Origin of the sequence: Chitinophaga niastensis, assembly GCF_003014755.1 — a bacterium.
GTDB classification, from domain to species: domain Bacteria; phylum Bacteroidota; class Bacteroidia; order Chitinophagales; family Chitinophagaceae; genus Chitinophaga; species Chitinophaga niastensis.
The window spans coordinates 1,325,973-1,441,315 of the sequence record NZ_PYAW01000002.1; the positions used below are offsets into that span (position 1 = coordinate 1,325,973).

Annotated in this window: 88 protein-coding genes and 2 tRNA genes (2 of these 90 cut by a window edge); 58 read left to right on the top strand and 32 right to left on the bottom strand. The window is 42.9% G+C overall.

What is annotated here, in order from left to right; genetic code table 11:
* From CLV51_RS13725 to CLV51_RS13775, 11 genes are all read left to right on the top strand, one after another.
* Positions 1-7,495, top strand: the 3' portion of a protein-coding gene (locus CLV51_RS13725; protein ID WP_106528589.1) for an SDR family NAD(P)-dependent oxidoreductase. It extends 3,347 nt beyond the left edge of the window; 7,495 of the gene's 10,842 nt are visible here — the last part of the coding sequence; its start codon lies off the left edge, out of view; the stop codon is at positions 7,493-7,495.
* A 20-nt stretch (positions 7,496-7,515) separates the two neighbouring features.
* Positions 7,516-11,793, top strand: coding sequence for a beta-ketoacyl synthase N-terminal-like domain-containing protein (locus CLV51_RS13730; protein ID WP_158267014.1), 4,278 nt, complete (start codon positions 7,516-7,518; stop codon positions 11,791-11,793).
* A gap of 527 nt (positions 11,794-12,320) precedes the next feature.
* Positions 12,321-12,848: a UpxY family transcription antiterminator gene (locus tag CLV51_RS13735; protein WP_245898719.1), complete on the top strand. Its 528-nt coding sequence runs from the start codon at positions 12,321-12,323 to the stop codon at positions 12,846-12,848.
* A gap of 42 nt (positions 12,849-12,890) precedes the next feature.
* Complete coding sequence (gene fabD / locus CLV51_RS13740; protein ID WP_211301989.1) at positions 12,891-15,284, top strand: ACP S-malonyltransferase; 2,394 nt, start codon at positions 12,891-12,893, stop codon at positions 15,282-15,284.
* A 45-nt stretch (positions 15,285-15,329) separates the two neighbouring features.
* Entirely contained in the window at positions 15,330-16,295 is a 966-nt protein-coding gene (locus CLV51_RS13745; protein WP_106528591.1) for an acyltransferase domain-containing protein, read from the top strand.
* A gap of 11 nt (positions 16,296-16,306) precedes the next feature.
* Positions 16,307-16,597 (top strand): DUF5952 family protein, encoded by a 291-nt coding sequence (locus tag CLV51_RS13750; protein ID WP_106528592.1) that lies wholly within the window; start codon positions 16,307-16,309, stop codon positions 16,595-16,597.
* A gap of 17 nt (positions 16,598-16,614) precedes the next feature.
* Positions 16,615-16,854: an acyl carrier protein gene (locus CLV51_RS13755; protein ID WP_106528593.1), complete on the top strand. Its 240-nt coding sequence runs from the start codon at positions 16,615-16,617 to the stop codon at positions 16,852-16,854.
* Positions 16,841-18,067, top strand: coding sequence for a beta-ketoacyl synthase N-terminal-like domain-containing protein (locus CLV51_RS13760; RefSeq protein ID WP_106528594.1), 1,227 nt, complete (start codon positions 16,841-16,843; stop codon positions 18,065-18,067). The genes CLV51_RS13755 and CLV51_RS13760 overlap by 14 nt, the downstream gene beginning before the upstream one ends.
* Positions 18,068-18,110: 43 nt before the next feature.
* Positions 18,111-19,376 (top strand): hydroxymethylglutaryl-CoA synthase family protein, encoded by a 1,266-nt coding sequence (locus tag CLV51_RS13765; protein WP_106528595.1) that lies wholly within the window; start codon positions 18,111-18,113, stop codon positions 19,374-19,376.
* The gene (locus tag CLV51_RS13770; RefSeq protein ID WP_106528596.1) at positions 19,373-20,122 is read left to right on the top strand and encodes an enoyl-CoA hydratase/isomerase; all 750 of its coding nucleotides are present in this window, start codon (positions 19,373-19,375) and stop codon (positions 20,120-20,122) included. Before CLV51_RS13765 ends, CLV51_RS13770 begins: the two co-directional genes overlap by 4 nt.
* Before the next feature lie 30 nt (positions 20,123-20,152).
* Positions 20,153-20,902 (top strand): polyketide synthase, encoded by a 750-nt coding sequence (locus tag CLV51_RS13775; protein WP_106528597.1) that lies wholly within the window; start codon positions 20,153-20,155, stop codon positions 20,900-20,902.
* Between the two features lie 145 nt (positions 20,903-21,047).
* Here CLV51_RS13775 and CLV51_RS13780 read toward each other — a convergent pair whose 3' ends face one another.
* Together CLV51_RS13780 and CLV51_RS13785 are read right to left on the bottom strand one after the other, a co-directional pair.
* A complete protein-coding gene (locus CLV51_RS13780) occupies positions 21,048-22,421 on the bottom strand; it encodes a hypothetical protein (protein ID WP_211301990.1) in 1,374 nt (457 codons plus the stop codon).
* A 50-nt stretch (positions 22,422-22,471) separates the two neighbouring features.
* Positions 22,472-23,317 carry a class I SAM-dependent methyltransferase gene (locus CLV51_RS13785; RefSeq protein WP_106528598.1) on the bottom strand — a complete coding sequence of 282 codons (846 nt, stop codon included), beginning with the start codon at positions 23,315-23,317 and terminating at the stop codon, positions 22,472-22,474.
* A gap of 266 nt (positions 23,318-23,583) precedes the next feature.
* Here CLV51_RS13785 and CLV51_RS13790 point away from each other — a divergent pair, with 266 nt between their 5' ends.
* The 5 genes from CLV51_RS13790 (at position 23,584) to CLV51_RS13810 (ending at position 30,157) form a co-directional block, all read left to right on the top strand.
* Positions 23,584-24,621 carry a bifunctional transcriptional activator/DNA repair enzyme AdaA gene (locus tag CLV51_RS13790; protein ID WP_106528599.1) on the top strand — a complete coding sequence of 346 codons (1,038 nt, stop codon included), beginning with the start codon at positions 23,584-23,586 and terminating at the stop codon, positions 24,619-24,621.
* 439 nt (positions 24,622-25,060) lie between these two features.
* Complete coding sequence (locus tag CLV51_RS13795; RefSeq protein ID WP_106528600.1) at positions 25,061-26,101, top strand: helix-turn-helix domain-containing protein; 1,041 nt, start codon at positions 25,061-25,063, stop codon at positions 26,099-26,101.
* Positions 26,102-26,434: 333 nt separating this feature from the next.
* Entirely contained in the window at positions 26,435-26,890 is a 456-nt protein-coding gene (locus CLV51_RS13800) for a MauE/DoxX family redox-associated membrane protein (RefSeq protein ID WP_106528601.1), read from the top strand.
* A gap of 24 nt (positions 26,891-26,914) precedes the next feature.
* Positions 26,915-27,388: a peroxiredoxin family protein gene (locus tag CLV51_RS13805; protein WP_106528602.1), complete on the top strand. Its 474-nt coding sequence runs from the start codon at positions 26,915-26,917 to the stop codon at positions 27,386-27,388.
* A 54-nt stretch (positions 27,389-27,442) separates the two neighbouring features.
* Positions 27,443-30,157 carry a lanthionine synthetase LanC family protein gene (locus CLV51_RS13810; RefSeq protein WP_158267015.1) on the top strand — a complete coding sequence of 905 codons (2,715 nt, stop codon included), beginning with the start codon at positions 27,443-27,445 and terminating at the stop codon, positions 30,155-30,157.
* A gap of 1,916 nt (positions 30,158-32,073) precedes the next feature.
* Here the strand turns inward: CLV51_RS13810 and CLV51_RS13825 are convergent.
* The 4 genes from CLV51_RS13825 to CLV51_RS13840 all read right to left on the bottom strand — a co-directional run bounded on the left by CLV51_RS13825 (position 32,074) and on the right by CLV51_RS13840 (position 38,888).
* Positions 32,074-33,390 carry a redoxin domain-containing protein gene (locus CLV51_RS13825; protein WP_106528606.1) on the bottom strand — a complete coding sequence of 439 codons (1,317 nt, stop codon included), beginning with the start codon at positions 33,388-33,390 and terminating at the stop codon, positions 32,074-32,076.
* 139 nt (positions 33,391-33,529) lie between these two features.
* A complete protein-coding gene (locus CLV51_RS13830) occupies positions 33,530-33,982 on the bottom strand; it encodes a protein-disulfide reductase DsbD domain-containing protein (protein ID WP_158267016.1) in 453 nt (150 codons plus the stop codon).
* 124 nt (positions 33,983-34,106) lie between these two features.
* The gene (locus CLV51_RS13835; RefSeq protein WP_106528608.1) at positions 34,107-35,540 is read right to left on the bottom strand and encodes a RagB/SusD family nutrient uptake outer membrane protein; all 1,434 of its coding nucleotides are present in this window, start codon (positions 35,538-35,540) and stop codon (positions 34,107-34,109) included.
* 36 nt (positions 35,541-35,576) lie between these two features.
* Positions 35,577-38,888, bottom strand: a complete 3,312-nt coding sequence (locus CLV51_RS13840) for a SusC/RagA family TonB-linked outer membrane protein (protein ID WP_106528609.1) — start codon at positions 38,886-38,888, stop codon at positions 35,577-35,579.
* Between the two features lie 427 nt (positions 38,889-39,315).
* On the opposite strand from CLV51_RS13840, the gene CLV51_RS13845 reads away from it, so the two are divergent.
* Together CLV51_RS13845 and CLV51_RS13850 are read left to right on the top strand one after the other, a co-directional pair.
* Entirely contained in the window at positions 39,316-39,879 is a 564-nt protein-coding gene (locus CLV51_RS13845) for an RNA polymerase sigma factor (protein WP_106528610.1), read from the top strand.
* Positions 39,880-39,937: 58 nt separating this feature from the next.
* On the top strand, positions 39,938-41,047 hold the full coding sequence (locus tag CLV51_RS13850; RefSeq protein WP_158267017.1) for a FecR family protein: 1,110 nt from the start codon (positions 39,938-39,940) through the stop codon (positions 41,045-41,047).
* Positions 41,048-41,057: 10 nt separating this feature from the next.
* Here CLV51_RS13850 and CLV51_RS13855 read toward each other — a convergent pair whose 3' ends face one another.
* A complete protein-coding gene (locus tag CLV51_RS13855; protein WP_106528612.1) occupies positions 41,058-42,518 on the bottom strand; it encodes a hypothetical protein in 1,461 nt (486 codons plus the stop codon).
* A gap of 119 nt (positions 42,519-42,637) precedes the next feature.
* Here CLV51_RS13855 and CLV51_RS13860 point away from each other — a divergent pair, with 119 nt between their 5' ends.
* Positions 42,638-46,663, top strand: a complete 4,026-nt coding sequence (locus CLV51_RS13860) for a DEAD/DEAH box helicase (RefSeq protein WP_106528613.1) — start codon at positions 42,638-42,640, stop codon at positions 46,661-46,663.
* On the opposite strand, the gene CLV51_RS13865 is transcribed toward CLV51_RS13860, so the two are convergent.
* Positions 46,652-47,410: an SDR family NAD(P)-dependent oxidoreductase gene (locus tag CLV51_RS13865; protein ID WP_106528614.1), complete on the bottom strand. Its 759-nt coding sequence runs from the start codon at positions 47,408-47,410 to the stop codon at positions 46,652-46,654. The genes CLV51_RS13860 and CLV51_RS13865 overlap by 12 nt on opposite strands.
* Before the next feature lie 10 nt (positions 47,411-47,420).
* A complete protein-coding gene (locus CLV51_RS13870) occupies positions 47,421-49,139 on the bottom strand; it encodes an IlvD/Edd family dehydratase (RefSeq protein WP_106528615.1) in 1,719 nt (572 codons plus the stop codon).
* 222 nt (positions 49,140-49,361) lie between these two features.
* Between CLV51_RS13870 and CLV51_RS13875 the strand changes: the two genes are divergently transcribed.
* The 3 genes from CLV51_RS13875 (at position 49,362) to CLV51_RS13885 (ending at position 54,130) form a co-directional block, all read left to right on the top strand.
* Positions 49,362-52,142: an outer membrane beta-barrel protein gene (locus tag CLV51_RS13875; protein WP_106528616.1), complete on the top strand. Its 2,781-nt coding sequence runs from the start codon at positions 49,362-49,364 to the stop codon at positions 52,140-52,142.
* 9 nt (positions 52,143-52,151) lie between these two features.
* Positions 52,152-52,925 carry a GLPGLI family protein gene (locus CLV51_RS13880; RefSeq protein ID WP_106528617.1) on the top strand — a complete coding sequence of 258 codons (774 nt, stop codon included), beginning with the start codon at positions 52,152-52,154 and terminating at the stop codon, positions 52,923-52,925.
* A gap of 671 nt (positions 52,926-53,596) precedes the next feature.
* Entirely contained in the window at positions 53,597-54,130 is a 534-nt protein-coding gene (locus CLV51_RS13885) for a hypothetical protein (RefSeq protein WP_106528618.1), read from the top strand.
* A 63-nt stretch (positions 54,131-54,193) separates the two neighbouring features.
* Here the strand turns inward: CLV51_RS13885 and CLV51_RS13890 are convergent, their stop codons facing one another.
* Positions 54,194-54,631: an acyl-CoA thioesterase gene (locus CLV51_RS13890; protein ID WP_106528619.1), complete on the bottom strand. Its 438-nt coding sequence runs from the start codon at positions 54,629-54,631 to the stop codon at positions 54,194-54,196.
* Positions 54,632-55,110: 479 nt separating this feature from the next.
* Here CLV51_RS13890 and CLV51_RS13895 point away from each other — a divergent pair.
* Positions 55,111-55,195 (top strand) — tRNA-Ser (locus CLV51_RS13895).
* A 154-nt stretch (positions 55,196-55,349) separates the two neighbouring features.
* On the opposite strand, the gene CLV51_RS13900 is transcribed toward CLV51_RS13895, so the two are convergent.
* The 5 genes from CLV51_RS13900 to CLV51_RS13920 form a co-directional block, all read right to left on the bottom strand.
* Positions 55,350-56,102, bottom strand: a complete 753-nt coding sequence (locus CLV51_RS13900; RefSeq protein WP_211301991.1) for an SDR family oxidoreductase — start codon at positions 56,100-56,102, stop codon at positions 55,350-55,352.
* 6 nt (positions 56,103-56,108) lie between these two features.
* Positions 56,109-56,981 (bottom strand): pirin family protein, encoded by an 873-nt coding sequence (locus CLV51_RS13905; protein WP_106528621.1) that lies wholly within the window; start codon positions 56,979-56,981, stop codon positions 56,109-56,111.
* A 134-nt stretch (positions 56,982-57,115) separates the two neighbouring features.
* Positions 57,116-58,849, bottom strand: coding sequence for an amidohydrolase (locus tag CLV51_RS13910; protein ID WP_211301992.1), 1,734 nt, complete (start codon positions 58,847-58,849; stop codon positions 57,116-57,118).
* A gap of 185 nt (positions 58,850-59,034) precedes the next feature.
* Positions 59,035-59,472 (bottom strand): nuclear transport factor 2 family protein, encoded by a 438-nt coding sequence (locus CLV51_RS13915; protein WP_106528623.1) that lies wholly within the window; start codon positions 59,470-59,472, stop codon positions 59,035-59,037.
* Positions 59,473-59,612: 140 nt separating this feature from the next.
* Entirely contained in the window at positions 59,613-60,194 is a 582-nt protein-coding gene (locus CLV51_RS13920; protein WP_106528624.1) for a Crp/Fnr family transcriptional regulator, read from the bottom strand.
* Positions 60,195-60,761: 567 nt separating this feature from the next.
* Between CLV51_RS13920 and CLV51_RS13930 the strand changes: the two genes are divergently transcribed.
* Positions 60,762-61,181, top strand: coding sequence for a dihydrofolate reductase family protein (locus CLV51_RS13930; RefSeq protein WP_245898722.1), 420 nt, complete (start codon positions 60,762-60,764; stop codon positions 61,179-61,181).
* An 867-nt stretch (positions 61,182-62,048) separates the two neighbouring features.
* The gene (locus CLV51_RS28910; RefSeq protein WP_146151284.1) at positions 62,049-62,360 is read left to right on the top strand and encodes a hypothetical protein; all 312 of its coding nucleotides are present in this window, start codon (positions 62,049-62,051) and stop codon (positions 62,358-62,360) included.
* Between the two features lie 264 nt (positions 62,361-62,624).
* Here CLV51_RS28910 and CLV51_RS13945 read toward each other — a convergent pair whose 3' ends face one another.
* The 5 genes from CLV51_RS13945 to CLV51_RS13965 all read right to left on the bottom strand — a co-directional run bounded on the left by CLV51_RS13945 (position 62,625) and on the right by CLV51_RS13965 (position 66,864).
* The gene (locus CLV51_RS13945) at positions 62,625-63,539 is read right to left on the bottom strand and encodes a bestrophin family protein (protein WP_106528626.1); all 915 of its coding nucleotides are present in this window, start codon (positions 63,537-63,539) and stop codon (positions 62,625-62,627) included.
* A gap of 10 nt (positions 63,540-63,549) precedes the next feature.
* Positions 63,550-64,035, bottom strand: a complete 486-nt coding sequence (locus tag CLV51_RS13950; RefSeq protein ID WP_106528627.1) for a hypothetical protein — start codon at positions 64,033-64,035, stop codon at positions 63,550-63,552.
* A 110-nt stretch (positions 64,036-64,145) separates the two neighbouring features.
* The gene (locus CLV51_RS13955; RefSeq protein WP_106528628.1) at positions 64,146-65,504 is read right to left on the bottom strand and encodes a sensor histidine kinase; all 1,359 of its coding nucleotides are present in this window, start codon (positions 65,502-65,504) and stop codon (positions 64,146-64,148) included.
* Complete coding sequence (locus tag CLV51_RS13960) at positions 65,488-66,204, bottom strand: response regulator transcription factor (RefSeq protein WP_106528629.1); 717 nt, start codon at positions 66,202-66,204, stop codon at positions 65,488-65,490. Before CLV51_RS13960 ends, CLV51_RS13955 begins: the two co-directional genes overlap by 17 nt.
* Positions 66,205-66,285: 81 nt before the next feature.
* Positions 66,286-66,864: a histidine phosphatase family protein gene (locus CLV51_RS13965; RefSeq protein ID WP_106528630.1), complete on the bottom strand. Its 579-nt coding sequence runs from the start codon at positions 66,862-66,864 to the stop codon at positions 66,286-66,288.
* A 280-nt stretch (positions 66,865-67,144) separates the two neighbouring features.
* Between CLV51_RS13965 and CLV51_RS13970 the strand changes: the two genes are divergently transcribed.
* On the top strand, positions 67,145-68,278 hold the full coding sequence (locus CLV51_RS13970; RefSeq protein WP_106528631.1) for a terpene synthase family protein: 1,134 nt from the start codon (positions 67,145-67,147) through the stop codon (positions 68,276-68,278).
* A 7-nt stretch (positions 68,279-68,285) separates the two neighbouring features.
* Here CLV51_RS13970 and CLV51_RS13975 read toward each other — a convergent pair whose 3' ends face one another.
* Positions 68,286-70,016 carry a hybrid sensor histidine kinase/response regulator gene (locus tag CLV51_RS13975; RefSeq protein WP_106528632.1) on the bottom strand — a complete coding sequence of 577 codons (1,731 nt, stop codon included), beginning with the start codon at positions 70,014-70,016 and terminating at the stop codon, positions 68,286-68,288.
* Between the two features lie 295 nt (positions 70,017-70,311).
* Between CLV51_RS13975 and CLV51_RS29155 the strand changes: the two genes are divergently transcribed.
* Complete coding sequence (locus CLV51_RS29155; RefSeq protein WP_158267018.1) at positions 70,312-70,479, top strand: hypothetical protein; 168 nt, start codon at positions 70,312-70,314, stop codon at positions 70,477-70,479.
* 112 nt (positions 70,480-70,591) lie between these two features.
* Positions 70,592-71,665 (top strand): class I fructose-bisphosphate aldolase, encoded by a 1,074-nt coding sequence (locus CLV51_RS13980; RefSeq protein ID WP_211301993.1) that lies wholly within the window; start codon positions 70,592-70,594, stop codon positions 71,663-71,665.
* A 375-nt stretch (positions 71,666-72,040) separates the two neighbouring features.
* Here CLV51_RS13980 and CLV51_RS13985 read toward each other — a convergent pair whose 3' ends face one another.
* Both CLV51_RS13985 and proB read right to left on the bottom strand, forming a co-directional pair.
* Positions 72,041-73,291, bottom strand: a complete 1,251-nt coding sequence (locus CLV51_RS13985; protein ID WP_106528634.1) for a glutamate-5-semialdehyde dehydrogenase — start codon at positions 73,289-73,291, stop codon at positions 72,041-72,043.
* A 12-nt stretch (positions 73,292-73,303) separates the two neighbouring features.
* Positions 73,304-74,338: a glutamate 5-kinase gene (proB, locus tag CLV51_RS13990; protein ID WP_106528635.1), complete on the bottom strand. Its 1,035-nt coding sequence runs from the start codon at positions 74,336-74,338 to the stop codon at positions 73,304-73,306.
* 152 nt (positions 74,339-74,490) lie between these two features.
* Here proB and bla point away from each other — a divergent pair, with 152 nt between their 5' ends.
* Genes bla through CLV51_RS14005 form a run of 3 tightly spaced genes read left to right on the top strand, consistent with a single transcriptional unit; the run spans position 74,491 to position 77,447 of the window.
* Complete coding sequence (gene bla / locus CLV51_RS13995; RefSeq protein ID WP_211301994.1) at positions 74,491-75,390, top strand: class A beta-lactamase, subclass A2; 900 nt, start codon at positions 74,491-74,493, stop codon at positions 75,388-75,390.
* A 6-nt stretch (positions 75,391-75,396) separates the two neighbouring features.
* Positions 75,397-76,077, top strand: coding sequence for a response regulator transcription factor (locus tag CLV51_RS14000; RefSeq protein ID WP_106528636.1), 681 nt, complete (start codon positions 75,397-75,399; stop codon positions 76,075-76,077).
* A 2-nt stretch (positions 76,078-76,079) separates the two neighbouring features.
* Positions 76,080-77,447: a sensor histidine kinase gene (locus CLV51_RS14005; protein WP_106528637.1), complete on the top strand. Its 1,368-nt coding sequence runs from the start codon at positions 76,080-76,082 to the stop codon at positions 77,445-77,447.
* A gap of 230 nt (positions 77,448-77,677) precedes the next feature.
* Here CLV51_RS14005 and CLV51_RS14010 read toward each other — a convergent pair whose 3' ends face one another.
* Positions 77,678-78,196 (bottom strand): hypothetical protein, encoded by a 519-nt coding sequence (locus tag CLV51_RS14010; RefSeq protein ID WP_146151285.1) that lies wholly within the window; start codon positions 78,194-78,196, stop codon positions 77,678-77,680.
* Between the two features lie 76 nt (positions 78,197-78,272).
* Entirely contained in the window at positions 78,273-79,367 is a 1,095-nt protein-coding gene (locus CLV51_RS14015) for an alkene reductase (protein WP_170115332.1), read from the bottom strand.
* Between the two features lie 72 nt (positions 79,368-79,439).
* Between CLV51_RS14015 and CLV51_RS14020 the strand changes: the two genes are divergently transcribed.
* From CLV51_RS14020 to CLV51_RS14070, 11 genes are all read left to right on the top strand, one after another.
* A complete protein-coding gene (locus CLV51_RS14020; RefSeq protein WP_106528639.1) occupies positions 79,440-80,324 on the top strand; it encodes an AraC family transcriptional regulator in 885 nt (294 codons plus the stop codon).
* A gap of 48 nt (positions 80,325-80,372) precedes the next feature.
* Positions 80,373-80,642: an ArsR/SmtB family transcription factor gene (locus CLV51_RS14025; protein ID WP_106528640.1), complete on the top strand. Its 270-nt coding sequence runs from the start codon at positions 80,373-80,375 to the stop codon at positions 80,640-80,642.
* 138 nt (positions 80,643-80,780) lie between these two features.
* A complete protein-coding gene (locus CLV51_RS14030) occupies positions 80,781-81,536 on the top strand; it encodes a glucose 1-dehydrogenase (RefSeq protein WP_106528641.1) in 756 nt (251 codons plus the stop codon).
* Between the two features lie 13 nt (positions 81,537-81,549).
* Positions 81,550-82,302, top strand: a complete 753-nt coding sequence (locus CLV51_RS14035; protein WP_106528642.1) for an SDR family NAD(P)-dependent oxidoreductase — start codon at positions 81,550-81,552, stop codon at positions 82,300-82,302.
* A 258-nt stretch (positions 82,303-82,560) separates the two neighbouring features.
* Positions 82,561-83,169, top strand: coding sequence for a TetR/AcrR family transcriptional regulator (locus CLV51_RS14040; RefSeq protein ID WP_158267019.1), 609 nt, complete (start codon positions 82,561-82,563; stop codon positions 83,167-83,169).
* 48 nt (positions 83,170-83,217) lie between these two features.
* Entirely contained in the window at positions 83,218-84,480 is a 1,263-nt protein-coding gene (locus CLV51_RS14045; protein WP_106528644.1) for a TolC family protein, read from the top strand.
* 11 nt (positions 84,481-84,491) lie between these two features.
* Positions 84,492-85,391, top strand: a complete 900-nt coding sequence (locus tag CLV51_RS14050) for an HlyD family secretion protein (protein ID WP_106528645.1) — start codon at positions 84,492-84,494, stop codon at positions 85,389-85,391.
* 2 nt (positions 85,392-85,393) lie between these two features.
* Positions 85,394-86,302 (top strand): ABC transporter ATP-binding protein, encoded by a 909-nt coding sequence (locus CLV51_RS14055; protein ID WP_106528646.1) that lies wholly within the window; start codon positions 85,394-85,396, stop codon positions 86,300-86,302.
* 4 nt (positions 86,303-86,306) lie between these two features.
* Positions 86,307-87,029 carry an ABC transporter ATP-binding protein gene (locus tag CLV51_RS14060; protein ID WP_106528647.1) on the top strand — a complete coding sequence of 241 codons (723 nt, stop codon included), beginning with the start codon at positions 86,307-86,309 and terminating at the stop codon, positions 87,027-87,029.
* A 10-nt stretch (positions 87,030-87,039) separates the two neighbouring features.
* On the top strand, positions 87,040-88,146 hold the full coding sequence (locus tag CLV51_RS14065) for an ABC transporter permease (RefSeq protein ID WP_106528648.1): 1,107 nt from the start codon (positions 87,040-87,042) through the stop codon (positions 88,144-88,146).
* A complete protein-coding gene (locus CLV51_RS14070; RefSeq protein WP_106528649.1) occupies positions 88,146-89,264 on the top strand; it encodes an ABC transporter permease in 1,119 nt (372 codons plus the stop codon). The genes CLV51_RS14065 and CLV51_RS14070 overlap by 1 nt, the downstream gene beginning before the upstream one ends.
* A 148-nt stretch (positions 89,265-89,412) precedes the next feature.
* On the opposite strand, the gene lodB is transcribed toward CLV51_RS14070, so the two are convergent.
* From lodB to CLV51_RS14090, 4 genes are all read right to left on the bottom strand, one after another.
* Complete coding sequence (lodB, locus tag CLV51_RS14075; protein WP_106528650.1) at positions 89,413-90,558, bottom strand: lysine-epsilon-oxidase maturase LodB; 1,146 nt, start codon at positions 90,556-90,558, stop codon at positions 89,413-89,415.
* A 7-nt stretch (positions 90,559-90,565) separates the two neighbouring features.
* Positions 90,566-92,605, bottom strand: a complete 2,040-nt coding sequence (lodA, locus tag CLV51_RS14080; RefSeq protein WP_106528651.1) for a CTQ-dependent lysine 6-oxidase LodA — start codon at positions 92,603-92,605, stop codon at positions 90,566-90,568.
* A 553-nt stretch (positions 92,606-93,158) separates the two neighbouring features.
* Positions 93,159-94,598, bottom strand: coding sequence for an aminotransferase-like domain-containing protein (locus CLV51_RS14085; RefSeq protein ID WP_106528652.1), 1,440 nt, complete (start codon positions 94,596-94,598; stop codon positions 93,159-93,161).
* Between the two features lie 131 nt (positions 94,599-94,729).
* The gene (locus CLV51_RS14090) at positions 94,730-96,169 is read right to left on the bottom strand and encodes an aminotransferase-like domain-containing protein (protein WP_106528653.1); all 1,440 of its coding nucleotides are present in this window, start codon (positions 96,167-96,169) and stop codon (positions 94,730-94,732) included.
* Between the two features lie 99 nt (positions 96,170-96,268).
* Between CLV51_RS14090 and CLV51_RS14095 the strand changes: the two genes are divergently transcribed.
* The 11 genes from CLV51_RS14095 (at position 96,269) to CLV51_RS14145 (ending at position 105,691) form a co-directional block, all read left to right on the top strand.
* A complete protein-coding gene (locus tag CLV51_RS14095) occupies positions 96,269-96,616 on the top strand; it encodes a nuclear transport factor 2 family protein (protein WP_106528654.1) in 348 nt (115 codons plus the stop codon).
* A 22-nt stretch (positions 96,617-96,638) separates the two neighbouring features.
* Positions 96,639-97,076 carry a carboxymuconolactone decarboxylase family protein gene (locus CLV51_RS14100; RefSeq protein ID WP_106528655.1) on the top strand — a complete coding sequence of 146 codons (438 nt, stop codon included), beginning with the start codon at positions 96,639-96,641 and terminating at the stop codon, positions 97,074-97,076.
* Positions 97,077-97,583: 507 nt separating this feature from the next.
* Entirely contained in the window at positions 97,584-98,492 is a 909-nt protein-coding gene (locus tag CLV51_RS14105) for a DNA-3-methyladenine glycosylase family protein (protein WP_158267020.1), read from the top strand.
* A gap of 9 nt (positions 98,493-98,501) precedes the next feature.
* Complete coding sequence (locus tag CLV51_RS14110; RefSeq protein WP_106528657.1) at positions 98,502-98,987, top strand: methylated-DNA--[protein]-cysteine S-methyltransferase; 486 nt, start codon at positions 98,502-98,504, stop codon at positions 98,985-98,987.
* A 297-nt stretch (positions 98,988-99,284) separates the two neighbouring features.
* Positions 99,285-100,703, top strand: a complete 1,419-nt coding sequence (locus CLV51_RS14115) for a pyridoxal phosphate-dependent decarboxylase family protein (protein WP_106528658.1) — start codon at positions 99,285-99,287, stop codon at positions 100,701-100,703.
* A complete protein-coding gene (locus tag CLV51_RS14120) occupies positions 100,696-101,616 on the top strand; it encodes an EamA family transporter (RefSeq protein ID WP_106528659.1) in 921 nt (306 codons plus the stop codon). The genes CLV51_RS14115 and CLV51_RS14120 overlap by 8 nt, the downstream gene beginning before the upstream one ends.
* Positions 101,617-101,744: 128 nt before the next feature.
* Positions 101,745-102,191 (top strand): GNAT family N-acetyltransferase, encoded by a 447-nt coding sequence (locus tag CLV51_RS14125; protein ID WP_106528660.1) that lies wholly within the window; start codon positions 101,745-101,747, stop codon positions 102,189-102,191.
* Between the two features lie 81 nt (positions 102,192-102,272).
* Complete coding sequence (locus tag CLV51_RS14130) at positions 102,273-102,836, top strand: NUDIX domain-containing protein (RefSeq protein ID WP_106528661.1); 564 nt, start codon at positions 102,273-102,275, stop codon at positions 102,834-102,836.
* A 20-nt stretch (positions 102,837-102,856) separates the two neighbouring features.
* Positions 102,857-103,672 (top strand): 23S rRNA (guanosine(2251)-2'-O)-methyltransferase RlmB, encoded by an 816-nt coding sequence (gene rlmB, locus CLV51_RS14135; RefSeq protein ID WP_106528662.1) that lies wholly within the window; start codon positions 102,857-102,859, stop codon positions 103,670-103,672.
* Between the two features lie 177 nt (positions 103,673-103,849).
* The gene (locus tag CLV51_RS14140; RefSeq protein ID WP_106528663.1) at positions 103,850-104,701 is read left to right on the top strand and encodes a hydroxymethylglutaryl-CoA lyase; all 852 of its coding nucleotides are present in this window, start codon (positions 103,850-103,852) and stop codon (positions 104,699-104,701) included.
* Between the two features lie 9 nt (positions 104,702-104,710).
* Positions 104,711-105,691, top strand: coding sequence for a GSCFA domain-containing protein (locus CLV51_RS14145; protein ID WP_106528664.1), 981 nt, complete (start codon positions 104,711-104,713; stop codon positions 105,689-105,691).
* A 258-nt stretch (positions 105,692-105,949) separates the two neighbouring features.
* On the opposite strand, the gene CLV51_RS14150 is transcribed toward CLV51_RS14145, so the two are convergent.
* A complete protein-coding gene (locus tag CLV51_RS14150; protein ID WP_106528665.1) occupies positions 105,950-107,410 on the bottom strand; it encodes an MFS transporter in 1,461 nt (486 codons plus the stop codon).
* 161 nt (positions 107,411-107,571) lie between these two features.
* Between CLV51_RS14150 and CLV51_RS14155 the strand changes: the two genes are divergently transcribed.
* Positions 107,572-109,842, top strand: a complete 2,271-nt coding sequence (locus CLV51_RS14155; protein ID WP_106528666.1) for a patatin-like phospholipase family protein — start codon at positions 107,572-107,574, stop codon at positions 109,840-109,842.
* A 212-nt stretch (positions 109,843-110,054) separates the two neighbouring features.
* Here CLV51_RS14155 and CLV51_RS14160 read toward each other — a convergent pair whose 3' ends face one another.
* Positions 110,055-110,651: a MiaE family protein gene (locus CLV51_RS14160; protein WP_106528667.1), complete on the bottom strand. Its 597-nt coding sequence runs from the start codon at positions 110,649-110,651 to the stop codon at positions 110,055-110,057.
* A gap of 95 nt (positions 110,652-110,746) precedes the next feature.
* Between CLV51_RS14160 and CLV51_RS14165 the strand changes: the two genes are divergently transcribed.
* The 4 genes from CLV51_RS14165 (at position 110,747) to CLV51_RS29920 (ending at position 115,172) form a co-directional block, all read left to right on the top strand.
* Positions 110,747-111,862, top strand: coding sequence for an aminotransferase class I/II-fold pyridoxal phosphate-dependent enzyme (locus tag CLV51_RS14165; protein WP_106528668.1), 1,116 nt, complete (start codon positions 110,747-110,749; stop codon positions 111,860-111,862).
* Between the two features lie 53 nt (positions 111,863-111,915).
* Positions 111,916-114,384 (top strand): penicillin acylase family protein, encoded by a 2,469-nt coding sequence (locus CLV51_RS14170; protein ID WP_106528669.1) that lies wholly within the window; start codon positions 111,916-111,918, stop codon positions 114,382-114,384.
* An 80-nt stretch (positions 114,385-114,464) separates the two neighbouring features.
* Positions 114,465-114,537, top strand: a tRNA-Lys gene (locus CLV51_RS14175).
* A gap of 512 nt (positions 114,538-115,049) precedes the next feature.
* Positions 115,050-115,172, top strand: a complete 123-nt coding sequence (locus tag CLV51_RS29920; protein ID WP_106528833.1) for a DUF4372 domain-containing protein — start codon at positions 115,050-115,052, stop codon at positions 115,170-115,172.
* Positions 115,173-115,305: 133 nt separating this feature from the next.
* On the opposite strand, the gene CLV51_RS14185 is transcribed toward CLV51_RS29920, so the two are convergent.
* Positions 115,306-115,343, bottom strand: the end of a protein-coding gene (locus tag CLV51_RS14185) for a M57 family metalloprotease (protein ID WP_106528670.1). It continues 1,090 nt past the right edge of the window; the window shows 38 of its 1,128 coding nt (coding positions 1,091-1,128); its start codon lies off the right edge, out of view; the stop codon is at positions 115,306-115,308.

The following is a 115,343-nucleotide window of genomic DNA, read 5'->3' on the forward strand; positions in this document are numbered from 1 at the left end:
TACAGATCAGCCCATGGAGGTACACACGGGTATTTATCCGGAAGATAATGGTGAAATATCATTTGAAATATATACCGGCATAGCGGATGATAAGGATACCATTACCACACATTCACAAGGCCGCGCAGTATTTATCGCAACACCGGAAGCATCTCTCTTGGACATCACCGCGCTGAAGGCACGCTGTACAAAACATCAGTTAACTGCTGCTGCTTTTTATGAAATTTTTAGTGCTGCCGGTTTTACTTACGGGCCGGGGCATCGGGGTGTGGAAACTGTTTATATAGGCACAGGCGAAGTGCTGGCAGTATTATCGATGCCATCGGTTATTGCGGCTACACAGCACGAATACACGCTGCATCCGGCTCTGCTGGATTCGGCATTGCAGGCATCTGCTGCCTTGCTGTTCGGTACTTCAGATAAGAGCCGGCCACCAGCCCTGCCTTTTGCGCTGGAATCACTGGAGATTTATGACGATTGTGCAGACATTAAATGGGCGTATATCCGTTCACGTGATACCGGTTCCTTGCAGCAATCAGATATTTATCTGTGCAATGACGAAGGGAAAATATGTGTAAGTCTCAAAGGGTTGTCTGCCCGTACGATCGATAACAATGCGGTCGCAGCAAACAATACCCTGCTTTCCCTGCCTTACTGGAAAGAACAGCCGCCAGTCCTGAATGTAGCCCCACCGGATTATGAACAACATATTATCATCTCCTGTGGTTTAAATCATTTTTCCAGGGAAGATATGCTAAACCGCATGCCCGGAGCAGATTACCAGCTGTTGATTGCAGATGCTGCTACTACAGATCCGTATTTTTCGCAGTATGCTTCCCAGCTTTTTAACATCATTCAATCTTTATTCCATAAACGACCTGCAAAAAAAATATTAGTGCAGCTGCTGATCGGAGATCAACCCGAACAACAATTATACACCGGTCTTTCAGGTATATTGAAAACAGCCCGCCTGGAAAATCCACTATTGATCGGACAGGTGATCAGCCTCCCAGCGGCAACAGCTATTGCAACACTTGTAAATAACCTGGAAGCGTGCGCACAATGTCCTGCAGATGCTGATATCAGCTATGTAGATGGAAAGCGCCGGATAGCGGCATGGGAAACCCTTGTAGCTCCGGAAGAGGCGCCAGCATTGCCCTGGAAGGATGATGGGGTATACCTGATTACCGGTGGCGCTGGCGGATTGGGATGGCTGTTTGCTAAAGAAATTGCTGCCAGTTCCCAAAATGTTACGCTTATTTTATGCGGGCGTACTGTTTTATCGCCGGTGAAGGAAGAGCAGTTGTTGTCCTTTGCTGCCAAGGCGACTAAAATAATCTACAAACAAACGGATATCTGTAATCCGGAGGAGTGTACCCGCCTGATACAATTTATTGAAACTACTTTTGGCCATCTGAATGGTATTATTCATAGCGCAGGTGTGCTTCGTGACAGTTTTATCCTCAGGAAAACCACTACTGAATTTCAGGAAGTGCTCGCAGCCAAAGTAACCGGATTGCTTAATCTGGATGACGCCACCAAACATTTGTCACTGGATCTTTTTGTGTTCTTCTCTTCAGGTACTGCTGTAACAGGTAATATAGGACAGGCGGATTATGCTGCTGCCAATGCGTTCATGGATGCGTATGCCCGTTACCGTGATGAACTCCGCATCGCCGGTAAAAGACAGGGGAAAACATTGTCAGTTAACTGGCCCTTATGGAAAGAAGGCGGTATGCAGGTGGATGAAGACAAAGAAAAGAAATGGAAACAGGATCTGGGTATTGTGGCCATGGAAACCAGTCATGGTATGCAGGCTTTTTACAGGTCGCTGCAAACAGGAAACACACAGGTAATGGTAATGGCCGGTGATCTGCAAAAAATCCGGGCAGCGGTACAACAGCAAACGCAACCCGCTACGGAGGTTGCGGTAAAAACCGTTACCGGCAATGCCCCACAGGATCTCAACGAAAAAGCTATCCTGTATTTTAAAAAGCTATTATCATCTGTCATAAAATTACCCGCAGCTGCAATAGATGCAGATGCCCCTATGGAAGATTATGGGATTGATTCAATAATGGTCATGAAGCTGACCAATCATCTGGAACAAACATTCGGTTCTTTATCCAAAACATTATTTTTTGAATATCAGAATATCCGTGAACTGACAACCTATTTTCTTAATAGTCATCCGGCACAGTTGTCAGCACAGCTTGCACCTGATGATAACGTAAAAGCACCTACGGAGTTGCCGGAATATACGCCCCCTGCGCCTGCCAGCCAGTTGCCGGAAAAGCTTCCCAACAGGCGGGCACGCTTTACTGCAGCACCGGTGGCCCCCAAAGAAGAAAATAAAGTCACAGCGCCTGATATTGCCATCATAGGTTTGGCCGGACGTTATCCACAGGCTGATAATATCCGTCAGTTCTGGCAAAATCTGGTAGATGGTAAAGATTGTATCACGGAAATTCCGGAAGATCGCTGGGATTATCGTTTGTACTTTGATGCGGATAAAGACAAACCCGGAAAAACATACAGTAAGTGGGGCGGTTTTATTAACGGCGTAGATCAGTTTGACCCGTTATTTTTTAATATCTCTCCCAGGGAGGCGGAAATGATAGATCCCCAGGAAAGATTATTTCTGCAATGTGTGTATGAAACATTGGAAGATGCAGGTTATACGCGCGAAACACTGGCTGCACAACAGCGTAGTGCCGGTGTGTTTGTGGGAGTAATGTATGAGGAGTACCAACTGTATGGTGCACAACTCACCGCAATGGGCTATCCGCTGGCTATCCCGGGCAATCCTTCTTCTATTGCCAACAGGGTATCTTATTATTGCAACTTCCATGGTCCCAGTATGGCAATTGATACGATGTGTTCTTCTTCTCTGACAGCACTTCATCTGGCCTGCCAGAGTATTAAGCAGGGGGAATGTGAAGTAGCCATCGCCGGTGGTGTTAATGTTTCTGTTCATCCCAATAAATACCTGATGCTGGGGCAGGGGAAATTTGTATCGGGCAAAGGGAAATGTGAAAGTTTTGGAGAAGGAGGAGACGGATATGTACCCGGAGAAGGAGTAGGTGCGGTGTTGTTAAAAACACTGGATAAGGCGATTGCAGATAATGATCACATATATGGTGTTATCAGGGCCTCAGCTGTTAATCATGGTGGTAAAACCAATGGTTATACCGTCCCTAATCCAAATGCACAGGCAGCGGTGATCAAACATGCTTTAACATCAGCGGGGATCAATGCCCGTATGATCAGTTATATTGAAGCACATGGAACAGGTACTTCATTGGGAGATCCGATTGAGATAGCAGGACTGAGCAAAGCATTTCGCAGTGATACCTCCGATACGCAGTTCTGTGCGATTGGTGCAGCCAAGTCAAATATTGGTCATTGCGAAAGCGCAGCAGGTATTGCAGGACTTACAAAAGTATTATTGCAAATGCAGCACCGGCAGTTAGTACGCTCGCTGCATTCCACCACATTGAATCCCAACATCAATTTTAATAACACGCCGTTTTTTGTGCAGCAAACCTGCAACACATGGGAACGTCCGTTGATAAATATAAACGATACTACGAAGGAGTATCCCCGCCTGGCTGGTATATCTGCATTCGGGGCTGGTGGCAGTAATGCGCATGTTATTGTGGAAGAATATATTCCTGCCCAACCATCAAACCTCCCTATAGCATTACCTCCTGTTATTATACTGTTATCTGCCAGAAATGAGATACAGCTACGGCAACAGGTAGTTCAACTACTGGAAGTCATCCGCGAGGGAGATCTTACAGCGGAAGAACTTCCTGGCATTGCTTATACATTGCAAACCGGAAGGGATGCCATGGAAGAGCGTATAGCCTTTATCGTTAGTTCCATGCAGATCCTGGAGGATGTACTGGCCGGATATCTGGCAGGAAAAGATACACCGGAACGGTTTTATCAGGGTAAAACCAAAGGCAATAAGGAAACATTCTCTGTTTTTACTGCTGATGAGGATATGCAGGATACGCTTGATACCTGGATCAAAAAAGGCAAATATGAAAAACTGCTGGAGCTGTGGGTGAAAGGGCTGACTTTCAACTGGAACAGGTTGTATAGTGATGTAAAACCACGTAAGGTTAGTCTGCCTGCTTATCCGTTTGCCCGTGAACGTTACTGGATTCCTGATGCGATAGCTAAAGTTACTGCGGCGCCTGTACCACGTGAAGGACTACACGAAGCAGGAGCTGCTTTACGCCACAATTATTTCCTGGAAAAGCAATGGGAGGCTGCACCGGCAAATGCAGGCATTCATGCCGGCGGGCCTGTGTTAGTACTGTCGGATAACTCAACTGAAACGCTGGCAAAGCTGGTTGCAGCTTATTTCCCTGGCAGTGATATTTTAAATACAGATAAAGGTCCGTTACCGGCTGTTTTGCAGCAACCATACAGTGGTTGTATAAATTTATTGGGCTGCGGAACGGCGTGTGCACAGGACCTTGGCTGGTTGCCATTGTTACAGCAACTGATAGAGCGGGATAATGGCGCAGGATTGATGCTCCTGGCAGTGAGCCGGGGGCTGGAATCGCAGGAAGGACCCTCGCAGCAACTGAGCGGAGCCTTATCAGCAGGATTGTTCCGGATGTTACAGCATGAATACCGTCAGTTACGTTCGCGTCATATGGATGCAGCGATGTTCATTGATGAAGTAACGCTGGCATCTCTTATTGCAACAGAATATAATATAGATAGTAAGGAGTCCGAAGTAATTTACCGGCATGATCAACAGCGCTACAGCGCGGTGTTATCAGCACTTACGTTACCAGCCGGAAGTACTTTGCAGTTTGGTCCTGAAGAGGTGCTGCTGATCACGGGAGGTACCCGTGGACTGGGCGCATTGTTTGCCACACATTTTGTAAAACATTACGGCGTTAAACGGCTTGTATTATGCGGACGTGAACAATTACCCGCCAGAGATACATGGTATAACTATGCCCCGGATAGTATGGATGGTTTAAGGATAGCAGGTTTGTTGGCTTTGGAAGCATTGGGTGCACAGGTGGAAATACTGACGGTTCCATTAACAGATAAAGCTGCATTTGCGCAGGCATTAGCAGCAACAGTATCACGGCTGGGCGCTGTGCGGGGTGTTATCCATAGTGCCGGTATGATGGACATACAAAATCCTGCGTTTATCCGTAAACGTATGACTGAAATAGCAGCCGTATTGTCTCCGAAAGTAGGCGGACTGGATACCCTCTACGAAATTTTTAAAGATCAGCCTTTACATTGTTTTGTGTTGTTCTCTTCCGTGTCAGCAGCACTTCCGGTGCTGGCTGCCGGTCAGAGTGATTATGTGATGGGTAATGCCTATATGGACTATCTGAGCAGTGCACATACCGGTCCTTGTCCGATGATCAGTATTCAGTGGCCCAGCTGGAAGGAAACAGGTATGGGAGAAGTGAAAGGAGGTGCGTATGCAGCCACAGGTTTACATACGTTACTGAATGAAGAAGGTACCGGGTTATTGGATCAGGTGCTGGCAAGTGGTCGCAGCGGAGCATTGTTGGCAGCAGTGGCAGATCCGGCGGTGTTTGATCCCGCCCGTTTGCTGTCAGCATTGCCGGTTACTACACTCCACGCTGGTAAGACGGTTACATCTACCAACAGTGACCATTCCTTATTGCAGGATGTGCTGCAATGGTTACTGGAGTTATTTGGCCGGGAGTTAAAAATACCTGTAGAAAAACTGGATACTGACACACCTTTCCAGGACTACGGCGTAGATTCTATTTTGCTGGCCCAGCTATTACGCCAGATAAATAAAGGTATACCGGAAACGCTGGACCCGTCTTTGTTGTTTGAATATCCTTCTTTGTCTTCTCTGTCTGTGTGGCTGGAATCACATCATGGAGCGGCGTTATCAGCAGTACTCAAAAAAGGAATAGCGGAAGATAATCGTATGCCCGTTACAGTTATCCCTGTCAATATTCCTGTAAAAACCGAAAAAAATATCCCCGGTGGAATGCCGTTGCCGGTATTGCCGAAGCCGGATAACAGTTATGACAAAGATATTGCTGTCATAGGTATGTCGTGCCGGTTTGCTGGTGCACCTGACCTGGATGCTTACTGGAAGTTGTTATCAGAAGGCCGGAGTGGACTGAGTGCACTTTCCGGTGCGGAGTGGAATGGGGGAGGTGCGCCGGTATATGGCGGATTGCTGGAAGATAAAGACATATTCGACCCGGCCTTCTTTTTATTGCCGGAAGCTGATGTTGCAGCTATGGATCCTCAGGCGTTGATAGTGCTGGAGGAAAGCCTGCGGGCGTTGTACCATGCAGGTTATCATCACAATGAACTGAAAGGTCAGCCAATAGGTGTGTACCTGGGAGGCCGCAGCCAGCATCAGCCATCGGTGGCAGATCTGTTATCAGCGCGTAACCCTATAGTAGCGGTAGGACAGAATTATCTGGCAGCCAATGTGAGTCATTTTTTTGATTTGCGCGGTCCTGGTGTTGTAGTGGATACTGCTTGTTCTTCTTCACTTGTAGCGCTACATATGGCCGCTCAGGCTTTGCAAACGGGAGATATCTCAGCAGCGCTGGTAGGAGGAGTAAGTTTGTTGCAGCCAGGAGGCGCCATGGAGTTATTTCAGCAGCGTGGCTTAATAAATCCGGGTAATGCCTTTCATGTTTTTGATGCACGGGCGTCTGGTGTATTGTTGTCAGAAGGGGCAGGCATGCTGGTGGTAAAACGGCTGGCAGATGCACAGGCGGCAGGAGATCAGATTTACGGTGTAATAAAATCAGTTGCCGTAAATAATGATGGCCGTACGGCAGGTCCTGCCAGTCCTAGTTTGCAGGCACAGAAGGCGGTGATGTTACAGGGACTTGTACGCAGTGGTTACCAACCCGGGGACATCAGTTATATGGAAGCCAATGGCTCCGGCTCGGCAGTAACGGACTTGCTGGAACTGAAAGCCATAGAAGATGTATATCGCAAAAACAGCACAAAAGCATGTGTGCTGGGCAGCATCAAGCCCAATATTGGACATCCCTTATGTGCAGAAGGAATGGCAGGATTGATTAAGGTGCTGCTGATGCTGCATCATGGTGAGATGGTACCTTTTTTATCAGGTCAGCAACCCATGCCGCATTATGAAATAGGTGCTTCTCCATTCAGTTTTTGCCGGGAACGTTCTTCCTGGAATGCTGATCCGGCAGTGGCAGGGATTAATTGTTTTGCCGATGGTGGTACGAATGTGCATGTAATTGTTACAAAAGGAACGACTGCCAATACCGGTAATATTTACCGGAAACCACTGTCACTGCCTGCGCTGAAACGTAATAAGATAAACAGGAAAATGCCGGCAGGGCAGCTGCAAAAAAATAGGAATGGTTCGGTGCCTGCCGGAGCAGCCGCCAATGAAATGATAGCAACAGATACTAACGGGAACGGACATATGCCGATATCACGCAAAGGGTTCTGGGAAAAAATTATTTAAGACATTTAATGCAGAGATATATGCAGGATCAGTTTTTTATCAATATACATCATCCGGTATTGGGTAATCATCGAGTTTACGGACAGTCGTTGTTACCGGGACTGGCTTATATAGATATGATGTACCAGTTTTTCAGAGAGCATGGTTATGAATACACTGCACTCGAGTTACGTCATCTCAGTATTTACCATCCGCTGATTGTAAGCGAAGATACGGCCGTGGTACTGGATCTTATTTGTACAGAAAAGGAGCCGGGGCAGTGGCAGGTACTCATGGAGGGGAGCGAACATCGGAATGGTATTACCGCTGCCGAAAGGACACGTTATGCAACTGCCATTATGCAACAAACAGCTCCGGCGTTGTTCACAGAGATGCTGGACCTTAGTATAACAACAGCAGATGTACAGCAGATCAGTCTGGATGAAATTTATGCCGTATGCAGCAGCCGCGAAATGGTCCACACCGGACTGATGAAAACAACAGGTAACATTTATCGTGCAGCAACAGTTGCGGTAATGGAAATTGCTGCAGATAACAGTCATACCGCAGAAATTATGTTCCATCCTGCACTTATTGACACCGGCGCTATTGGGGCAGCCGTTTTTTTAGAGCAGCTGTTGGCTGGTGAAGAAAGACTTTTTCTTCCCCTGTTTTATGAATCATTCCAGGCAAGCGCATTGTTACAGGATCAGTGTTATGTAAGGATATTAACGTCTACGGTACAACGAAAAGAAGAGCTGATCACTTTTACCCTGGAATTTTTTAATGTCAGCGGTCAGAAAGTAGCGGAATTGAAAAACTTCAGCAGCAAACTGGTACGTGGAACAGGTTTAATGGAGAACAACGTAGTTCCGTATCCGGTAGCAGAAACGGTTGCAACCCCTGTAACAGGTATCGATGCACTGACAGGAGCGGAAGCACTTGTACGCCGGCTATTGGCAGTGCACCTGAAGAAGCCGGCTATGCGTATTGATGTGCATGCAGGTTATTATGAAATGGGGCTTGACTCTGCGGGGTTGCTGGAACTGGTACAATCCATTGAAAAGGAACTAAAGGTAATTTTATCGCCTACTTTATTATTTGAATATACCACCATCGCCTCACTGGCTCAGCATTTGGGAGAAACATATCCGCATTGTTTCCTGCAGGGCACTGCGCTGCCTGCAACTGCAAAAGTTACAGCAGAAAAGGAAATGCCACCATCAGTTGCAACGGTGGGTGTACGGGAGGATATTGCCATTATTGCTATGGAAGGGCGTTTCCCGGGCGCCGCCAATGTAAAAGCGTTTTGGCAAAATCTGCAGCAGGGAAAGGATTGTATCACAAAGGTTCCGGCGGATCGCTGGAACTTACCCGATTATTTTGAAGGCGGCATGCCGCAAACCGGGAAAACACTTTGTGAATGGGGCGGATTTCTGGATGATGTGACCATGTTTGATCCGCTGTTTTTTAATATATCTCCCAGAGAAGCAGCCAGTATGCACCCAAACGAGCGGCTGTTTCTGGAAACAGTATGGCATCTGTTTGAGCATGCAGGTTATACCCGCGCGCATCTCCGGGAAAAATACCAGGCAAAGGTAGGTGTGTTTGCAGGAGCCATGCATCAGCACTATCAGCCCTTACCTCCCGATGTTTTTCAGGATGCGATATTGGCATTGCATTCTTTTAGTGCTATAGTAAACCGGGTTTCCTACTTTTTTAACCTGCAGGGTCCGAGCATAGCAGTAGATACGATGTGTTCTTCCGCGCTGGTAGCCTTACATATGGCTTGTGAAAGTCTTGCCAATGGAGATTGCCAGCTGGCAATAGCCGGCGGGGTGAATCTTTCCCTGAATCCTTCCAAATATATAGGATTAGGAATTGCGCAGATGTTGGGCAGCCATGTTAACAGCAGAAGTTTTTCTGATGGTGATGGTTATCTGCCAGCTGAAGCGGTAGGCGCAGTATTACTGAAACCACTGTCTGCTGCCATTCGCGATAAAGATCAGGTGTTGGCTGTAATACGCGCTACGGCTACTAATCATGGTGGGCATAGTAGTGGTTACAGCATACCAAATCTGGCGGCGCAGGTGCAATTGATGGAGGACAATTTTAAAAAATCAGGTGTGCATCCGGATTCCATAAGTTATGTTGAAGCAGCGGCCAATGGCTCTGCATTAGGTGATGCCATTGAGATGACTGCGTTGAGCAAAGTATTTGCAAAGGCCGGACAAGAGAAAAACAGATGCGCCATTGGTGCAGTGAAGTCCGGCATTGGCCATGCTGAAGCTGCATCGGGCATCACGCAGCTCATAAAAACAGTGCTGCAATTACACTACCGGCAGCTGGTACCCAGCATCACCACGCAAAAACTGAATCCTAAAATTGATTTTGAAGGTTCCCCTTTTTATCTGCAACAACAACTGGCTGATTGGAACACACACAATAACTATCCACGACGGGCTTGCGTTAGTGCATTTGGCGCCGGTGGATCTAATGCCAGTGTTATTCTGGAAGAATATACAGGCATTACAGGAAAAATAGCACCAGTGTTTTTGCCGGCGCCACAGATAGTGGTGTTGTCTGCCAAAACCCAAATGCAGCTGGAAGTGATGGCGCAACAGCTGCAGGCATTTGTAAAAGAAGCAAAAGAAATACACCTGCCTGACATGGCTTATACATTGCAGACAGGAAGAGAAGCGATGGAATATAGATTGGCATTGGTAGTAACAACAATAGAGGATGTAATGGGCGGGTTGCATGCAGCTTTACGCCTGATCAGGAAGGAAGAAGTGACTATTGGCGTACCTGTTTTTGTAATCATGCAAGAAGGAGAACGTGCCGGTATTGGCTCATTATTTTCCGGGGAGTTGGCAGAAACAGTTACCAGGGCATTAATGGCAGAAAACAATCCGGAGAAACTGGCACATTACTGGGTAAAAGGTGGAGTGATCCCCTGGGAGGAGTTGCATAAAGGAATATCTGTACAAAAAATTTTACTGCCTGTTTATGCTTTTGAAAAAAGAAGATGCTGGATAGAAGGCACACCGGTTATTACGTCACATGTTACATTAGCTGATACTGTAGTTGAGCAGGATACTGAATCGGTAAATACAACGGTAATGGATATACTGGGACGTTTGCTGGGGTTGTCGCCTTCGGAGATAGATGTGAACAAACCTTTGGAGCAATATGGGTTTGATTCCATTTTGCAGGTGCAGCTAATGCAGCAGTTGCAATCCCAGATTTCCGCTGATGTTGAAACCAGTAAATTGATTACCTGTACAACGGCCGCGGAAATCTGTAGTCTTCATTCGTTGTCACATAATGGACATCCGCAACCAACAAAACAGGTCACGCAAAGACGTCCTGCCTCAAACAAACAATTTCCTGAACTGGTACATCTGAACCAGGTAAATGAAGGCCGGCCGGTGTTTTGGTTTCATCCGGTACAAGGTGGTGTGGAATCCTATATCACCATTGCCGGAAAATGCAACCGGCCTTTTTATGGTGTGCAGGCCAGGGGATGGATGACAGATCGGACTCCGTTGCAGGGCGTACAGGCAATGGCAGCGTATTATATTCATGCGTTGCAGTCGGTGCAACCAGCAGGGCCTTATGACCTGGGAGGCTATTCACTTGGTGGCATACTGGCATATGAAATAACGCGGCAGTTGCAGGAGTTGGGTCATACGATCAATAGCATTGTTATGCTGGATGCGGTTTATACAAGTGATTTACAGATGGGCAAAATAAACAATGCTCATAAAACCGGTATATTACAGGCAGTAAATATGATGCTGTTTTCTGCTGTTTTACACCATCCCGAAAAAATTCACGAAACGCTGATTCATCGTGATGCAGTAGATATGACTTTGCCAGATGAGCAATACTGGGAACAGATGATGGTATTGGCAAACGAAAGGGGCCTCACTAAAACCACTGCACAAATGCATCAGTTGGTAGCGCAAAGTGCGAAAGTGCAACGCGGATATGATATGGATAGTTTTTCCGTGCAACCATTACCAGACCCGGATGGGGTGAGTTGTTATTTTTTCCGTAACAGCAGCGGATTATTTTATGGGGAATTATCACCTTACTTTACAGTACCGGATACAGGGCATTCTTCATTGGATCATCTCAATTATTGGGAAGAGTGGGAAAGGCAATTGCCGCATTTTCATATGATGGAAGCTGCATCGCCCAATCATATGATGATGCTGTCAGATCCTGCTTCACATGAAGCTATTGTTAATTTTTGTGAGCAGTTATATGCAGGAAAAGAAGTGCTGCAACAGTTACATGTTGTCATGGAATAATTATATTTATTGAAATATGCAGTTTCACTTGCTGGTTAATATATAATTTGTTATTTTAGTTACGAATGGCTCTTTGTTTTTCCTATTTAGCTTTTATTTTTACATGAACAAATGAAGGTACCCCTGAATAAAATCTCTATGAAAGGAGTTATTTGTCATTGACCCTCAAATTTAGTAAATGATCATTTTTTTTTGTTAAACTATGTAATTTTCCTGTCACACAAATTAGTGGAAACTATGCTCGTCAAGTAAAATAAAATAGCCAAAGAATATAAGACTGACTTTTGAGAAAAATGCCAGACTTTCCGGTACAAAATTTTGACAACGATTGTTAATGATTTTAATATGTTTTGTGACATACATGGGCGGAGCCATACCCGCCAGGTAATCAAATAACCAAGGATATAGGACTGATTTTCCGGAGAAGTACTATCCAGTCCGGTATGTATTTCCCTCTCTTTTATCATCTTCCCTATGCTGGTTACCAGCTTGTTCACTTTATCTTTTTTTGTAAAAAAACCGTTACTATGCTATCCGTATTCATGAGGGAAGTCCCTTCATTGGCTGAGAAAAAATGGTATGTTGTGTATACCCGGCCCAAGTATGAAAAGAAGGTCCTGCAAAGCATTTTATCCCAGGAGATCGAATGTTATCTTCCTGTAAGGGTGGAGCTGAAGCAATGGAGCGACCGTATTAAAAGAATGCAAAGTCCCATCTTTCCAAACTATCTTTTTGTAAAAATAAATCTGGAGAATAAAGTGAAAATTCTTCGGATGGAGGGGGTAATATATTTTGTTGGTTTTGATGGCCAGCCGGTTACTGTCAGTGAAGATGAAATCGAGAAGATCAAAAGGATTGAAAGCCGTGGTGGCGAATTTTATGAGGAATCCTATTACTGTATAGGAGATAAAGTAAGAGTAGTGCACGGTATTTTTTCTGGTATGGAAGGAATTCTGCTGCGTAAGTCCAACCAGGTACGTTTTGTAATCAAATTGCCGGTAATCAGTCAGGCAGTATCTGTAGAGATTGAAAGTTGCGATGTAGAGCGCATCTGATATAAATTATTATGCTCAACCCTTAATATTCAATATTCATTTATGATGAAGGCATTTTTATTCCCGGGGCAGGGCTCACAGCGCAGGGGTATGGGAGAACAGTTGTTTTCCCGGTATCCTGCCTACACAGCCACGGTCAATGATATATTGGGATATGATATTACCACCCTGTGCCTGGAAGATCCGGACCGGCTGTTAAATCAGACAGCTTATACGCAGCCCGCTTTGTATGTAGTGAATGCACTCACCTACATTGACAGGATAGCACATGAAGAGAAACCCGATTTTGTTTTGGGACACAGTCTGGGCGAATATGTGGCCTTGTTTGCAGCAGGCGTATTCTCTTTTGAAACAGGTTTGCAACTGGTGAAGAAAAGAGCTGAAATTATGGCTGCTGTAAAAGACGGCGGCATGGCGGCTTTGCTGGGGCTGAAGATGCCGGCTGTTGAAAAAATACTGCAAACATTTAATTATACGGATATAGATATTGCAAACTATAATTCTGCAGAACAGATTGTTATTTCCGGGTTACGAACAGATATACTCGCTGCGCAAAAGAATTTTGAAGCCAGTGGCGCCAAACTATATTATCCGTTAAATGTAAGTGGTGCCTTTCACTCTCATTATCTGAAGGATGCTGCTGAAAATTTTGGAGAATATGTCAAAAAGATATCCTTCTCTCCGCCACAGATACCGGTTATAGCGAATGTATCTGCCCGGCCTTATACAGCCGCTCTTATTCCGGAAGGATTAACCAGGCAAATAGCCAGCCAGGTAAAATGGTATGAAAGCGTTAGTTATCTGATATGTCAGGGAGATATAACCTTCCATGAAATTGGCCCGGGAGATGTATTGACAAAGATGATGGGTTTTATCCAGGCCAATCCGCTTACAGCCGCCGAAATGAATATTATACCGCCAAAGCCGGCGCTGAAGGTGGCAGACAAAGTAACAACAGGTAGCAATGGCAGCGTATATCCGTTATGGTTAAAGAATTTTGTTCCTGTAAATGAAAATGGAAGCCCGGTTGCAGCGCTACAATTACAGGCTACGCAGCTGGGTGCGGAGAGTTTCCGGCAAACCTACGGCGTTAAGTATGCTTATGCAGCAGGTGCTATGTTTCATGGCATTGCGTCGCAGGAGCAGGTGCTAAGACTAGGACAGGCCGGGATCCTGAGTTTCCTGGGTACAGAAGGATTAACGATACAAAAAGTAGAGGAGGCTGTACAATATATAAAGGAGCAGGCAGGAAAAGAGATACCTTATGGTGTGAATCTCTGGAGTCATCCCGAAAGACCGGAAACTGAAGATCAACTGGTGGCACTTTTCATCAGGCACGGTGTGAAAAATGTGGAGGCAGCTGCTTACCTGGGACTGAGTAAAGCGATCGTATACTATAGAGTGAAAGGTTTATATAAGGATGCCGGAGGAAATATTGTTGCCGGCAATCGTATAATGGCAAAACTATCAAGGCCTGAAATAGTAGAAATATTTCTGGAACCGGCCCCCAAACAGATAGTAGACAGGCTGCTGGAGGAGCGCCTTATTACGGCTGAACAGGCGGAATGGTCGCAACGCTTACCCATGGCAGACGATATTTGTGCGGAAGCTGATTCGGCAGGGCATACCGACCGCAGAATGCCTTATGCACTGCTACCTGTTATACGCCGCATGCGCGATGAGGCCGGGAAGAAATTTTCCGGCAAATACCAAATACGTGTAGGCGTAGCCGGTGGAATAGGTACACCGGAATCGGCAGCAGCTTCTTATTTATTGGGTGCGGACTTTATTATGACCGGCTCTGTTAATCAATGTACGCTGGAAGCAGGCACCAGTAATAGCGTGAAGGATATGCTGGTGGAAATGAACATACAGGATACGGATTATGCGCCTGCAGGTGACTTGTTTGAAATGGGAACCAAAATCCAGGTACTGAAAAAAGGACTGTTTTTTCCTGCAAGGGCCAACAAACTGTTCGACCTGTATCGCCGTTACGAAAGCCTCGACGAGCTACCGGTAAAAGACAGAACACAATTGGAAGAACGTTACTTCAAAAATAGCCTCCAAACTGTATTTGATACACTCATCCAGCAAAAAGATCCTGCTGAAATCAGTAAAGCCCTGCAGCACCCTAAATATAAAATGAGCCTCGTATTTAAGTCTTATTTCTCCGGTAGCATGACAGCCGCACTTTCCGGTAATCTGGAAATAAAAGAAGATTACCAGGTGCATTGTAGCCCGGCATTAGGCGCCTTTAATCAATGGGTTAAAGGAACTGCGCTACATCCCTGGAGAAACAGGCATGCAGACGAAATAGCCATGTTGCTGATGTTGAGTACAGCTGTTTATCTGGGTGATTTCTTTACCAGCCTCGGTAGCTCCGGTATACCCCCTTCCCGGAAAACGGAGCAGGTGCTTACGGGAAGTGTAATCTGATGCCTGCAAGCGGCACATTTATTTTAGATGAATTAATAAGATGATATGCATAAAGCAGTATTTCTATTTGGAGGACAGGGTAGTCAGTATTTTAATATGGGCGAGGAATTATATCGTTCCAACGCTACTTTTCGTAATACACTGTTATGGCTCGATGAGGAGGCATCCCGTATCTTGGGTACTTCAGTAATAGAACAGGTGTACAATAAGGATAAGAAGATGGGGGATGTGTTTGATGATCTGCGCTATACCAATCCGGCCCTTTTTATGGTACAATATGCAATGGTGAAAGTGTTACAGGAAGAGTTGCGCATTTATCCTGCTTATGTGCTGGGTTATAGCCTGGGTGAAATGGTGGCTGCCGCTGTTTCAGGTGCTGTGCATCCTTTGAATATGTTGGCGGCACTTATCCGTCAGGCGGAGCATATTGACCAGGTATGCCGCAAAGGAGGTATGATGGCGGTATTGGATGATCCCGGATTATACCAGCAGGAACCGGAAGTCTTTCGGAATATTACCCTTGCTGCGGTGAATTATAATGAACATTTTATAGTAGCTGCCGATGATCCGGCATTAAAAAGGTTAAAGGCTTACCTGGATGTTACAGGGAAGGTATATAGCCAGCTGCCTGTAAAATACGCTTTCCATACGCAGATGATGGACCCCGCCAGAGATGGTTTTATGGATAGTTTCCGGAATATTAGTTTTTCAAATCCCACCATACCCTTTTTGTCCGGCGTGTATGCGAAACAGTTATATGCCACCAGCCCGGCTTATTACTGGGAGGTAGTGCGCGAACCCATTTGTTTTAATGAGGCCGTGAAAGAACTGGAGCGCAAAGGCGAATATTTTTATATTGATTGCAGCCCTTCCGGAACGTTAAAAAATCTGCTGTCGAAAATGCTGTCTCCCGCATCTGGTTCTGTTCACCATAATATTATGAGTCCTTTCAGGGATGAGTTGAGAAGACTTCAATTGCTGAAGCAACAATATTCTTTCACCACCTTTTAAAGCACATTTTTATGAAAAAGTACACATTAACGATTATATGTGAGTTCCTGAATGAAATGGGTGTACTCGTAAATCATACCCTAAAAACGGAGGCATTGATGGCGCCTCAGCTGGAAGATAAATTTATGTTTATCAGTAAATATCATTTCAAGCCCATCGTAATCAGAATAAAACAAATTATAAATGCATTGACTGAAAGCCCTTATGAGGAGCTGGTTTGCGCTGGCGAAGAAGTAGATGAACTGAATAATATTAAAGAGGTATTTTATCATACATGGGTAATGGCAGATGAAAAAAAATAACCGTCAAAATTAATAAAATGAATAAAGAAGAAATTTTTAAGATGATTGTACAACATACCTGTGAGGTAATTCCTGAACTGGAAGATCATACATTCAAGTCAGGCGATCAGTTGAAAGAACTGGGTGCCAACTCAGTAGATCGCGCTGAAATCATTTCCCTTGCAATGGAGTCGTTATCATTGCAGATACCTATGGTGGAAGTGTTTGGTGCGAAAAACCTTGATGAACTGGCAACCCTGCTGTATGAAAACCAATAGTGCAACGGATACTGTGATTAGCGGTGTAGGTGTTATCACCGCTACCGGCCAGGGAAAAACAGCAGTGATGAATGCATGGCTGGAAGGCCGGCATGCGTTTGATGTCATGAAGCGGCCGGGGAGGCAGCAAGGGACTTCCTTTCTGGGCGCAGAAATTGGGGACATCACATATCCGGAACATTTTTCTAAAAAGATGTTGAGGACAGCCTCTTTTACAGGAAGCGTAGCATTAGTTACGCTGGAAGAAGCATGGAATGAAGCGCGGTTGTCTGAAGTAGCGCCTCACCGGATTGGACTGGTGGTAGGTGGCTCTAATACACAACAGCGGGAACTCATGCAAACCTGCGATGCATACAGGGGCAGGGAGGCATTTCTCCGGCCGGTGTATGGCTTCACTTTTATGGACACGGATGTATGTGGTCTGTGCACAGAAACATTTGGTATCCGTGGTATGTCATATACTGTAGGAGGCGCATCTGCCAGCGGGCAGGTAGCCATTTTGCAGGCTATACAGGCGGTTCAATCCGGGCAGGTGGATGTTTGTATTGCCATGGGCGCCCTGATGGACCTCTCTTATTGGGAGCTGCAGGGTTTCAGATCTTTGGGTGCTATGGGGTCAACCAGTTATGCTTCAGATCCGGGCGGGGCTTGCCGTCCTTTTGATCAGCAGAGTGATGGATTTATTTTCGGAGAGTGCTGCGGTGCTGTGGTTATTGAGCGGGCGGAAACAGCTGCCGCCAGAAATATAAAACCCTATGCTGTCCTTTCGGGCTGGGCTATTGCGATGGATGGCAATCGCAATCCCAATGCATCCTGCGAAGGTGAATGTACGGTTATCCGTAACGCGCTGGAAAAAGCAGGGATCACCTCTGAAGAAATTGATTATGTCAATCCACATGGCAGTGGATCGCCAACAGGTGATGCAACTGAGTTGAAGGCATTGCAGGACTGCGGCCTTTCACATGCATATATTAATGCCACCAAATCAGTTACCGGGCATGGTCTTACTGCTGCCGGAGCAGTGGAAGTTATTGCTACATTACTGCAGATGAAAAGCGGCATACTTCATCCTACCCGAAATCTCACTGATCCTGTTGTACCCGCCATGAACTGGGTAAAACAAACCCCCGTACATCATCAGATAATGCATGCATTGAATTTGAGCTTCGGCTTCGGAGGCATCAATACTGCTATCTGCCTTCGCAGATATTAAAAATTAAAAGACGGCTGTTGCCATCATTCTTAAAAAAACTAGTATGACAAACGTAGGAATAGAAGCCATGAATGTTTTTGGTGGCTCTGCTTATCTCGATGTAATGCAACTGGCAAAACATCGTAAGCTGGATACTGCCAGGTTTGAAAATTTACTGATGAAAGAAAAGGCCGTGGCTTTACCTCATGAAGATCCGGTTACCTTTGCGGTAAATGCTGCAAAACCTCTGCTGGACAGACTTTCACAGGCAGAAAAAGATAGGATAGAATTACTCATTACATGTACAGAATCGGGTATTGATTTTGGTAAATCTATCAGCACATATGTTCATCATTACCTGGGACTGAACCGGAATTGCCGGCTGTTTGAAATCAAACAGGCCTGTTACTCAGGTACAGCAGGGTTTCAGATGGCTATTAACTTTATCCTGGCGCAGGCATCACCGGGAGCTAAAGCGCTGGTAGTGGCAACGGATATTTCGCGGTTTATGGTGGTAGAAGGAGGAGAGGCAATGACAGAAGACTGGTCATTTGCGGAGCCCAGTGGAGGGGCTGGTGCCGTTGCTATTCTTATCAGCAACCAGCCACACGTATTCCGTGTAGATGTAGGCGCCAACGGTTACTATGGTTTTGAAGTAATGGATACTTGTCGCCCGGTGCCCGATAGTGAAGCCGGAGATGCTGATCTTTCCCTGATGTCTTATCTCGATTGCTGCGAACAGGCTTACAGTGAATACAGCAAACGTGTTACAGGTGTGGACTATCAGCAAACCTTTCAATACTTATCATTTCATACTCCCTTTGGAGGCATGGTGAAGGGCGCTCACCGCACTATGATGCGGAAAGTAGCTAAGGTAGTAGCTCCTGCGCAAATTGAGGTGGATTTCCGGCAACGGGTAGTACCCGGTCTTACTTACTGTCAGCGGGTAGGTAATATAATGGGAGGCACTGTTTTTATGTCACTTGCAAGTACTATTGACCACGGAGATTTCGAAGAACCTAAACGTATTGGTTGTTTCTCCTACGGGTCTGGTTGCTGTTCAGAATTTTACAGTGGTGTGGTATCTAAAGACAGCCAGGTAAGGCAACACCAGCTTGGGCTGCAAAAAAATCTGGATGAGCGTTATCATCTTTCTATGAATGAGTATGAGACGCTGTTGGCAGGAAGTGGCACTATTCGTTTTGGTACCCGTAATGTAAAATTGGATACACAGCTGATTCCGGGAGCATGGGTTGCTTCAGCAGGAAAACAGCAGTTGTATCTCAAAGAAATCAGGGAGTTTCACCGTAAATATGAATGGATAGCATGAACTATGATACTATTAAGGTCCGCTTTCAGTCGCCGGTATGTTTCATTCAATTTTTTCGTCCGCAGGCAAATAATACCATCAATGATCTGTTAGTGGAAGAATGTCTGAGTGTATTATCACAATACGAGGATACGGCAACCATCATAGTATTGGAAGGCCTGCCGGAAGTATTCTGTTTCGGAGCAGATTTTGAAGCTACCATCAATAATAATGGAAAGGTGAAAGGGCCGGAGCCACTGTATGATCTATGGCTGAAGCTCGCACAGGGGCCGTTTATAAGTATTGCTTACGTACGTGGAAAAGCCAATGCCGGAGGGATAGGATTTGTAGCTGCCTGTGATATAGTTATTGCAGATGAAACCGCACAATTCAGTCTCTCAGAATTATTATTCGGTTTGTTGCCTGCCTGTGTAATGCCTTTCCTGGTCCGCCGTATCGGATTCCAGAAGGCACAATACCTTACACTGATGACCAGGCCGGTACCTGTGCATCAGGCGCATGCCTGGGGGCTGGTAGACGCTTATGATGCAACAGGAGATACCTTGTTACGTACACACCTGTTAAGATTGAGATATCTGTCCAAACAGGGAATAGTACGTTACAAGCATCTTATGAGATCTCTTTATGATCTCTCACAATCAAAGTCACTGGCTATTGAAGCCAACAAAGAGGTGTTCTCTGATACAGAAAATCTGCAGCGCATTGAGCGCTATGTTAAGACCGGTCTGTTTCCATGGGAACACTAACACTTTTACTTCTTATAAACGAGATAAAGTATGATGGACTCCGTTATAGATCTGCGGGAAACAGAACCTGGTATAGTGCAGCTTACCATGCAGGACAAAGTGCATAAGAACGGTTTTTCAGAAGCCCTGATGAATGGTCTGGTACAGGCTTTTGAAACCATTAAAAATAATGAACGTTTCAAGGTGGTGATCGTAACCGGTTATGAAAATTATTTTGCTTCCGGAGGAACGCAGGAAGCCCTGCTGGCCATCTATGAAGGGAGAGCAAGTTTTACGGATGTGAATTTGTATAGTCTCGCACAGGATTGCAGCATACCAGTGATCTCAGCCATGCAGGGACATGGTATCGGCGGTGGATTTATTTTCGGCATGTTTGCCGATTTTATTGTGCTGAGTAAAGAAAGTATTTACACTACCAATTTTATGAAATATGGTTTTACTCCCGGCATGGGAGCTACCTATATACTTCCTCAGAAATTTGGTGTAAGCCTTGCACATGAAATGTTGCTAACCGCTGCTAATTACCGGGGAGCACAGCTGGAAAAAAGGGGTATTCCATATCCTGTTTTACCAAGGAATGAAGTGCTGGCCTATGCCTATGAGCTGGCCAGACAGATAGCAGACAAGCCGCTGCATTCGCTGATCACGCTCAAAGATCACCTGGTGGGGCCGGCAAGGGAACAGTTAGCAGCCATCATTAAAAAAGAGGTACAGATGCACGAAAAAACATTTCATCATCCGGAAGTTAAAGAACGGATCATGGCATTATTCGGCAAGTAAGATAACTCCCTGGAAACAGCGGAACGTAGCAGCCTTCAGGTCATTGGATCTGAAGGCTGTTTTTGTGAATTCAATATTAATTCCGGTTTTTAGTTTTCAATGCATACCAGCTATAAATCCCTGACAGAGGATTTTCCGCCCACAATTAAACCACTTCTGTAAAACCACTTTTATCGGTAATGTTCCCGCCCTCATTTATCAATATTTTACCCGACTTTGAGGATGCTCTTATATTTGTTAAAGGAGTAGTTCCACCATTACTGATAACAATGGCATTTGCATTTTTTCCTTCAGCGGCTACTTGTCCTGAAACACTTATCCTGTTTATTTTTCCACCTTCCACAGTATAGCTGCTCACCTCATCTCCATAAGTTATTATATCCCCTTTCACTACTAAGTTTTGTACTTCGCCACCGGGTTTAATGCTGAAGGCTATGGCTGGAAGCGGCATCAGCAGACCTTTCACCAAAGTATTTCCTATGGAGCCGTGTGTTGTTATGCCTTCTTCCATTTCAATGCTTCCGATAGGTTTGCTCACTTGTATCCCAATAGCGCCATCACCGTAGGTGGTGATAGATTTCATTTTAATTGTATTTACGGTGCCGTCGTATTGATTAAAGCCTCTGGCGCCTAAACCATGTGTGATTATTTCCTTTTTGGCTATAAAAGTGTTCACTGTTCCAAAATTCACAAAACCGATTCCACTTGGTCCGTAAGAGGTTAATTTTTCATTCACCGTCCAGCTATCTACTGAACCCCAGGTATCCAGTACCATATCATTTACACCATATGTTACAATCTCTCCATTGTTGGTAACGTTTTGGGCTTTAACACCAAAAACGATAAATACACCGCCGGTAATTATATCTGCAGTGCCATAAGGAAGCATGCCATTAGCATAAACGGCTCCGGTAGTAAGATTTTCGAGTACCACCCAGCCGCCGTTATCGCCATAGCCCCCCACAAAAATACCGGAGCCAATGACCGGTGCATTTTTTCTGCCAACTGTAATGTTGGTAATATTAGCGATAATGTTGCTATTAGGATCTCCATTAAAATTATAAACAGTGAAAGCACCCTGATAAACGTTTACACCATATTTTTGTGGTTGCTCGCTGTATCTGCGTGCATCGCAGGAAACTACATCTACGTTATCGGCATTGAGCATAAGTCTGTTTGTACCCTGGCGTATCATAAGAGAAACCTGTCCTGTTACCGAAAGATTGTTTAATGTAACCGTCCCCATATCAGTCAAACCTGTTTGCGAAAAAATGGCTCTGCAGGATGGCGTGGTCATAATGGTCAGGTTCCTAATAACATTGTTGGCTGTAATGCCAATACCATCGCCATTATTGAAACTGAGCAGGCATTTGTCCTTGTCCGCACCCGTAAGGGCATAGCCCGGTGGTAAAAAGATAGCATAAGGACAAAGAATTGAAGTTTGTAATTCGAGGATTTGAGGATGATTCATGGCTAGTGCCTGCATGAGCTCTATCAGAGAAGATATTTTAGTCACCATAGCAGCTGTATATAATCATATAGAACCAATTGATCTATCTGTTAGTACTCCTACTTTTCTGCAGCAATTATAATTGCTGCATATTCCAGTTTAGCTTCCCCTTTTATGTTTTTGGACTCAAATTCTTTTGAAACTTCAGCTTTGATAGCTGCTTTTGTGGCGTCATCTGCGCCGGACATAGCTGCAACAATCGGTGCGCCTACATCCATCATCATTTCCCAGTAACGCTCAAAACTTTGGTAATCTACTGTACCGCTAATCTGCTTCTCCACAATATTTTTAAATCCTGCTTTTTTAAAAAGTTCACTCATCACTTCCGGCCCGGCGCAACGAAACATGCCCGGCGCATCGGGTGCTGGCGGTGGTAATACCAGTTGTTTTTGAATGACACTAAGGATGGTGGTGACCCAGTTATTCTGTTGTGGTCCTGCCCATACTGCTACTGCGAGCCTTCCTTTGGGCTTTAACACCCGGTACATTTGCCTGGCAGCCAGTAGCATATCCGGGAAGAACATAAAGCCCATCCGGCAGCTGATGGCATCAAAGGTGTTAGCAGGAAAGGGTGATTCGCAGACATCAGTGACCAGGGGTTCATAATTTTTCAGACCTTTTGCCTCGGCATTAGCAAGGGCAATGATCAGCATATCTTTTGAGAGGTCGGTACCAACCACCTTTCCGCCCGGTATGAGCCGGGCAATGGTAAGGCCGGGCTCTCCTGTACCTGTGGCAATATCCAGCACCAGGTCTTTATCTTTTAATTGAAGGCTGTGTATGATAGCTTCGCCCATGGGTCGCAAGAAATCCATAGTAAAGGCGTCCCATTTTTTCCATCCGGAGGAAAATTTATTCCAGGATTGTTTTTGTTGTTCACGGATCTGTTCAAGTGCAGTGTCCATAACAAGAGATCATTTGGGTGAGGTAACTAAAAGCAGCAGGGGGCTGCAGTGCTACTAATATACAAAAAACGGGGCAAATGCTTATTTTCTCATTATCAACAAGGACTTTTGGCGTACTTGTAGTAGCCTGCTTTTGAAGTGCTCATTTGCAAAAGTAGTTTGATAAGGTGTATTCGCTGATCACTCAGGCAGATAAAAAAATACTTGTTAAGTTTTCGGTTGCACGCCTGGTTGAACATGTCTAATTTTGAAAAAAATGGATAAAGATGTTGACTAACGAAATTATGTATAAAGCACTTGTTGAGAAGGATGTTGCTTATGAGGGTACGTTCGTCGCAGCGGTTAAGACAACAGGAATATTTTGCCGGCCAACCTGCACCGCACGAAAGCCGAAAGAAGAAAATGTTGAATTTTTCAAAACAACCAGGGAAGCAATATTGAAAGGATACAGACCATGCAAAGTGTGTAATCCTTTAGAAAAATTAGGAGAGACACCTGATTTTATAAAAGCCATACTGAACGAATTAAACATAAATCCGTCTGCAAAATTTAAGGACGGAGATTTAATGGAGAAAGGAATTGAACCAAGCAAAATAAGAAGGTGGTTCTTGAAAAATCATGGTATAACATTTCACGCTTATCAAAGAATGTTTCGTATTAATTCTGCATTTAAAAAAATACAACAGGGGGAAACAATTACAGCTGTTGCTTTTGATTCAGGTTATGAATCTTTAAGTGGATTCACGGATTCGTTTAAATCTGTTTTTGGCGTATCTCCTTCCAATAGTAAAGATAAACAAATCATAAACATTACGCGGCTTGAAACGCCATTGGGGACAATGTTTGCATGTGCAGTGGAGCAGGGTATCTGTCTGTTGGAATTTACCGACCGTAAGATGTTAGAAACAGAATTGAAGGCGTTAGCAAAGCAACTAAATGCAAATATTATTCAGGGTGCTAACAAACATTTTGAATTACTAAAGCGGGAGCTGGACGAATATTTTGAAGGGAAAAGAAAAGTATTTACAGTGCCGTTGTTTGCTCCAGGTACGGTTTTCCAGCAATCCGTGTGGAAAACGTTGCAAACTATTCCATATGGAGCAACCCATTCTTATAAACAACAATCCATAGCGATGAATAAACGGGAAGCTGTTCGTGCTGTTGCCAATGCAAATGGAATGAACAGGATTTCAATCATCATTCCTTGCCACAGGGTAATTGGTGAAGATGGCAACCTGACTGGTTATGGCGGTGGACTATTAAGAAAGAAATGGTTGCTTGACTTAGAACAATCCAATCTTTGAATTTATAGCAGTTTGGAACCCCCACCGAAACTGCGATCAGTAATGCCAAAAAAATAATTAACTGCCTTAATTTTTTTTAAATAAAAATATACAAACCAGTCTGTTCGGAATGAAAAAGAGAAAAAATAATGCACTAAAAAAAGAATAGAAATGTATCTATTCCTTTTTTAGTGCATTATTTTTAAAGAGAAATATAACGCCAACGGATATACGATAAATGCACCTTATATCATTACATTTGCCGTTAACAATTGATGATCAGCAGCAGGAGGCTCCAATGTTAAGTTTTTATTATCGCCGTATAGTAGCAGTGGCGACTGCTAATTTGTAAGGATGCTTTCCCGGTTGTTATCCTATTAGCGCCTATACATTTGACCCGGCACTAATACCCTGAGCAGTTGGGTGAGTTGATAGCATCATCCATTAAATTATTGATAGAATGACTACAGACGAGTATCCTGCTACTATGAAATTCCTGTTATCATCAAAATCTGAAGGAAATACCATCTCATCTAACCAACTACCGCCACATTACCAGCGCCACGCTTTTAAAGATGCTGTTGTTGAGTTTAGTGAAGGTTCTTTTGGTTGTTTTTCTGTACAAGAGATAAGGAGTAAGTCGTGGGTAATAGGCTGGTTAAATTTTTCCATCAGAAAACCTATCAGACTGAATACCATTATAGACCAGCCTATGGTAGCTATAGTCTGTATATTAAAAGGGAATATCTCTTATGAATTACAGGGTTATGGTAATTTAATGCTGCGTAAAAACATGTATGGATGCTATTACATACCGGCCGATTCAAAAAATACTGCATCCTTTGCAGTAGATGAGCACGAGGCCGTTTATTGCTCATTTTCGAACGATTTTTTACTTTCTTTCGTAACACAGCACCCTAACTTTCAGCAATTATATGATGCGCAGCAGAATCGGTCACAGAATGGAAATGCCTTATCCACTTTCAAAGTAAATATAGAAGAACGAAGAATACTGGATGCTATCAGGCAGTGTAATTTAACAGGCCCAGCTAAGCATATTTTTTTTCATGCCAGAATTAATGACCTGCTAATCAGTTATTTTAATTCCCTGGAAGTAGCTGATAAAAAACAGTACCGAAGTATAGACCAACAAATCAGGTTGCGGGAAATCCAGGTATTTATCCAGGATAACTTCCACTTACCACTCAAGGTGCAGACTTTAAGCAAACAGGCAGGTATGAACCTGCGCAGCTTTGAAAAGGGGTTTAAAGAGCTTTTCGGTATCAGGCCTAAGGAATATATAGAACAGCAGAGAGTAAGCAGGGCTGCTCAATTACTGGAGGCTACCAATATACCGGTTACATCCATTGCATACCAGGTAGGTTTTGCGGGCACCAATTACTTTTCATTCGTATTTCGAAAAATTCATAATTGTTCACCAAGAGAATTCCGGCAGAAATGGCTGGAGAAGAACAAAATAGCAAGCGACCAAGATTTGTAGTTTTTTTTATTCGAATTATTGAACATTAATTTAAAATTAATTTTTGACATTTACAGAACAGGGATAGAGATATACATTTTGATTGCAGCGTTATCCCCCATAGGTCAACATAATAATTTACAAGCTAATAGTTGAGAATTATCAGCTGAGCACTGCTTTTCGGAAAAACCAAGGAGTATTAAAACCCTACAATCCATAGATTTATGCCAACAACTACCTCAGAAGAACCATAGTAACAGTACTATACAAGAAATATTTCTTTTACATTTTTCATTTCAGTACCATGAAATGAGGTGACTCAATTATGCCTTGAAGTCTAAAATATTCATAATTATGAAACGGGACACTATTGTTGACGTTATTACCTATCTATTGATTTTATTGTTTGTGTATACAGCGGCAACTAAGCTGCTCCTCTTTGGATCCTTTAAAGTTCAGATGACGCAACAGCCCCTGCCAAGGGTTTTTGTACCGGTATTAATTATTGGGATTCCATTAATTGAAATATTAATTGCTTGCTGTTTATTAATACCCAGGCTAAAAAAAACAGGGTTATTTGCTTCCCTGTTTTTGATGAGTGCATTTACCATATATGTTGGCTATATGTTGGTATCTGTACCTCATCATAGCCTGCCTTGCTCTTGTGGAGGTATCATTAAACAAATGACATGGAAGCAACACCTGTTCTTCAATTTATTTTACACTTTACTTGCCTTCACTGGGGTATTGTTAAGCAGTAAATGGTTTCAAGCCAAACGGGACGATTTACAGGAAGTTAAGTATACATAAATAATAGGCCTTCAACTGAACGATATGAAGAAAGTACTTTTTTGTGCGCTTATTTTTTGCGTAACTATTTGTGCATGCAATAAAAAAAGTGATATCCCGGTTTTTAATTTATTGCTGCTTGATAGTACTACTAAGCTAAGTACCAGCAAAATACCTGATGGGAAGCCTGTAATGATTATGTTTATTAGCCCCGATTGCGAGCATTGTGAAGAGCAAACGACTGATTTGCTTAAAAATATGGATTCATTAAAATCAGTTCAATTTTACTTTGTCAGTATTGATCCTATTGACCGGCTGAAGGCTTTTAACAAGGATCATAAGTTAGCTGATTACCCCAATATTACTTTGGGAAGAGATTATACTTTTTCATTTCCAAAGTATTTCGAAGTAAATACAGCTCCTTTTTCAGCCCTTTATGATAAGCATAAGCAATTGAAACTTGTTATAAAGGGAGGGTTTAAAGTGAGTCAAATTATGGCGGAAGTAAATAAGTTGTAAAATAACAATAAACAAATACTGTTTTACATAATCTGAAAATATATGCAGGACATATTGAGTAATAAAACACTTATTACAGAGAACGATTCAAATCCCGATAGCAGGCAATATATAAACTTTGCAGATACCCTTGAAAAATATGGCTTGCAATATATAAATACTGACTATTACCTGCAGGTTGGTGAAATCATCCAGGTGCAAGGTTGGATATTACATCTGTCTGTCATTAAACCTCAGTTGTCAGCATTATTTGAAATAGTCATTCCTGAGTTGATCCGGGAAAATGTGCCCTTTAAAATTATCAGAAATAATGAAATAGCTAAATATTTATTAGATGCTAACCTGGGTTATGCAAAGCTTGGTAAGGTGGTATGCATTTATCCTAAAACAGATAAGGAGGCACTGCTGTTGGCACAAAAGTTAATCCGGTTAACTGCATCATTCAGAGGGCCAGCTATCCCTACAAATATACATTTGGGTAGTATTGTTTATACCCGTTATGGAAGTTTTAATCCCATTATGAGGACTGATACTCCTGATGGAGAAGCGCCCGGCAACGAAATCAGGTATATATATAACACAAAGGGTGAATTAGTACCGGATTATTATACCATCCCTTTTGTGCTACCAGAAAATGTGGTATGGCCATTTGGTGAGATTACCCAACCTCAGGTACCTGTATCCAAGAAGCTATTAAAAAATACTTATAAACCGCTGACTGTTATCAAACCAGATGCGAAAGGCAGGGTAATAAAAGGTATTTACATAAAAGGATTTTTGAACATAAAGCATTGCATCATTAAGGAAGGGAAATACAATATGTGGGTAGATGAACAGGGAAGAGATATACAGGACCGGCTAATGTGGCAACATGAACTTTGTAAAGACCTTGCTAATGATATTCCATTTCCCAAAATTTTCGATTTATTTAAGGAGAACAATGATATGTACCTGGTGATGGAATTCATAAAGGGTGATTCTTTAGAAAATATTGTGTTATCTACTTACAAAGGAAATAGTTGGTTTCAGCTATCCGCAGCGAATCAATTATTATTGATTGGTTACCTGTTAAAAATAATAACCATTATACAACGATTCCATGAAAGAGCATATGTACATCGGGATATAACACCTAATAATTTTTTAATAGATAAGAAAGGTCGGATTTTTTTGATTGATATGGAACTTTCTTATTCTTTGGCTAACAGGAAACCATATCCGGCATTTAAGCTAGGTACATTCGGATATTACTCACCTGAACAAGAGGCGCAGCAAACACCTACCATCAAAGAAGATATTTACGCTATAGGAGCACTGATGGCATTCATTTTCACAGGTCTGACGCCAGTTAAATTTGGTATAAACGTTCCTGGTAAACTTATTAAAAGCCTGCTTTTTTTTACAAGAAATGAGTTTTTGAGTGATACAATAGCGAAGTGCTTAAGTACTACTCCCCAGGAAAGACCTCTTCTGGAAACCATTAAAGAAAATATTGAGAAATATCAGCGTGAATTAGTAATGCATCTTTCACAAGTTGAGAATATAAGCGCAGAAATTCCTGACAAGGATCGGGAGCAGAAATTCACAGATTTGATTAATGCGGCACTAAAGGGACTAACAAGTACCCGGTTAATGACTGAGGATTGTTTGTGGGATGCTCAAATACTTAAAAAAGATGAATCGATGGGAACGGTGCAGGTAGAGAGAGCGTATTCGGCAGAACTACATAATGGTATGACTGGCATTGTATATATGCTATCAAAAGCAAAAATACTTGGTTACAATATTGATCCCATTATGGAAGGATATGCCAATAGCTGGAAATATCTACAGGCTACTTGCCTGAATAATATTTCAACACTAAAGCCTGAGCTCTATGGGGGGGCGGCTGGTATTGCTTTGGCTATATCTGAGGGAATGAATGCGGGATTATTAGCTCCGGACAATGAATATAAATTATACCTGCAACAATGTTTTCAGAACGTTTCAGAGAATTTGGATCTAGCCGCTGGTGTAGCCGGACAAGGTATTGCCTTGCTTCAATGCAGGCGTTGGTTATCCCCAGACTTTACTACGCCATTATTGACCCAGTATTTGGAAACATTACTTGCTAAGCAACAGGATGATGGTTCCTGGAACACGGATAATACGCCAGGGAGCAAAAAAAACAAAATAATTGGCCTGGCATATGGCGTCTCAGGCATCGTTTGTTTTCTACTAATGTACGCTAATCTGTACCCTGATGAACACCTGAACAATACTATCAGGAAAGCATTGGGTTGGTTGAAAAGACAATCGACCAGGAAAAAGGATATTTATTATTGGAATGATGCAACAAGAAAGAAGTCAATAAGCCAATTTAGTTGTGATATTGGCATTCCGGGTATAGCATTAGTATTTATCAAAGCATATAAGCATTTTAAAGATCCATTTTATAAAGAAATAGCAACAGGTACTTTACAAGCACTTTCAAGCTGCCCGGTTCATGTTGACTATTCTCAAGCAATGGGCATAGCCGGATTGGGAGAAGTTTACCTGGAAGCGTATAAAGCTTTTAAAGAGGAAGAATGGCAACATCGGGCAAATTGGATTGCAAATTCCTTTGCACATACGCTTCTTGAAAATAAAGATGGTGTAAGGTATTGGTCTATGAACGATTACCCCGATCCTGTAGCCGATCTGATGACAGGAAGTAGTGGTATTATTCATTTCCTGATGAAATATCAATTGCCGGATAAGCTGGATTATCTATTATTATCTACTGATTAAAACAGGCTTTAATTTTTTAGTATTAATATTTTGAACTGCTTCAAATATTGGAGCAAAAGGAATTATTGTGCGCAATAATAATAACAATATCCAGTTTTGCTGCAGCCAGGCTGGATAAAACAGGGGAAACCGAAAACCTGAAAAAGAGTAGGTAATTATTTAATTATTTAAAGTTTTTATTGCTTTTTGAATTTAAAAAGCAAACATAATATGATAAATACAAGAATTTTGCTGGGAGCTACTACTTTTGTTTTAGCTATCGCCGGCGCTATCTCAACAATGGGAAGCAACAGAAATATAAATGGCAGGGTACTTACTGTAAATAAGATAGTGTGTACGCTTATTAGCGTCAATTGCGGCTTTAATAATCTTAAGCCTATTTGTACTACAGGAACTGCACTTCATAGAACCGTATGGACAGTTAATAGTACTTGCAAACTTCACCACCTCTATAAGATTCAATAGGACCTTTGTTTCTTGATCATTAAAAACTATGATTGGATCCGACATTAGGTTGAATTTTCAAGCAGCTGGATGATCTATTTCCAGCTGCTTTTCTTTTGGTAAGATAGCATTTTCAAAAAAATAACTCCGCGCTATTTTAACACTTGTACATGGTGAATTTAATGCGCAGTAATGAGCTTTACTATTTTTATGCTTCAATAATAACATGCCTATTGTCTGGGCCTTGATCACGAGCGTGTTCGTTTTTACCCTCCTTGCCCAATTTAAATCCTTATCCTGTAACCCTTTCTGGTTAAATGAATTATTGTGATGAATAACACCAGATTTATTATAGCCAGTCCGGATAAGTTAAGCAGAAAACAAAACGAATAGAAGATGATTGTTTAATAACCATTAAAGTTTTTATTGCTTTTTAAATTCAAAAAGCAAGCATAATATGATAAATTCAAGAATTTTGCTGGGTGCTGCTACTTTTATTTTAGCCATAGCTGGCGCTATCTCAACAATGGGAAGTAACAGAAATATAAATGGCAGGGTACTTACTGTAAATAAGATCGTATGTACGCTTATTAATTGCAATTGCGGCATAAACGTTATTGGCCCTTTATGTACTACAATGACTGCACTTCATAGAACCATATGGACACTTAATAGTAATTGCCAAGTTCACAAACTCTATAGGATTCAATAGGACCTTTGTTTCTAGATCATTAAAAGCTATAATTGGATCCGACATTAGATTAGATTTTCAAGCAGATGGATAATCTAGTCCCAAATAATATTCCTATTTGGCAGGCATTGATCACAAGCCTGTTCACTTTTACCTTCGTTCCCAAATTTAGACCGTTATCCCGTAATCCATTCTGCTTAAATTAATTATTGTGATGAATAATACCTAACCAAGCTAGATAATTTAGAAGAGCCGAAAGTAGAAAAATGAAAGAATAGAAGATGATTATTTAATAATCTTTGAAATTTTATTTCTTTTTGAACTTAAAAGAAAACATGATATGACAACTCCAAGAATTTTGATGGGAGCTACTACTTTTATTTTAGCTATTGCTGGTGCTATCTCAACGATGGGAAGCAATAGAAATAAGTCAGCAAAGGTGCTTACTACAAATGGTATAGTGTGTACGCTTTTTAGCACCCCCTGTTTTGGTATTGGAAGGGTTTGTACTGCAGGCGGGCCGCTTCATAGAATTGTATGGACGATCAATAGTAATTGCATATTGCATAAGGAAACGACCCAACTTTAATAGCTTAATCTGTAATAGCCAGTAATTGATTTTACATTAGTTGATTTTTAGGCAGCTGGAGATAAACCCTCCAGCTGCATTCTTTTACTAAAGATAGTGTTTCTGCAAGAGTATGTAAAAGGCCATTCTATATACATGACTGTATCTGATACAATTTATTGTTCAATAAAGTAATCTGTGTGTACGTATGATTTAATTACTGACAATTCTATTCACTTTAGGATCCCTGATTACAAGAACATTCATCTTTTTTGTCCCCTTTATCAAATCCATACCATTTGCTCTTAACCCTTTTCTGATCTCATTAAAATCAGTTAAGATACAATTCATACTAATATCAATGTTCCCTTCAATCCCTGTCTCATCAATAACCGGAAGATCAAGCCCGGAAAGTTGATGAAGGAATGTTCTCATTGGAAAGTTTTTCGCCACAAATCCGGTATCCACCCTTCCCTCTGGCCATAAGCTTTGCCCTTTTGTTTTTAATTTTAGTTTTGCTTCTTTTGTAGCAACCAACTTCCAATAGGGCATCATCCTGGTTTCAATATTTGCATCAAAACCAAAATAATTCTTCAGATCGCGTTGCATTACTTCCATTAGATAATTCCTGCTGGCCTTTGAAATCGGTACACTAAGACTATAGCTATATAATTTCTCGGTTTGGTGATCAGGGCTCTGAAACATACTGCTATCTGATACTTCCAAAATAGGATCATCGAAAAATTTCCCATAAAGAGAGTCATTAAACCTGATTGCAGTTCTACCAACGTATGCCAGCATATATAAGCTGATTAGATCTTCTCCCACAGGTTGAATTCTTCCATTTTCCAGGTAGTCGAGTTCAGATAAGGGGGAACTTGGGTCTGTTGGATGCCATATAGCCAATAAAGACCTATATAGAAAGCTGGTATCATTTCCACCATTACCATGTACTAAAAATGGAGATTGGCTATCATACGATGGTAGTTCTTCATTATTTCTATATGCATTTATTAAGATCGGTTGTCTTCCGGCAAGAAACGTTGCTATATCGGAAGCTTCCAGTTTGATTGTTATGCCACGTACGATACCTTTAGGATCAATAACAAGGACATATGGAACTCTGCCTACGTCAAATCGATTAAACATAGTTGAGTCAAAAGTATATGCCAGCTGCAGATTTAGACCTTTCTGAAATTTAGTATAAACCTTCCTTATTTCGTTCTCCGGATCTTCTTTGCCAACCAGTATATACTGTATCTGATCTCCAAATTCCTTTTGCAAAGCATTAACATGTGGAAAACTTTTTATACATCCCCCACATGTTTTATCCCATAAATCCAGAATTATCCATTTGCCTTTAAAATCATTTAAAGAAACTTGTTTTTTTGAGTAATTTCCTACATCCTTAAAAGTAAAATCGGGGCATTTACGCCCTATTTCAGGATAGCCCATATTATTTATATTGGCCTGAGCACAAACGTTGATGGCGAAAATTATTCCCCATACAGAAAAAATTAATTTCTTCATTTTTATTATCTGATTTTAAATATGATAGATGCTTTATTAATTATGATGTTACTATTTGTCTTGCATATATTACTGACATTATTATTTAGCAAGCTCTTTTTAGTCCTGTTAAACTATAATCGGATCTGTTTACCATGTATTATTGTAATTGCAAAGTAAATGGAACGGTCATTGGTGGAAGGCAACTTTCATTAGTACAAGCCATAAACACGATGGTCCCTTGTATATATATTTTTGCATTAGTTTTTAGCTGAACTATTTGCACGAAATCCAAGGTAGCGGCATATTGGTATGCACTGATACCAATCTCCCTATTCTCATAGACTTCTCTTTTGCCTACTTCTTTTATCTTCCCTTGTAGTTGTATTAAAGGGTTATGGGTGAATTTTATTTGTGAGGGGGCAGCAACAGCATCCGGAGGTTGAACCTGGGAAAATACATGCCATCCATCATCTATGGTAGCAGTCAAATGTACCTGGAAGGTTCTGTCAGCCAATTTTTCACTACTGTATTTCCAGTGTACCGGGTTTTGTGCTATAACTCTTGTGGCACAGCCCATAATAAAAACCGCTGTTATAATGAGTGTTTTCATTTTATATTCTTTTGTATTTGCTCGCATATTTAAAGAGTTCAAAACTATTCGATGACTAATGCATAAATTACTTTTATTATGAACCTATAGATGTTGATTTTTTGCTGATTATTATCTCTAACATTTAGTATCCCGGATTCTGTTTTAGATTAATACCATTTCTTATATCATCTGAAGGAATGGGATATAGTTGTTGATAGCTTTGCCATTTTCCACCACCTTTTTGCAAAGTAGCGTCATTCATTACTGCATCCACGATATTGACTCTTTTTAAATCCAGCCAGCGGTATCCTTCTGTGAATAACTCAACCTGTCTTTCATGCATAACAGCAGATAATAGCTCAGTTTTTGTACTGGCGGCTGTATTATTAAGTCCCGCTCTATTACGAATTATATTCAGATCAGCAACTCCTTCACTTAATTTGTTTTGTTGTATCCTTGCCTCTGACCGTATTAAGAATTGTTCGGCCAGCCTAAGCATCATACTGTATTCTTTAATATCCCCTCCTGTTTGTATTTTATACTTATAGGGGAAGTAGTAAGTTGCGCCGGAAATAATAATGCTATCGACCCAATCTGTTCTTCGCTTATCTCCCGGCTCAAATACACTTAATTGCTGTTGACTTAAACTTACACCATTAATAGGGCTGGGTACATCTGTTAATATGAATGAATTCCCTTCATCTGTGTTATAACCGGTATTTCCCGGAGGCATTATTTCCCATATCGCTTCGTTGCTGTTAGCTAAAAAAACGTCATTAAGAGTATTAAGTAAAGAGAATGTTTGTGTATTATTTATCAGTATGGTACTCTGTGTTTCTGCATCCATATAGTCATTTGCATATAAATATGCCCGTGCAAGCAAAGCCGTGGCTACCCATTTTGTAGGTCTTACCCGATCTGTTGTAATAGCATTATGAGCATCTACATAATTATCGCCTAGTAAGTTTTGAGCATCCTTTAGATCAGCAATAATTTGTTGGTATACCTGAGTTTTTGTAGAGCGAAAGGCCTTTATATTTACGGTATAATCTATGCTTGTCACAATGGGGATATCCCCATAGAGGTTCACCAGATAAAATTGCCAGAAAGCGCGTATGAATTTAGCTTCACCAGTTAATTGTTTTTTTACAGCAGCACTAACGCCAGTATTATTTTGAAGGCCTTCAATTACGGCATTGGCCTGGTAAATAAAATTGTATGAACTTATCCAGAAAAGGGAAGTAGCATTATTTTCAATGAGTGCATTTTTATATGCATTGGCATATGAGGGATCTGCTGCGTAATTAATAAATTCATCTGAGGATAGTCCTGTAATTTTACAAATATCTCTTAGTGAAGACATTTGTGCATAAATAGCAGTTAGCGCGGCTGTAGCGGTACTGTTCTCACTGAAAACTGTTCCGGTTGCCAATTGTGTCTTGGGTACGCCAACATCTACAAATTTTTTGCACCCGGATTGAACTATCAATAAGGAGATTAGGCAAAAAACAAGGAATAACTGTTTTTTTGAATTGACTGTCTCTTTAAGATGTAGTACGGATTTATATTGTTTCATATTTTCTTTTTATGGAGAGAGTAATTCTTTTTTGTATTAAAGAGATACTTGTATGCCAGCTGTCATCATTCTTAACGGTGGCAAACCCAGTCTTTGTGTTTCCGGATCTAATCCCTTATAACCAGTTATGGTGAACAGATTCTGGCCTTGTAAGTAGATTCTTATATTTTGAAGGTGTACCCGTTGCAGCCAGTTCGTGGGTAGGGCATAAGAAACAGATAAGTTTTTCAAACGTATAAAGGAAGCATCAACAATGTTGGCATCACTATTAGTATACCAAACTCGAGCTGGATCAGCTGGACCGGTGCCCGTTGAAAATTGTTGGATATTGGTTATATCACCTTTTGTTTGCCACCTTTTTAAATTATCGATTGGCACATTCTGATTAACAAACCCTGCTACAGATGGAAAAAATCCCAGGAAATCATTTCCTGTCTGTTTTACAAATTGAAGGAAAATGTCGAGTTGAAAGCCTTTGTATGAAAAACTATTCTGCATTCCCCCAAAAAATTTTTGAGTTAGCTCTTTTGCTATTATACGGTCGTCGTAAGTAATTGAGCCATCCTTATTAACATCCCTCACTGTATATAAACCTATTTCAGGATCAACCCCTGTATACTGATAGTATTTTCTGCTGAAAAGAGACTGACCAATTGTATAGATTCTATTGTAAGGCGACCCTTCGAAGTTAGTATAGCTGATGAGCTTATTACGCGGAATACTGAGGTTGATAAGTGTTTTCCATGTAAAATTTTTCAATTTTATATTGTTGGTATTTAATTCAAATTCAAAACCACTGTTTTGTACAGTAGCAGGTAAGTTATATTGAACAGATGAAAAACCGGCAATATTTGGAAGAGCGTAGCCAACCAATTGATTACCTGTTCGGTTGCGATAGTAACTGGCATTAAAAAATATTCTGTCGTTCATAAAACCTGTTTCCAAACCTAATTCCATTTTTCTGACAAGCTCCCATCCAAAATCGGGATTAGGTATTCTGGTAGGATAGAGTCCTGCCAAACCTTGATATAGATTATAATTTGGTTGATAGGTACTTAAATATTGATAATCGGGTGTTTGGTCATTACCAGTAGTGCCGTAGCTTGCCCTGATTTTTCCAAAGCTTAAAAAAGGAAGGCTGTTTTTTATCCAATCTTCCTGTGAGAAAATCCATGCAGCTCCCACTGCCCCAAAATTACCAAATTGCCTGCCTGGCCCAAAACGACTGCTACCATCCCGTCTGGCAGTTAAGTCAATCAGGTATTTTTCCTTCCAATTGTAATTAATGCGTCCAAAAATGGCATTGTACCGGTATTTTGTATAATTATTTCCTGCTATTCTTGTTGTAGTAGCAGCGGAAACATTTTGAATTAAAGCATCACTTGAAAAATCTGAAGCGTAGTGGCCAATAGAGTTTTGTAAATTTTGTTGAAAGGTGGATCCAATTAATATTTCTAATTTATTTTTCCCAATACTTTTTACATAATTGATTTGTGGCTCAATAATCCAGTTTTTTAGATCGTTCGTTCCAAATGAATTACTTCTGAGAAAAGTTATATTACCATAAGAAGGAGGGTAGGCACTCAAAGGTGTTTGAATGGTTTGATTCATTTGAATATGCGTGAAACCCAAACTACTTCTTATCACCAATCCGGGGAGTAGTTCATAATTAAGACCTAAGTTGCTGATAAGGTTATCTGTAACTGCCTGCGCATGTATTAAAGTGGCCCCTAAAGGATTGATAAAAGTATTATTCTGCCAGTTTAAGTTACCTGCAGCATCATGCAAAACAGGTGCATCAGGTGCGAGGCTAATATTACCTGTAAAATCAGTACTGGGCAAATTACTGTCGTCATTGACATAACTGCCCGAAAAATTTAAGCGAAACTTTTCATTGATGGATGAATGTGTTAAGTTTATATGCAGTGAAGCTTTTTGGTTATAATAATCACCAGGGTATACCGTAGTTTGTTTGCTATATCCTCCTCCAATTATAAACTGTGTATGCTGGTTCCCACCTGATAATGATGTTTGGATATTGGTAAATTTAGCTGTTCCGCCGATCAGCACCTTTTGCCAGTTAGTATAGTGGGTAGTATCCCAGGCACCATTAATATCATAATCACTTGAGCCTGGTATTACACCATCATTTTTAAAAGCTTCATGCCGCATCTCCAGGTATTGTTGCGTATTTAACAGCTTCATCATATGAGGCACCTGGCCATTACCTGTAGAAATATTCAGATCAAATTTAGTTTTGCCTGCTTTCCCTTTTTTTGTGGTGATGAGAATAACTCCGTTTGCTCCCCTAGAGCCATAGATAGCGGTAGCATCTGCATCTTTCAGTACATCAATCCTTTCAATATCCGCTGGGTTCAAACTATTAAAAGGACTCAGCCCTCCTCCCTGATCAGGAGGGCCTCCCACTGCCCCTCCACCGAAATCCGGACTTGTTAAGGTCGTTGAAGTATAAGGTATGCCATCAACAATGTATAACGGATCATTTCCATTTGCGATACTGTTTTGTCCCCGAAGCCTGACAGTAAGTCCTGCTCCCGGAATACCTGATGATTGCGTAATGTAAAGGCCAGAGACTCTGCCTTGTAGTGCCATAATCGGATCTGTTACAGGTTGCTTCTCTATGTCTTCCGCTTTTACAGTGCTTACACTACCCGTATTAAATCTTTTCGTAGTGGCGCCATAAGCTATAACTACCATCTCATCTAAATTCCCTATTATTTTTTTCAGGATCACTTTAAAATTCTGCTTAACCTTTACATGTAATTCCTGTGGCTCATAGCTGGTATAACTAATTCTGAGATTAGCATTATCAGGGACATTGCTAAGAAAGAATCTCCCTTCCGCATCCGCACTGGTACCTAATGGGGTGCCTTTCACTAAAACCGTCGCACCAGGTAGCGGAGCCCCCTCTTCATCTACGATTTTTCCACTGATAGCCGATGACCTTATGGTGTCTTTTGATCCTACCGGTGCGTTTTCTTTTTTTTCGGCATCATTATTTTTTCGCAGATAAATATTCTTATCTATGTATTTCCATGCTAATCCTTTAGGATGCAATAACGCTGACATCACCGAGTTTAACGGTAGATTTTCATATCGAACCGTTACCTTCTCATTGACGTTTAGTTCATTGTCAATGTAATTAAAGCGCATATCAGTTTGCTTTTCAATGTTCTTCAGCACTGATCTTAGTGGTGTGTTATTGGCGAAAACAGTAATTTTCTGATCTCCTGTTTCCTGTGCTGCCAAAGGAGAGTAAAAGTGCAGTGAGACGACTAATGCCGCTAACACAAATACAATATGCCTGGTTTTAAAAATGATTCCCATAATTGCCTTTTAAAAGGATGGATTGAGTAAATGAGATTGGTTTTATCACATTGATCACTTTGAGGGGAAAGCTTATACCAGATTATAATAATGTTAGCAGCCGGTATAGATTGACTACTTATGCATATACTGAAAAACATCACAGATACACTTGTTGGTCGGTTATGAAAGCCGAGAGAAGCATTTTGGTAATATTCATGACACATCTTTTCTTAACAGCATTGGGAAATATTACTTGCTATATAGAAGGAACCGATTAATGCGGCAGGTACTATTCGCCATCCATCTTTTTTTAAGCGACACAAAAAACCATTTTTCCTTAACATCCGATTTACGAAATCCCAAAGAATATTAATTTAATTGCAGCGTAACAAATTTTAAAACCATTATCCTGCTCTGAGCATCTGATAGCAAGAAAATATTTGTCATGTTAGTAGCATTAACTGAAACGCCGATGCATGAAATAAGTGATAATGAATTATTTAATCTTGTAAAGGCAGGAAAGGAAGCCGCTTTTTCTACCCTGGTAAACCGCTACCAGGAGCTGCTTTTTATGGAAGCATACAGAACCCTGCAGCGTGAGGATGAAGCCCACGATGCCGTGCAGGAGGTATTTGTCTGGCTCTGGCTGAAGAAGGGATCTGTACAAATACAATCATCTTTACGGAATTACTTGTATGGGGCAATAAGAAACCATTGCCTGAACATTATCAGAGCACATAATAAAACCAGGAAACGTAAACAACAGTATACATATATAAAGGATACACTTGTTAATCCAACAGATCTGGAGAATAAAGAGTTGGGACGACAACTACGTCATGCCATCAATAATATTGCTCCCGCCAGTCGCGCTGTTTTTGAAATGCAATACCTGGAAGGTATCAGTCAGAAAGAAATTGCCATCAGAAGAGGAATTGGTTTGCAAACGGTTAAGAACCAGGTTTTGACAGCGCTTAAAGAACTCCGTATCAGTTTAAGAAAAGCATAATTAATAATTTATTAATCTTAATAGTACCTTACTCTGGTTTTTGTTCCTTATGCATAGGATGACGATGAATATAGATAAAGAATATCTTATCCAATTGGTACTTTTTGAGATTTCAGGAAATATCGGGGAGGATGAAAAGACTTATTTGCACCAGGTAATAGCTGAGGATCAGGAAGCAAATGCCATTTACCTGGAATTGCTTAATATGTATCCTGAGAATCGGTTGCAGGAAATAAGAGCGTATCCTGGTGCTGAAAAAGTATGGATTGCAATAAGAAAAAAGGAACACTACCAGACAATAGTCAGGTACATGACAGGCATGGCTGCGCTATTTGTTATGGCAGGATTCTTCTCGTATATCTTTTTTACTAAGAAAAAAGATAGCAGCCCACCCATCGCTGAACATATTCAGTTGCAACTGAGGAATGGCCCAACCATTGATTTAAGTAACCAGCAGGGCCGTACGCAATTAGGCAATATCATATTAAATAATAAAAACAAACAACTGACCTATAGCTATGATACTGCTACACCCCAATCAGCTTCTCTTACAGTACCCGCCGGAAAAGATTATAGTATTCACCTGCAGGATGGCTCGGAGATAGAACTGAATGCTGCAACACAGCTCGATTTTCCGCTTGCCTTTACAGGCAATACCAGGGAGGTTACTATCCATGGTGAAGCTTATCTGAAAATAGCCCAAAATGCCGGTAAGCCTTTCCTGGTGCACTTGCCCGGTGCTACGGTACAGGTACTCGGTACGGCATTTAATGTTAATACCTACGACAGTAACGCTGTAAGCGTTGCTTTGGTGGAAGGCGCCGTAAAAATGGAAGCAGGTAATGCAACATCCATATTAAAACCTGGCTATGAAATTTCATTTACACCAGAAAAAGGAATGTCCACAGAGAAATTTGATGAAGGTGACGTCCTTGCATGGCGACAAGGCATACATTTATTCCATGCCGCATCCATGGAAGAAATAGCTACACTTATCCACCGGTTTTACGGTGTAGTGGTGAAAATTGATGTAAAGGCCGCGAATAACAAACCATTTACCGGTTCTATGAATCGTAACAAACCGGTTCGGCACTTTTTAGACGGATTGAAGTTTTCACAATACATCGATTATTATTTCGATAACGACAGTATTTTACATCTTAAATAACAGCTGCATATTATTTCTCCAATACCTCCAGCTTCTCTATAAGCAACATTAAGAAGGAGAAACATATCATCATCGGAAATACCTGGTACCTGAACACAATTGGTGAAGCCATTACACTAAACGCAGCATTAACAACCAGTAATGCCACCATTAAAAGAAGTGCATACTTAAAATCAGGCTCATTACTTTTCCGCCATTTTGTTTTTATCCATACCACGAGGCTTCCTAAGAAAAGGAGGTTAATTACCAGGAATATAGCCGGACAAAGCAGCAATATAGCTCCCTGTATTGTGCCTGACACCACTTTGACCTTTGTACCAGGATAATGGAACCAACTACTTGCTGTTGCAGAAACGTTATCACTTCCTGTATTATAAACTTCCAGTTTTTCCAGCGGTGGCAAACAATAGTTCAAAGCATTCGGCAACAGAAAATACCTTGCAAAAGCAACCGGATAGTGCCGGATCAAAAAACTTCCATAGCTGCCATAGATCGGAGATACCGATCCCCAGGCCAGAATGCCTCCCGTGCTATCTTTTTCCCAGTTAAAATGTTCTTCCAGGTATTGTTTTAGTGGCGCCGTGGGATATTTAATGTAAAATGCCCCGTCCCTCGGTGATACTGTTTTAAACTCGGAAGGAATGCTATCAAAATAAGCATTCACCATATTATGGAACTCCCGGCATTCAACAGGAGGCTGCTCCTTTACCTGTATATAAGGATACATATACAAGGCATTATTGGCCAGCTGCCAGCCACTGAACACGGAAAACTGCTTTGTACCGGTAAGATCATAGGCTTTGTTCCGGGTATAGTTAACAAAGGTGGCTATAAGAAGCAACGGCAATACAATACCAACTATTTTGTAAGGCACTTTGTGCCTGGATAAAATAAAAGCAATGGCCGTTATAACCGGGTAATACATGGCATTATACCGGAACGTAAAAGCAACGGCTACCAGTAATGCATGTGTTATTACCTGGTATGGCCGCGGGCGGTGTATGATCCGGAGTAGTTGTACTACCCACCATAAGCTGAGGGCCAGAAAGGGCGCATCGCTGGAAACATAATTACTCAGGTATAATGTCAAAGGATTAAAAAACAGGAAAATAAAAATGATATTACTGATCTGAGTAGTTGGTTGGTAAAAATAGCACACAGTAAAGAAAAAATACAATGCCATTGCTTCAACAAACAAGTATTGAAAGGCAACAAGCGCAGTATCTGAATAAGTTACCTGGTGGAACAACCATAAGAACTTTGAGTATCCGATAGGCCATATACTTACATCATAATGTGATGCAGCGGCACGAATATAGCTGTAGGAATCTGAGAAGAAATCCGCATAAGGATACAACAGCTTAAAAATTATTAATTGCGTTATGGCTGCTAAAACTGCTATCAATAAATAGTTCCGGTTCCGTTTTTCTTTAAGGATGAATTGTCTGAATGATGAGGGAATAAGTGGCATAAGGCGTAGGTTGTTTATTAAGTTAATTAATTACCTGTTTAAAAAATTATCCATTTTAGCAGATAACAAAAATATAATGTTGGCCCTGCCTCACGCAATAATGAGCTATTTTTGCACCCATGATCAACGAAAGCTTTTACTTACAGCAATACACGTCGCAGGAAAATGATGTGAAACTGGTGATGGATGTGCTGTCTGTATATATGTATCCATTGGAAACACATACTATCACAGATGTGGTGCAGCGCATCATTGAAATCCCGAATACCAGGATCAGTGATATATTGAAACAACTGACGGCAACAGGATTAGTGATCAAAAACGTGACTGGTAACTATTCACTGATACCAGAGATGAATTTTGCATTGTTCCCCATAAATATTAAACGATCCCAATATACGGGTATGGTGGAAAGAACGCGGTATGCAGTACATGCGTTTTATAGTACCAGCGCACGGTTGCAGGATCTGCAACAATTGCTCACCGCTTATTTTACAGGCGACAGATTTTTGTTATCTCCTCCTGTGAAAAAAATAGAGCTGGAGCTGAATGAGTATCAACCGTATTTATCTTACCTGTTATATTTCCCGGCTTATGCAGATCTATTGAAGATTTTCAGCCAGGATAGCATCGATAAAATTTCTTCTTTCTCCCTGAAATATAACCTGCTGAAAATGCCGCCGGTAGAGGAACTGGAGGCATTCCGGAAACAGTACAATACCAATTTTCCCGAGCTGTTATTGTTGCAGGGGCATCTTAATTTGCCTGCGGCAGATAATGACGCAGATGATTTATATGCCCAGGCTGTTATTTTATTGTACAGCGGGCAACCGGAAAAAGCATTCGCCGCTTTTGAGAAAGGCATCAAACGGCAACGGCAGTACGATAAAAAAAATACACTGCCGCTATCGCCATTGTTTGCTTTCTATTATGCATTTACATTGGCGGTATTGCCCGGTGAACAAACAAATCCGGTGATCACAAAAATTATAACGGCCTACGAAAGAAAGCTGTTTCCTGCCATTACACCTGCCATTTGTTTATTACATTTTCACGCAGGCAGAAAGGAAAAGGCAGAAAACCTGTTACTGATATTGCTGGAAGGAGGGGAGGGTTATCTGCTGAGTTATTTGGCGATCATGTGTTTGCAGTTGCTGCATCCTAAAAGCAAGTTGCTGCGCACTTTTAATCCACTTGCAGGCAGGTTGCTGAGCATGGGTTTGGAGCGTCACTACCGGTTACTGACCTACGAATATTTATATTTATTTAAGGGAGATGATTACCTGGGATATGAAAGTAAATTTCAGGAAGCTGCGGGTATTACAGGACAGTTGCCGGTATTTTCCCAGATGGAACAAACAGCCGATTGGGAGCGGCTCCTGAATACATTGCTGGGCGCAGATGATCATCTTACAAAAAAAGAAAAAAATATTGTTGTATCGCGTTTGATCTATCTCATAGATTTTGATCATTATAAGATCCAGCCTGTACTGCAAACGTCACAGGGAAATAATACCTGGAGTAGCGGGAGAAATGTGCCGTTGAAAAAACTGAAGGATGGAAAGGCGGAAGCCATGACAGATCAGGATTTCAGGATAGGTAATACTGTGCAGAAAGATCACTATTATAATTATGATGGAGAATCATTTTCATTTGCAGAAACGGTATGGCTGGAGATTGCCGGACATCCTTTTTTATTTTTAGCAGATGATCCCACCATTTCTGTAGAAATTTTAAAAGGTCAACCGGAGTTGAGTGTCAATAAAACTACGCAGGGATATGTTTTCGGCACTAACATCGATGATTTTGTAAGTGAAACTGTTTTTGTAAAAGAAACCAATACCAGGCTAAAGATTATAAGTCTCACTGCTTCGCAGCGCCGGCTATTGCAAACATTACAGCAAATACCATTAGTGCCGCCAGCAGGAAAAGATAAGCTGGTACAGGTGTTAAAGAGTGTGGGTGCCCACATCACCATTCATGCTGATATGGGCGATATTGCTACCAACATCAGTAAACGACCTGCCGATAGCCGTATTGTGATTCAGTTGCTGCCATTGGGTGAAGGCCTGAAGGCGGCATTGTATGTGAAACCATTCACCATTGATCCGCCGTATTGTAAGCCTGGCACAGGTGCGCATAACATCATTGGTATCAGTAACGGAGAACGTTGGCAGGCTATCAGGGATCTGGACCGGGAGAAAACAAATGTTACTGCCTTACTGAATTACATACAGGGCGCGATAGCACAGGACCTGTCTGACGATACGATCATTTTTGAAGATCCGCTGGACTGCCTGCAGTTGCTGGAAATTATCCGGCAATATCCGGAGATTGTAAGAGCAGAGTGGCCGGAAGGAGAACGATACAAAATAAAACAAACGGCAGGTTTCCCTGATTTGAGTGTATCCCTGAAAGAAAAGGATCATTGGTTCCTGTGCGACGGTGAGCTCAAAGTAGATGAAACTACCGTACTCACACTGAAAGACTTACTGGATACAACCAGAACAGTTAAGAAAAGATTTGTTGCGTTGCAGAACGGAGAGTATCTGGCATTGACGAGTGAATTACGCAGACGGCTAAACGAATTATCAAGCATCGCTACTATCGATCGCCACACGGTGAAGATCCAGCAGTTTGCATCGCCTGCGCTGGATGAGCTGTTACAACATGCCGGCATTGTTAGCACAGATGTGGCGTGGAAATCGTTTAAAGAGAAGCGGGAAACTGCCATGGAACTGGTTCCGCCGGTGCCTGTTACGTTACAAACTTCTTTACGGCCATACCAGGAAGAGGGGTTCCGCTGGATGACACACCTCGCCGCCTGGGGCGCCGGTGCCTGTCTGGCTGATGATATGGGCCTTGGTAAAACCATACAGGCTATTGCCTTATTGTTGCATCGCGGCGGAGAAGGAGCGGCATTAGTGATTTGTCCGGCTTCGGTAGTGTCTAACTGGAGCAACGAAATTACCCGCTTTGCGCCTTCGCTTAACGTAGTGTATCTGCATAATGGCAACCGTGCTGCACTGATAAAAGCGGCGGGTCCTTTTGATGTAGTGATTACTACCTATGGGTTGCTGCAGGCAGAAGAACAATTGCTGGCAGCCGTGAAATGGCCCACTGTAGTACTGGATGAAGCACATACCATCAAAAACTTCCAGACAAAAACCTCTAAAGCAGCCATGTCTTTGCAGGCAGGATTTAAACTCATGCTAACGGGCACGCCTATACAAAATCATATGGGGGAAATCTGGAACCTGTTCAACTTCCTCAATCCTGGTTTGCTGGGCACGCTGGACCATTTTAATAAACAGTTCGTATTCCCATCTGTTCGTAATCCGGAAAGTACGGTGAAGCAGCACCTGAAAAAGCTGATCGCGCCGTTTATATTGCGTCGTACCAAAACCGGTGTGCTGGACGAATTGCCGCCTAAAACAGAAATTATTAAGCTGGTCAGTTTATCCCCGGATGAAGCGGCCTTTTATGAGGCATTACGCCGCAAAGCACTGGAAAATATCAAGGCACAGGAAGGCAGTATGGCGCAGCAACATATTCGTGCACTGGCAGAAATCAGCCGGTTAAGAATGGCTGCCTGTAATCCCAAAATGATAGACGCAGAAATTGATATCCCTTCTTCTAAACTGAATGTGTTCCAGGAAATAGTACAGGAGCTGATTTCCAACAACCACCGGGCGTTGGTGTTCAGCCAGTTTGTACGACACCTGGATCTGGTGAAAGAAGCATTAAATAGTTTGGGCATTACTTATCTCTACCTCGATGGCGCAACGCCGTTGCCACAAAGGGATACACTGGTGAAAGATTTTCAGGCAGGTAAGGGACAGCTGTTTTTAATCAGCCTCAAAGCAGGTGGACTTGGACTTAACCTCACGGCAGCAGATTATGTGATTCATATGGACCCGTGGTGGAATCCAGCCATTGAAGAACAGGCCTCCGACCGGGCGTATCGTATCGGACAAACGCGGCCGGTTACTATTTACAGGCTGGTAGCGCAACATACCATTGAAGAAAAAATTATTGAGCTGCATAACAGCAAACGTGATCTGGCAGATCAATTACTGGAAGGTAGTGATCAATCAGCCAGGCTGAATGCAAAAGAGCTGTTGGAGCTGATCTCAGTAAGGTGATGGACTGATGCTTGTCCATCCGCCATCAATGATCAGGCTTTGGCCGGTGATATGCCTGGCCTCCTCAGATACGAGGAATAAGGCGGCATTAGCAATATCGAGGGTCTGCGCCGGGCGTCCCATGGGCGTTAAGGACGACCAGGTACGTTCATAATCCGGATCATCCAGCGTACGTTCCGTGAGGGTGGCGCCGGGCGCAATAGTATTTACCGTTATTTTGTGCGGCGATAATTCTATTACTAAATTTTTAGCCAGCATCTCCAGGGCGGCTTTACTCATACCATAGGCTGCCAGGTCTTTATGCGCCTGGTGGCCGGTTACAGAAGAAGTAAATAATATAGCGCCACCACGGCGCTGCTGTTTCATTTGATTGGCGGCGGTTTGTGCGAGAAAGAAAGTGCCGGCAAGATTCACCTGCATTACCCTGGCAAAAGCAGCAGGGGTATAGGTAAAGAAATCACCGAACAAAGTAATGCCTGCATTGGCAATAACAATATCTATGCTGCCAAATTGTGTTACAGCGGTATTTACCAGCTGCTGTATAAACAGGATATCGCTGGAATCTCCGGCCATGGCTATACAAGCGCCGTTGTCTGCAATAATCGCTTTTGCGGCACTGGCAGCCAATGTTTCGTCTATATCATTTAGTATAATAGTAGCGCCTTGTCTGGCCAGCTGTCTGCATATTTCAAACCCAATACCCTGACCGGCACCGGTTACAATCGCTACTTTTTTTTCGAACCTCATAACGGGAATTTTAATGTGAATCTCTGGTCACCTCACTGCCGGAGCTGCCTTTCAGGAAATCAAGATCTGCGCCCAGGTGCGCCTGTTCCACATGTTGCTGATATAATTGTACATAGCCGCGCGTAGCGGAGGTATGTATGGGTTTCCATGCTTTTTTTCTACGGGCAATTTCTGCTGCCGTGATGGCTACCTGCAACGACCTGTTGTGGACGTCCAGTGTAATTATATCACCATCCTGGATAACTGCCAGGGTGCCGCCGGTAGCTGCTTCCGGCGATACATGCAATACCACCGTACCAAATCCGGTGCCGCTCATCCTGCCATCAGAAATACGGACCATGTCTGTAATGCCCTTGGCCAGCAGCTTTGCGGGCAGGCCGAGGTTACCTACTTCGGGCATACCAGGATAGCCAACAGGACCTGCATTTTTGAGTACTATAATACTTGTCTCATCCACATCCAATGCCGGATCATCAATCCTTTTTTTATAATCATCGATATCTTCAAATACTACTGCCTTGCCTGTATGCTGCATCAGGTGCGGGCTGGCGGCGGAAGGTTTTATTACGGCGCCTTGTTCGCAGATATTTCCTTTTAATACAACAATGCCGGAAAGCGCATTGAATGGTTCTTCCAGGGAAGAGATGACATCTTTATTATAGCTCACCGCATGTGCATAGTTGGCGCCTATTGTTTTTCCGTTAGCTGTAATGCAATTTTTATGGAGATGGGAGAGTAATACGTTCATCACAGCCGGCAATCCGCCTGCATAGTAGAGGTCTTCCATGAAGTAACTTCCGGAAGGCTGCAAATTTGCTATCAGTGGGATGTTCGCGGAAAAGGTATCTATATCCTGCAGGTCCAGTTCCACTCCTATACGACCAGCGATAGCCAGCAGGTGTATTACAAAATTAGTAGAGCCGCCAATAGCAGCATTTACACGGATGGCATTCTCAAAGGCTTGCCTGGTGAGGATGTCGGACAATCGCCTGTTTTCTTTCACCATCTTCACTATTTCCACGCCGGATAGTTGTGCCAGTACTTTTCTGGCAGCATCCGGTGCTGGTATAGCAGCATTTTGCGGAAGGGAGAGCCCCAGTGCTTCCACCATACATGCCATAGTGGAGGCGGTACCCATAACAGCACAATGGCCGTCGCTCCGGCACATGCCGGCTTCCGCCATGGCCAGTTCTTCGTTAGTCATGCGACCAGCCCTTACGTCTTCGCTGAAACGCCAGATATCGCTGGTGCCAATGCTTTTGCCCCGATGCCTGCCGGTAAGCATGGCGCCACCGGACACTACAATGCCGGGGATATTTACGCTACAGGCACCCATGACCAGTGCCGGTGTGGTTTTATCACAACCACATAACAACACCACACCATCAAGCGGATTAGCACGAATAGATTCTTCCACATCCATACTCACCAGGTTGCGGTACAACATAGCGGTGGGTTTGATCAGGGTTTCGCCTAATGACATCACAGGGAATTCCACCGGATAGCCGCCGGCTTCCAGTATGCCGCGTTTCACGGCCTCCGCCAGTTCCCGGAAATGCGAGTTGCAGGGCGTCAGCTCCGACCATGTATTACAGATACCGATAATAGGCTTGCCTTCCAGCTCATAGGCCGGAATGCCCTGCTTCTTAAGCCAGGCACGGTAAATAAAGCCATCTTTGCCACTACGTGCAAACCAATGACTACTTCTCAGAGAATTTTCCTGCTTCATAACGAGGATGGATATACTTACAGTGTTTAATATACAATTTCTACGGCACTTTTAATAAGCGCAGATGCAATCTGTATCTATCTATATCATCTCTGTAAACCCTACATGATAAGTAGATTGGAGTTTAACAGATGTTTATCATTCACCGCTTTAATTTCTAAATTTTATTGTGGAATTTTAGCACTGTTGCATCTGTAAAAAAATCACCTGTAGATTTCCGCAATGAAAAAAATATTTACGCTCATTATTTGTTTAGCCGTCGTGAGCCTGTGTTATGCCCAACGGGCTGCTGTAAAAGGAAATGTGCTGGACACACTTAACCACGTTAAACTCTCCCATTCCGTTATTGCCCTGCTCCATGCAAAAGATTCTGTGCTATATAAATTTGCACGTACAGATGAAGCCGGACGATTTGAACTGAATAATCTCCCTGCCGGCAAGTACGTGCTGCTGATTAGCTACCCTGCCTTTGCGGATTACGTAGAGACATTGACGTTAGCTGATACCTCAGTGGTTAATTTGAATAAGATTATGCTTACGCAGCGGTCGAGGCTCCTGCAGGAGGTAGTGATACAACAAAAAGTGGCCGCCATTAAAATGAAAGGGGATACAACAGAGTTTAATGCAGACAGCTATAAAACACAGGCCAATGCTTCTGTGGAAGAGCTGCTTAAAAAGCTTCCCGGTATCCAGGTAGATAATAAAGGACAGATAACGGCCCAGGGTGAAAAAGTTAAAAAGGTATTGGTAGACGGAGAAGAATTTTTTGGAGATGACCCTACACTGGTAACGCAAAACCTGCGGGCAGACATGGTAGATAAGGTGCAGTTGTACGACAAAAAAAGTGATCAGGCTAACTTCACCGGTGTTGATGATGGGGAAAAAGCTAAAACGATAAATCTGAAATTAAAAGATGGCAAAAAGAACGGATACTTCGGTAAAGTGAATGTGGGTGCAGGCCCGGACGGCTTTCATGATAACAATGCGATGCTGAATATATTTAAGAATAAAATGAAATTTGCTGCTTTCGGTATTTTATCTAATACCGGTAAAACTGGTCTTAATTGGGGGGAGCGGGAGAAGTTCGGGCAAAGTATTGCAGATAATGCCACTTCGGATGGCAGTGGTAATTTTTATATAAGTGGAGGAGGAGGGGATGACCTGGAAGGTTGGGATGGAAAGTATAGCGGACAGGGTTATCCGCTGGTACAAACCGGAGGTTTGCATTTTAATAATAAATGGAACCAGGATAAGGAGAAAGCTAATATCAACTATAAAGTAATGCAGATGTATGTAGATGGTAACAGTACTACCTCCACTCAGTATCTGCTGCCGGATACGCTGTATTATAGCAGGTCTCAGGAAAAATTCAATAACAGCATCCTGCGCAACCGCGTCAATGGAAACTATGAGATAGAGATCGATTCTTCTTCTTCTATAAAACTCTCTGTAGATGGCGGGCTGGATCATAAAATTACTAATAGTTTGCACAGCACGGAATTTCTGGCAGAAGACAGTGCCCTTGTGAACCGCAATCAGCGTAAGTTATCCGCCATTGCCGATATCGGTAGCTTAAACAGCAATCTGTTATGGAGGAAAAAGCTGAAGAAGAAAGGACGTACCATCTCACTCAATATTTTTGAAAACTATAGCAGCACTAAAGGCAATGGATTCCTGGATGCCACTACAGAATTCTTTAAAAAAGGAGTGGTGGATTCACTTCAAAAAATAGATCAATATAAAACCACCAATAATGAAAATATAAACGTGAATGCCAATTTTACATATACAGAACCATTATCAGTGGCATCTTCACTGGTATTTAACTATGGTATTGATATCAGTAACAGTCATTCCAATAAAAATTCTTATAATAAAGATAGTGGTGGTAAATACGGTATACCAGATTCCTTATACAGCAATGATTACGCGTTTAATATGCTGGCACATAAAGGAGGTATCGCTTATGCCTATACGAATAAGAAAGTGCGCATTAACCTGGGTAGCAATGTAGGTTTCAATGCTTATCATCAGCAGGATATGTATAGAGATATAGTGCAGGAAAGGAACTTTGTTAACTGGTATCCAAAGGCCAATTTCCGGTACTCTTTTTCTCAGCAGCGTTCGATCGCTTTTAATTACCAGGGCAATACACAGCAACCGGGTATTAACCAGTTGCAACCAATACGTACAAATGAAGATCCGTTGAATATTTATATAGGAAATCCTTTTCTGAAGCCGGCTTTCAACAATCGATTTACGCTTTCTTATAATGATTATAAAATAATGACTGAGCGGGGCATGTGGTTCTGGCTGAGTTATAATACCACCAGCAATAGTTTCAGTGATCGCAGTACGATAGATGCCAGCGGTAAAAGGACCAGTCAGACGGTGAATGTGGATGGTACTAAAAGCGTGCAGCTGAATTTTGATATGGACTGGAAGGTTAAACCACTGGACATGAGGGTTGGGTATAGTTTGGATGGCAGCTACAACAGGAATGTAAACTATGTCAACGCTTTACTGAATGTTACCAACAATACCAATACAACCGCAGGTATTAACATGAGAAAATCAAAAGAAAAGAAATATGAGGTGAGTTTACGTGCGGACGCTACTTATACCAATAGTGTTTCCTCTGTACAGAAACAGATCAGCACTAATTACTGGGTGTATCAACTAACCAATGAATTTGATTTGTACTTACCCCTGAAGTTCCAGCTGCATTCTGATTTTACCTATAATATCCGGCAAAAGACAGAAGTGTTTACTGCTAATAATAACGTGGCTTTATGGAATGCATACCTGGGTAAAAAATTTGGTAAGAAAGACGCGGTGCAGGTTAATTTCTCTGTAAATGATATCCTCAAACAAAACATAGGTTTCAGCAGGTCTGTAAACAGCAGTAATATTACGCAGAACACTTACAGCACTATTGGCCGGTATGCGTTGTTATCGTTTATATGGAATTTTAATAAAGCAGGAGGAGCCGTAGCCAAATAATCATTAACCATGAAACAGTATTTTATGAAATCATTGATAGCGCTGATAGGTGTGTGCCTGGTTTTAGTGACCGGAACAGCCAGCGCGCAGCAGGCAAGCTTCCTGGAGCATGGAAGGATAGAATTTGAGAAAAAACGGAATATGCACGCCATGCTGGATGAGATGTTTAAAGGCTCGGAGAATAGCTCGTGGCTGGAATTATCCAAGAAAGAAATGCCTAAATTTACTACCACTTATTTTGATCTGTATTTTGCTCCCCAATCTACGCTATATAAGCCGGGCAGAGAGAACCCGGATAATATCAGGATGCGGGAATCTCCTGCAGATGCAAATGTGATATATACTTCCCTGCCCACACAGGAAACGGTGGCACAGAAAAAAGTGTTTGAGCAACTATTCCTCGTAAAGGATTCCCTCCGTCAGATTAAATGGAAAATTACGGATGAAACCCGCAAGATTGCCGGATTTGACTGCCGCCGTGCCAATGCCATTATCATGGATTCTATTTATGTAGTAGCCTATTATACGGATGCCATCATTACGCCTGGTGGCCCGGAATCCTTTACCGGGTTACCGGGAATGATCCTGGGGTTGGCCATGCCACATGAGCATGTAACCTGGTTTGCCACCAAAGTACTGATAGATGATATTAAAGAAGAAACACTGAAACCAGCTACCAAAGGGAAAAAAGTGAATTCGGCTGAATTAAAGGAAATAGTTTCCAAATCATTAAAAGACTGGGGCAATTACGGTAAGGTGTATATTAAAGACATTATGCTTTGATTTCAGGTGGATGTTGGCACAGGCCGGTGTGAATCGGAGGCTGATCACCCATCATTGAACTAATACCACCACATTTCTTAAAGTGAATAACCCCGGCATAAACGTGCCGGGGTTATTTTTTTAGAGATACTTATCTTCTAAGCTAATAATATGCTTCCACTGCAACTATTTCACAGGCAAGGTTGTTTATCTATTAGTACTATCCCCGGTATAACAATTTACCATTATCATTTGCAGTGTACATACAAGGCAATCGAATGACGCGATTGCCATGTATCTATTCATCTTTCAATGTTTTCAAACGAGAAAGCAAAAGCATATGAGGTTATACCAGAGATTGCTATTGAAAACCTGCCAGTTTATTTCCTTGCGTGCAACAGCAAGAGAAGAAGAACTTTATAATATCTCCACCCTACAGGGTAAAACAGCAATGTATCTCCTCCAGCCACTGACTTTCATTTCTACATATAAAAGCTGCCATTACAGTTACAACATAGTTACACGAGAAAGAGATCTTAATCGCCGGAGCGCAAATGCATGGAGCTACAATTTCAGCAGCATGAGCAGGAAACACAATACACCAAAACTTTCGGTCATCTTTTCAGCGACCCCAGGGGGACAAGCGCAGGCGGTGGGTTTCATAGGAGCCAATCACTATAAAATTTCAACACATGAAAAAATTGTTTTGTTTGTTGATGATCCTGAGCGCCGCTTGCCGGCTGACCGCTCAAACAACGCCCACAACGGCTGTTATATTCAATGATGAGGATCTTGTGACGCAGATTTTCGGGAAAAATAAAGAGTCCCTCCTGAATGAGTTTCTAAAAATATCGCCGGTAGAAGAGAGCGCATTTCAATCAGCATTTCTGGAATATGAAACAGAGAAAAGCCCCTGGCTGTCTGAGCGTATCGCTTTGTTAAAGATGTATAATGAAGAATTTTCTTCGCTTGATGAAAGAAAAATGAATTCGCTGACAAAAGAAATCATTAACAATGATCTTGAATTTGGCCGTTTGCAGATGCGTTATTTTCGTCGCATGAACAAGTTGCTGGGTGCTACGAGAGCCGCTAAGTTCTTTCAGTTGGATAATTACCTGGAGCAATCTACCCGTGAATTTATACAGAACCAGTTACCCTTTATAAAGGAACTTGAATCAGACAGGCAGGTATATAATCATGATACCAAGCCATTAAGCAGCAGGTAAAAATATGCAAATGGTGGGAAAACCATCGGTCTTCCCACCATTTGTGTATTTTTATCGTTGGGATTATAAAGTTTCTTCTACAAAATCCTCACTACGGGGGATGGCTTTGAACTTTTCCAGTAATTCTGCCGGAAGCCCCGTCAGCTTACGTTTTTGTGTGTCTATCCATGCACCGTCCACTAATACTGTAGCGGATTTAGTGCCATCTCCACGGAAAATCTCATGTTTAATAGACCAGCGGGAGGCGTCACTTTTGCATTTCGTCATTTCACAGCTTACGCGCACTTTATCATTGGGATTGATTTCCCGGTGATAGAATAGTTCCTCGCGGAAGAGAATAGGGCCTAATTTAAGCTGAATAAACTGCGAGGCATCCAGTCCTACCTGTTCCAATAAACTTAAGCGTGCCTGTGCGGCAAAATCAGCATAAGCAGAGTGCCGCAGGTGCATGTTAGCATCAATTTGTGACCAAAGCACAGGTCCTTCAAAGAATATGTTCATAATTAAATTTACGAAAAAGGGTGTTTGTGGAATAATTTTTCACAACTATTATATATAATAAATATATAATTCATTCCGACTGCATACGCTGGTCTGCAATTTTAGGTCTGCATAAAAGTTGTTTCCTGCTTTGAATAAAAAAATGGAATCGTTTCTATCAATATCGTATATACTTCTCCGTTATCCCGCCCCACACAAAGGCAGGTATGCAATTTGCAGACTACACTGAAGAAAAAGCCGGTGTTGCTTAGCCAGGGTAAAGCGATACAGATAAGTAGCATATTAGGATAGAAATAAAAAATTGCAGATAAGAGAAGCTTGTAAAGTAATGCTGATGGATGTAAACAGCGACAGGAGCGGCTTTACAAGCAGGACTACTATAAATTATTAGCAGGAGCCAGTGTCTTAACGAAATTTTTTTACAAAAAAAAGTAAAACAAATTTTTTTAAAATGAATTCCTTTTATACTTTCGCAGCCTGGAGAGTTGGCAGAGCGGTCGATTGCGGCAGTCTTGAAAACTGTTGACTGTAACAGGTCCCGGGGTTCGAATCCCTGACTCTCCGCAAAGAGCGATACAAAATTCAATATTGGATTTTGTGTCGCTTTTTCGTTTCCCCATAAATACTTAACTGACGGGAGATTAACTCAAGAATGAAATTGGTTTTCACGGGTCGATGTGTACCATTTTTGCGATCATATAAAACCCCTTCAGGAAAGTTATATTCTACCACCTCCATTTGCAATTATTTGTTGTCCATTTATCCAGGCACCTTCAGGGCCGGCTAAGAATGCAACAACGCCTGCTATGTCTTTAGGCTCTCCCATTCTTCCTAAGTTCATATTTTGGCTGATTCTTTCCATTTCTTCCTTTGAAATCTCCTTTTGTAATAGAGCTGTCGTTGTTGGTCCTGGAAAAACGCTATTGACTGATATTTGACGATGCCCAAGTTCTTGTGCCAGGATTTCGGTAATTACTTTACCTGCGGCTTTACTTGGTGCATAAATTCCAAGCCCTGCTGCCGGATAAAGTGAGCTCGTTGAAGATATTTGAATAATGCGTCCACCATCCCTAACGTGTTTGGCTGCTTGTTGCAACACAAAATATGTTCCTTTATAATTTACAGCATTGATGCGGTCGAAGTCTGCTTCTGTAACATCAATAATGGGAATACCCATTACGGCAATTCCCGCATTGGCCACTACAATATCAATTCCGCCAAATTTTGCACTTACGGCATTAAAAAGGTTACCAATTTCTGCCACTACGCTCACATCCGCGGGAAAGACTGATGCAGTACCGCCAGCATTTTTGATTTCATTTACTACTTCATCAGCTTCTTTCGGATTGCCTACATAGTTAACGGCTACTGCAATTCCGTCTTTTGCCAAACGAATGGCAATAGCACGACCAATCCCTGTTGCTGCACCAGTTACCAGTGCTACTTTATTTATTGCTTTTTCCATCATCATTTGTTTTTAAATTTTAGTAGCCAGATTTATTTTTCCATATTTTCCAGCATAAAAATCACGGTAAGCATCTATAATTTCTGCCTGGTTGTTCATCACAAAAGGCCCTTCTGCTACAACAGGTTCTGTATATTCTTCGCCACCAAACAGCATCATGTCAATAGCATTTTCGGAAGTATTTTTTATTTCAATTTCACCTGCATTGCTATCAAACCCCACAAATTCGTTCTTTTGAAATGTTGTTTCATTTAGCATCACATTGTCTGTGATTAAGAAAGCGGCTACTTCAAGTTTATTTTCAATTTGTATTAAAAATTGTTTGCCAGCTTCCAAATGTATTTGATACAAAAACTGCCGGGAGTAATTCGGAATTTTTGAACTTAATTCTTCATAATTGCCAACAATAACTTTGAGCCAGCCGCTTTTATCTGGCAAATTTTTTTGAGGTATTTTATTGGCTTGAACAGGGATGTATGCAGGTTTTTCAGCCTTATTTTTTGCTGGTAGATTTATCCAAAACTGAAAACCGTGAATGTATTTACTATCGGTTTGGCTATCGCAATTAAAATTTTCATCGTGAACAATTCCATCGCCGGCTTTCATCCACTGTGCACCTCCTGAATAAATTTTACCGCTATTACCAGCACTATCAACATGTTCCACTTCGCCTTGCAGTATATAAGTTAATGTAGCGATGCCCCTGTGTGGGTGTGCACCCATTCCATTTTTGGTAATCGTTTTTTTAATAGCAGGAGCCACATAATCAAGAAATACAAATGGACCAACTTTATTGGCATACCGGTTGGGTAACATTCGTTGCATGGTTAACGGACCTAAATCAGCCCTGTTTCCTTTTGTAGAAAAACTTATTTGCTTTTTCATTCCTTCATTATTGAATGATTTAAAATTGCACCCATTCCCTGACGATAAGAAACGATATAAAAAGCCGCCGACATTTGCCAATGGCTTTTTATAAGTTGTTGCTTAATTCAATTTTTGTATCCTGTTATTAAACGTCAATTCTCTCTGTAGTAACCCCCGAAGTACTTTACAGGAGACCACGAAGGAATGGTTTCAGGTAATTTTGGAGACAAGTTGCCGAATTCCTGCGTACCAAATACAACTCTGCCATCAACGATTGTTAATACGGAAGAAATGGATTTTATTTCATTGTCGGGTACGGCAAAGAAATCCTTGTTTAGTAAAGCAAAATCTGCCAGATACCCCGGAGCAATCCTGCCATTCTCATCTTCCTGATGCTCGAACCATGCGGGACCGATAGTAAATAGTTTAAGCGCTTCATCACGGATCAAACGGTTATTTTTTGCGAGTATTTCAGATCCCGATACAGACTTCCCTGTAATCATCCAGCTAATGCTTGTCCAGGGGTTGAATGAGGAGGCTCTGAATGCGTCTGTTGTCATTGCCAGAGGAATATCACTATCTACCAGCAGTCGCAATCGTGGTGTTTGCAATGCTTTTTCCCGGCTATATGTCTTTATAAAACCATCGCCATGCAAGGCCATTTTGCCGTCCAGCGCTATACCACCGCCTAGCTTTTTTACCCTGGCAATATTTTCCGGCGTTATCGTTTCAGCATGTTCTATACTCCAGCGCAACCCATCTAAAGGTATCTTTTGGTTTACCTCTTCCAAAGCATCCAGAAAAGGTGTGATATTTTCATTATAACTGATATGCATGCGGAAGGGTATTCTTTTCTTCACCAGTTTGGTAACGTCTTCTTTTATATACAGACGCATAGAGTCTTTATTGACGATGATAGCCGGCTTATCGAAGTTTTCATGGTCGTGCAGCACCAACCGCAGCATTTCACCTGTACCTTCATACTCGTGACCATGTGCCATTGTTGGATCAACATTTTCTCTCGGGCTTATGGGGGATCTTTTTGTTATAGCGTTGATCTCTGCATCTACCATAGTTGGGGCGCTAACATCGCCAAATTGAATATCGATAAAGGGAAATCGTATGTTCAGCCGATTTTCCTTTGCCAAAAAGTCTATGGGAGCGTGCCCCTGGGCATATCCGCTGGCGGCCGCAGCGTCAAGAGCTGTAGTGATGCCGAAACGATTTAGTTCGTGAACTACATTTGTTATTGAACTCACCTGCTCTTCAAAGGAAGCCTGAGGCACCAGGTATTCCAGCGAGATAAAGGTGAACGTATAGCTATGCACGATACCTGTGTAATGTCCTTCTTTATCTTTTTCAAATTCGGTACCAGGCATACCTGGAAACTGGTCGGTTCCCACACCGAATGCTTTCATTGCCAACTCATTCAAAAAAGCCTGGTTGTAGGCGTATTGAACGATCAGAGGTCTATCAGGAACTGCTTTCTTAAGCTCGTCCATGGTTGGGAGCCTGTTTTCTTTAAACTGGTAAGGCGACCAACCACCAATTACCTTGACCCATTGGCCTTCCGGAGTTCGTTTCGCCTGCTCGCTCAGCATCTCCAATGCCCGCTGCAGTGTGGGTACACCCTCCCATCTGACATTATAATTGAAACTTCTTTCGCTTAGGATATGAGTGTGTGCATCATTTAATCCGGGGATTAGGCGCCTTCCGTTTGCATCAATCAGCTTTGTATTGTTGTCCTTCAGACTAAGTATCTCGGCGTCTATACCCACCGCATAGATCCTTCCTCTTTTTACTGCGAGCGCTGAAGCTTGCGGTTGTGATTGACTCTGGGTAGTAATTTTTGCATTATATACAATAAGATCTGCACCGACAAACACTTCGTTAGACTGCGCTTTCAGGGCAATTGCAAACAAAATTGCCGTAAGTAATGTGAATATCTTTTTCATGATTTTTTAAATTAATAATGATACAGTAATTAGAATTTTGTCACGTTAAAATTATTTTTCAAAGATCGCTCGCAAAAGACAGGTATGACACACATTTGAGAATGCCGTTGTAAGTACTATGCAACAGCAAAACTTCCACCACTCATAGCCTTCGTAAAAGCCTGTGGATTCCAATATTCACGATAGTTTACAATAAGACCGTCACGGAAAGTGACAAAAGTAGCGTAGCTCATTTCATAAGGATTACCATTTCCAATTACAACGCCTGAAACACTCCATTCTGCAATGGCTACATTTTCGTCATCAGTCGGGTAAATTTTTAAAGCAGGAATAGATTTTACATCTATATAGCTTGGGTAATCTTTCAAATAAGCATAAAGTGCGTCACGACCTTCAAATCTTGCTGGTGTACCCTCGGGTGCAGAAGGAAATTCAGCCACGACATCATCAGCACAAAGCGCTGACCAACCTTTCATGTCTTGGGCGAGAAATGTGTCTAAACTTTTGCGGAGGAGTTGAGTAGCTGGTATGTTTTTTAAATTTGTATTGCTCATTTCTTTGAATTTTTTAATGTTATTTCTTGGTTTAACAATGTAAAATTACATCGTATGCAACTCATGCAACGACGAGAAATGATAAAAAAAAGCGTTGATATTTATCAACGCTTTTTGTACAGAGAAAGACGTGTGGTGAATTACTTCATTGCCTGTTTTTTGATTCTGCTTAAAGTTTCCTTGGTAATACCCAAATAAGAAGCAATAATGTGTTGTGGAAATCGCTGGATAAATTGTGGGTGGTTTTCGACAAATTCTCCATAATTTTTTTCAGCGGTATTACTAATAGTAGCGTTTAGCCTACGTTGGTTAGCAATGGCATTTCTTTCATCCATTATTCGTATCATTTCAACCAGGGCGGGTATTTTTCCCATCAAATCCAACATTTCTGCTCTTGTAATAATGAGGAGCTCTGTATCTTCCCAGGCATCAATATTATATTTAGAAGGGGTCAGCATAATAGAACTTTCGCGGTCAGCTGCCCAATAATTTTCAATATATAGATGTACGATGTGTTCTACGCCTTTCTCATCTACGCTGTATTGCCGCATAGCGCCTTTTACAATAAAACCAACGTATTTACATACAGCACCTTCTTGCAGAAAGTATTGTTTCTTTCTCAGTTTTTTGGGTTGAAAGGCGGCTTTAATTAAGACTTCTTCTTCGCTTGTAAGTGGCGATGATATATGCTGGTTGATATAAGCAAGAAGATTATTGTGCATGGGGTGTTGAAGATTAATTAAATCAATACAAATATATAAAGAATATTACATAATGTTGGATATTGGAGAATGAACCCGAAAAGAGAATACATAATATCTTAAATTTAGACAGGGGAGAATAGCCGGAAAGAAATTGTTGTAGCAAATGAAAAATAGATAATATTGGGATATTTTTCTCCTGAAAATAGATTTATGAGGAAATAGGATTTTTATCGTTTGGGCATTGGTCTAACCATCCTGCCTATAAGACCCGTACAACTAGTGACACATTGCTTCAGTCTATTGATCTGGCTGTCGCTGCCGAAGAAATTGGTTTAGATGGCGCCTATTGGATTTTGTGTCGCTTTTTTATTTTTAATGCGGTGTTGTTCAGCTTGTGGCCAACACGACTGCAAGAGAATCCATATAATCGCGCCAATGAATAATCTTCCGATCTTTAATTGTTATTATCGAGCAAAATCTATTGTCATATAACTTGTTGGTTGTATGAACCACACCGTGAACCTCATATTCTAAAATTATAACTCCGGGCTTAGTGGATTTGTGAATGATAAGATTATCAGCCGAATGAAGTATCATACTGTATCCTCCAAACCATTCCATATACTTTTTACGGCCATCGATTTTATTTGTAAAAATGATGTCACAAAATACGTCATGTCCATGACCATGAAAAAGTCAGATTGGGAAAACACAGTGTTCCTTACAAGCGTGGCAGATATCGAAAAGCTCAAAAATTCAAAAGGTTCTGACCTCAAAGTTTGGGGCAGTGGCAAGCTCGTTCAGCTACTATTGAAGCATGATTTAGTGGACGAACTCTGGCTCAAAATTCACCCGTTGACTCTTGGCAAAGGAAAAAAGTTGTTTGACAATGACACGATTCCGGCAGCATTTACATTAACAGAGAGTGTTGTTACATCAAGTGGAGTAATTATTGCCAATTACAAGCGGGCTGGAAAAGTTAAGACAGGTACTATTGGAGCTTAAGGAGAAATAAATTGAGGCTTGCAATAACTTCGCAACAAAAAGCATGACCCACGGTCTGATATAATGCCTGGCTCCAATAGCTTAGATGTGCTTTATCAGTTGGGATTTTATAGCCCTTACTGTCTTTATAGCTAAATGCACTCTTTATCTGTGCAAAAGCGCCATAATTCAGGGCAAGGCTATCTTTTACAAATTCAATGTAGCAATCATTCCCTTGGTCATTTCTCTTAAAAAAGGTTAAAAAAAGATTGAATGATTATTCTGTATGACCCCTTGGATATATCGAACCCCTAAAAGCTCCGTCAGCGTATTCCGCTACCAATTACCCGTCCTTTTGATGCACCAAGGGTTGTTTGTTAATGAAATTCAGTTAATGTTTGCTATGCAATTTTTAAATTGAGAATTTATAATTTCATTAAGGTTTAAACCTTGGTAGTTTTTAATCTCATTGCAACAATATCCTTGAAGATACTTATGAAAAAATTCTTTTTTCTTTTTGTATTCCTTGTAGCAATTATTTATGCTTGTAGTAAAAAGGAATCAACTATTAAAACACCGCTGAAGGTACTATTGCATGGACTAGTTTAAGCAAGGCAGAACAAGATAATATAAATTTAATAAGCTTAAATTATCAAAATGGAATATCCGGGACTAAATGCAATTAAAACCGCGTTTTTAATTTGCTCATGTACTTTATTATGTCAAATTACATTTGGACAAAAGATAATGATTGATAATAGCACCAATAGGAAATTAAATCTCCAATTGGAAAAATCAATCAATATGCGAAATAGTGTAGATTCAATATGCATGACCTATTCGACCATAACTATTTTTGTTCGAAATAATAAGGTAATTGATTCTGTTATGTTTACAAGAGAGTGCCCGGAATTCATCAAAGTTGCATTTTCTGAAGTTTTACCAGTGTACAAAAATGTTGATTGGAAAAATGTACTTCATCCAGCTACTCCTGATTATGATATTTTACAACCGCTATCCTATAATTATAGTTCCAAAACCTGTACTGATTTAATAACAACTGCTGAATCAAAAAAAATGCTGAAGGCTGATTTAAGCCTTAGAAATAAAAAAACAACCGCATTTGTATTGCTTCCAATAGATATTAAAATGTTTGAATTATGCAACTATAAACTCTCTCCAACACACACTAAGAATTAATTTTTTGTGAAATATTTTTACTATCAAACTTGGTAAATAGTACAGCGAAGGAGACGAAAAGAAGAAGCCACCAAACGATATCAAAAACAGGATCATTGATGATTTTCATAATTATAGGGATAGAATAATTTTGCGAAGATCGGGTTTAAAGCGAATTATCTTATGCGGACATGCAAAAAAAATAAACCCTGGTATTTACCAGGGTTTCCGTCATTACGCTATAAATTGCGCCCCTATTATCTGGCGTCTTAACACAAATAAATTTTAAAGCACATAATAATTAGATACTTCCGTTTGTTCTTCCGGCATATTATATTGTTCATGTAACATCTGTCGCAGATCTTTTTCTATATTACGTGCAATCGTAGTAACAGGCGTATCGGTTGGCTTGTTTTCAAACGGATCCTGCAGATTAATACCCATTTTTTCAATCAGCAGGAAAGACGCTGCTATGGCTACTACCATCGGAATCTCCATAAAACCTAATATATCTATCAATGCAAACGGCAGTAACATAATAAAGAGGATCACGGTGAAGTGCGTGTACAAACTATAGGTAGCAGGGAACACGGTGTTTTTAATCCTTTCACATTTACCCATTGCATCACATAAGCGCGACAACGTTTTATCTATGGCAATCTGCTGGTATTGATTGATCCAACCCTGTTCCAGGGCGTGTTTCAGGTCTTTACCATGTAAAAGCAACAAGGCAGCCGGTACGTTATCATATCTCATCACATAATTAAGCTCGCGTCTTGATAGTAGTCTGTCAAGACCTTTGAGCGGATCTGTCTTTCGTAACGTTTGGCCAAGGCTATAACACCAGGCTGCCTGTCGCTTTACAAAGCGCTCCTGAAAATGCTGCATCTCCTCCGACTGATACGTTGCATCCATCAAACTTAGCATCTGCCGCGTCAGTGAGCGCGAATCATTTACAATGGCTCCCCAGATAGTTCTGGCTTCCCACCAGCGGTCGTATGCCTGGTTGGAGCGGAACGCGAGCAATAATGACAGCACGGTTCCCAGCACCATCGGTACACCTAACGGAATCACCAGGTTGGTGAAATCGTATTGGTAATAAAGGATATTGATCACCAGTGAATATATTGTCACCAGCAGGAGCTCATACCGGATCTTACCAAATACATATTTTAAGGGGATGTTTTTTTTCAGTAGCATGATATTACTTTTATTCTGTTGCCAGCAAAAGTGCTGATATGGTGGATTTAGCCGCCATAGGTTTACTTCTTAGCAATTGTATCTTCATCACAGGGTATTTGCATTTGCTGATCAGTTTCTCCGGATCATAACTTCTTTTGGAAGGAGGGTTGTATCCGTGATCAGCAGGTTGAATGATCAGGTCTATATTTTGTGCCTGCAGAAAATTGCGGAAAGCCGCACGGGTATTGCCGTGAAAGAATTCTACTTTCAGCTGGTTAATAGCAGATGAATATTTATTACGGATAATTTCGCAGCCATCCCGGAAGTCAGCTGTGATCAGCTCCGTGTGCCTGCTGTTACGGGTGTACGTAATGAGGTCAAACAAGGAATCCGGCATTTCCAGGGCATGCATAAATATAATATTCACCGGCTCGTACGGATGTTGTGCTACAATACTGTGTACATAGCTCAGAGAGCGAATGGAGAAGTCTGTTGGTATTAGTATGTTTTTCATGTCTGGTAACTTTTATAACAGCAAAATTATTGCTGCGTAGTAAGTAACCAGTAAGAGCGAGGTTAAAAGGAGGTAAGAATGTGGTAAGAATCCGGTAAGAAAAGCAGCGGCTACCGTGGAAGTTCCACGCTGATCTCTGTTCCCACGTTTACCTGGCTGTTCACGATGATGTCGCCTTTATGCATTCTGATGATATTCATGGCCAGTGGCAGCCCAATACCGTAGCCCTTGAAACGTCCTGTATTAGAGGCGCGGAAGAAAGGAGAGAAGATGTAGGGGAGATCTCCGGGAGGAATACCGATGCCCTGATCTTTTATGATGATGATATTTTTCTTTTCCGTGGCGGCAAGTGCCATAGACACTGGTTGATTGTTGGAATACTTTACAGCATTCATCACTATGTTGCTCAACGCAAGCTCCAGCAGCTGTGCATTTCCGGGGATGACTAACTTTTCTTCTTCCTCCGGAAAAAGACTGTAATCAATGGTTACGAGGTTACCAGGACTCATTTTATCGATGGTATACTTCACCGTAAATAATAGCTCGTCGCTACGGATCAGGCCCCAGTCCTGCTTTTTACCATCAAAACCAGTTTGGGCCAGGTGCAGCAGACTTTTGGTAATATGTTCCAACCGGCCAGCTTCGTTGAGGATATTTTGTAAGGAATAGATATATTTTTCTGCAGTGCGTTCCTTATTAAGGGCCAGCTCTGCTTCGCCAATAATGGCCGTGAGCGGGGTGCTTAGCTCATGAGAGGCATTGCTTACAAAATTATTCTGGGTTTCAAAAGCCGTCTCCAGCCGGTCCAGCATATTATTGAATGTATTAGCCAGGTCATTGATTTCATCGCCGCTGCTATCTACGTTTAGCCGTAAGTGTAAGTTGCGTGAACTGATATTTTTTACCTGTACCATCATATGCCGGATAGGCCGCAGGATGTATTTTGAGAAGAAAATACCTGCAGCAACCAGGATAATGCCCGATACAATGGAGCAGATGAGCAGTATCTTTCGTAACCACGACAGGTACTCCACACTATACTGATTAATAGCGGATACAATCACGATATACAAGCCCTGTTTGCTTTTATACAACACGCCTTCATAGAAGCGGTCGCCTTGCCGGTAGGTAGCTTTATTTTCCCTGCGTACCTGTTCGTAGAAGGAGTCGGGCAGGGTAAGGTGTTCGTCTTTGCGTACAATACCGTTGGTAGTTACCTGCAGGAAATATTCTTTTTCGGCAGGTAATTTTTCGAGATGTTCTTCGCGTATTTCGTTATAGATAACGGAGTCGGATTCGTAATAGGGGAGTGTAGCTTTAGCAGTAAGATAGGCGCGTATTTCCAGTCGTTTGTAGAAGTCTTCGAAAGAGTGCTGGTTGGCAAAATAATATACCAGTATACTCATAACGAGTATCGTAGAGATAGTTAAACCGGCAAATACGAGTAATATCTTAGTACGTATCTTCATCCGTTTTGTTTTCTTTTAGCATGTAACCCAGTCCCACTACCGTTTGTATTAGTTCTGCCGGATTGTTTTTATTTATTTTTTTACGGAGATAATTAATATAGACATCTACTACTTTGGTGTTCATATTAAAGTCGATGCCCCATACCTGTTCCAGGATTTCCATGCGTGACAGTACTTTCCTCGGATTTTTAAGCAGATATTCCAGCAACCGGTATTCAGTAGCGGTAAGTTGTATGTTTTTTCCCTGCCTGTTGGCGGATTTGGTATCCGTATCCAGTTCCAGGTCGGCTATTCTGAGTACGCCCGGAGGGGTAACGGGAACGGCTATACCAGCATTGCTTTTCCTCCGCAATAAGCTACGGATGCGGGCTTCCAGCTCCTGTAATTTGAATGGCTTAACGAGGTAGTCGTCTGCACCGCTATCCAGTCCCATGACAATATTTTCTGTAGTGCCCAGGGCGGTGAGCATGAGTATAGGCATCGTTACCTGTGCTTTGCGCAGGGACCGGCATACTTCTATTCCGTTCATGCCGGGCAACATTACATCCAGTATGATGAGCAGAAATGAAGGGTTGTCGAGCGCCATTTGCAGGCCGCTATTGCCATCCAGGGCTACGCTTACTTCGTAGCCGGCTTCGGAAAGCCCGCGGGTAATGACAGATACTACAGCAGGTTCATCTTCTATTAATAATACTTTCATGCCTGGCAAATATAATTACGAATTACGAATTACGGATCGAAGCGATCTTCGGATATAACCGCAATTTGTAATTCGTAATTCTTATTCGAGGTGGCTGATGCAGTTAAATAGCTCACAATGCCAGCTATTGTTGATGAATTGCAGCCTGGTGATGGATGTATTTTTCATATTGGGAACGGGTAGCATATCGGGGAACAAGGCGGCCAGCAATTGTCGTATAAAACTGCCATGGCTCACCAGTAGCATGTTTTTACCTGCATTGTCGGTAAGTATTTCCCGGATAAATGCGAGGCCGCGGTTAACCACAGCTTCATTGCTTTCCATGCCCAGGTCCAGTTTTTTCCATTCCTGGCCCCATTTGTGTACACGGTCTTCTTCGGTAGTGCCTTCAATGAGGCCACCACCGGCTTCGCCCAGTCTTTTATCTTCTTCTACGGTATCAATCCCCAGTTCCTGCGCTATGATAGCCGCTGTTTGCCTTGCCCGCAGCAGGTGGCTGGAGTACACCAGGTCCCATTCCTCACCCATGAGCCGTTGTCCCAGCCTGAGCGCCTGCAATATGCCTTCTTCATCCAGTGGGATGTCTGAATGGCCTTGCAGTCTGCCGGCTTTGTTCCAGGAAGTGGTTCCATGACGGATAATCGCAATACGGGTCGTCATACTTAGGTCTTTTTTTATCATTCCGGGGGACAAATATATGTAAATAGACGTGGGGATAATAATGGAATCGCCGGCAGCAGTAATATTTCAGTCAGCCGTGGTATATTAATGTATAATAGATTTGTCCAAATTAGCTATTATCCGATATTCCCTTTCATCGTTGAATGTTTTAGTACCTGTCAGAAGCCAGCACTCCTTTAACCGATTTAACCGAATGCAATCAATTATCGTATTTACAGATATGTAATTATCATCATTTCTTACTTTAAAACTAACACTTATGAAACAAAATGTTCAGAGGACGGCGCATGCCAAAATGCAAAAAATCCAAAAAGAGTATGCTGCTGTAATGGCTGAGGGAAAAACCTGTTTTTCCTTATTACAATTATTTAATCACGATGAATTCAGACTCGAAGAGTATTGCCGGTCTTTTAAAAAACATCCATTCGCATCTTCACTGGCAGAGGCAGCCCGATCATTTGGAACGGATTATAACATTTGGATTGATAATGCGGAACATTATATTACCTGCGCTATTTTTTTGTTCCCCACTGCCGGCCTGGATCGGATGTTACCTATTGTAAAAAACCTGGCAATTGATTATTATCTGAATGATACTATGGGGCGCGAAGTTTTTGATAAACTCACGTTACCGCAGCGGGAATCAGCGGAAAAAGTCATCAGCAGAATGGGTAGTGAGATGGTACTTTCGGCTTCCATTGAGGGATTGGAGCCCATTGAGATAGCCAACAGGGAGGTGCTTGAGTACATGAAAAATACTTCAACACAAGCTTGGTTTGACGAATTTTTGCAATTGTACGCCTATCATATCAAGGTAACCCATAGAAATTGTAACGCTGCTGAGATGGGACATGTTCCATCCATTTCAGAGTATACAGAGAGTCGTTGCCATATGGCAGGAATGCATCACGTGATTAGTTTGATAGATTACAGTGAAGGCCAGTTTATAGATCAGGAATGGTTGATTAGAATAGGAGCCGCCTTGAAGTTAAAAAGATTGCAGTATGTTACCGCTGCTATAGGGGGCTTAATGAATGATTTATTCTCTTTTGAAAAAGAAATTATTGATAACAGCGCTGACTCAAATTTGGTAATGGTAATAGCGCTCAATAATCCTTTCATCGCACTTACAGAAGTCTTATTGCAGGCATGTGGTATTGTACAGGATCTGTTGCGTGAGTTTATATCCTTACTGAAAGATGTTCGGGAATTATGTGATATAGCAGTGGTTATCGATGAAGATATGGCGCAGCAGTTGCATAAGCACCTGGATGGCTTGGAACGCTGTGTGCAGGCTAGTTGGGTATGGCAAGTACATACTTTACGCTATAAGCGGCCAAATTCCATATGGGCAGAAACACAACTGAAAGAAGTAATGAGAAGAGCAGTTTAAGAAATGATTATTCCTGTAACTCCTCATCGTAATGGTGTACATGCTGATTCATTATTGTCAACAAGTCTTTGTGATTAATAGGTTTTTCAATAATTGCATTGGCGCCAGCTATCATCAGGGCCTTTTGTGATTCAGCGTATATATCACCGGTAGCGATTATTACAGGAATATTTTTATATGCCGGCGTACTCTTTAACACCTTCAGGGTTTCTTCTCCATCCATTACTTCCATGTGATAATCCATAATGATTATGTCGGGAATGTTTTTTTTAATCTCCTCTAATACTTCTAATCCATTAGAGGTGATAGTAACAGTACATCCTGTAGAATTAAAAAACAGGGTCAATAATTTTGCATTGAGTTCATTGTCTTCCGCTATCAGTACATGAATGTTGCTGAGGTCCTGCCCTGTACTTTCCCCTGTTTCTTCAGGTATTATATCCTCCATTGTTCCCGTTTTCAAAGGCAAATTAAGCGTGAAGCAGACGTCTCCTGCAGTAGAACTTTCTGCACTAATCGTTCCGTTCATGGAGTTTACCTTGTTTTTTACAATGTATAACCCCAGTCCTGTTCCCTCTGTATATTTGTTCTTATTTGTAACGAATGGCTCGAAAATGCTATTTAGTTTTTCAGCAGGAATAGGGCTTCCCTGATTCATGAATTGCATTTGCCATTTGTCCATATTACACTTTACCCTTACGTTTACTGTGCTATTTTTATTTGCATATTTAATTGCATTGGCTAGCAGATTGGTAATCACCTGGTTGAGTTTTAAAGTATCTCCAATAACTACGGCAGGCATATCTTCAACCAACAAGTGTATCTTGATATTCCTTGATCTGGCGATTATTTTATTTACTTCTATTATTTTAGATATGAAGGGAGTGAGCTCAAAAGCCTCAATAGATACGGATTCTGTTTTTCCTAATTCTATTTGCGCCATATCGAGCACATTATTAATAATATGACGGGCATTGTCGCTGGCAGTAAGTAAATGATCCACCAGTGGGGCTATCTTTTTTAGATGCGCATCCAGTTTTATTTCTCTCTTAATCAGTTGTGCTACTCCGTATATGGCATTGAGCGGAGTCCGCATTTCATGTGTAACCTGGTACACATACATTTTTTTGAAATGATTGGCTTTATGTAATTCGTCATTACTTTTAACGTAAGGTCTGCCAACGATGAGAATAAGCAACATTACACCTACTACAGATAAAGCTTTAAATATTACAGCTGTTGTATGGTCCAGGGGAATTAATGTTACTAAATTATTGTAATAACTCACTTCCAGTACTAAAAGAATAAACATAGAAGTGCCAATACATATGCGCCTGATCATTTCATCTTTAAATATCAGAAAAGTGATGAGGAACAGGAAGATAACCATGGCTTGCAGCTCAATAACATTTCCCAGAAGCAGGCCAAAGTATAGTGACGCTAAGCATTGTGTGAAAAAAGTAATTAAAGAAGCGACATTATATTTTTTGTAATGATTGAAGAATATAGGAGAAACTGCTAATATCGCCTCAATAGAGGCTGGCAGTAATATAGAGAGCTGCGATGTCAGTGAATAATAAATAATACCAACTGAAACGATCAGTATAACTAATGCCAGACTGAGTGTGTTCACCAATGTTATCCTTGTGGCTAATTCTTGATCAACAATACCGTGTGTGCCTGTGTAAATAATATTGTTGACAGATTTCTTTATCCGGTCAATTATAGTCATACTCATGGTAATTCGTCGTAGGGTTTTAAGGCAATAAAATCAGGATAGACTTATAACGTGAATGAAATATTGTTATTGTTGTAGGCTCTTCTGCTGTAAATATTGGGCTTCTAACATGAACGCTCTTCTAGGGTTATTTCCACTTGATAGTATTTTGAGATATATCCGCCTTGTTTATTGATCAGGATTGGATATCCTTCTTCCAAAGTTATATTATTATTTCTTTTGAAAGGCAAATGCAAATTATTTTTTTTAGAAAGATGATAAATCCAGAGTTATAAGTAATTATTAAATTTGTTCTATGGAAGTATGTATCAATCCTAACGAAGAAGAGCACGGCACACCGGAACCGGCCGTGACAGAAGAATCTATCATCCATGATGGCTCAGGAGGCGCATTTGAAGGCACTGAACTGGTAACAGAAGAAAGGGAGGAAACACCGCGGAAAAAAGAACCCACACCTTACTGATATTTTATTTTCCTCCCCGGTTCGCTAACAAAACAACAAAAAGCTGCTTATCTGGCTATGTTTTTGTGCGGCATTAAATCCTTAAATTAGTCCTACTAAAAAATGCATGTTTATGTTATCCTTGGAAAAAATCAGCGAATTATTAGGAAAAGATAGTGATATCCTGCTGCAACATGAGAGCAAGACCATCTCCAAAGACTTGCTGCACCTGCCCGGGCCGGATACGGTTAATAAAATATATCAGCCCTCCAGCCGCAATCCGCAGGTACTGCGCAGCCTGGGACAGCTATTTAATCACGGTCGTTTGGGAGGAACAGGCTATATGTCCATTTTACCGGTAGATCAGGGCGTGGAACACAGTGCAGGCGCATCTTTTGCAAAATATCCTGCTTACTTTGATCCTGAAAATATTGTGAAACTGGCCATAGAAGGCGGTTGCAACGCAGTGGCTTCTACATTCGGGGTATTGTCTGCGGTATCACGTACCTATGCCCACCGCATTCCGTTTATTGTAAAGCTGAATCACAATGAACTCCTTACATATCCCAATAAGGCCGATCAGGTAATGTATGGCACGGTGCAGGAAGCCTGGAATCTGGGCGCAACAGCGGTTGGAGCTACCATTTATTTTGGTTCCGACCAGGCAGACCGGCAGCTGGTAGAAGTGTCGCAGGCTTTTGAACTGGCGCATGAACTGGGCATGGCCACCATTCTGTGGTGTTATCTTCGTAATGATGCCTTTAAAAAAGATGTGGATTATCATTTATCAGCAGATCTTACGGGGCAAGCCAATCACCTGGGCGTAACGATCCAGGCAGACATCATCAAACAAAAACTACCCACTGTCAACGGCGGCTACAAAGCGCTGAACACAGGCACTTCTTCTTATGGCAAGCTGGATGAGCGCATTTATACCCAGCTTACTTCCGATAATCCAATTGATTTGTGTCGTTACCAGGTAGCCAACTGTTATATGGGCCGTATGGGACTTATCAACTCCGGCGGCGCCTCGGAAGGGGAACTGGATCTGGCAGATGCAGTGCGCTCTGCTGTCATCAACAAAAGAGCCGGTGGCGCAGGACTGATCTCCGGCCGTAAAGCTTTCCAGCGTCCTATGGCAGAAGGCACTGCATTGCTGAATGCGATACAGGATGTGTATTTGAATGCACAGATAACGGTAGCGTAATCTGAACTATGATTTTTGTGATTAGTATGATTATCCTGATGAGCGAAGAATGTCTGAACTGTGATTTTTGTGATTGATATGATTATCCTGATGTGCAAAGATCTTAGCGGATGTTGTCTGAACCAGGATTTAACGGATTGAATGGATTACCCTGATGGGCGTTATGTTGTTTTATATCGAAGATATCCGCGAAAATCTTCTCTTTGATCTTCGGCACCCATCAGGGTAATCCATTCAATCCGTTAAATCCTGGTTCAGACAACATCCGCTAAGATCTTTGCACATCAGGATAATCATATCAATCACAAAAATCACAGTTCAGACATTCTTCGCTCATCAGGATAATCATACTAATCACAAAAATCATAGTTCAGACTACTCTCTTACCTGCCCGTTACCGTACACAAACCATTTCTCTGTCACCAGTTTTTCCAATGCAAACGGACCGCGTGCATGTAATTTTTGTGTAGAGATACCAATTTCTGCACCCAGTCCGAATACGCCTCCATCTGTAAAGCGGGTGGAGGCGTTTACATAAACGGCTGCTGCATCCACTTCATTGAGGAAACGTTCACTGACTACGGTGTCGCGGGAGATGATCGCTTCTGAGTGGCGGGAAGAATAGGTCTGAATATGTGCCAGTGCGGCGGATGTATCAGGTACCACTTTTACAGAACATTTGAGCGAGAGAAATTCCCGCCCGAAATCTTCCGGTTGTGCTACAAACAATTGCGGATAATTATTTTTTTGCAGTAAAGAATAGGCTAACGGGTCTGCATATACGTCTACTGCATAATGGGCGAGCTGTGGTGCGAGTAATGCCAGGAAGTCGGCTGCCACGGCTTCATCTACCAATACCGTGTCCAGTGCATTGCATACCGACGGGCGCGATACTTTAGCATTGGTGACAATGGCGGCGGCTTGTTGCAGGTCGGCGGTTTTTTCCACGTAAGTATGACAAACACCGGCGCCGGTTTCTATCACCGGTACCCTGGAGTTGGCGCGCACAAATTCAATGAGCTGCTGGGAACCACGGGGAATAATGATGTCGATGTATTTTACAGCAGCCAGCATTTCAGCCACCAGACTGCGGTCTGTGGGGAGTAACTGTACTGTATGTATATCTACCGCAAACTGTTTCAGTATATCCTGTATCAGTTGTACAAGTATCGTATTGGTATAAAAGGCATCTGTGCCACCACGTAATACACATACATTACCGGAGCGGATACACAGTGCGGCTACATCTACCGTAACATTAGGACGTGATTCATAAATTACGCCTACCACGCCAAGGGGTACTGTTTTCTTTTGTACCCGCAAACCGTTGTCCAGCAGCTTTTCGAGCAATAGTTCATTAGCCGGGTCCGGTAATCCGGCGATCTCCTCCAGGCTGGATGCCAGACTGCGTATGCGTGCAGTAGTTAACAGCAACCGGTCTTTTTTCGGATCTTCATCGGGCATCCGGTCCAGGTCTTTTTTATTCTCCGCAATAATGACATCAGATTGTGTCAGTATTATTGCTGATAGTTGCAGCAGTAATGCCTGTTTCTGTGCATCAGGGAGGGTACGTATAGATACGGTCGCCTGCTTTGCCTTTTCCAGTAAGGGTTGTATAGTTTCCATGGTCTATTAGCTTTATAACAGCACAATATCATCGGCGTGGGCCACTTCGGTATTCTGCGCTTTTTGCGTTGTGTCCAGTATCTCTGATGAAATTTTCGCTCTGCCTACGGCAATAGCGATATTTTTTTCATTGACAATCTCTATTACTTCTCCGCATTCAAATTTTTCGAGTACAGCCTGTACACCCACTGCGAGTAAGCTGTGACGCTTTTCCAGGGCTTGCTGTGCGCCGGCATCTATTTGTATTCTGCCGGTTACCAGGCTGCCGCTGGCCAGCCACTTTTTACGGGCAGGCATACTGCAGGGTTGTGGTAAGCACAAGGTACCTGTTTTGCCTGCAATGGCATTGAGAATGCCATCTAAGGTACGGATACCGAATATTACCACTTTAATGCCCATCCTGGTGGCTAAACGGGCAAAAGTGAGCTTGGATACCATGCCACCTAAACCCAGGCTGGATTTCTCTTTATCCGCGAGCCCGAGGGCTGCTTTGTCGATAATATCTATTTGAGGTACTACCTGCCCTGACCTGTCCAGTACACCTGCCACGGAGGTGCTGAACAATAACATAGAAGCACCAAAGCCAACGGCTATCAGGGTGGCCAGTTCATCGTTGTCAGAAAATTTCAGCTCCAGACTGCTCACCACATCATTTTCGTTGGCAACGGGTATGATACCGCTGGCCCACAGTTCTTCGTAGGTACGTTTCAGTTGCAGGAACTGATCTCTGTCGGAAAAATGCTGGCGCTCACACAGGCTTTGGGCGACAGCAATATTATACGGCGCAAAATAACGGCTGTATTTATTCAGCAGTAAAGGATTACCAACGGCGGCAGCGGCTTTGCGCTCACTGATGGTGCCATTGTAATGCCGGAGGAACTGTTTGCCGGCAGCTACTGCCCCGGAAGATACCAGCACAATGTGATAGTCTGCATGTAATTCTGCTACCTGCCGGGCTATACCGGCAATCACCGTCTCGTCCAGATCCCCGTTTTGATGGGTAATGGACGCCGTTCCAAATTTTATAACAAGTATCGGTTTGCTCAATTTATCCAGGATTTGGAGCCCAAAATAATATTAAGGACGCGGATTTCTAAATGTAAAATTGAAGACGGAACTTATTTGGTGGCAAATTGTTCTAATTTTAGTCCGTAGATTGTTTAATTATATTTGATTTTGCAATCAATCCCAGCTTCCATATGATTCGCTATAAGACACTATATTTTCCGGCTATCATGGCCATTTTCCTATTGTTATCAGGCTTATCCTCCGGGCAGCAAACGCTCCGGCAACAGATCGCTGCCATCTCCAAAAATATACCGGCAAAAGTAGGTGTATATGCGATGGTATTGGAAACCGGAGATACGGTGTCCTATAACCGGGACCAGCAATTTCCGATGCAGAGTGTATATAAATTTCCTATTGCCATGGCGATACTGGACCAGGTAGATAAGAAAAAATTTACCCTGGACCAGCCTGTTATGGTTAATAAATCAGACATTATGCCCCGGGGCGTGAGCCCTATCCGTGAAAAATATCCGGTTGGAAATGTGGCTATTCCACTCAGGGAATTATTACAATACAATATTTCAGCGAGCGATGGAACGGCCTGTGATGTGCTGTTACGGCTCTTGGGCGGCACCACCAACGCCAATACGTATGTACGTCAGTTGGGTGTTAAACAAATGACTATCGCTACAACGGAGAAGGAGCAACAGGTAAATGATGAAATGGTGCAGTACCGGAACTGGTCTACACCAGCGGCTATGACGGCCTTATTAACGATCTTTTACGAAGGACAGGTATTATCCGATAGCAGTAACGCGCTGCTATTGGACCTGATGATCACTTCCGGGCCCGGTGCCAAAAGAATAAAAGGATTGTTGCCACCAGGAACGGTAGTAGCACATAAAACAGGTACCTCAGGTACCGCTGGTGGCTTAACCAGGGCCACTAATGACGCAGGCATTATAACGTTACCCAATGGTCATCATCTGGCTATTGCTATATTTGTTGCGGATGCAAAGGCCGATCAGGATGAGCGGGAGGCAACTATCGCAAAAATTACAAAGGCAGCTTGGGATCATTGGACAAAATAAAACAGGATGAAAATTTTAGTGATAGAAGATGAAGAAAGAGTAGGGGCATTGATTCAACGTGGATTAACAGAACAAGGCTATGCCGTTACATTGGCATGGGATGGGGAAGCTGGTCTGAAACTGGCTATGAGCGGCGATTTTGACCTCGTGATTACAGATATTGTGCTGCCCCGTGTAAACGGATTGGAAGTAAGTCGCACTATCCGTGCAGCATTACCTGCCATGCCCATTTTGATGCTGACTGCACTGGGTACTACAGATGATAAGGTAGAAGGATTTGATGCCGGGGCAGATGATTACCTGGTAAAACCTTTTGACCTGCGGGAACTGCTGGTACGTATCCGTGCCTTGCTGAAACGTAATGCCGGTGTGGCTAAACCAGTTAATAACCTGTTGAGCTATGCCGACCTGGAAATGAATCTGCAAACAAAGATCGTTACCCGTAACGGAGAAGAAATAGCGCTTACACCTAAAGAATTCCGCTTACTGGAATATATGATGCAAAACAGTGAAAGGGTATTGTCACGTACAGAGATCGCTGAAAATGTGTGGGAGACACACTTTGACACAGGCACTAATTTCATTGATGTATACATCAACTACCTCCGGAAGAAAGTCGATAAAGCATTTACTGTGAAGCTGATCCACACCAGGCCCGGCATGGGATTCATCTTTAAAGCAGGCTGATAATGAAAATCCGCAACAGGCTCACTTTACTTTTTACCGGTGTGATTGCCGCACTGCTGGTGCTGTTTGCATTGGTAGTATATTTCTCTTTTTCTCATGACAGGGAAGAAGAGTACTATAAAAACCTGCGACAGCAAGCTATTACAAAGGCTAACCTGTTGCTGGATGCCAAAGTAACGCCCGCTGTTTTACAATTGATCTATAAAAATGCCAGTGGTTCCCGCTCCCAGGAAGAAGTAGCCATCTATGATACCGCCTTCCATTTATTGTACCACGATGCCGTGGAAATTGATAAGGTAAAGGAAACGAAAGCGATGATCCGGGATATTACAGATCATAAAGAAATTGAGTTTCACCAGGCAGGGCTGCAGGTAGTAGGTTTTTTATACAGCCATAACGGTAACGACTATATTATTACTGCTGCCGCAGAAGATGAATACGGACTCGCGCGATTGAAAAATCTGACCTGGACACTGTTTATTACTTTTTTTGCAGCGGTGATAGTTGGATTACTGGCAGCACAATTTTTTTCCCATCAGGCCCTGAAGCCCGTTTCTGCTATGGTAGACAAGGTAGAGGTGATTACCGCTACCAACCTGGATCTGCGTTTGGATGAAGGAAATGGGAAAGATGAAATTGCAGAACTGGCCGTTACATTTAACCTGATGCTGGATCGCCTGGAGCAATCTTTTGATGCGCAGAAACATTTTGTTTCCAATATCTCTCATGAACTACGAACACCGCTAACAGCCATGATGGCGGAACTGGAGATCACTGCATCAAGGGAACGGCCGGCAGCAGAATACCGCGCTTCTATGTACCACGCCATTGCTGATGCGCAGCAACTGGTGAAATTGTCCAACAGCCTGCTGGACCTGGCCAAAGCCAGCTACGATCCTGCAGAAATAACTTTCAAAGAGATACGTTTGGATGAAGTGCTGATGGATGCCCGTCGGGATATTTTACAGGCACATCCTGACTACACGATTAAAGTAGTATTTGAAGAAGATGAGGATGATGACGATGTAGTATCTGTTACGGGCAATGAATATTTATTGAAAGTAGCCTTTACTAACCTGTTGGAAAATGGCTGTAAATTTTCTTCGCCACCGGAAGTAACCGTAACGGTTACCTGGTTCAAAGCTTATACCATCCTGCGTTTTACCGATGAAGGCATTGGTGTTTCCAGGGATGATCTGCCACATATATTTACCCCGTTTTACCGGGGTGCCAATCACCGTTTTGTAGATGGAAATGGTATTGGTTTATCGCTTTCGCAAAAAATTATCCGCCTGCACAAAGGTAATATCAGCGTTGTATCACGGCCTGGTAGTGGTACCGTTTTTACTGTAGAACTGCCACACGTTTGATAGATTGTCTTTCCCAGGATTAGGCTGATTATACTGATTACCCTGATTTTGTTTTTTGAATTTTGAAAGATTTAAAAAGATTAGCGAAGATCAGAGCGGGTATAACCGCTTTAATCTTCGCTAATCTTTTTATAATCAAAAAAATAAAATCAGGGTAATCAGTATAATCAGCCTAATCCTGGGAAAGACAATATCCCCTGAAATCTTCGCTCATCATAATAATCACTGTTTTATTTCATGTACCTGTGATATTCATCTTCAAAATCCGTTACATCGGCTTTATGCAATGCATTGCCATCAAACAGCCATACTTCCCAGCTGTATTTAATATCGCTGAGGTTGAGTGTAGTTTTGCTGCCGCTTTTAGAAAGGAAACTAATTTTTCCTCCGGTTGGTTCTAATATTTTTACACCTTTTCCTTCGAGGAAGATGCGTGCGTCTGTCATGTAATTCTGGTAATCATCTGCAATGGTATAAAAAGCTTCTTCTCCATTATCTTTTTTTAATTTTGCCAGTTGGATACTATCTGGTGAATAAAAAATGGCGCAGGGTGTACTGATTTGTGATTTGCTTTCTGTTGCATTGGCAACTGCGTCTTGTTTGGCAGGCGTTTCCTGCGGAGGAGGCGCAGTTGCTGTGCTGTTTTCTATAGGTGCTTTACTTTCGTGACAGGCAGTAAAAGCAAAGAATACTACGGGTAATAAAAGGTGCTTTTTCATAGGCATCATGGACAATAGTTTGTTTGGCATATTTTAGTTCCTTACGGGTGTTGTTATTACAACAGCGCAAGCTTGTAAAGATAATATAAAAATATGCCGGTTGCAACTATTGCGAAATCATCATGAAAGGATAATCAATAAGTCCATTGTCATTACCTTCATAAAAAGTTTTTGTATCACCGGGTGTTAACGGATATTGATACCTGAAACGCTCTACCAGATCAGGATTGGAGATAAATGGCCTGCCAAAGGCAATAAGATCCGCTTCATTTCGTTGCAACGTTTTTTCTGCCGTATCTGCATCAAAGCCACCACTCAGAATAAGCCAGTTTTTGAATTGTTTGCGCAACAAGCTGATGTAATCTTTTGGAATAGGTATATCTCCATTGGAAGATTGATCAGAGAGATGAATATAGCGTATGCCCATATTGTTTAGTTTGGGAATGAGATACATATGTGTAGCGATCTCTTCTTCGTACGCCGGTAAATCATTGAGTGTTGCAAAAGGAGAGAAGCGGACGCCTACCCGGTCAGCGCCGGCAATGGCAACACTTCCTGCTATGACTTCCAGTAAAAAGCGGGTACGGTTTTCTATATTTCCTCCATATTCATCTGTGCGTTGATTGCTGTGCGGATGCATAAACTGTTCCGCCAGGAAACCATGTGCTGCGTGAATTTCTATACCATCAAATCCGGCTGTCAGCGCATTTTTTACTGCCTGTAAATGCAGCTGAATCATTTCTTTTACTTCCACTGTACTCAGTGCTACGGGTACAGTCATTGGCAGTACGCCTTCCGGAGTGGATACAGTTCCGTTTGCAACTACAGCAGATGGCGCCACCAGCGGGCCGCCGCCAGGGAGGTTGAGCGGATGTCCTATTCTTCCGCTGTGTACCAGTTGCAAAAATATTTTTCCACCATTGTTGTGTACAGCAGTTGTTGTTTTTTTCCATCCCGCTATTTGCTCATCGTTGTATATGCCGGGAAGCCGGCTGTATCCCATGCCGTTGGCACTAACAATGGCGTTTTCGGCAATGATGAGTCCTGCGGTAGCCCGCTGTCCGTAATAAGTAGCCATGTGTTCACCGGGAATGCCGTTTATTGCTCTTCTTCTGCTCATGGGCGCCATTACAACTTTATTGTTAAGTGTCAGTGATGGCGATGAGATGGGTTCCAGTAGTTTCATTGTATTTATTTTCATATCACAAAATTATTGAGCGATGATCAGGTGAAATAGGTATAATCCGGGGTTTGTGTTGTAATTTTACAGGCTATGGGAGAGCGGAATTTATATACGCCTTTTGAATTGTTTGAGGCAGATATGTCTGAATGGAATCCGCGTCCGCGGGTGTACTATTTTTTTGAGATCATTCAGATCCAGGAGGGTAGTGGTGTGCGGATAGTAAATCAAAACAGGTTTTCATATAAAAAAGGCAGCATCTTTTTATTTACACCGCAGGATTGCCGCGGTTTTGAAGAAGAAACGCCTACGCGTTTTGTATCTATTCGTTTTTCAGAATTGTTTGTGTCGCAATGCTACACCCAACAGGAGAAGGAACGTATCGGGGAATGGCTCCGGCAATTGGAATATCTCTTTTTTAATCACAACAAACACGAACCGTTGTTGATTAAACATGTGAATGATTGCAGGATGATCGCTTCCCTCATTCATAACATGATGGAAGAATATGTAAGCAAACCTCCTTATTATCAAAATAATCTGCAGCATTATGTTACGCTGTTGCTGAATATTGTGGCGAGAAACATAGCGGAAGATGTAACCCTGAATACAGAAGCGGGTACCGGACCGCTGATTGGTCAGATTACCATGCATATCCGGAAATATATTTATACGCCGGAGTTGTTGAAGCTGGAGGTGTTGGCAACAAAATTTAATTTGTCGCTTAATTACATAGGGGAGTATTTTAAAAAACAAACCGGTGAAAGCATCCAACAGTTCATTATCTCTTATAAACTAAACCTGGTGCAGTTGCGGGTATCTTTTAGTGATTTAACCATTGGCGAAATAGCTGATGAGCTGGGTTTCACGGATGAAAGCCATATGAGCCGGCTCTTTAAGAAATATTATGGTGTTACGCCCGCCATGTACCGGAAGGAAAGGCTGGAGGAAAAGAAATTAGCCTGGCCTCAAAAATAAATCCATCGATATATTTCGATATTTCAAAAATAGTATTACTTTTGTTCTATGGATGTAGCAGTTATAGAAAAAGCAGCAAATGCCATCGCTGACCGACATCGATTATCAATTATAATGGAGGTGGTAAGGAAGGGTAAGCTGATCTGTGGAGATGTGTGTGATTTGACTTGCTTATCGCAGCCAACTGTGTCCCATCACGTGAAGATACTGGTAGATAGTGGGGTTTTGAATTCTTCCAAAAACGGCAGAATTGTGGAACTGACCATCAATAAGGAAATGATGAAACAGTTATCTATGTTCTTTTTAAAGTTAAGCTGAGGTGCTACCGGGCGGGTAACCAACAGCTTTTTTTATACGATTATATATTCAAATGTTTAAATTAATGAATCTATAGAGAATGTTTTCTCTATTTTTTTAATCTTATTATATTGATAATTTTAAATAAATCGAACTATAATGGCTTTATTAAATAACAAAACTGCAGTTATCACGGGCGGTAACAGCGGTATAGGATATGCAACAGCAGTAGATTTTTTGGCGAAAGGAGCAAAGGTATTAATCACAGGTCGCAGATCGGATGCCGTACAGCAGGCAGTGCAAACACTCGGCAACCAGGCTGATGGCTTTGTGGCAGACCAGGCCAGTTTGAGCGATGCAAAAAAATTAGCAGACCATGTACGTGACACTTACGGGAAGATAGATATCCTTTTTGTAAATGCAGGAATAGGAAAGTTCGGTCCTTTCAGCACTACGACAGAAGAGGATTTTGATAAATTAATGAACATCAATTTTAAAGGCGCATTTTTTACTATACAGGAACTACTGCCTTTAATAAATGATGGTGGGAGTATTATCTTATTATCTTCTATAAATGCTTATTCAGGTATGCCAGGCGCCATCGTATATTCCGCCACCAAGGCGGCGCTTAATTCCCTGGGCAGAACATTATCGCGTGAATTGTCAGGCAGGAAGATAAGGGTCAACATTGTTAACCCGGGACCTATTGATACGCCTATCTTCGAAAAGGAAGGCATTACCAGGGAAGTAATAAACGCCGGGCTGATGGCGAAGGTGATACCATTGGGCAGAATAGGGCAGCCGGAAGAAGTGGCGAATTTGGTGTCTTTCCTCGCGTCTGATGATGCTTCTTTTATCACCGGAGGAGAGTATAATGTAGATGGTGGTTTCATAGTACATCCATTAATCGGCTAAAACCTAATCGGACATGACATCAATGAACAATAAGATCGCTGTTATCACGGGCGGTAACAGCGGAATAGGATATGCAACAGCAGCAGATTTTTTAGCGAAAGGAGCCAAGGTATTGATTACAGGCCGTAATCCGGGTGCATTGCAACGGGCAGTGCATGCACTCGGGCATTCGGCAGAAGGCTTTACTGCCGACCAGTCCAGCCTCTCAGATATAAAACGATTGGCAGACTATATACAAGGTCGCTTTGGCAAGATAGATTCACTCGTTATGAGTGCAGGACTGGCACGGTTATCTCCCTTCACAGACGTTGCAGAATCACAATATGATGAGGTGATGAACATCAATTTTAAGGGTGCTTTCTTTACCGTACAGCAATTGCTGCCTTTACTCAAAGATGGAGGTACTATTACCTTATTATCCGCCCTGAATGCTTACTCCGGTACACCTGGTGCCGCCGTACTCTCCGCCAGCAAAGCAGCACTCAATTCTTTTGGCAGAACATTATCACGTGAACTGGCTCCCAGGAAAATAAGAGTGAATATGGTGAACCCCGGCATTATTGCCACACCATTGCTGGAAAAGGTAGGACTGGCATTGGAAGATGCCGATGCATTGTTGGGCAAATTAATGCCACTGGGCAGGGTTGGTCAACCGGAAGAAGTAGCGAAGCTGGTGTCTTTCCTTGCATCCGATGATGCTTCTTTTATTACAGGTGCAGAATATAATGTAGACGGTGGCCTTATGGTACATCCGTTGATCGGTTAATATACGTTCCTTTAGTTGCGGTGCAGCGCTTTCACAGCGCCGCACCGGCAACCAGGACATAAAGATCTTCTATGTTGATTACGGTTAAAAGTTGTTAGGTTGTTAAGTTGTATTGTAAACCCCATTGGCTGCCTGCAGGATACCGCTTGCTATACAGGTATCTTGCAGCAGCTGTTTTAACGAACGGATAAAATAAATTTTGCCCGTTCGTTTTTTTATGTAAATTTGTTAACCAAATGGTTAAATTAAATGGTTAATATGGCGACTGAGAAGAACACAGAAGCACAGATCATAGCAGCAGCAAAAAAAATATTCATGCAAAAAGGGCTCTCCGGCGCCCGGATGCAGGATATTGCTGATGAAGCGGGTATTAATAAGGCCATGTTGCATTACTATTACCGCAGCAAAGACAAGCTCTTTGATATCATTTTTGAAGAGGCCGCAGATAACGTTTTTAAAGTACTGAGTGCTATCCTTAAATCGGATATGCCGTTTGCCGAAATGGTAGCTGCTATCGTGGAAAATTACATTAACAATCTTATTAAGAATCCTTATCTGCCCATGTTTGTGCTGAATGAAATTCATCAAAACCCGGAGCGCATTATTAACAGGTTTTCTAAAAGTGGTCACCCACCGGATGTGCAGGCTTTTGTAGAAAAAGTAATGAAAGTCCAGAAAAAAGGGGAGATCCGCAAAGTAAGCCCGCTGCAATTATTACTCAACATTGTATCGATGTGTATTTTCCCGTTTGCCGCAAAACCTTTGCTGCAAACAATTGCAGGCCTCGATGAAATCCAGTATCGTATGATGATGGAAGAACGAAAGAAACAAGTAGTGGACTTTATTATGGCAGCATTAAAGCCTTAAATTTTTTTGCCTGTTGATTAACTAAATGGTTAAATTAAATAGTTAAAAATGAAACATCTGATCTGGATATGGGTCTTGTTTTCACTCTCTGCCACTGCCCAGGATTCAACAATACTCACCCTGGAACAATGTCAGCAACTGGCCCGGCAAAATTATCCCCTGCTTAAACAGCAACAGGTATTGAATAATATTTTGAAGATACAAACGCAGAATATTAATTCCTCCTGGCTGCCACAGGCCGTACTCAACGGACAAGCATCCTATCAATCAGACGTAGTGCAACTACCCATTAAATTACCCGGCCTTAATATAACACCACTGGCCAAAGATCAATACCGCGCTACGATTGATGTGAACCAGCAAATTTATGATGGCGGCATTACCCGGCAGCAGCGCGATTTACAGGCTATACAGCAACAAACTTCCCAACAACAGGTAGAAGTGGAACTGTATAAAGTAAAACAACAGGTAACACAGGTATACTTTAATGCATTGTTATCTACAGAATATATTACTACCTCACAGCTGGCGCAAAAAGACCTGCAACAGCGATTGGAAAAGTTACAGGCCGGGGTAAACAACGGTACAGTGTTGCCCTCCAGCGTAGACCTGCTACAGGCAGAGCTCCTGAAAGCCCAGCAGCAGGAGATTGCAGCTGCATCGTCCAAAAAAGCTTACCTGGCCGTGATGCAATTACTCACCGGTGTTACGCTAACGGGTGTGGCTACACGCACTGTGCCTGATCAGGTAACACTAACGGAGACGGATACACTTAACAGGCCTGAGCTGCTGTTATATCATCTTCAAAGCAATGCACTGCAACAACAATCATTGTTAACCGGCGCCCGCAAACTCCCCAGGGTAAGCGCTTTTGTACAAGGTGGCTTCGGCCGGCCAGGGTTGAATATGCTGAGCAACGATTTTGCGCCCTTCTATATTACCGGCGTCCGGCTGAACTGGACCCTCTGGAACTGGCACTACCAGCGCAAAGAGCAGCAGGTACTAACGTTGCAGGAAAAGAATGTGGACATACAATCTGCCACCTTCACCCTCAATACCCGCGTGCAACTGGCACAACAGGCGGCAGAAATAGAACAGCTGCAGCAAACACTGGAAAAAGACCAGTCGATTATTGCACTGCGCATTCGCGTGAAAGAAGCGGCAGCAGCGCAACTGGACAACGGCGTCATTACCGTTCATGATTATGTGCAGGACCTGGACGCAGAAACACAGGCGCGTATCAGCCAGCAAACACATACCCTGCAACTGGCACTGGCACATATTAACTATCAATTGATCCGTGGTTACTAAATAATATATACATGAAAGCTTTTCATTTTGCGCTACTGTTTTGCACTGCCTTATGTGCCTGTAACACAAACAAGCATACATCAGATGCTTATGGAAATTTTGAAGCGGTAGAAACCATTGTGGGCGCGGAAGGTACCGGTAAACTATTGGTATTTGGTGTAGAAGAAGGCATGGTATTACCCGCAGATACTATCGTTGGCTGGATTGATTCTACCCAGTTGCACCTGAAAAAAACACAGCTCCAGGCCAATATAAAAGCAGTGTTGAGTAAACGTCCGGATGCTCAACCTCAGCTGCAGGTTATCAAAGAACAGATAGCCCGTCAGCAAATAGAACAGCAACGTATTACCAACCTGCTCAAAGCCCACGCTGCTACCCCTAAACAGCTGGATGATATTAATGCCCAGATTGCTATCCTGGAGAAACAATATAAGAGCTTAGCGTCTTCGCTGGAAACACAGGTAAGTGGCTACAATAGCGAAACGCAGCCATTACAGGCACAGGTAGCGCAGGTGGCAGACCAGCTTACACAATCACGTGTAGTGAATCCTATTCATGGTACTGTGTTGGTTAAATACGTGGAAAGAGGAGAGGTGGTAACTTATGGTAAGTCGTTGTATAAAATTGCAGATCTCTCAGAAATTATACTCCGCGCATATGTAGGCGAAACGCAACTGGGACAGGTAAAGATTGGTCAGCAGGTAACCGTACTAACGGATATGCCGGATGGAAAATATAAAGAGTGGCCCGGCACCATTACCTGGATATCGGATGAGGCAGAATTTACCCCAAAAATTATCCAGACGAAAGAAGAAAGAGCGAACCTCGTATATGCGATGAAAGTAAAGGTGAAAAATGATGGAAGCCTGAAAATAGGAATGCCCGCAGAATTATTATTCTCAAAAAAGTAATCATGGCTAATCCTATCATCGTTAATGGTATTTATAAAAACTTTGGTGCTACCCAGGCACTGCAGGATATTTCTTTTGAAGTGAAAGAAGCAGAACTGTTTGGGCTGATTGGTCCGGATGGTGCCGGAAAGTCTACGCTGTTCCGTATTCTGACCACCCTGTTGCTGGCAGATAAAGGCAACGCTACTGTTAATGGCCTGGATGTAGTAAAACAATACAAGGCTATCCGGAAAATAGCTGGTTATATGCCTGGCCGTTTTTCTTTATACCAGGACTTAACCGTAGAAGAGAACCTGCATTTTTTTGCTACCATCTTCAATACAACGATCACCGCCAATTATGACCTGATCAAAGATATTTATGAGCAGATCGCGCCTTTTAAAAAGCGGTTGGCAGGACAATTGTCAGGAGGAATGAAACAGAAGCTGGCATTGTGTTGTGCGCTGGTACATAAGCCCGTGGTACTGTTCCTGGATGAACCCACTACGGGTGTAGATCCGGTATCACGTAAAGAGTTCTGGGAAATGTTAAAAGGTCTGAAAGGGAAAGGTATCCCCGTATTGGTATCTACACCCTATATGGATGAAGCGGTACTGTGCGACAGGGTAGCCCTGATCCAGAAAGGGGCTTTGCTGGAAATAGATACACCGCAAAACATTATCCATCGTTTTCCGCAACGTATCTGGGCAGTGCGTGCAGAAAATATGTTTGCCCTGCTGCTGGCTATTCGTGCATTCCCGCAAACAGCCAGCTGTTATGCTTTTGGGGAATACCTGCATGTAACGTTGAAAGCCGGAGAGGCGGATTTAGCATCCCTGCAAGCATATCTGCAACAGCAGGAACATACGGAAATGAAAATATTACCGATCACCGCCAGTATAGAAGACTGTTTCATGGCTTTAAGCGCATAGCATTATGAATCCGATCATTACCAGGTCACTCACCAAAAAATTCGGCAATTTTATTGCCACCAACGCCATCACTTTTGAAGTGCTGCCAGGTGAGATCTTTGGCTTCCTCGGCGCTAATGGTGCCGGCAAAACCACCGCCATGCGTATGTTGTGTGGATTGCTGAAACCAAGCAGCGGAGAGGCTTTTGTAGCAGGTTACAATGTATATACACAAACGGAGAAAGTAAAGAAAAGTATTGGTTATATGAGCCAACGGTTTTCCCTATACGAAGATCTGACAGTGAAAGAAAATATCCGCTTTTATGGTGGTATCTACGGATTAAGCAACCAGCAGATAAAGGATAAAACCGCACAGTTGCTGCAAAAGCTGGGTATCGAAAAAGAGGCCGGTCAACTCGTGGGTGCGTTGCCGTTAGGCTGGAAACAAAAGCTCTCTTTTTCGGTGGCCATCCTGCACGATCCCGCTATCGTATTTTTGGATGAACCTACCGGTGGTGTAGATCCTGTTACCCGGCGGCAGTTCTGGGATATGATCTATGAAGCGGCCAATAGCGGTGTAACTGTTTTTGTAACCACGCACTATATGGATGAAGCGGAGTATTGTAACCGGGTATCTATTATGGTAGATGGAAAGATAGAAGCCCTGGATACACCGGTAGCGCTGAAATCGCATTATCAGGCAGACACAATGAATGACGTGTTTTTACAACTGGCAAGAGGAAAATAAAATTTTAGGTATGCATCAGTTCCTGGTTTTTGTTCGTAAAGAATTTTATCACATCTTCCGCGATAAGCGCACCCTGCTCATCCTCTTCGGGATGCCGGTAGTGCAGATCATCCTCTTTGGTTTTGCGATCACCAATGAAATCCGGGAGGCAAAAATTGCAGTGCTGGATCAGTCGCACGACTACTACAGCCGCCGTCTCACAGATAAGCTGGTAGCCTCCGGCTATCTTATAACAGATCAATACCTGCAAAGTAACAACCAGGTTGAAACGGCCTTTAAAGCCGGAGAAATAAAGATGGTAGTAGTGATTCCTGCTAAGTTTGGAGAAGATTTTTTTCATCAGAAAAAAGTTACCGTGCAGCTGCTGGCAGATGCCGGTGATCCCAATACAGCCACTACTTTGCTCAATTATGCCACCGCTATTATTAGCAGCTATCAACAGGAACTGGAACTACAAAATAATTTACCACTCACCATTAATACCACGGTGCGTATGCGTTATAACCCGGCATTGAAGAGCGTTTTCCTGTTTGTACCGGGTGTGATGACGCTGATACTGTTGCTGGTATCTGCTATGATGACTTCCATCACCATTACCCGCGAAAAGGAATTGGGCACTATGGAAATATTGCTGGTATCTCCTTTGCCGCCGGCGATGATCATTATAGGAAAAGTAATGCCATACATCCTGCTGGCATTTGTGAATGCAGTGATTATACTGAGTATGGGGGTAGGTATTTTCGGAATGCCCATCAAAGGCAGTATCCTCCTGTTGTTACTGGAATGTGTGTTGTTTGTACTAACATCGTTATCACTCGGTATTCTTATTTCAACCGTTACTAATACCCAGCAAACGGCCATGATGGCATCTATGATGGGATTGTTGATGCCTACGGTATTATTGTCAGGGTTTATATTTCCTGTGGAAAGCATGCCTGAACCGTTACAGGTATTGTCTAATGTAATGCCGGCGAAATGGTTTATCATCATATTAAAAGATATCATGCTGAAGGGGGCGGGGTTGCGCGACATATGGCTGCAAACGGGCATACTCGCAGGCATGACCCTGTTTTTTCTCGGTATCAGTATACGGAACTTTAAAATTCGTTTGAACTAATGCGTACCATACGTTTTCTTTTACAGAAAGAGTTCCTGCAGATCTTCCGCAGCAAGGCCATGTTGCGCATTATCCTGATTGTACCCATTTTACAATTGCTGGTACTCTCTTATGCTGCTAACTACGAAATAAAAAATATAGCCATCGACGTTATAGACAGAGATCTCTCGCCATGGTCGCAGCAGCTGGTGAGTAAGATCCTGGCCTCCGGTTATTTTAAACTGCACCGGCATACTTTCAGCGAGCAGGAAGCATTGGATGACGTAGCAGGGGATAGAGCAGATATTATCCTGGTAATACCTCCTCACTTTGAGCGCGACCTGGTAAAGGAAAATAAGGCACAGCTGCAACTCCTGGTAAATGCTATCAATGGCAGCAAAGCCGGGTTGGCTAATGGTTATGCGAATAGTATCATCCGTGATTTTAATCAGCAGATACGCACCTCCTGGCTGGCGCTGGACAAGCACACCGGTCCTGCACGGATTGAAATCACTTACTCCAACTGGTATAACCAGCGGATGGATTATAAGGTGTTTATGGTGCCGGGAATCCTGGTGGTGCTGGTAACCCTGATCGGCGCATTTTTATCGGGTATGAACATCGTGAAAGAAAAAGAGATCGGCACCATTGAACAACTAAATGTAACGCCTATACGTAAGTACCAGTTCATCCTGGGAAAGTTAATACCGTTCTGGATAATAGGGATGTTTGAGTTGATTTTTGGCCTGTTGGTGGGTAAGCTGGTCTTTGATCTTCCAATAGTAGGTAGTATAGGGCTGGTATTCCTGTTTGCAGCTATTTACCTGTGGGTGATGCTGGGCATGGGGTTGCTTGTTTCCACCTTTACAGACACACAACAGCAGGCTATGTTTATCGCCTGGTTCTTTGTTATCATCTTTATGTTAATGAGTGGATTATTTACCCCCGTGGAAAGCATGCCGCACTGGGCACAGCAGTTGACCCTGTTAAATCCTATTGCTTACTTTATAAAGGTGATCCGCATGGTAATGCTCAAGGGTAGCGGCTTTAGCGATATCAGTATGTACCTGCTGATTATGTTCGTATATGCATTGGTGATGAATGGAGTAGCGATCCTGAATTATCGCAAAAGAGTGTAGGTAACTCTGTTTCATAGTTTGTTTCTGGTAAATCCAAACTAAGTGATCGATTCTTTTTTTTCTAATTTCCGGATCCTGGTTTTTTTAAACAACTTCTTAGATGATGGCTGTAAATGTAATCCATCAATACCACTTCTGGTGCCTCTTGCTAAATATTGTCCGAATCTGTACTAACGGTATCGGATATACGTTTTATTCTTCTCTCCCAGAAGGGGGCCTCCGTCCATCGCTGCTCCTTTTTGTAAAAGGATGCTCTTAGTTGAAGATAGTTGCGGAAATGTTGCTGCAGGTCTTTGCGGTAACTGATACTACTTGCTGAATCGCCCTGCAGGTGTAAGTTTGCAGCCAGTGCTGCATGGCATGCGGAGCTGATCGCAAAGCCGAGTCCCATAGAAGATATAGGATCGAAGGACAGTGCTGCATCTCCGGTGGCAAGGAAATTTTTTATTGAGGCAGTATCGGTAATTTGAGTGAATGCATTTTTTACCCAGGGCTTCCCATAGGCATGGCTGCCACGTGTTAATGGCAGCAGGTGCTTCGTGGTGGCCAGCAGCCGATTCCAGTTATAGTGGTGTTGCCACTGATGTTTTTTGATAAGGTCACTATCGGTGAAGAATGTTACGGCCAGCCTGTTTCCGGGTATAGTGGCATAATACCACCAACCTTCGGGCGTTGTTTCCAGTAATATTTTTTGTTCTGGTGTATGCGTTGCGTCTAACTGAAGGTAGGCGCCAATGCCAGTGAGCTGATCATATCTGTTTCCGGGAATACCAAGATGCCTGCAAACCTGTGCCTGGCGCCCGGTGGCGTCTAGCAGGAATTTTGCATGCACATGAAACTGTCCTTTTGTTTCGTGTTGAAGGAGTATTGTCCAATGGCCATTAGCGGTTTGCTGATACTGCAATGCCTTGGTGCGCGGAAACAGCTGTCCGCCATGAGTGGCCACCTGCGCTGCCAGAAAGGGATCGAACAGTTGCCTGTCCAGCTGGTAGCTGCGGCCTTCTGTGGTATAGATGCTGTGCCGCGAAATAAGCCTATCGCTTCCCCATGCTGCCTCACTGTTATAGCCTTCCTGTATGCCGGCATTATCAAAGGCATTGCGCGGAATGCCAGCATATTCCAGCAGCTGGAATATGCTGGCATCAACGTGCTCGCCTACACGAACGTTGTCGTATGCGCTGGCTTCCGCCACCACTACCTTACATGTGGTATGTGTAAGCAAACATAAAGCGGCGGCGGTACCCGCCGGACCGCCGCCTGCAATGAAAATATCTGTATAAATATCTATCTGCATATACTTTTTAAAATCTGTTCCTGCTTCCGGAGCGGGGCATCGGAAGACCTTCGGCCGCCACTGCAATAGGTTTGAATGCAAGCGTTTCTAAATGTTCTACCAGCGCGGCTCCGCGGGCACTCATCTTTTTTACGGCCTGTTTGTCTTCCTGGATGAAGTAGACCGGTATGGTGGTTTCATCATCGCTCTTATTTCCGCTGATATCTCCTACTGGTACATCTTTGTAAGTAAATAATTCATTCACCCGCTCTGTTTCTACCAGGTACGGAAATCCTTTTTCGCCGGCATGCTGATCTCTGATGAAACCCAGTGCGGACCAGTGTTCTACCATCTGCACGAAGCTGTTGATGCCTCTTTGATAGTTGACCTGCAATCCGGCCGGAGCATGTGCTGCCGCCTGGCCTTCCTCTGTGATTTGCCCGGTAAGCACATCCCATGGGCTTTGAGGTGGCCACCAGTAAGAATAGTAAGTGGGTGGAAGCGGTTGTTTGTTGACTTTATTGACAGTAGGATTGGTGAAGTTGATATACTGAACGGTACATTGAAAGAAATCCGCCTGCCATGGACAAGCCATACGTTTGGTAAGATCTCCCGGCTCACAGCCATTACCGAGGCATTCATCCTCATCAGGAGAAAGCCCTGTTTTATAGTAATCGGCCGGACGTTGGAGGATGATATAAGGTGCTTTGTATATTAACCGGTTCTGCATGTTCCAGGTCACTTCAATACCGGGGCACATGGGCAGTCCTACGCAATTGCCTACACTGGCGGCATCCATCGGGTGAATAGGGCCAGGCGCCGGTTCCGGTGTGTTCTCAAATTTTCCTTTGGCCCATTGCTTCATGAGGAAATATTGTGTATCGTCCAGCGCCAGGAATTTCATGATGTTGATTTCGCTTACCGAGTTGCTGCCAGAATTCAGTGGCATCATCGGGAAATAATCGCTGCCACTATGTTTCCAGAGCTTCTGCTGCGGCTGATCCTCCGGAGGGTCGAGAGGCGGTACGCCATCAGGCCTGCGGAAGTAGGAGAAATATTGCTCTCTGTTATTTCTGTTGGCTTCTAATGGATCTCCATAATCGAATTGATAGGAGCAGAAGGCCATCATCGACTGTACATTAGCCACCCACTGGTATCTGCTGATACGGTTGATGATAGGTAAAATATCGCGTTTGAAGTTAGCAACATAATTTTCATTCCAATTTGCCCCTGTGCGCAATTCGGGTACCAGATTGAAATAGCGTACACCTACATCAAACATGGTATCGCTGAGGGTGGAGATGTTTACTATTTCCGGCGCAAAGTCGGGTGAGCCAACGATTACCCAGGCTTCCAGCTGCACATCCGGCGTATTGTCTTCAAATGAAACGATACATTTTACGGTGCCATCCGAAATATCATCATGCCATGTGTTGGAGCCTCCATAGCTTGTCAGCGGCTCATCACCGCCGGCACGGCCATATCCGCCCAGCACTATAAGCCTGCCTTCGTTATCCGTGAGCAGATCACCGAGAGTGGTTACAGGTGTACCATATTTTACCTGTTCAGGAGGATATTGCACAGGATATCCCGCAGGCGCCTGGTCTTTTGTAAAAGCAATTTTCTCCTGGCGGCCGCTGATAGTTCTTGGCCCCGGGTCTATAATAAGACTTTGCCGCGCACCCCGGCCCTCCACATCAGGATTGCGCCATGGTACCTGGCGATAGAAATAACTGTTCCGATAGCCGTACAGCAGATTGCCTTCCAGCTCGGAGTACTGATACCATGCAGCTTTTTTATTAGCCAGATGCACCGTCCAGGTGATAGATTTTACATTGGGCGTATCCAGTGTAAGCTCTGCGCCATTTTCATTATAAACCATGAAAGGCTGTCCCTGACGCTTTATCAGGCCGGCACCATCTTTAAACTGAGTGATAGGCGCTAGTTGATTTCCATGCGCATCGGCGTTGAATGGAAGCCCGCCAATGGTATGGGGGGATAGACAAATCTGATCCGGACTATTGCCCAAACGAGCAATACCTACAGATGGATGTAGTGATAGTTTCATTGCTGGGGAATTTGATTTCTGTTGTGGAACGTTGGCTGACGGATACAAACAATTCTAATGGAGCTTACAAACGATAATGATTATTCTGAGTATATGAGCTTAACAAGAAACTAAATCTAAGTATTTTTTTGATAAAAAAATCACAGGAGACAAATTTACGCAGAAAAAAATTGTTTTGCATTCAGAGAGATAATTTCTTTTTCAATCTCCTCAAATGCATTATCTTCATTACATTCTTCTTCAGTAAAATTATTTTTTTTATCCGATTTTATGAAGATGGTTGATGTAAAACCTTTTCTTGTTGCCAGTTTGCCGAGTTGTAGATTAAACTTTCAAACGGGATGATCTTTTTTTTGTTTCCCCGGAGTAATGTTGTGCTGATGATTTCAATCTCTTAAGTTGATGATTAAAGTGGATGCTCATGAATTTCTTTTCTGCAGTTTGTAGATAGTAAATCTGTTACCGATGCCATGAAGTAATTTAAAGTTACACCATCATATCAAAAACAAAGCAGCCGGCTCAAAAATAATTGAGCCGGCTGCTTTGTTTTCAGTTAAACCGCAGCTTGCTGCAATTTGCGAATCAGTTTGCCCAATGTTTTTAATCCATCATCTACCTGTTTGCTCCAGGGATTACCGAAGCTGATACGTAAACAATTACTGTATTTGTTTTGGAGAGAGAAGATACGACCAGGACAGAAGCTGATCTTATGTTTGAGCGCCAGTTGAAAAAGTTCAAAAGTATTGACAGACGCTTCCAGTTCTATCCATAGTACGCAACCGCCTTGCGGTCTTGATATGCGGGTGCTTTCCGGGAAGTATTCGCTGATAGCCTGAGAGTACCGTAAACACTGGGTATGCAGCATCTTGCGTAAATTCCGCAGGTGAAATTCGTAGCGGCCTATTTCCAGAAAATGCCCTACGGCTGCCTGTGGGAGCGAGGCGCAGGCAATGGAGTGGTTTTGTTTCATCAGCAATACTTTCTCCTTGTATTTCCCCGGCATGGTCCAGCCTACGCGGTAGCCCGGTGCCAGCGACTTTGAGAAGGAATTGCAGAGCAGCACATGTCCGTGTTTATCAAATGTTTTACAGTTGGCGGGTCTTTGTTTGGTGAAATAGAGGTCGCCATAAATATCATCTTCTATTAGTGCGATATCATATTTCTCCATCATGCCCACCAGTTCTTTTTTGTTTTTGTCCGGCATACAGGAACCCAGTGGGTTGTTGTAGTTCGTTACAAACAGACAGGCTTTTATTTTATGACGGGGAATCGCTTTATCAAGATAATCGAGGTCTACGCCGGAAGCCGGATGTGTAGGCACTTCCAGGACTTTCAGTCCCAGGCTTTCAGCCAGTTGCATAGCACCGTAGTAAGCGGGGCTTTCAATGGCAATGGTGTCGCCGGGTTGTGTAACGGCCGTTAAACAGAGTGTGAGTGCATCCATACAGCCACTGGTGGTAACCACATCATCTGCCGTGAAAGCGCCACCCCAGGCGAGCGACATACGTGCTATTTGTCCGCGTAACAGTGCATTGCCCTGTAACTCTTCATAGCCAAGGCCATTGGCGGGCAGCTCCCGTAAAGCGTGTACCACTGCCTTGGCCATTTTTGCTGCCGGTAAAAGTTCTACCGGAGGCGTGGCTACAGAGAAATTAAGGATATTGGGACTCCTCATGTGACTGAACACTTCCATCACCATATCGCTCACGGTGGCTTCGCTGGCCTTTTTTACAGGGGCACAGGTGCCGGGCATGGCGGGCATGCGCCGCGAATTAAAACGTATATAATAGCCTGATTTAGGCCTTGATTCAATCAGTCCTTTTGATTCCAGGTGGTAGTAAGCCTGAAAGGCGGTGCTTAAACTGATGCCTTGCTGTTTGCTGAGTATACGCACGGATGGCAGTTTCTCACCAATCTTCATCACTTCTTTTTCTATCAGCTGTTCAATGTTATCTGCTACCTGCAGGTAGAGATGATCGGCAGTTTTAATCATAGCGGTAAGTATCTGATATGGCCAAAATTACGAAACTGTCATCTGTTTTCAAAGCGATTAGCTTTTAGGAGTTAGCTTTTAGGAAATGCAGCGAAGATTTCTGCTTTTATCTCCGCTGTATTTCCTAAAAGCTAACTCCTAAAAGCTAATTGCTTTGAGATCAGTTTTCCCAATGTCTGTATCGCCCAGGCCTGGTCTTCATTCCAGGGGTTGGCATTGGTGAGCCGCATGCAGTTATGGTATTTATCCTGGCTGGAAAACAGTGCTCCGGGCGTAAAAGTAATATGCTGCTCCACAGCTTTCTGGTGCAGTAGCCAGGTGTCTGCTTTGGGCGGCAATACTACCCAAAGGCTGATGCCGCCATTGGGGCGTGTAAGCTGTGTATCTGCCGGAAAATATTCCTGGATAGCCTTGGTTATCTGCATGGTTTGCATGCTGAGTGATTGTCGTAGTGATTTCAGGTGAAGGTCCATACGTTGTTGCTCCAGGAACTTCACCAGCATCAGCTGTGGCAATATGCCGGTACTCGCAGAGGTCATAAATTTCAGCTGGGCTATCTTTTCGTGATACCTGCCACCAATGACCCATCCAATGCGAAGTCCTGCTGCAATGGATTTGGAGAAAGAGGAGCAATATAATACCCAGCCTTCCTGGTCGTATGTTTTGATGGTTTTAGGCCGCTCCGGCGCAAAATGCAGATCACCGTATACATCATCTTCTATCAGCGGCACCTGGTACTTTTGCAGCAGTTTAGCCAGTTGTTCTTTGCTGGGGTCAGGGATGCAGCTGCCCAGCGGATTATTGTAGTTGCTGACAAACAGGCAAGCCTGTACCTTTTTCTTTTTGAAGGCATCTTCCAGTTTATCCAGGCTGATGCCGGTAACAGGGTCTGTAGGTATTTCCATGGCTTTCATACCCAGACTTTCAATCGTCAGCAATAAGCCAAAGAAAGTAGGGGATTCAATAGCAATGGTATCACCTGCTTTGGCTACTGCGCGCAGACATAAGCCTGCGGCTTCTATGGCGCCGTTGGTCACAATGATCTGTTCCGGTAAAATAGCGCGGCCCCAGTTAAGGCATTGCCTGGCAATGTGCCGGCGCAAGGGTTCATGACCGGTAATATCACCGTAAGGGATATACGAATTTGTCAGCTCACGGGCAGTTTGCTGTAAGGCTTTCTTTAATTTCCCTGCAGGTAACAATGAGGTGTGCGGAGAGGCGCCGATCAATGAAACTGTTTTGTGGGTACTGTTGGTTTTCCGGAACATGGCCAGTCGTTCGTTGATCTGTACCCGCGCAGCGGTAGGCATAGGATCTGTTACCGGTGGCAGTTGCGGCCGTATGGTATGTGAATACTGTACAAAATACCCCGACTTTTCCCGGGCTTCCACCCAGCCCTTTTTTTCGAGATGCAGGTATACCTGTAAAGCAGTACTGATGCTGATGCCATGCTCCTGGTGTAAAGACCGCACAGACGGGAGTTTGTCGCCAATCCCATATACGCCTTTACTGATCATCGTTTGAATCTTATCTGCCAGTTGCAGATATATAAATCCGTTGCTTTTTTTCATCTGCCTAAAGATAATCTGTTATGGTTTAAATTTCATAATTCTGTATCTGTTTCAGTGCTTTTTTTTGCTGTTATTTTGTATCCATAATTATATATTCGAATGACAGTTACCAGACACATTGCGCATACATTGGTGAAACTTTGCCGGGACTGGCAATTTCCGGAAGCACAGGCCACACTATTTCACGAAGAGGCTGTGAACATAGAACCGGATGGTCGTATTACAAAAGGGTTAGCCGCCATCATGGCTAAAGAACAGGCCTTTTTAAATAGTATTAAGGAAAGACATCTGCTGGAAATTTCTGAACCCATCATCGCGGATAACTATTTCGCTATGCAATTATTGGTAGATGTTACGCTGGAAAATATTGGCCGGCACGTGCGAAACGAGCTATGCGTATACGAAATACAGGATGGGAAAATTATCCGTGAACAGTTCTTTTATTGATCTCTACAAAAAAAACAAAATAATGGAAGCAAGAATGGACATTAGTAAACTGGCGCCAGCTGCTTACAAAGCCGTGATAGGGTTACAGTTAGCTGTTAATAACAGCGGTCTTGATAAAACCTTGTCTGAACTGATAAAGATTCGTGCATCACAACTCAACGGTTGTGCTTATTGTCTTAATATGCACACCAGGGATGCCCGCAAAATGGGAGAAACTGAACAACGCATTTATGGTTTGTCTGCCTGGCAGGAAGCGCCTTTTTATACAGATAAAGAACGTGCAGCGCTGGCACTTACAGAAGCCGTTACGCTCTTATCTTCCAGCCGTGTACCTGACGACGTGTACAATGCAGCAGCAGCGCTGTTTGCCCCCGAAGAAGTAGCGGTGATCACCATGGCTATTGTAACTATTAATGCATGGAACAGGATAGCGGTAACGTCGAGGACGCTGCCGGATTGAGATTGTCTTACTCAGGATTAGGCTGATTATGAAGATTACCCCGATTTCTTTTTTTGATTATAAATTGATTAGCGGAGACCGAAGGGGGTATTGTCTGAACTGTGATTTTTGTGATTAGTATGATTATCCTGATTAGCGGAGATCTCAGCGGATATTGTCTGAACCAGGATTTTTAGGATTAAATGGATTACCCTGATGGGTGCCGAAGATTCCAGCGGATATTTTCGCGTATATCTTCGATGCCAAACAACATGACACCCATCATGGTAATCCATTTAATCCTAAAAATCCTGGTTCAGACAATATCCGCTGAGATCTCCGCTAATCAGGATAATCATACTAATCACAAAAATCACAGTTCAGACAATACCCCCTTCGGTCTCCGCTAATCAATTTATAATCAAAAAAAGAAATCGGGGTAATCTTCATAATCAGCCTAATCCTGAGTAAGAAAATTTCAGCAAGAATCGGGCTTGCGCCTTCTGGATGTTTCTTTACTTTTGCTTCATGACCTGGCAAAAGATAAAAATACCGGTGAATGATGCGCAGAATTTTTCCTTTGCTGAATGCCTGCATTTCCTTGGAAGATCCGATAAAGAATGTTTGCATTATATCCGCAACGGTAAGCTGCAGAAAATGCTGCTGGCAGACGGAGAACCCGTAGTGGTGGAGATTGCAGCCGGTGACATACCTGGTCACCTGGAAGCCAGGGTGATAGCGCCTGCAGGAGGACAGGTACCCGAAGCACCTATTATTCGTTATGTGACACATTGGTTGCACCTGGATGCCAATTTGCAGTCGTTTTATGATTATACAGAAAAGGATCCTTTGTTAAAGGGGCTGGCACAGGAGTATCGCGGTTTGCGACTCGTGGGCATGCCCGACTTATTTGAGGCTATCAGCTGGCCTATCATTGGGCAGCAAATTAACCTGGGCTTTGCCTATACACTCCGGCAACGGTTCATTACTAATTTTGGTTACCATGCAATAGTTGATGGTACCGATTATTATTTATATCCGCATCCGGCAGTAATAGCAGCCCTGACCCCTGATCAGCTCACCCCGATGCAGTTTTCCCGGAGTAAGGCATTGTACCTGATTGAAACCGCCAAACAAATGGCCGACGGACATCTTAATGAAACAGATCTCGGCGCCATGAATTATGAACAGGCACGCGAAAGCCTGGTAGCGCTGAAAGGAATCGGTAACTGGTCTGCCAACTACACACTTATGAAGTACCGGCGTTTCCCGCAATCTATACTGCTGGAAGATGTAGGGTTGCATAATGCAATAAAAAATAGATTACATTTGGAAGCAAAGCCTTCCATGGCGGAACTGCAACAGTATACAAAATCATGGAAGGAGCACGCGGCATATGCCACCTTTTATTTGTGGAGATCCTTATTACCCCAATAACTTACTAGCATGGAAGAAGAAGTGTATCATCTACGTATAGACACTCCCGTTGGACCACTACTGATCAGTGGCACTACTCAATTTATTAATGCCGTTAATTTCACCGACACACCCGCTACTGATTTTCCACAAGCTCCTCCGGTGCTGCTGAACTGTGCGCAGCAACTCTATGAGTATTTTGGTGGCGACAGAAAAGTATTTGATATCCCTATTGCCCAGCCAGGTACTGAGTTTCAGCAATCGGTGTGGCAGCAATTACTGGTTATCCCTTTCGGACAAACGATTTCCTATCAGCAACTGGCGCATCGTATCCACAATCCTAAAAGCATCCGCGCTGTAGGCACCACCAATGGAAAAAATCAGATAGCCATCATCGTTCCCTGTCATCGTGTGATTGGCAGCAATGGCAGTCTTACCGGCTATGCCGGCGGCTTATGGCGTAAACGCTGGCTCCTGGAGCATGAGCGCACTGATTTATTTACGGGGCTAATGTGAGAGAAGGCCTTCGGCGTTTGTCTTGCTCAGGATTAGACTGATTAATATGATTACCATGATTTTTTTTGATTTCTGATGATTGCAAACTGATTAACGAATATTCCCATCCGCTTATATCTCCTCTAATCATTTTATAATCAAGAAAAAGAAATCATGGTAATCATATTAATCAGTTTAATCCTGAGCAAGACAATCTGATCTGCTCAAAATACACAGAACTGAATCTGTTTTTACATCTTTATTTATCTCAATTTTGATCTCGAATCAGAGATCATCATATCCTATTAAACAGTTATCATGGAAAAGAGATTGCAGGAAGATTTAAAGCACACAGATCAGTTATTACAGTTGTCCAAAGATTTCAGCAGTAAATTTTTGTCTGTTATCGATAAGCTGGCAGCAGATAAACAGGTGACGGTGGCCTCCCGCATAGCCTTTCCGGAAGCGGGTTTGGGCGGTGCCGCCGCTTTGGAAATGTTCCGGCAGCAATATGGAAATAGTATCACCGCCGCCGCAGGACCACGATACTGGGGATTTGTTACAGGGGGCGTTACACCCGCTGCATTGATGGGAGATTGGCTTACTTCAGCCATGGATTTGAATTCATCAGATAAGAGCTCAGCCGCCTTTTATATAGAAACGGAAACCATTGTTTTATTAAAAGAATTATTTGGCCTGCCGGAAGAACATCTTGGTTGCTTTGTATCCGGTGCTACGATGTCTAATTTTACAGGATTGGCCATCGGCCGGCAGTGGCTGGGCCACCAGCGGGGAATAGATATTGGAAGAGATGGAATGGCCGGTTTATCTGATTTGAAAGTGGTATCTGCCACGCCTCATTCGAGTATTGGCAAAGCTATGTCTATGCTGGGTTTGGGAAGAAACAGCCTGGTGAAGTTACCCACATTGCCCAACAGGGAATGCGTGGATCTTGCCGCATTAAAAAATTACCTCGAAGAAAATAAAGGGCAGCCTTTTATATATGTAGCCAATGCGGGCACGGTGAATACCGTGGACTTTGACGACATCGCAGCATTGGTGGAACTTAAAAAAGAATACGGCTTCTGGCTCCATGTAGACGCGGCTTTCGGTGGATTTGCCGCTTGCAGCGATGCTTATAAACATCTGCTGAAAGGCTGGGAATGGGCAGATAGCATCACTATTGATGCACACAAATGGTTGAATGTACCTTATGATGCCGCCATGATTTTCTGTCGTCATCCGCAATTACAGGTAGAAGTATTTCAGAATGCAGGTGCTGCTTACCTGGGCGATCCGGCAGCACATTTTAATTTCATTAATTACATCCCTGAAAACTCCCGCCGGCAGAGGGCTTTGCCAGCCTGGTTTTCATTGATGGCATATGGTAAAGAAGGATACCGGTGGCTGGTAGAAAATAATATTACACGCGCGCAGGAACTGGGTGATTTGCTGGAGAAAGACCCTCATTTTACGTTGTTGTCGCCCGTACGGTTATGTGTTGTTTGTTTCACACTGAATGTAGCAGCAGACGTACAGACCGCAGCGGTAAATGAATTCCTGGAAGCATTGAATGCCACCGGTGTGGTATGTATGACAGGTACCGTATACCAGGGCCGGCAAGGGATCAGGGCTGCATTGGTCAACTGGAGAACGGCTGCAAAAGATGTTACAATAGCTTACGATACAATGAAAGGACTCGCAGAAAAAATAGTGAATCAATATACTTATGCGTAAATCAAATACAAATGCTTACATCGCGCTTGCCATTGTAAGTATTTTTTGGGGAACCACTTATCTGGCTTCCAGGGTGGGCGTGCGGCATATGCACGGTGTTATGCTGGCCGGATTACGACAAGCTGTTGCGGGCCTTTTAATAACAGGATTCTTTTTACTCAGGGGATATAAGTTGCCAGAGAAGCCGGTGTTGTCGAAGTTGTTTGTAATAGGTACACTCATGCTTTGTGGTGGTAACGGTTTACTTACCTGGGCGCTGAAATACATTCCAAGTGGACTGGGAGCTATTATTGCAGCTACCATTCCTATCTGGATCACTATTGCCAGTTACTTTTTAGTGAAACGTACCAGGCTGAGTATACAGCTGATCATTGGTATGATACTGGGTTTTGGCGGTGTGGCGGGTATCTTCTATAATTATTTATCCAGTTTAATGAACCCTGATTTTCAGTTCGGGATACTGATCGCTTTCTGTTCCTGTATTTTCTGGGCATTGGGATCAGTACTTACCGCCAAATGGGCGTTGGGTGTGAACTACCTCTATGGTGCAGGGTTTCAGATGTTTTTCAGTGGCATCATTATGTTGCTGGTAGCTATGTTGTTTTTGGGACAACACCTGGAGGTGGGCAATTTTACTACAGAGCTGTGGGAAAGCCTGTTGTACCTGATTTTGGTAGGATCTGTTTTTTCTTATTCAGCATATGTGTTTGCCTTGAATAATCTGCCGCCGGCACAGGTATCGATTTATGCTTACATCAATCCTGTTGTAGCGGTATTGCTGGGTTGGACGCTGCTGCATGAAAATCTCACCTGGTTAATGGGTGTATGTTCACTCGTAACAATAGGAGGCGTATTCCTGGTGAATAATGCATTCAACAAAAGCAAGAAAAAACTTACGGCAATAACAGATTAGTAATAGCTATATATTTTTAAGGTAGAAGTTAATAGGCAGATGTTCACCCCGGTTTTTACCGGACAGAGCATCTTTTCTTTTGTTAGTGAAATGTATTAATTTACACTTACTAAATTAAATTTCATCTCATGGAAGTTATTCAGGCAACGGAATTACACACCAACGAAGTGGCAGTATTATTTGATGCATATCGTTCTTACTACGATCAGGCGCCTGATTTTAAAGGTGCATTGGCATTCATTACAGAAAGGATTGAAAATAAAGATAGTAACATATTTGTTGCATTGTTGGGAGAAGAAATTATCGGCTTCACACAGTTGTATCCTATCTTCACTTCTGTAGGAATGAAGCGGGGCTGGTTATTAAATGATTTATATGTGCTGGAAGAACACCGGGGGATAGGTGCTGGTAAAGCCTTGATAGCAGCAGCTGCCGCGCATGGCCGCAAAACAAATGCTGCCTGGTTAATGCTGCAAACCTATGTAGCTAATACCGGTGCACAGGCATTGTATGAAAGGGAAGGATTTATAAAAGATACGAATTCTTACTACTATTATTTACCGTTAAATAAATAATTACAAATTACGAATTGGGAATTACGGATCGAAGCGATCTTCGCTTACATCCGTAATTCCCAATTCGTAATTCCTCAAAATATGGACCTGACAAAAAATCCCTGGACTATACATTCCAGCGAAACACGATACGACAATAACTGGATCAGTGTATTACATCATGAGGGGCTGAACCCGGCCGGTGGCGCAGGCATTTATGGCGTTGTTCATTTTAAAAACCTGGCTGTAGGTGTGGTGGCACTGGATGACGATATGCAAATCTATCTCGTAGGACAATTCCGTTTTCCGCTGAACCGCTTCAGCTGGGAGATCCCTGAAGGCGGAGGCCCGCTGGGCGAAGATCCGCTGGATACCGCCAAAAGAGAACTATTGGAAGAAACCGGGCTGGTGGCCAGTCACTGGGAAGTGATCACCAGGCTGGATATGTCTAATTCCGTTTCCGATGAAACCGGGATCGTATATCTGGCCCGTGGCCTGGAGCAACGTATGGCTGAGCCGGAAGAAACAGAACAACTGATCGTTAAAAAGATATCTTTTGAAGATGCCTACCGGATGGTGAACAACTTCGACATCACCGATTCCTTATCCGTTGCTGCCATACAAAAAGTGAAGCTCATGGGCCTGGAGGGGTTATTAAACAAATAAACCCGTTACCTTTGCAACACATGGAAAGGAAATTTAACGCTTTCAAAGGTGAAAGAAGAGAGGGGTCAGGTGGCCCCAAAAAGTATGCGACTCAGCGCCCAAAGCAATCTACAATGATTATTGGTCGCCAGCCGGTACTGGAAGCCCTGAACAGTGGCAAGTCCATTGAGCGCATTTTCATGCTGCGCACAGCAACAGGCGATATTATCCCACAAATCAGAGACCTGGCCTTAGCCAACAATATCCCCGTGAACTATGTGCCGATGGAAAAGTTGAACGGGCTTACCCAGGCTAATCACCAGGGATGCGTAGCTATTGCCGGCAACGTTACCTACCTGGACCTGCAGGACGTAATATCACACGTCATTGAGCAGGGGCAAACGCCGCTGTTCCTGATCCTGGATGGTATTACCGATGTACGTAATATTGGCGCCATTGCCCGTAGTGCCGTGTGTTGCGGCGCCCAGGCCATTATCATTCCGGACAAAGGCATCGCCTCCCTGAATGAAGAAGCCGTAAAATCCTCTGCAGGTGCATTGGAAAAAATATCGGTTTGCCGTGTTAACAGCCTGAATAAAGCTATTGATACCCTGCATCTCAACGGTATTAAAGTGCTGGCGAGTGAAATGGAAACGGAAATAAAATTATACGATTGCGACCTGAAAGAGCCTGTAGCAGTGATTATGGGTTCAGAAGATAAAGGCGTGTACCCCGCGTTGATAAAAGCCTCCGATGTGCTTTTTCATATACCGATGGCCGGCAACTTTGAGTCTTTCAACGTATCTGTGGCGGCTGGTATTATTTTGTATGAAGCATTGAAACAACGAACTATATAATAATCGGGCAGAAATTGTCTTCCCCGGGATTTTGATGATTAATCATGATTTTTCTGATTTTGTTTATTTTTAATATAGCATCTAATCAGAATAATCATGATTAATCATCAAAATCCTGGAGAAGACAAATTTTAGCAGCTTGCTGCTACCTGTCCAATTCGCAATTAAATTTATTTTATGCTCAAACTGGTAGAGTGCCCGCGTGATGCTATGCAGGGTTGGCACAGGATGATCAGCACGGATGAGAAGGTGAAATACCTGGATGCCTTGTTAAAAGTAGGTTTTGATACGATTGATTTTGGAAGTTTTGTATCTCCCAAAGCAATCCCGCAAATGGCCGACACTAAAGATGTGTTGCCCCGGTTGCAGTTATCAGGATCAAAAAGTAAACTGCTGGCCATTGTGGCGAATATGCGTGGTGCAGAAGACGCGGTTGTATTTGACGAAATCAGTTACCTCGGCTTTCCGTTTTCTATTTCAGAAACGTTTCAGCTGCGGAATACCAATAAAACTATCGCAGAATCCCTGGAACAGGTGCATTCCATGCAGGAGCTGTGTATAAAAAATAAAAAAGAGCTGGTAGTATATATTTCTATGGGATTTGGAAACCCTTATGGTGACCCATATAGCCCGGAGATTGTATTACAGTGGGTAGAAGAGATGGTGAAGATGGAGATAGGTATTATTTCCCTCGCTGATACGGTTGGTGTAGCCGATCCTAAAACAATCACGGATCTGTTTAAACACCTGATCCCTGCTTACACGGATGTAGAGTTTGGCGCACATTTTCATGCTGCTCCCTATAACTGGGAAGAGAAAGTACTGGCCGCCTGGGAACAGGGCTGCAAGCGCTTCGACAGCTCCATTAAAGGCATTGGCGGTTGCCCTATGGCTAAAGATGAACTGGTAGGCAATCTGGCCACTGAAAATATGATTGCATTTTGCCATCAGCGCAAAGAGCCACTCACGCTGGATATGACAGCACTGCGCGGCGCACAGCGACTGGCAGATGCCGTTTTTAAAGATTAACAGTTACACATGCAATTTCATTTGAGCTTTCCCGTGGAGCCTTTGGCGTCAGCTATTCAATATAAAGATGAGCTGCTGCTGCTGGGCTCCTGCTTTGCTGAAGAGATAGGCGAAAAGCTGCAGGAGCACCGGTTTAATACGGTGATCAACCCCCATGGCATCTTATACAATCCGTTGAGCATCACTAAAGCCCTGACTTCTTATCTCGACGGAAAAATATATACTAAAGAAGATTTATTTCAACACAACGACTCCTGGAATAGCTGGGATCATCACAGCCGTTTTTCTGCGCTCACGCCGGAAGCTGCACTGGAAGCGATTAACACCGCGCATGCCGCGGCTGCCCGCAGTATTGAAAACGCCGACTGGCTCATATTGACCCTTGGCTCCGCTCATGCCCATGTACTCAAAGAAAACAGCCGCATAGTAGGCAACTGTCATAAAGTACCCGCCGCCAGTTTCTACAAACGGTTACTCACAGTAGATGAAGTTGTTACTGCGCTGGATAACGTGATGCATCGTTTGTTTTTCCGCAACCGGAAAATTAATATACTCTTTACCGTTAGCCCGGTGCGTTACATACGCGATGGCGTAGTGGAGAATAACCTCAGCAAAGCTATACTGCTACAGGCTGTACATCACCTTGTGAATAAATTTAACCGCCTCTTTTATTTCCCGGCTTATGAGCTGGTGATAGATGATCTGCGCGATTATCGCTTTTATAAAGATGACCTGGTACATCCCAATGCTGCCGCAGTAAATTATGTGTGGGAGCAGGTAGTAAAATCCTGTATCCATCCCAACAGCCAGCCATTATTACACACCATTGCAGAAATAAACCGTGCCGCACATCACCGGCCGTTTAATCCGGAAAGCAGCGAGCATCAACAGTTTTTGCGTACGTATGCGGGTAAGGTAAAGCAGATAATGGCGGAGCATCCGCAGCTTAATATGGAGGAGTTGCTGGCATATTTTAGTCCAACTGTCTGAACTGTGATTTTTATGATTTTTTTGATTATCCTGATGAGCGAAGATTAGATTGTCTGAACCAGGATTTTTAGGATTGAATGGATTACCCTGATGGGTGCAAAAGATCAAAGAGAAGATTTTAGCGGATATCTTCAATATAAAACAACATAACGCCCATCAGGGTAATCCATTCAATCCTAAAAAATCCTGGTTCAGACAATCTAATCTTCGCTCATCAGGATCATCAAAAAAATCATAAAAATCACAGTTCAGACATTATCACAACTGAACCCCTTTCTTATCTTTCAAATAAATTATTCCTATCACAAAACATATTACTGCCACAGCAATCGGATAAATCAATCCTGCCAGGTGGTTGCCGGTATTGGTAACCAGGATGGTGGAAATGGTGGGTAATAAACCGCCAAATACGCCATTGCCAATGTGATAAGGCAGCGACATAGAGGTGTACCGGATACGCGTAGGAAACAGTTCTACCAGGAAAGCGGCTATGGGTGCGTATACCATGGTTACAAACAACACTTGTATAAATATCAGGATCACCAGCCAGGCCATGCGTGTATGGCTTACCGTTAGTTCCTTTTTGCCGTCTGTATCCCGGAGGATGCTGCCGTCTGTATAGCTATGAACACGTGTGGTTTTGGATACCAGTTTGCCGGCTTCATTCTGTGATGAGTTGCTTTCTATCCTGAGATCCGCTGTTTGTTCCTGTTTCTGTTTTATATCGCCTATGTTGTCCATGGCTTTGTAAATAGGGTAGTAGGCCAGGGCGGCGAGGAGCATGCCGGTGAGCATGATCTTTTTACGGCCTATACGATCAGACAGCGACCCGAAATAAATGAAGAAGGGTGTTCCCAGCAGCAGTGCAATGGCAATGATAATATTGGATTGCACAAACTCTATGTTCATTGTTTTCTGGAGGAAGGAGAGGGCATAAAACTGACCGGTATACCAGATCACCCCTTGCCCCATGGCAGCGCCGAACAGCGCTATCAGCACCAGTTTCAGGTTTTCTTTGTTGCCAAAACTTTCCTTGATAGGGTTGGCGGAAGTTTTACCTTCCTGTTTCATTTGTGTAAATAAAGGTGATTCGTGTAGGCGTATACGTATATAATAAGACATGATCACCAGGAATACCGATAACAGGAACGGAATGCGCCAGCCATAGTTATTGAAGTTTTCAGGTGTCATCACGGTGCGGGTGATAAGGATCACGCCTAGTGATACAAACAGCCCGAGAGTGGCTGTGGTTTGAATGAAACTGGTGTAGTAACCACGACGGTTATCCGGCGAATGTTCTGCCACATAGGTAGCAGCCCCGCCGTATTCACCACCCAGGGCCAGTCCCTGTAATAGCCGGAGAAGGAGTACCAGCACAGGCGCCAGCATACCAATAGTATGATAGCTGGGAATAAGGCCTATTGCAAATGTAGAGCCGCCCATAATGAGCAGTGTAAGCAGGAATGTGTATTTGCGCCCTACCATATCGCCCAGGCGACCAAATACAATGGCGCCAAAAGGGCGAACAATAAATCCTACGGCAAAAGTGGCCAGGGTAGCTATATATGCCAGCTGCGGATTGCTGGGTGGAAAAAACTTTTCAGCGATAATAGCAGATAAGCTGCCGAAGATGTAGAAGTCGTACCATTCTATTAAAGTACCGGCCGATGAAGCCAGTATTACCTGCCAGATATTTTTTGTGGCTTGTGGATTTTGCATACTTGGTTTTTTGTAGCTGTTAGGGCTTTTGCGGGGAAAAAGATAGTGAATAATTGTTATGGGCGCAAATACAGGCAAGTAAAAAATCAGGATCTCTCAAATCTGCAAACTCATAAATCTCTATAATCCCTTATCTTTAATAAAGGGGCAATTCAAAAAAAATGAATCCAGGACAGTTATCTCGTATCAGCAGGGTTACTAGTTTATTGTTGTTAATCCTTTTTGCCTTTCACATAGTAGCGAAAGCGCAAAAAAACACCGGCAACAGACCTAAAGTTGCTGTAACGCTCAGTGGTGGAGGTGCCCGCGGATTGGCGCATATTGGCATACTGGAAGCAATAGATAGTGCCGGGTTAAAAGTGGATTACCTCACGGGTACCAGTATGGGTAGTATTGTTGGCGCTTTGTATGCTATGGGATATTCCGGTAATCATATTGAGGCGGCCGCCCGCAAACTTAACTGGAATGATTTGTTCTCCAATCAGCCGGCGCTCACAGACATATCTTACGAAGAAAAAACGCAGTATAATAAATACATCATTGAAATCCCTTTTGAATATGGTAAGCCCAAACTCGCTTCCGGCGTAATTTCCGGTGAAGCATTGTGGCTGGAGCTGGCCAAATTATGCTGGCCGGTGAAAGACGTAAAAAACTTTTCCGATTTTAATATTCCATTTAAGTGTATCGCTACAGATGTAGCTACCGGCGAAATTGTAACGCTGGATAGCGGAGAGGTAGTGACCAGTATCCGCGCCAGTATGGCCATCCCGTCTATTTTTACCGCAGTGAAAATAGGGGATCGTAAACTGGTGGATGGTGGTGTGGTGCGTAACTTCCCGGTGATCACCGCCAAAGAAATGGGCGCTGATATTGTGATTGGCGCCAACGTGAGTGGCGGCTTACGCAAAGCGGATCAGCTGATAACACCCTTTGATATTCTTTACCAGCTTGGATTGTATAAAGATGCCGTAGATTTTAAAACGGCCATCAAACAATGCGATATTTATGTGCCAATGAATAAAGAGCTGGAAAATTACTCTGCTGCCAGCTTTGGGAGCGTAGACTCTATCATTGAAGTGGGCCGCCGCAAAGGAAGGGAGATGTACCCGGTATTTAAGCACCTGGCGGACTCATTGAATGCATTATACCCGGAGCCTCCGTTTGTTGCGGACCGGCTGCCGTTTGCAGCAGACATTGAAATCAGCAGCATTCATGTAAACGGATTGGTACACTCTGACCGGAAATTTTTTCTGCAAAGGCTTCATCTCAAACCCAACGGCTGTTATACCCCGCAACAACTCAGGAATGCGATCCTGAATGTGTATGGTACCCGTTTTTATAAACTGATTACGTATAGTCTTACTTCCGAAGGATATGGTAAAAGCAGGATGGATATTCAGGTAGAAGAAAATCCGTTGACCTACGTAAAGTTTGCATTGAATTATAACACTTTCACCGGTGCCAATGCGGTGTTGAATCTGACGCAGCGTAATTTCATTGTACCCAATTCCCGTTCATTCGTGACCGTAGCCATCAGCGAGAATCCGCGCCTGGAGGCAGAATACTTTAAGTACCTGGGCCGCAGCCGTAATTTTGGATTTGGATTAAGTACCTATTATGAAAATAACGGGCTTACTTTTTATGATGATAATTTCGGGAAGATGCAGCAGTATCGCAGTAAGTATGCCAACGTCAATATAGACATGCAATATACTATTGGCCGGAATATGTCTATTGGTGCAGGTACGCGCTGGGAGTATATTAAGTATAAGCCACAGTTTTCTCCTTTTGTGGAAGTACGGGGCAGTACCAATCAGCTGAACACCTACTTTAATTATGGCATTAATTCACTGAATCAGAAAATATATCCTACGAAAGGGTTGCTGCTGAATTTTGAAGCAGGACATATTTACAATCAGCATCCGGGTATTAAAGTAAATTCCAACGGAACGGAATTGAACCTGGATAGTGCCGGTGTAAAGTTCAATGATTACGAGCGTTTCATCCTGAATATGAAATATTACATCCCGCTAAGCCATAAATCAGCTATTGAGTTTGATGGTAATATCAGTTATAATCTCAATTACAATGAATCTGTACTGAACGGATACCTTGTAGGCGGTATGTCTACAGTAACCCGTAACCAGGTTCCTTTTGTAGGGTTGTATGAAGGAGAAGTAATTACTCCAAAAATAAGTGCTGTACAGATAGCATGGCAATATGAGTTTATTAAAAATATATTTGCGATTCCACGTGTAGGTGCTGCTGTATATGACGGGGAATTATCCGGTGGTAACAAGTATAAGTATCTCAGTGGATATGGACTGGGGGCGGGCTATAGCAGCCGGTTAGGCCCCATTGAGGCAACAATGATGTACAGTGATCAATCTGGTCAGCTGAAGTTTTATGTGAATATGGGCTTTAATTTTTGACCAGGATTAAAGGGTTGAATGGATTGCCCTGATGGGTGTTATATTGTTTATCCCTAAGATATACGCGATTATCTTCGCTCATCAGGATTATCTTCGCTCATCAGGATAATCATACTAATCATAAAAATCACAGTTCAGACATTATCCGCTTAAATCTTCGGCATCCATCGGGTAATCCATTCAATCCTTTAATCCTGGTTCAGACAATTTAATTAGTGCATTCTATCTCCCCGTACTTCTATATTTTGTAATATTTCTGCTTCTGTTTTTAGCCATTCCTGCCAGCGGTTTTTCACTTTTTCTTCCGGAAAATATTCGTTTGCCAGATCAATAAAAAGGCGGTAATGACCGGCTTCAGAGATCATAAATTTGCGATAGAATTCGCGCATGTATTCATCTTCCAAACCTTCACTCAACAGGCGGAAACGTTCGCAGCTGCGGGCTTCTATGAGCGCAAATATGAGCAGTGCATCGAGGAAGGCCTCATCAGCATGACCGCCTTTTACGCGGTTATCCATCAGTGCATTAACGTAATCGTCTTTTCGTTGTCTGCCCAGAGATAAGCCACGCTTCTTCATTTCAGCGAGTACCTGCCGGAAATGACCCCATTCTTCCGTTACAATAGGTGCTAGTTCTTCCACCATTTTTATTCTTTCCGGATTACGCTGTATCAGCGAGATAGCGGAGGATGCCGCTTTTTGCTCGCAATAAGCGTGATCAGTGAGGATGTCCTGCAATGAAATAGCTGCCAGGTTAACCCAACGAGGGTCTGTAGGTAGTTTTAATCCGAGTATTGATACTTTGCTCATATGAATAGCTGTTAGCTTTAAGCCTTCAACTGTTAGTTATTTTTGCGAAGATATGTCCGAAAAGTCTAAATTGCTACACGCTAATCTTGTGTCTTATGAATAAAAACGAACCTTCTTTTATGTCCCGTCTGCTTGATGAACGCAGAGAGCAGCAGTCATTCAGGGAATTGCGTTTGCCGGGAGATAAGGTAGATTTTTGTTCCAATGATTACCTGGGACTGGCCAGGAGCCCTGTTATCCGGGAGTATATACATACTTTGCTGGTTGAAAGACATGCCTCACATGGCAGTACCGGTTCGCGTTTACTGGCTGGTAATTATGAGTGGATAACATCTGTAGAGAAAGACCTCGCAGTTTTTCATCATGCTGATGCAGGTCTGATGTATAATTCCGGTTACGATGCTAACCTGGGCTTGTTTTCCTGTATAGGCAGGAAAGGAGACACTATTATTTACGATCAGCTGATTCATGCTTCTATCCGGGATGGTATGCGGTTGTCTGGTGCACAAACGTTTTCGTTTGTGCATAATGATCTGGAGGATCTGGAAAAAAAATTAAAAAATGCCGGTGGAAATATATTTGTGGCGGTAGAATCGGTGTATTCCATGGATGGTGATCTGGCGCCGCTGCAGGCTATTTCAGCACTTTGTGAGCAATATGGGGCGCACCTGGTTGTAGATGAAGCCCATGCCACCGGAGTGATAGGTGAAGGAGGAGAGGGGCTGGTACAGGAATTGCGCCTGGAGGATAGATGTTTTGCACGCGTACATACATTTGGAAAGGCAGTTGGTTGTCATGGTGCTGTGGTGCTGGGTTCCAACGTATTACGTGCGTATCTTATCAACTTCTCCCGTTCTTTTATTTATACCACTGCCTTGCCACCAGCTGCGTTAGCCGCCATAGAAGCAGGTTACGCCGCATTTCCTGTTATGCATGAAGTGCGGGGGCAACTGTCGGCGCTCATACAACAGTTCCGCGCAGGGGTACAACATTTGGAAACATTACCAAGCAAAACACCTATACAGGTAGTGATGACGCGGGGAAATGATAACACCCGTAAAATAGCCGCCGCATTACAGGATGCGGGGCTGGATGTAAGGCCTATACTGCACCCTACGGTACCCAAAGGCACCGAGCGACTACGTATTGTGATTCATAGTTTCAACACACCCGAAGAAGTAGATCTTTTGCTAAAAGTATTGCAACGTTAGGCGGGTTATGAATCAAATTTGATGTATTTTACATATTACATCCGATACGTAATATGAGAATCATCCCCGCTATTATTACCGCTGCATTTACTTTATCGCTTACATATGTGTTAAGTCACAAACTGGGAGAGGTACCGCTATTGGGTAATTTGTTAAGTCACAAATTGAAACAGATACCGCCATTGGGTAGTTTGTTAAGTCCGCAAACGGGCTTCTGGCAAAATGCAGAAGCTATAGGTGAACGTCCGCGTGAGCAGCTGTTGCTGCCAGCGTTGTCGGGGAAAGTAGAAGTGTGGTTTGATGACAGGATGGTGCCGCATATTTTTGCAAAGAATGAAGCCGATGCTTATTATGTACAAGGATATGTTACTGCCCGCGACAGGCTGTGGCAGATGGAATTACAGACTTATGCTGCTGCCGGCCGGTTGTCTGAAATTCTGGGACCCGAACTGATCCAGTATGATCGCAAACAACGGAGGGAGGGGATGGGATATGCCGCAGAAGGCACGGTGAGGGAGATGATGGCTAATCCCGACTCTAAAACCGCGGTGGAAGCCTATGCAGCAGGTATCAATGCTTATATTGCCACACTTACACCTGCTACTTTACCGGTAGAATATAAAATATTAGATTATAAACCAGAGAAATGGGATGTCATTAAATCCGCGCTGCTATTGAAATACATGGCGCATGACCTGGCAGGAGCCTGTAATGATCTTGAATATACAAATGCGCGGCGTCTCTTTTCCATGAAGGATTTTAACCTGTTGTACCCGGATTTTCAGGATACGCTGGATCCTATTATTCCTAAAGGAACCGCTTATGCAGCCGCTTCAGTGAAGGTTGTGGCTCCTCCGGACAGTCAGCTGGCGATGGATGCCGCTTTCATGAAATTCAGAATGGATAAGCCCGATCCGGATAACGGCAGTAACAACTGGGCCGTTGCCGGCAGCAAAACCCAGCTGGGCGCCCCCATCCTGTGCAGCGACCCTCACCTGGGATTAACATTGCCTTCTCTCTGGTACGAAATACAGATCCACACACCTGGTATGAACGTATACGGGGTTTCGCTCCCCGGCGCGCCTGGTGTGATTATTGGCTTCAATGACCATATCGCCTGGGGTGTTACGAATGGAGAGGAAGATGTGAAGGATTTTTACCGCATGCAGTTCCGCAATGGCTTAAGGGAGTACCTGTTTAACGGCTCCTATCGTGCTGCTGACCTGCGTGTAGAAGATATTAAAGTACGGGGAGGCGCCACTATACACGATACGGTGGCTTATACCGTATGGGGACCAGTGATGTTTGACAATACTTTTCCCGATAAAACTGCCCGTCAATTGTTTTTAGCCATGCGCTGGAAGGCGCTGGACCCTTCAGATGAGCTGGCTACCTTCTACAAACTAAATAAAGCCCGTAATTACGATGAATACCTGAATGCCTTAAAGACGTATACCTGTCCTGCTCAAAACTTCGTATTTGCCGATAAAACGGGTGATATAGCTATCTGGCACAATGGTCAATTTCCTTTAAGATGGAATGATCAGGGCAAATGGGTGATGCCTGGTGGTGATAGCTCATATGCCTGGCAGGGATTTATTCCGCATGATGAGCTGCCTCATATTAAAAATCCTGCCCGTGGGTTTGTGAGCTCCGCCAATCAGCGTCCTGCTGACAGCACGTATCCTTATCGTCTTTACGGACAATTTGATCTTTTCCGTGGTGAGCGGATCAATGAGCGCCTTGCTGCGATGAGCGCCATTACGCCGCATGACATGATGTTGCTGCAGAATGATGATAAAAATCTTTTTGCTGCTGCTGCTATGCCGATGATTAAAAAGCACATCGACAGTACAGCTTTCACACCACAGGAGCAGCCTTATTGGCAGCTGCTTTCGTCGTGGGACTTCATGGCTACACCAGATAGCAAAGCGGCCACCATATTCAACAGGCTCTGGTATCATCTCGAAGATACCATCTGGCATGATGAGCTCAATCCCGCTGACAGCTCAGTACTTACATATCCGCAGTCTACCACCACATTACAATTGCTGCTGCGTGATACTTCTTTTCATTTTATTGATAATATAAATACGCCGCAAAAGGAAACGTTGTCGCAGCTGTTACAAGGCGCTTTTGCCACTACTGTTAAAGAATTGGCAGCGCTCAACAAAGCCGGTAAGCTGGAGTTAGGTAAATCCCGCGGCACCGATATCAATCACCTTTCCCGTGGTATTCCTGCTTTCAGTGCACAACACCTGAATACTGGCGGCGGGCAGCATATTATCAACGCTACAAAGCAATCCCATGGCCCTTCCTGGCGTATGATTGTACAGTTAACAAGTAAAACGGAAGCATACGGTATCTATCCCGGCGGACAGAGTGGAAATCCGGGTAGTCCGTTTTATGATAACAGTGTGAATGACTGGGTAACAGGCAAGTATTATCTGTTGCATATTTTTGATGAAAAAGAAAAAGATGACCCTGTAATCCGCTACAAGCTTGTGTTTACCGGTAAGTGATAAAATTAATTGCAAGAAAATTTGGCTGGAAAAAAATAATTCTTATCTTTGCACTCCCTTAGAGAAATGAGGGGGTAAATGATTCCCTAGCTCAGTTGGTAGAGCAATACACTTTTAATGTATGGGTCTTGGGTTCGAGTCCCAAGGGGATCACAACAGAGAATATAAACAATAGAGAAGCCGCATAAATCGTAGGATTTACGCGGCTTTTCTGCTTTTAAGATATTAAGGTAAACTACATCAGATGAATCTGAAAGGATAGATAAAAGGATACAGTAACATTTTTTAATTTACTGTATCCTTTTCCCCGGAGATGCTTATCTATAATGGGTTTTATGAACTCAAGCCGAACCAATTAACACCAAACAAAACCAATTAATCGGTAACTTGTTAATGGTCATCCCCATGATGGATTTTCACTGGGATACCAGGTTGACCCGAAAAAATTCGATAAGAAAGCCACAGCAATTATCTGCAAATCAACGGAAGCCATTGAAGTAAATGCACAGATCCAGCATGCCAAACGTGAATTACTCCGGCATTACAACAACCTATTGAAAGCGCAGAGCTCCACTGTTACACCCACAATGATAAAGAAGGTCTACCTCTGTATTAATCAGGAAAAAAGACTTTAATACAGGTAGCCGACTTTTCATTTAGTAAGCCTGTTATATGGTGTCTTCAGCTATTGTAATGGCCTGCGGGAAGTATGTGAGGGGCTTTTGGCCTGTGAAGGAAAACTTAGCCACCTGGGGCTATATATTATCAGTAGGCGTATATTAAAATGAAATAATAATCATCTTATTATTATTTCAGGACTAACGGTCAAATAGATACGATATATGCTACTAAACAAAGAAAGGATGCTGCTAAGAGAAGCAGCATCCTTTCCTGTTCTTATTTTTTAACAGCACAGCTTATTTAATAGCCAGCTGTATTGGAACTCCAGCGACCCACCC

Coding starts and splice junctions, on each gene's coding strand:
- CLV51_RS13730 (WP_158267014.1), top strand. CDS start 7,516: ATGCAGGATCAGTTTTTTATCAATATACATCATCCGGTATTGGGTAAT.
- CLV51_RS13735 (WP_245898719.1), top strand. CDS start 12,321: ATGCTATCCGTATTCATGAGGGAAGTCCCTTCATTGGCTGAGAAAAAA.
- fabD (WP_211301989.1), top strand. CDS start 12,891: ATGATGAAGGCATTTTTATTCCCGGGGCAGGGCTCACAGCGCAGGGGT.
- CLV51_RS13745 (WP_106528591.1), top strand. CDS start 15,330: ATGCATAAAGCAGTATTTCTATTTGGAGGACAGGGTAGTCAGTATTTT.
- CLV51_RS13750 (WP_106528592.1), top strand. CDS start 16,307: ATGAAAAAGTACACATTAACGATTATATGTGAGTTCCTGAATGAAATG.
- CLV51_RS13755 (WP_106528593.1), top strand. CDS start 16,615: ATGAATAAAGAAGAAATTTTTAAGATGATTGTACAACATACCTGTGAG.
- CLV51_RS13760 (WP_106528594.1), top strand. CDS start 16,841: ATGAAAACCAATAGTGCAACGGATACTGTGATTAGCGGTGTAGGTGTT.
- CLV51_RS13765 (WP_106528595.1), top strand. CDS start 18,111: ATGACAAACGTAGGAATAGAAGCCATGAATGTTTTTGGTGGCTCTGCT.
- CLV51_RS13770 (WP_106528596.1), top strand. CDS start 19,373: ATGAACTATGATACTATTAAGGTCCGCTTTCAGTCGCCGGTATGTTTC.
- CLV51_RS13775 (WP_106528597.1), top strand. CDS start 20,153: ATGATGGACTCCGTTATAGATCTGCGGGAAACAGAACCTGGTATAGTG.
- CLV51_RS13780 (WP_211301990.1), bottom strand. CDS start 22,421: ATGGTGACTAAAATATCTTCTCTGATAGAGCTCATGCAGGCACTAGCC.
- CLV51_RS13785 (WP_106528598.1), bottom strand. CDS start 23,317: ATGGACACTGCACTTGAACAGATCCGTGAACAACAAAAACAATCCTGG.
- CLV51_RS13790 (WP_106528599.1), top strand. CDS start 23,584: ATGTTGACTAACGAAATTATGTATAAAGCACTTGTTGAGAAGGATGTT.
- CLV51_RS13795 (WP_106528600.1), top strand. CDS start 25,061: ATGACTACAGACGAGTATCCTGCTACTATGAAATTCCTGTTATCATCA.
- CLV51_RS13800 (WP_106528601.1), top strand. CDS start 26,435: ATGAAACGGGACACTATTGTTGACGTTATTACCTATCTATTGATTTTA.
- CLV51_RS13805 (WP_106528602.1), top strand. CDS start 26,915: ATGAAGAAAGTACTTTTTTGTGCGCTTATTTTTTGCGTAACTATTTGT.
- CLV51_RS13825 (WP_106528606.1), bottom strand. CDS start 33,390: ATGAAGAAATTAATTTTTTCTGTATGGGGAATAATTTTCGCCATCAAC.
- CLV51_RS13830 (WP_158267016.1), bottom strand. CDS start 33,982: ATGAAAACACTCATTATAACAGCGGTTTTTATTATGGGCTGTGCCACA.
- CLV51_RS13835 (WP_106528608.1), bottom strand. CDS start 35,540: ATGAAACAATATAAATCCGTACTACATCTTAAAGAGACAGTCAATTCA.
- CLV51_RS13840 (WP_106528609.1), bottom strand. CDS start 38,888: ATGGGAATCATTTTTAAAACCAGGCATATTGTATTTGTGTTAGCGGCA.
- CLV51_RS13845 (WP_106528610.1), top strand. CDS start 39,316: ATGTTAGTAGCATTAACTGAAACGCCGATGCATGAAATAAGTGATAAT.
- CLV51_RS13850 (WP_158267017.1), top strand. CDS start 39,938: ATGACGATGAATATAGATAAAGAATATCTTATCCAATTGGTACTTTTT.
- CLV51_RS13855 (WP_106528612.1), bottom strand. CDS start 42,518: ATGCCACTTATTCCCTCATCATTCAGACAATTCATCCTTAAAGAAAAA.
- CLV51_RS13860 (WP_106528613.1), top strand. CDS start 42,638: ATGATCAACGAAAGCTTTTACTTACAGCAATACACGTCGCAGGAAAAT.
- CLV51_RS13865 (WP_106528614.1), bottom strand. CDS start 47,410: ATGAGGTTCGAAAAAAAAGTAGCGATTGTAACCGGTGCCGGTCAGGGT.
- CLV51_RS13870 (WP_106528615.1), bottom strand. CDS start 49,139: ATGAAGCAGGAAAATTCTCTGAGAAGTAGTCATTGGTTTGCACGTAGT.
- CLV51_RS13875 (WP_106528616.1), top strand. CDS start 49,362: ATGAAAAAAATATTTACGCTCATTATTTGTTTAGCCGTCGTGAGCCTG.
- CLV51_RS13880 (WP_106528617.1), top strand. CDS start 52,152: ATGAAACAGTATTTTATGAAATCATTGATAGCGCTGATAGGTGTGTGC.
- CLV51_RS13885 (WP_106528618.1), top strand. CDS start 53,597: ATGAAAAAATTGTTTTGTTTGTTGATGATCCTGAGCGCCGCTTGCCGG.
- CLV51_RS13890 (WP_106528619.1), bottom strand. CDS start 54,631: ATGAACATATTCTTTGAAGGACCTGTGCTTTGGTCACAAATTGATGCT.
- CLV51_RS13900 (WP_211301991.1), bottom strand. CDS start 56,102: ATGATGATGGAAAAAGCAATAAATAAAGTAGCACTGGTAACTGGTGCA.
- CLV51_RS13905 (WP_106528621.1), bottom strand. CDS start 56,981: ATGAAAAAGCAAATAAGTTTTTCTACAAAAGGAAACAGGGCTGATTTA.
- CLV51_RS13915 (WP_106528623.1), bottom strand. CDS start 59,472: ATGAGCAATACAAATTTAAAAAACATACCAGCTACTCAACTCCTCCGC.
- CLV51_RS13920 (WP_106528624.1), bottom strand. CDS start 60,194: ATGCACAATAATCTTCTTGCTTATATCAACCAGCATATATCATCGCCA.
- CLV51_RS13930 (WP_245898722.1), top strand. CDS start 60,762: ATGAAGTATCATACTGTATCCTCCAAACCATTCCATATACTTTTTACG.
- CLV51_RS28910 (WP_146151284.1), top strand. CDS start 62,049: ATGTTTACAAGAGAGTGCCCGGAATTCATCAAAGTTGCATTTTCTGAA.
- CLV51_RS13945 (WP_106528626.1), bottom strand. CDS start 63,539: ATGCTACTGAAAAAAAACATCCCCTTAAAATATGTATTTGGTAAGATC.
- CLV51_RS13950 (WP_106528627.1), bottom strand. CDS start 64,035: ATGAAAAACATACTAATACCAACAGACTTCTCCATTCGCTCTCTGAGC.
- CLV51_RS13955 (WP_106528628.1), bottom strand. CDS start 65,504: ATGAAGATACGTACTAAGATATTACTCGTATTTGCCGGTTTAACTATC.
- CLV51_RS13960 (WP_106528629.1), bottom strand. CDS start 66,204: ATGAAAGTATTATTAATAGAAGATGAACCTGCTGTAGTATCTGTCATT.
- CLV51_RS13965 (WP_106528630.1), bottom strand. CDS start 66,864: ATGACGACCCGTATTGCGATTATCCGTCATGGAACCACTTCCTGGAAC.
- CLV51_RS13970 (WP_106528631.1), top strand. CDS start 67,145: ATGAAACAAAATGTTCAGAGGACGGCGCATGCCAAAATGCAAAAAATC.
- CLV51_RS13975 (WP_106528632.1), bottom strand. CDS start 70,016: ATGAGTATGACTATAATTGACCGGATAAAGAAATCTGTCAACAATATT.
- CLV51_RS29155 (WP_158267018.1), top strand. CDS start 70,312: ATGGAAGTATGTATCAATCCTAACGAAGAAGAGCACGGCACACCGGAA.
- CLV51_RS13980 (WP_211301993.1), top strand. CDS start 70,592: ATGTTATCCTTGGAAAAAATCAGCGAATTATTAGGAAAAGATAGTGAT.
- CLV51_RS13985 (WP_106528634.1), bottom strand. CDS start 73,291: ATGGAAACTATACAACCCTTACTGGAAAAGGCAAAGCAGGCGACCGTA.
- bla (WP_211301994.1), top strand. CDS start 74,491: ATGATTCGCTATAAGACACTATATTTTCCGGCTATCATGGCCATTTTC.
- CLV51_RS14000 (WP_106528636.1), top strand. CDS start 75,397: ATGAAAATTTTAGTGATAGAAGATGAAGAAAGAGTAGGGGCATTGATT.
- CLV51_RS14005 (WP_106528637.1), top strand. CDS start 76,080: ATGAAAATCCGCAACAGGCTCACTTTACTTTTTACCGGTGTGATTGCC.
- CLV51_RS14010 (WP_146151285.1), bottom strand. CDS start 78,196: ATGCCAAACAAACTATTGTCCATGATGCCTATGAAAAAGCACCTTTTA.
- CLV51_RS14015 (WP_170115332.1), bottom strand. CDS start 79,367: ATGAAAATAAATACAATGAAACTACTGGAACCCATCTCATCGCCATCA.
- CLV51_RS14020 (WP_106528639.1), top strand. CDS start 79,440: ATGGGAGAGCGGAATTTATATACGCCTTTTGAATTGTTTGAGGCAGAT.
- CLV51_RS14025 (WP_106528640.1), top strand. CDS start 80,373: ATGGATGTAGCAGTTATAGAAAAAGCAGCAAATGCCATCGCTGACCGA.
- CLV51_RS14030 (WP_106528641.1), top strand. CDS start 80,781: ATGGCTTTATTAAATAACAAAACTGCAGTTATCACGGGCGGTAACAGC.
- CLV51_RS14035 (WP_106528642.1), top strand. CDS start 81,550: ATGACATCAATGAACAATAAGATCGCTGTTATCACGGGCGGTAACAGC.
- CLV51_RS14040 (WP_158267019.1), top strand. CDS start 82,561: ATGGCGACTGAGAAGAACACAGAAGCACAGATCATAGCAGCAGCAAAA.
- CLV51_RS14045 (WP_106528644.1), top strand. CDS start 83,218: ATGAAACATCTGATCTGGATATGGGTCTTGTTTTCACTCTCTGCCACT.
- CLV51_RS14050 (WP_106528645.1), top strand. CDS start 84,492: ATGAAAGCTTTTCATTTTGCGCTACTGTTTTGCACTGCCTTATGTGCC.
- CLV51_RS14055 (WP_106528646.1), top strand. CDS start 85,394: ATGGCTAATCCTATCATCGTTAATGGTATTTATAAAAACTTTGGTGCT.
- CLV51_RS14060 (WP_106528647.1), top strand. CDS start 86,307: ATGAATCCGATCATTACCAGGTCACTCACCAAAAAATTCGGCAATTTT.
- CLV51_RS14065 (WP_106528648.1), top strand. CDS start 87,040: ATGCATCAGTTCCTGGTTTTTGTTCGTAAAGAATTTTATCACATCTTC.
- CLV51_RS14070 (WP_106528649.1), top strand. CDS start 88,146: ATGCGTACCATACGTTTTCTTTTACAGAAAGAGTTCCTGCAGATCTTC.
- lodB (WP_106528650.1), bottom strand. CDS start 90,558: ATGCAGATAGATATTTATACAGATATTTTCATTGCAGGCGGCGGTCCG.
- lodA (WP_106528651.1), bottom strand. CDS start 92,605: ATGAAACTATCACTACATCCATCTGTAGGTATTGCTCGTTTGGGCAAT.
- CLV51_RS14085 (WP_106528652.1), bottom strand. CDS start 94,598: ATGATTAAAACTGCCGATCATCTCTACCTGCAGGTAGCAGATAACATT.
- CLV51_RS14090 (WP_106528653.1), bottom strand. CDS start 96,169: ATGAAAAAAAGCAACGGATTTATATATCTGCAACTGGCAGATAAGATT.
- CLV51_RS14095 (WP_106528654.1), top strand. CDS start 96,269: ATGACAGTTACCAGACACATTGCGCATACATTGGTGAAACTTTGCCGG.
- CLV51_RS14100 (WP_106528655.1), top strand. CDS start 96,639: ATGGAAGCAAGAATGGACATTAGTAAACTGGCGCCAGCTGCTTACAAA.
- CLV51_RS14105 (WP_158267020.1), top strand. CDS start 97,584: ATGACCTGGCAAAAGATAAAAATACCGGTGAATGATGCGCAGAATTTT.
- CLV51_RS14110 (WP_106528657.1), top strand. CDS start 98,502: ATGGAAGAAGAAGTGTATCATCTACGTATAGACACTCCCGTTGGACCA.
- CLV51_RS14115 (WP_106528658.1), top strand. CDS start 99,285: ATGGAAAAGAGATTGCAGGAAGATTTAAAGCACACAGATCAGTTATTA.
- CLV51_RS14120 (WP_106528659.1), top strand. CDS start 100,696: ATGCGTAAATCAAATACAAATGCTTACATCGCGCTTGCCATTGTAAGT.
- CLV51_RS14125 (WP_106528660.1), top strand. CDS start 101,745: ATGGAAGTTATTCAGGCAACGGAATTACACACCAACGAAGTGGCAGTA.
- CLV51_RS14130 (WP_106528661.1), top strand. CDS start 102,273: ATGGACCTGACAAAAAATCCCTGGACTATACATTCCAGCGAAACACGA.
- rlmB (WP_106528662.1), top strand. CDS start 102,857: ATGGAAAGGAAATTTAACGCTTTCAAAGGTGAAAGAAGAGAGGGGTCA.
- CLV51_RS14140 (WP_106528663.1), top strand. CDS start 103,850: ATGCTCAAACTGGTAGAGTGCCCGCGTGATGCTATGCAGGGTTGGCAC.
- CLV51_RS14145 (WP_106528664.1), top strand. CDS start 104,711: ATGCAATTTCATTTGAGCTTTCCCGTGGAGCCTTTGGCGTCAGCTATT.
- CLV51_RS14150 (WP_106528665.1), bottom strand. CDS start 107,410: ATGCAAAATCCACAAGCCACAAAAAATATCTGGCAGGTAATACTGGCT.
- CLV51_RS14155 (WP_106528666.1), top strand. CDS start 107,572: ATGAATCCAGGACAGTTATCTCGTATCAGCAGGGTTACTAGTTTATTG.
- CLV51_RS14160 (WP_106528667.1), bottom strand. CDS start 110,651: ATGAGCAAAGTATCAATACTCGGATTAAAACTACCTACAGACCCTCGT.
- CLV51_RS14165 (WP_106528668.1), top strand. CDS start 110,747: ATGAATAAAAACGAACCTTCTTTTATGTCCCGTCTGCTTGATGAACGC.
- CLV51_RS14170 (WP_106528669.1), top strand. CDS start 111,916: ATGAGAATCATCCCCGCTATTATTACCGCTGCATTTACTTTATCGCTT.